80 protein-coding genes, 2 tRNA genes, 2 pseudogenes and 1 riboswitch are annotated in these 83597 nt (G+C 60.1%); of the genes and pseudogenes, 38 read left to right on the top strand and 46 right to left on the bottom strand.

Annotation, left to right across the window (positions count from 1 at the left end; all coding sequences use genetic code 11):
* The first annotated feature begins 194 nt into the window (after nt 1-194).
* From AC0Z4S_RS24645 to AC0Z4S_RS24655, 3 genes are read left to right on the top strand one after another with little or no spacing between them, the layout of a single operon-like run.
* The gene (locus tag AC0Z4S_RS24645; RefSeq protein WP_485624919.1) at nt 195-854 is read left to right on the top strand and encodes a paraquat-inducible protein A; all 660 of its coding nucleotides are present in this window, start codon (nt 195-197) and stop codon (nt 852-854) included.
* Nucleotides 841-1464: a paraquat-inducible protein A gene (locus AC0Z4S_RS24650; RefSeq protein WP_485624920.1), complete on the top strand. Its 624-nt coding sequence runs from the start codon at nt 841-843 to the stop codon at nt 1462-1464. Before AC0Z4S_RS24645 ends, AC0Z4S_RS24650 begins: the two co-directional genes overlap by 14 nt.
* Nucleotides 1457-3760 carry a PqiB family protein gene (locus AC0Z4S_RS24655; RefSeq protein WP_485624921.1) on the top strand — a complete coding sequence of 768 codons (2304 nt, stop codon included), beginning with the start codon at nt 1457-1459 and terminating at the stop codon, nt 3758-3760. The genes AC0Z4S_RS24650 and AC0Z4S_RS24655 overlap by 8 nt, the downstream gene beginning before the upstream one ends.
* A gap of 191 nt (nt 3761-3951) precedes the next feature.
* On the opposite strand, the gene mksF is transcribed toward AC0Z4S_RS24655, so the two are convergent.
* The 3 genes from mksF to mksB are packed head-to-tail and all read right to left on the bottom strand — an operon-like array spanning nt 3952 to nt 8760.
* Nucleotides 3952-6792 carry an Mks condensin complex protein MksF gene (gene mksF, locus AC0Z4S_RS24660; protein ID WP_039761238.1) on the bottom strand — a complete coding sequence of 947 codons (2841 nt, stop codon included), beginning with the start codon at nt 6790-6792 and terminating at the stop codon, nt 3952-3954.
* The gene (mksE, locus tag AC0Z4S_RS24665; protein ID WP_016773189.1) at nt 6789-7490 is read right to left on the bottom strand and encodes an Mks condensin complex protein MksE; all 702 of its coding nucleotides are present in this window, start codon (nt 7488-7490) and stop codon (nt 6789-6791) included. Before mksE ends, mksF begins: the two co-directional genes overlap by 4 nt.
* Nucleotides 7480-8760, bottom strand: coding sequence for an Mks condensin complex protein MksB (gene mksB, locus AC0Z4S_RS24670; RefSeq protein ID WP_189654614.1), 1281 nt, complete (start codon nt 8758-8760; stop codon nt 7480-7482). Before mksB ends, mksE begins: the two co-directional genes overlap by 11 nt.
* 242 nt (nt 8761-9002) lie before the next feature.
* On the opposite strand from mksB, the gene AC0Z4S_RS24675 reads away from it, so the two are divergent.
* Together AC0Z4S_RS24675 and rimI are read left to right on the top strand one after the other, a co-directional pair.
* Nucleotides 9003-9749 carry an energy transducer TonB gene (locus tag AC0Z4S_RS24675; RefSeq protein WP_485624965.1) on the top strand — a complete coding sequence of 249 codons (747 nt, stop codon included), beginning with the start codon at nt 9003-9005 and terminating at the stop codon, nt 9747-9749.
* Entirely contained in the window at nt 9742-10194 is a 453-nt protein-coding gene (rimI, locus tag AC0Z4S_RS24680; RefSeq protein ID WP_039761243.1) for a ribosomal protein S18-alanine N-acetyltransferase, read from the top strand. Before AC0Z4S_RS24675 ends, rimI begins: the two co-directional genes overlap by 8 nt.
* Nucleotides 10195-10313: 119 nt before the next feature.
* Here the strand turns inward: rimI and AC0Z4S_RS24685 are convergent, their stop codons facing one another.
* Nucleotides 10314-10718 carry a serine kinase/phosphatase gene (locus AC0Z4S_RS24685; RefSeq protein WP_471880208.1) on the bottom strand — a complete coding sequence of 135 codons (405 nt, stop codon included), beginning with the start codon at nt 10716-10718 and terminating at the stop codon, nt 10314-10316.
* 140 nt (nt 10719-10858) lie between these two features.
* Between AC0Z4S_RS24685 and can the strand changes: the two genes are divergently transcribed.
* Nucleotides 10859-11503, top strand: a complete 645-nt coding sequence (can, locus tag AC0Z4S_RS24690; protein WP_039761245.1) for a carbonate dehydratase — start codon at nt 10859-10861, stop codon at nt 11501-11503.
* A gap of 9 nt (nt 11504-11512) precedes the next feature.
* Here the strand turns inward: can and AC0Z4S_RS24695 are convergent, their stop codons facing one another.
* Complete coding sequence (locus AC0Z4S_RS24695) at nt 11513-12037, bottom strand: SET domain-containing protein (protein ID WP_485624922.1); 525 nt, start codon at nt 12035-12037, stop codon at nt 11513-11515.
* 175 nt (nt 12038-12212) lie between these two features.
* On the bottom strand, nt 12213-13385 hold the full coding sequence (locus tag AC0Z4S_RS24700) for a hypothetical protein (protein WP_485624923.1): 1173 nt from the start codon (nt 13383-13385) through the stop codon (nt 12213-12215).
* Nucleotides 13386-13602: 217 nt separating this feature from the next.
* On the opposite strand from AC0Z4S_RS24700, the gene AC0Z4S_RS24705 reads away from it, so the two are divergent.
* Nucleotides 13603-13893 (top strand): nucleotidyltransferase family protein, encoded by a 291-nt coding sequence (locus AC0Z4S_RS24705; RefSeq protein ID WP_042609686.1) that lies wholly within the window; start codon nt 13603-13605, stop codon nt 13891-13893.
* Nucleotides 13890-14234 carry a HepT-like ribonuclease domain-containing protein gene (locus AC0Z4S_RS24710; RefSeq protein WP_042609687.1) on the top strand — a complete coding sequence of 115 codons (345 nt, stop codon included), beginning with the start codon at nt 13890-13892 and terminating at the stop codon, nt 14232-14234. The genes AC0Z4S_RS24705 and AC0Z4S_RS24710 overlap by 4 nt, the downstream gene beginning before the upstream one ends.
* 36 nt (nt 14235-14270) lie before the next feature.
* On the opposite strand, the gene AC0Z4S_RS24715 is transcribed toward AC0Z4S_RS24710, so the two are convergent.
* The gene (locus tag AC0Z4S_RS24715; RefSeq protein ID WP_426160041.1) at nt 14271-15689 is read right to left on the bottom strand and encodes a short-chain fatty acid transporter; all 1419 of its coding nucleotides are present in this window, start codon (nt 15687-15689) and stop codon (nt 14271-14273) included.
* A gap of 340 nt (nt 15690-16029) precedes the next feature.
* Here AC0Z4S_RS24715 and AC0Z4S_RS24720 point away from each other — a divergent pair, with 340 nt between their 5' ends.
* The 5 genes and pseudogenes from AC0Z4S_RS24720 (at nt 16030) to AC0Z4S_RS24740 (ending at nt 20262) form a co-directional block, all read left to right on the top strand.
* On the top strand, nt 16030-17343 hold the full coding sequence (locus AC0Z4S_RS24720) for an MFS transporter (protein WP_471880212.1): 1314 nt from the start codon (nt 16030-16032) through the stop codon (nt 17341-17343).
* Nucleotides 17344-17547: 204 nt separating this feature from the next.
* Nucleotides 17548-18234 (top strand): annotated as a pseudogene (locus AC0Z4S_RS24725) (PAS domain-containing protein); the annotation flags it as partial.
* Between the two features lie 102 nt (nt 18235-18336).
* Nucleotides 18337-18774: pseudogene (locus AC0Z4S_RS24730) on the top strand (methyl-accepting chemotaxis protein); the annotation flags it as partial.
* Nucleotides 18775-18956: 182 nt separating this feature from the next.
* Nucleotides 18957-19556, top strand: a complete 600-nt coding sequence (locus tag AC0Z4S_RS24735) for a flavin reductase family protein (RefSeq protein WP_485624924.1) — start codon at nt 18957-18959, stop codon at nt 19554-19556.
* Between the two features lie 73 nt (nt 19557-19629).
* Nucleotides 19630-20262 (top strand): LysE family translocator, encoded by a 633-nt coding sequence (locus AC0Z4S_RS24740; RefSeq protein WP_485624925.1) that lies wholly within the window; start codon nt 19630-19632, stop codon nt 20260-20262.
* Nucleotides 20263-20335: 73 nt separating this feature from the next.
* Here AC0Z4S_RS24740 and ggt read toward each other — a convergent pair whose 3' ends face one another.
* The 6 genes from ggt to AC0Z4S_RS24770 all read right to left on the bottom strand — a co-directional run bounded on the left by ggt (nt 20336) and on the right by AC0Z4S_RS24770 (nt 24584).
* A complete protein-coding gene (ggt, locus tag AC0Z4S_RS24745; protein WP_485624926.1) occupies nt 20336-22168 on the bottom strand; it encodes a gamma-glutamyltransferase in 1833 nt (610 codons plus the stop codon).
* A gap of 204 nt (nt 22169-22372) precedes the next feature.
* The gene (locus AC0Z4S_RS24750) at nt 22373-22639 is read right to left on the bottom strand and encodes a bacteriocin immunity protein (RefSeq protein ID WP_485624927.1); all 267 of its coding nucleotides are present in this window, start codon (nt 22637-22639) and stop codon (nt 22373-22375) included.
* Nucleotides 22636-22902, bottom strand: coding sequence for a bacteriocin immunity protein (locus AC0Z4S_RS24755; protein ID WP_485624928.1), 267 nt, complete (start codon nt 22900-22902; stop codon nt 22636-22638). The genes AC0Z4S_RS24750 and AC0Z4S_RS24755 overlap by 4 nt, the downstream gene beginning before the upstream one ends.
* A gap of 97 nt (nt 22903-22999) precedes the next feature.
* Entirely contained in the window at nt 23000-23275 is a 276-nt protein-coding gene (locus tag AC0Z4S_RS24760; RefSeq protein WP_485624929.1) for a bacteriocin immunity protein, read from the bottom strand.
* Nucleotides 23276-23317: 42 nt separating this feature from the next.
* Nucleotides 23318-23572 (bottom strand): bacteriocin immunity protein, encoded by a 255-nt coding sequence (locus tag AC0Z4S_RS24765; protein ID WP_056790316.1) that lies wholly within the window; start codon nt 23570-23572, stop codon nt 23318-23320.
* Nucleotides 23565-24584, bottom strand: coding sequence for an S-type pyocin domain-containing protein (locus AC0Z4S_RS24770; RefSeq protein WP_485624930.1), 1020 nt, complete (start codon nt 24582-24584; stop codon nt 23565-23567). The genes AC0Z4S_RS24765 and AC0Z4S_RS24770 overlap by 8 nt, the downstream gene beginning before the upstream one ends.
* A gap of 687 nt (nt 24585-25271) precedes the next feature.
* Here AC0Z4S_RS24770 and AC0Z4S_RS24775 point away from each other — a divergent pair.
* Together AC0Z4S_RS24775 and AC0Z4S_RS24780 are read left to right on the top strand one after the other, a co-directional pair.
* Entirely contained in the window at nt 25272-25586 is a 315-nt protein-coding gene (locus AC0Z4S_RS24775) for a type II toxin-antitoxin system RelE/ParE family toxin (protein ID WP_485624931.1), read from the top strand.
* 4 nt (nt 25587-25590) lie between these two features.
* The gene (locus tag AC0Z4S_RS24780; RefSeq protein ID WP_485624932.1) at nt 25591-25929 is read left to right on the top strand and encodes a helix-turn-helix domain-containing transcriptional regulator; all 339 of its coding nucleotides are present in this window, start codon (nt 25591-25593) and stop codon (nt 25927-25929) included.
* A gap of 186 nt (nt 25930-26115) precedes the next feature.
* Here AC0Z4S_RS24780 and AC0Z4S_RS24785 read toward each other — a convergent pair.
* Both AC0Z4S_RS24785 and AC0Z4S_RS24790 read right to left on the bottom strand, forming a co-directional pair.
* A tRNA-Met gene (locus AC0Z4S_RS24785) sits at nt 26116-26192 on the bottom strand.
* Nucleotides 26193-26307: 115 nt separating this feature from the next.
* The gene (locus AC0Z4S_RS24790) at nt 26308-28365 is read right to left on the bottom strand and encodes a methyl-accepting chemotaxis protein (RefSeq protein ID WP_485624933.1); all 2058 of its coding nucleotides are present in this window, start codon (nt 28363-28365) and stop codon (nt 26308-26310) included.
* Between the two features lie 436 nt (nt 28366-28801).
* On the opposite strand from AC0Z4S_RS24790, the gene AC0Z4S_RS24795 reads away from it, so the two are divergent.
* Nucleotides 28802-30019, top strand: coding sequence for an MFS transporter (locus AC0Z4S_RS24795; RefSeq protein WP_485624934.1), 1218 nt, complete (start codon nt 28802-28804; stop codon nt 30017-30019).
* Nucleotides 30020-30160: 141 nt separating this feature from the next.
* On the opposite strand, the gene ychF is transcribed toward AC0Z4S_RS24795, so the two are convergent.
* The 8 genes from ychF to AC0Z4S_RS24835 form a co-directional block, all read right to left on the bottom strand.
* Nucleotides 30161-31261 (bottom strand): redox-regulated ATPase YchF, encoded by a 1101-nt coding sequence (gene ychF, locus AC0Z4S_RS24800; RefSeq protein ID WP_103306068.1) that lies wholly within the window; start codon nt 31259-31261, stop codon nt 30161-30163.
* 22 nt (nt 31262-31283) lie between these two features.
* The gene (gene pth, locus AC0Z4S_RS24805) at nt 31284-31868 is read right to left on the bottom strand and encodes an aminoacyl-tRNA hydrolase (protein ID WP_008079560.1); all 585 of its coding nucleotides are present in this window, start codon (nt 31866-31868) and stop codon (nt 31284-31286) included.
* Between the two features lie 171 nt (nt 31869-32039).
* Nucleotides 32040-32642, bottom strand: a complete 603-nt coding sequence (locus AC0Z4S_RS24810; RefSeq protein ID WP_253495875.1) for a 50S ribosomal protein L25/general stress protein Ctc — start codon at nt 32640-32642, stop codon at nt 32040-32042.
* Nucleotides 32643-32783: 141 nt separating this feature from the next.
* Nucleotides 32784-33725, bottom strand: coding sequence for a ribose-phosphate pyrophosphokinase (locus tag AC0Z4S_RS24815; RefSeq protein WP_003171603.1), 942 nt, complete (start codon nt 33723-33725; stop codon nt 32784-32786).
* 45 nt (nt 33726-33770) lie between these two features.
* Nucleotides 33771-33845, bottom strand: a tRNA-Gln gene (locus AC0Z4S_RS24820).
* A 37-nt stretch (nt 33846-33882) separates the two neighbouring features.
* Nucleotides 33883-34734: a 4-(cytidine 5'-diphospho)-2-C-methyl-D-erythritol kinase gene (ispE, locus tag AC0Z4S_RS24825; RefSeq protein ID WP_485624935.1), complete on the bottom strand. Its 852-nt coding sequence runs from the start codon at nt 34732-34734 to the stop codon at nt 33883-33885.
* 3 nt (nt 34735-34737) lie between these two features.
* Nucleotides 34738-35355, bottom strand: coding sequence for a lipoprotein insertase outer membrane protein LolB (lolB, locus tag AC0Z4S_RS24830; protein ID WP_485624936.1), 618 nt, complete (start codon nt 35353-35355; stop codon nt 34738-34740).
* 3 nt (nt 35356-35358) lie between these two features.
* Nucleotides 35359-37083: a tetratricopeptide repeat protein gene (locus AC0Z4S_RS24835; RefSeq protein WP_485624937.1), complete on the bottom strand. Its 1725-nt coding sequence runs from the start codon at nt 37081-37083 to the stop codon at nt 35359-35361.
* A gap of 273 nt (nt 37084-37356) precedes the next feature.
* Between AC0Z4S_RS24835 and hemA the strand changes: the two genes are divergently transcribed.
* From hemA to AC0Z4S_RS24865, 6 genes are all read left to right on the top strand, one after another.
* Nucleotides 37357-38643 (top strand): glutamyl-tRNA reductase, encoded by a 1287-nt coding sequence (gene hemA, locus AC0Z4S_RS24840; protein ID WP_016773209.1) that lies wholly within the window; start codon nt 37357-37359, stop codon nt 38641-38643.
* Entirely contained in the window at nt 38640-39722 is a 1083-nt protein-coding gene (gene prfA / locus AC0Z4S_RS24845) for a peptide chain release factor 1 (RefSeq protein WP_485624938.1), read from the top strand. Before hemA ends, prfA begins: the two co-directional genes overlap by 4 nt.
* Nucleotides 39723-40553, top strand: a complete 831-nt coding sequence (gene prmC / locus AC0Z4S_RS24850; RefSeq protein WP_485624939.1) for a peptide chain release factor N(5)-glutamine methyltransferase — start codon at nt 39723-39725, stop codon at nt 40551-40553.
* Nucleotides 40547-41302 carry a molybdopterin-synthase adenylyltransferase MoeB gene (locus AC0Z4S_RS24855; RefSeq protein WP_485624940.1) on the top strand — a complete coding sequence of 252 codons (756 nt, stop codon included), beginning with the start codon at nt 40547-40549 and terminating at the stop codon, nt 41300-41302. Before prmC ends, AC0Z4S_RS24855 begins: the two co-directional genes overlap by 7 nt.
* Complete coding sequence (murI, locus tag AC0Z4S_RS24860; protein ID WP_485624941.1) at nt 41295-42086, top strand: glutamate racemase; 792 nt, start codon at nt 41295-41297, stop codon at nt 42084-42086. The genes AC0Z4S_RS24855 and murI overlap by 8 nt, the downstream gene beginning before the upstream one ends.
* Nucleotides 42087-42197: 111 nt before the next feature.
* Nucleotides 42198-42716, top strand: a complete 519-nt coding sequence (locus tag AC0Z4S_RS24865) for an acyloxyacyl hydrolase (protein ID WP_024014291.1) — start codon at nt 42198-42200, stop codon at nt 42714-42716.
* Nucleotides 42717-42809: 93 nt separating this feature from the next.
* Here the strand turns inward: AC0Z4S_RS24865 and AC0Z4S_RS24870 are convergent, their stop codons facing one another.
* The 12 genes from AC0Z4S_RS24870 to AC0Z4S_RS24925 all read right to left on the bottom strand — a co-directional run bounded on the left by AC0Z4S_RS24870 (nt 42810) and on the right by AC0Z4S_RS24925 (nt 52915).
* Nucleotides 42810-43115, bottom strand: a complete 306-nt coding sequence (locus AC0Z4S_RS24870) for a YkgJ family cysteine cluster protein (RefSeq protein WP_042609706.1) — start codon at nt 43113-43115, stop codon at nt 42810-42812.
* 52 nt (nt 43116-43167) lie between these two features.
* Complete coding sequence (locus tag AC0Z4S_RS24875) at nt 43168-43659, bottom strand: DUF2878 domain-containing protein (RefSeq protein WP_485624942.1); 492 nt, start codon at nt 43657-43659, stop codon at nt 43168-43170.
* Nucleotides 43652-44917, bottom strand: a complete 1266-nt coding sequence (locus tag AC0Z4S_RS24880) for a class I SAM-dependent methyltransferase (RefSeq protein WP_485624943.1) — start codon at nt 44915-44917, stop codon at nt 43652-43654. The genes AC0Z4S_RS24875 and AC0Z4S_RS24880 overlap by 8 nt, the downstream gene beginning before the upstream one ends.
* Nucleotides 44904-45719: a DUF1365 domain-containing protein gene (locus AC0Z4S_RS24885; RefSeq protein WP_485624944.1), complete on the bottom strand. Its 816-nt coding sequence runs from the start codon at nt 45717-45719 to the stop codon at nt 44904-44906. The genes AC0Z4S_RS24880 and AC0Z4S_RS24885 overlap by 14 nt, the downstream gene beginning before the upstream one ends.
* A complete protein-coding gene (locus tag AC0Z4S_RS24890) occupies nt 45716-46963 on the bottom strand; it encodes an NAD(P)/FAD-dependent oxidoreductase (RefSeq protein ID WP_485624945.1) in 1248 nt (415 codons plus the stop codon). The genes AC0Z4S_RS24885 and AC0Z4S_RS24890 overlap by 4 nt, the downstream gene beginning before the upstream one ends.
* The gene (locus tag AC0Z4S_RS24895) at nt 46960-47742 is read right to left on the bottom strand and encodes an SDR family NAD(P)-dependent oxidoreductase (RefSeq protein ID WP_485624946.1); all 783 of its coding nucleotides are present in this window, start codon (nt 47740-47742) and stop codon (nt 46960-46962) included. The genes AC0Z4S_RS24890 and AC0Z4S_RS24895 overlap by 4 nt, the downstream gene beginning before the upstream one ends.
* Complete coding sequence (locus AC0Z4S_RS24900) at nt 47739-48161, bottom strand: nuclear transport factor 2 family protein (RefSeq protein WP_253495849.1); 423 nt, start codon at nt 48159-48161, stop codon at nt 47739-47741. The genes AC0Z4S_RS24895 and AC0Z4S_RS24900 overlap by 4 nt, the downstream gene beginning before the upstream one ends.
* Nucleotides 48154-49596, bottom strand: coding sequence for a deoxyribodipyrimidine photo-lyase (gene phrB, locus AC0Z4S_RS24905; RefSeq protein WP_485624947.1), 1443 nt, complete (start codon nt 49594-49596; stop codon nt 48154-48156). Before phrB ends, AC0Z4S_RS24900 begins: the two co-directional genes overlap by 8 nt.
* Nucleotides 49597-49612: 16 nt before the next feature.
* Nucleotides 49613-50554 carry a MerR family transcriptional regulator gene (locus AC0Z4S_RS24910; protein WP_485624948.1) on the bottom strand — a complete coding sequence of 314 codons (942 nt, stop codon included), beginning with the start codon at nt 50552-50554 and terminating at the stop codon, nt 49613-49615.
* The gene (locus AC0Z4S_RS24915) at nt 50554-51516 is read right to left on the bottom strand and encodes a YbgA family protein (protein WP_485624949.1); all 963 of its coding nucleotides are present in this window, start codon (nt 51514-51516) and stop codon (nt 50554-50556) included. Before AC0Z4S_RS24915 ends, AC0Z4S_RS24910 begins: the two co-directional genes overlap by 1 nt.
* A 200-nt stretch (nt 51517-51716) precedes the next feature.
* On the bottom strand, nt 51717-51932 hold the full coding sequence (locus tag AC0Z4S_RS24920; RefSeq protein WP_485624950.1) for a TIGR02450 family Trp-rich protein: 216 nt from the start codon (nt 51930-51932) through the stop codon (nt 51717-51719).
* Nucleotides 51929-52915 (bottom strand): NAD(P)/FAD-dependent oxidoreductase, encoded by a 987-nt coding sequence (locus AC0Z4S_RS24925; protein ID WP_123420105.1) that lies wholly within the window; start codon nt 52913-52915, stop codon nt 51929-51931. Before AC0Z4S_RS24925 ends, AC0Z4S_RS24920 begins: the two co-directional genes overlap by 4 nt.
* Nucleotides 52916-53112: 197 nt before the next feature.
* Here AC0Z4S_RS24925 and AC0Z4S_RS24930 point away from each other — a divergent pair, with 197 nt between their 5' ends.
* Entirely contained in the window at nt 53113-54015 is a 903-nt protein-coding gene (locus AC0Z4S_RS24930) for a TIGR01777 family oxidoreductase (protein ID WP_485624951.1), read from the top strand.
* Between the two features lie 13 nt (nt 54016-54028).
* Nucleotides 54029-55054, top strand: a complete 1026-nt coding sequence (gene hemH / locus AC0Z4S_RS24935) for a ferrochelatase (protein WP_253495836.1) — start codon at nt 54029-54031, stop codon at nt 55052-55054.
* A gap of 125 nt (nt 55055-55179) precedes the next feature.
* Here the strand turns inward: hemH and AC0Z4S_RS24940 are convergent, their stop codons facing one another.
* Together AC0Z4S_RS24940 and upp are read right to left on the bottom strand one after the other, a co-directional pair.
* Nucleotides 55180-56454, bottom strand: coding sequence for a uracil-xanthine permease family protein (locus AC0Z4S_RS24940; RefSeq protein ID WP_485624952.1), 1275 nt, complete (start codon nt 56452-56454; stop codon nt 55180-55182).
* Between the two features lie 2 nt (nt 56455-56456).
* Complete coding sequence (upp, locus tag AC0Z4S_RS24945; protein WP_024014279.1) at nt 56457-57095, bottom strand: uracil phosphoribosyltransferase; 639 nt, start codon at nt 57093-57095, stop codon at nt 56457-56459.
* Nucleotides 57096-57272: 177 nt separating this feature from the next.
* Between upp and AC0Z4S_RS24950 the strand changes: the two genes are divergently transcribed.
* The 3 genes from AC0Z4S_RS24950 (at nt 57273) to AC0Z4S_RS24960 (ending at nt 58795) form a co-directional block, all read left to right on the top strand.
* The gene (locus AC0Z4S_RS24950; RefSeq protein ID WP_016773231.1) at nt 57273-57830 is read left to right on the top strand and encodes a hypoxanthine-guanine phosphoribosyltransferase; all 558 of its coding nucleotides are present in this window, start codon (nt 57273-57275) and stop codon (nt 57828-57830) included.
* Between the two features lie 134 nt (nt 57831-57964).
* Entirely contained in the window at nt 57965-58444 is a 480-nt protein-coding gene (locus tag AC0Z4S_RS24955; RefSeq protein ID WP_485624953.1) for a hypothetical protein, read from the top strand.
* 63 nt (nt 58445-58507) lie between these two features.
* Nucleotides 58508-58795, top strand: a complete 288-nt coding sequence (locus AC0Z4S_RS24960) for a PA4642 family protein (protein WP_485624954.1) — start codon at nt 58508-58510, stop codon at nt 58793-58795.
* A 149-nt stretch (nt 58796-58944) separates the two neighbouring features.
* Here AC0Z4S_RS24960 and mqo read toward each other — a convergent pair whose 3' ends face one another.
* Nucleotides 58945-60453: a malate dehydrogenase (quinone) gene (mqo, locus tag AC0Z4S_RS24965; protein ID WP_064362137.1), complete on the bottom strand. Its 1509-nt coding sequence runs from the start codon at nt 60451-60453 to the stop codon at nt 58945-58947.
* Nucleotides 60454-61156: 703 nt separating this feature from the next.
* Nucleotides 61157-61390: a hypothetical protein gene (locus tag AC0Z4S_RS24970; RefSeq protein WP_471880288.1), complete on the bottom strand. Its 234-nt coding sequence runs from the start codon at nt 61388-61390 to the stop codon at nt 61157-61159.
* Nucleotides 61391-61595: 205 nt separating this feature from the next.
* On the opposite strand from AC0Z4S_RS24970, the gene AC0Z4S_RS24975 reads away from it, so the two are divergent.
* A complete protein-coding gene (locus tag AC0Z4S_RS24975) occupies nt 61596-62180 on the top strand; it encodes a YajG family lipoprotein (protein ID WP_039761315.1) in 585 nt (194 codons plus the stop codon).
* Between the two features lie 242 nt (nt 62181-62422).
* Here AC0Z4S_RS24975 and AC0Z4S_RS24980 read toward each other — a convergent pair whose 3' ends face one another.
* Nucleotides 62423-62629, bottom strand: coding sequence for a hypothetical protein (locus tag AC0Z4S_RS24980; RefSeq protein WP_016770662.1), 207 nt, complete (start codon nt 62627-62629; stop codon nt 62423-62425).
* Nucleotides 62630-62822: 193 nt separating this feature from the next.
* Between AC0Z4S_RS24980 and AC0Z4S_RS24985 the strand changes: the two genes are divergently transcribed.
* On the top strand, nt 62823-63101 hold the full coding sequence (locus AC0Z4S_RS24985) for a hypothetical protein (protein WP_064362140.1): 279 nt from the start codon (nt 62823-62825) through the stop codon (nt 63099-63101).
* A gap of 90 nt (nt 63102-63191) precedes the next feature.
* Here the strand turns inward: AC0Z4S_RS24985 and AC0Z4S_RS24990 are convergent, their stop codons facing one another.
* Entirely contained in the window at nt 63192-64355 is a 1164-nt protein-coding gene (locus AC0Z4S_RS24990; protein WP_485624955.1) for a 1-acyl-sn-glycerol-3-phosphate acyltransferase, read from the bottom strand.
* A 141-nt stretch (nt 64356-64496) separates the two neighbouring features.
* Here AC0Z4S_RS24990 and AC0Z4S_RS24995 point away from each other — a divergent pair, with 141 nt between their 5' ends.
* Genes AC0Z4S_RS24995 through AC0Z4S_RS25005 form a run of 3 tightly spaced genes read left to right on the top strand, consistent with a single transcriptional unit; the run spans nt 64497 to nt 65608 of the window.
* Complete coding sequence (locus AC0Z4S_RS24995; protein WP_042609727.1) at nt 64497-64679, top strand: CPXCG motif-containing cysteine-rich protein; 183 nt, start codon at nt 64497-64499, stop codon at nt 64677-64679.
* 9 nt (nt 64680-64688) lie between these two features.
* A complete protein-coding gene (locus AC0Z4S_RS25000) occupies nt 64689-64949 on the top strand; it encodes a putative signal transducing protein (RefSeq protein WP_253495824.1) in 261 nt (86 codons plus the stop codon).
* A gap of 35 nt (nt 64950-64984) precedes the next feature.
* Nucleotides 64985-65608, top strand: coding sequence for an SOS response-associated peptidase (locus tag AC0Z4S_RS25005; RefSeq protein WP_485624956.1), 624 nt, complete (start codon nt 64985-64987; stop codon nt 65606-65608).
* A gap of 99 nt (nt 65609-65707) precedes the next feature.
* Here the strand turns inward: AC0Z4S_RS25005 and AC0Z4S_RS25010 are convergent, their stop codons facing one another.
* Nucleotides 65708-67849 carry a methyl-accepting chemotaxis protein gene (locus tag AC0Z4S_RS25010; RefSeq protein WP_485624957.1) on the bottom strand — a complete coding sequence of 714 codons (2142 nt, stop codon included), beginning with the start codon at nt 67847-67849 and terminating at the stop codon, nt 65708-65710.
* A 251-nt stretch (nt 67850-68100) separates the two neighbouring features.
* Here AC0Z4S_RS25010 and AC0Z4S_RS25015 point away from each other — a divergent pair, with 251 nt between their 5' ends.
* Entirely contained in the window at nt 68101-68919 is an 819-nt protein-coding gene (locus tag AC0Z4S_RS25015; RefSeq protein WP_253495818.1) for a M48 family metallopeptidase, read from the top strand.
* Between the two features lie 136 nt (nt 68920-69055).
* Here AC0Z4S_RS25015 and AC0Z4S_RS25020 read toward each other — a convergent pair whose 3' ends face one another.
* The 3 genes from AC0Z4S_RS25020 to AC0Z4S_RS25030 form a co-directional block, all read right to left on the bottom strand.
* Nucleotides 69056-69640 carry a TMEM165/GDT1 family protein gene (locus tag AC0Z4S_RS25020; protein ID WP_042609731.1) on the bottom strand — a complete coding sequence of 195 codons (585 nt, stop codon included), beginning with the start codon at nt 69638-69640 and terminating at the stop codon, nt 69056-69058.
* An 88-nt stretch (nt 69641-69728) separates the two neighbouring features.
* Nucleotides 69729-69853: riboswitch (yybP-ykoY riboswitch) on the bottom strand.
* Nucleotides 69854-69892: 39 nt separating this feature from the next.
* Nucleotides 69893-70891, bottom strand: coding sequence for a methyltransferase (locus AC0Z4S_RS25025; protein ID WP_485624958.1), 999 nt, complete (start codon nt 70889-70891; stop codon nt 69893-69895).
* Nucleotides 70892-70923: 32 nt separating this feature from the next.
* Entirely contained in the window at nt 70924-71889 is a 966-nt protein-coding gene (locus AC0Z4S_RS25030; RefSeq protein WP_485624959.1) for a 2-hydroxyacid dehydrogenase, read from the bottom strand.
* A 240-nt stretch (nt 71890-72129) separates the two neighbouring features.
* On the opposite strand from AC0Z4S_RS25030, the gene AC0Z4S_RS25035 reads away from it, so the two are divergent.
* The 5 genes from AC0Z4S_RS25035 to AC0Z4S_RS25055 all read left to right on the top strand — a co-directional run bounded on the left by AC0Z4S_RS25035 (nt 72130) and on the right by AC0Z4S_RS25055 (nt 81676).
* A complete protein-coding gene (locus AC0Z4S_RS25035) occupies nt 72130-72759 on the top strand; it encodes a LysE family translocator (protein ID WP_485624960.1) in 630 nt (209 codons plus the stop codon).
* A 256-nt stretch (nt 72760-73015) separates the two neighbouring features.
* Nucleotides 73016-74698 carry a fatty acid--CoA ligase gene (locus tag AC0Z4S_RS25040; RefSeq protein ID WP_485624961.1) on the top strand — a complete coding sequence of 561 codons (1683 nt, stop codon included), beginning with the start codon at nt 73016-73018 and terminating at the stop codon, nt 74696-74698.
* 337 nt (nt 74699-75035) lie between these two features.
* A complete protein-coding gene (locus AC0Z4S_RS25045; protein ID WP_485624962.1) occupies nt 75036-76925 on the top strand; it encodes a DUF1302 domain-containing protein in 1890 nt (629 codons plus the stop codon).
* 22 nt (nt 76926-76947) lie between these two features.
* Nucleotides 76948-78312: a DUF1329 domain-containing protein gene (locus AC0Z4S_RS25050; protein WP_024014265.1), complete on the top strand. Its 1365-nt coding sequence runs from the start codon at nt 76948-76950 to the stop codon at nt 78310-78312.
* Nucleotides 78313-78940: 628 nt separating this feature from the next.
* Nucleotides 78941-81676, top strand: a complete 2736-nt coding sequence (locus AC0Z4S_RS25055; RefSeq protein WP_485624963.1) for a winged helix-turn-helix domain-containing protein — start codon at nt 78941-78943, stop codon at nt 81674-81676.
* Between the two features lie 85 nt (nt 81677-81761).
* Here the strand turns inward: AC0Z4S_RS25055 and AC0Z4S_RS25060 are convergent.
* The coding region (locus AC0Z4S_RS25060) for a beta strand repeat-containing protein (protein ID WP_485624964.1) at nt 81762-83597 on the bottom strand (1836 nt) is incomplete at its 5' end.

An 83597-nucleotide genomic window follows, 5' to 3' on the forward strand; every position in this document is an offset into this window, starting at 1 on the left:
ATGGTAGTGTGGGGTTTCCCCATGTGAGAGTAGGTCATCGTCAAGATTAAATTCCGAAACCCCAATTGCGAAAGCAGTTGGGGTTTTGTTTTGCCCGCGAGAAAGTTTTTCAGGGCTGCGGCGAACAAAATTGCACAGTTATTTTCGAATCAGAACACTAGAATAGCCCCATCTTTTTCGGAGTCAGAGCCTGTATGTCAGAATCGGTTGACGCCCCCGGGCTGTCAGATTTACCGCTGGAAGACTTGATAGCCTGTCACGAGTGCGACCTGCTGATGCGCAAGCCGACACTTGCCCATGGTGAGAAGGCCCTCTGCCCGCGCTGCGGCTACGAGTTGTATTCCCACCGCCATAACGTGGTGCAGCGCAGCCTCGCCCTGGTGATTGCGGCGTTATTGCTTTACGTACCGGCAAACTTTTTGCCCATCATGCAACTCAATATCCTCGGGCAATCGTCGCAGGATACGGTGTGGAGTGGTGTGGTCGGTCTGTTCAATACCGACATGCAAGGAGTGTCGATTGTCGTCTTCCTCTGCAGTATGGCGATACCGTTGCTAAAGCTGCTGTGCCAGTTGTTTGTATTGCTGACGATTCGCTTCAATGTCGGCCGCGGTTATGGCTTGCTGCTCTATCGTATTTACCACCACCTCAGAGACTGGGGCATGCTCGAGGTCTACCTCATGGGCGTCCTCGTTGCGATCGTGAAGCTGGCAGATATGGCAGCGATCACCGTCGGCCTCGGACTGGCATGTTTCATTGGCTTGTTATTGGTACAAGTCTGGCTGGAGGTGGTGATGTCACCGCATCAGATCTGGCAGGCATTATCAGGAGAGGATGTCCATGCGGGCGATTGATGCGGGCATTCTGGTATGCACCGAATGCCACGAGCTGAACAAGCAGGAAGCTGACGTCGACGAGCAGAACTGCAGCCGTTGCGGCGCGCAGGTTCATGCTCGTCGACCGAACAGCCTGACCCGAACCTGGGCGCTGTTGATCACGGCAGCCATTATCTATATTCCGGCCAACGTCTTGCCGATCATGACGGTCAGCTCTCTGGGCCAGGGTGAACCGAGCACGATCATGTCCGGGGTGATTGAACTGGTGCAGCACGGCATGATCCCGATCGCGAGCGTGGTGTTCATCGCCAGTATTCTGGTGCCCACGTTCAAACTGGTCGGCATCGCGTTGTTGCTGTTTTCCGTACAGCGTCGGCAGCCATTGTCGGCCCGTCAGCGCATCTGGATGTACCGTTTCATCGAGTTCATTGGCCGCTGGTCGATGCTCGATATTTTCGTGATCGCCATTCTTGTGGCGGTCGTCAACTTCGGCAGGATAGCCAGTGTCGAAGCCAACTTGGGCGCCGTCGCCTTCGCCTCTGTGGTGATTCTGACGATGCTCGCCGCAGTAACTTTCGATCCCCGACTGATTTGGGATAACACGGAGTCGGACGACGACCATGACTGATTTGCCTGTAGCGAAAACCCGACCGGCTTCGAACTGGTCTGCCATTTGGGTATTGCCTCTGATCGCGCTGATCATCGGCGGCTGGCTGGGCTGGCGTGCCTGGTCGGAAACCGGCATCGAAATTCAGGTGCGTTTTGAGAGTGGCGAAGGCATCCAGGCCAACAAGACTGAGGTTGTCTACAAAGGCATGTCGGTCGGCAAGGTCAAGACGCTCAAGCTCGACGATGAAGGCAACTCCAAAGGTGTGATCGCCACCATCGAAATGAACAAGGATGTCGAGCAATACCTCAAAACCAGCACGCGATTCTGGCTGGTCAAACCGAGCGTGACTCTGGCCGGTATCACCGGCCTGGAAACCTTGGTCTCGGGTAACTACGTAGCGATCAGTCCCGGTGAAGGCGAGCCGGTGCGCAAGTTCAAGGCACTGGCCGAAGAGCCGCCGCTGTCTGACGCCAAGCCGGGTTTGCACCTGACCATCAAGGCTGATCGCCTCGGCTCGTTGAATCGCGGCAGCCCGGTGTTCTACAAGCAGATCAAAGTCGGCCAGGTCAAAAGCTACGTGCTGTCCGAAGACCAGAGCACCGTTGAACTGAAAGTATTCATCGAGCCGACCTACGCCAAACTGGTGCGCAAACACACGCGTTTCTGGAACGCCAGCGGCATCAGCATCGACGCCAACCTCTCCGGTGTGAAGGTGCGCAGCGAATCCCTGGCCAGTATCGTCGCCGGCGGTATCGCTTTCGCGACGCCGGAGAATCGCAAAGACAGCCCGCCGACTGACCCGAGCCTGCCATTCCGTCTCTATGAGGACTTCGACGCCGCCGCTGCCGGGATTCGCGTGAAGGTCAAACTCAGCGATTTCGAAGGCCTCCAGGCTGGTCGCACGCCGGTGATGTACAAGGGCATTCAGGTCGGCAACCTGAAGGCGCTGAAGGTCGATCCGGACCTGAACAGTGCCACCGCCGAGCTGACCCTTGATCCGTTGGCCGAAGACTATCTGGTTGAGGGCACGCAGTTCTGGGTGGTCAAACCGTCGATTTCTCTCGCCGGTATTACCGGTCTGGAAGCGCTGGTGAAAGGTAATTACATCGCCGTGCGCCCAGGTGACAAAGGCGCTGCGCCGAAACGCGAGTTCGAGGCGCGACCGAAAGCACCGCCGCTGGATCTGCGTTCGCCGGGGCTGCACTTGGTACTGTTCACTGATTCGCTGGGCTCGATCGATGTCGGCAGCCCGATTCTGTACAAGCAGGTCAAGGTCGGTTCGGTGCAGAGCTACCAGTTCTCCCGAACCAAGAAGCAACTGGTCATTGGCGTGCACATCGAGAAGGAATACGAAAACCTGGTCAACGCCTCGACGCGCTTCTGGAATGTCAGCGGCATTACCCTCACGGGTGGCTTGACCGGCGGCATTCAGGTGAAGAGTGAATCGTTGCAAACCCTGATGGCCGGCGGTATCGCCTTCGAAACGCCGCAAGCCCATGCGCCGCTGAAGAAGCGCATCCCGCGCTTCCGTCTCTTCGCCGATCACGACGAGGCGAACAAGAAAGGCGCAGTGGTGACCATCAAAGTCGATCGCGCCGACGGTTTGAGCAGCGGTACGCCGGTGCGCTTCAAAGGGCTGGATGTCGGCAAGATCGAAAGCGTTGATCTGACCGACGACATGCAGTCTGTGATTCTCACCGCGCGCATCACTGAAGTGCCGGAGAAGATTGCCCGAGTCGGTAGTCAATTCTGGGTGGTCAAGCCGGAGCTGGGACTGATCAAGACGCAGAATCTGGAAACGCTGGTCACCGGCAAATACATCGAAGTCCAGCCGGCGGCGAAAAACCTCGGGCCGCAGAAAAACTTTATTGCCTTGGCCGAGGCGCCGGAAGTTACTAAGCAGGAAGCGGGTTTGAGTCTGGTGTTGAGCGCTGCACGTCGCGGTTCGCTGAAGCCTGGCGTGCCAGTGACCTACCGTGAAATCACGGTCGGCAAGGTGACCGGTTATGAGTTGGGCCAGACGGCTGACCGTGTACTGGTGCACATCCTGATCGAGCCGAAGTACGCGCCACTGGTGCGCAGCGGCAGCCGCTTCTGGAACACCAGTGGTGTGGGCTTCGATTATGGTTTGTTCAAAGGCGTGACGGTGCGAACCGAATCGCTGGAAACACTGATTCAGGGCGGGATTGCCTTCGCCACACCGGACGGTGAGCGTATGGGCAACCCGGCGCGGGCCGAGCAGACGTTCCCGCTGTTCGACAAGTTCGAGGATGAATGGCTGACCTGGGCGCCGAAGATTCAGCTCGGTAAGTAACCTGAAGTTTATGGGGCGTCTATCAAGACGCCTTCGCGAGCAAGCTCGCTCCCACATTTTGTATGCGTTTCTATGTGGGAGCGAGCTTGCTCGCGAAGAGGCCCTCTGATTCAACCCAAATCCCAGGCGATAAAAAAGGGCCGCGATCCCATCAGATCGCGGCCCTTTTTATTAGCTTCAGCTAAAGCCGATCAAACCGCATCCAGCTCCGGCTCATCCGCCTGCACATTCAGCGTGGCCTTGACCACATCATGCCGGCGGATGTACTTCCAGTCAGCCTCATCGATGTAGATCCCCGCCGGGCCGCTGCCGCCTTCCAGGTCGATTGCGACACTGGCGCAGACTTGCGGCTTCACACTCGCCAGAATCGGCACGAAGCCCAGTTGCAGGCTGGTTTCCAGCAACGCTGCCTGGTTCTTCTCGTCGATGTCCGCCGCCTCGTCGAGGTAGTACGGCAGACGCACACGACCGGCCAGATCGCGATCCATCAAGTGCAGCAACAAGTACATGTTGGTCAGCGCCTTGATGGTCATGGTCGTACCGTTAGAGGCTGCGCCGTCGATGTCGGTGTGGATAACTGGCTGACCATTGACCTTGGTAATCTCGAAGGCCAGTTCGAACAAGTCCTTGAGACCGAGCTGGTTGTGGTTCGCCGCCACCAGCCGCGCCAGGTATTCCTTGGCCTCTTCGTTCTTGTTGTCCTGCTCGGCACTCTGGCTCAGGTCGAACACCGAAAGGGTTTCGCCTTCCTCGTATTGGCCGGCGCTGTGGATGATCTGGTCGATGTGCTTGAGGGCTTCCTTGTTCGGCGCAAGCACGATGCGGAAGCTCTGCAGGTTGGAGACCTGACGCTTGTTGATCTCGCGGTTGAACAGCGCCAGTTGATGCTCGAGGCTGTCGTAGTCGCTGCGGATGTTGCGCAGGGTGCGGGCGATGTCGGTGACCGCCGCGCGACGCGCCTTGCCCAACGTCAGGGCTTCGTCGGTACGGTGCGCGTAAGCGTTGATCAGCAGCGACAGACGGCGCTCCATGTCATCTTCGCTATCGAACTTGGCCACACCTTTGAGGCGAACCTGCGCGTACAGCGCTTCGATCTGGCCATCGGCACGCAGCAGACCCTGCCAGCTGTCCTGATAGTCGTTGAGGAGTGGCAGCAGGTTGTCCATCGAGTCGTCGACCGGATCCATGAACGGCGTACCGAACGGCAGATCTGCGGGCAGCAACTGACGACGGCGCAAGGCATCGTCGAGAGTCCGTTGCTTGGCTTCCATATCGGCGATCTGCCGGCCGACCAGTTGCAGCTTGGCCGACAGTTGCTGGACGCGCTCGGTGAAGGCATCGCTGGAGCGTTTGAGTTCGTCCTGCGCGGCTTCCATCTGCGCCAGTTGCTCGAGCTTGTCGCCTTCTTCGGCACTCAGCGTCTGGGTGCGACGGAAATCTTCCAGCGCCTTCTGTGCGTCCAACACCTGCTGGTACAGCGCTTCGGTCTGGGTCTTGCTCGCGGCCCGGTCGGCGGCCACGGCTTGCTGGGTTTTCAGTTGCTTGAGTTCTTTTTCCAGACGCTCTTTCTGATCGCGCAGCGCCGCGCGGTCAGCCAAGGCTTGTAGGGCCGGCGGCTCAATGTGCGAGATGTCGATGGACAGGCCCGGCACTTCGAAGCGCTCGCCTTTGAAACCATCGAGAATCAGCTCAACCGATTTGACCCACTCGCCGTTCTCGTCGAGGGTGATGCCGTGCTCGCCCAGCGGCAGGCTGAACAGCGCGCTGTTGAACAGACGCATCAGGCGCTCGACGTCCTGTTGCGAAAACTCTTCGCGCAGGCGGGCATAGCTGTTGTTGTCGGCATGATCGAGTTGTTGCTTCACCGACTTCAGGCGTTTCTCCAGATCGCGCAGACGCTCTTCCAGATCCTCGGCACTGAACTGACGCGACTGCGCCAAGGCACCGGCGAGTTCGTCGTGGGCGTCCTTGGCGGCGAGCAATTGTTGCTCAAGCACTTTGACGTCATCGACCAGGGCGAAGCGATTCTTCAACACCGAGAGCTCGCCGAGCCAGCGCTGGATGCCGGAAATTTCCCGCTCCAGACGCATCAGTTCCTGGGTGCCGCCACGCTGATCGTTTTGCAGGTCGTCCTGCTCGCGACGGTAATGCTCGGCCTGAATGGTCAGCTCTTCCTTGCGCGCCGTGGCGTAGTCCGACCAGGTGCCGAGCAAGGAATCGAGCAGCGGCGACAGGCGATGCAGTTTGCCGCGCAGTACGTCACGCTGTTTCACGCCGTTGGCCAGCGCTTCAACCAATGGGCCGGCGGCGACTAGCGAGTTGTAGTCCTGCTCCATGCGCCGCACGTCGCGGAAGGCTTCTTCGCACGCGGCGATGTAATCGACGCTGCCGGAACGCAAGCTGTGTTCGAAAGCATCGAGGAACAGTTGCTTGAGCTTGGCCGCGGTGATTTCGCGCATGTGCAGCAGGTTGATGAACAGCGCACGGAAGGTCTTCAGGCTCTGCTCGCTGGTGGAGCGCAGCGGGATCAGCGTCAGGTCGAGCGGGATCGAGGTGTGGCCGCCGACCAGCAAACGGCGCAGTTCGTCGGGCTTGAGTTCGTAGGCTTTCAGGCCTTCTTTTTCGAGATTGCTGAACAGCTCTTTCTGACGCAGGCAGGTGTCGTTTTTCTGGTAATGCGCCAGATCGAGCTTGCCGGCATAGGCGAAGAACTGGTGACCGAAACCACCGCCAGGGCCGCGACCGACCACACCGATCACGTGCGGGCCGTGGGGCAGGTTGACTTCGACGAGGATGTAACTGGTATCGGAAGCGAAGTAGAAGCGCCGCGATTGTTCGAGGCTGTACTTGCCGAAACTCATGTCGGACATGCGCGCCAGAATCGGGAACTGCAAAGCGTTGATCGACGCCGACTTGCCGAGGTTGTTCGCGCCGTAGACCGACAGCGGTTCTTCCAGCGGGAACAGGCCGAGGCTGTAACCGGCGGTATTTAAAAGGGCAAAGCGGCGGATGCCGTAGCGTTCCTGGCTCATGCGTCGGACTCCTGTTCTTCGGCAATGGCGCGGGCCAGTGCGTCTTCTTCGCTCTCTTCTTCAAATTCGGAAAGATCGAGCGGATCGTCGGTTTCGAGGAATTTCGCTTCGGCTTCTTCGTCGATCAGCACCGGTGCTGGCAGCGGCAATACGCTGTGCACACTGGCCGCCAGATCGCGGTCCTGTTGCACCGACAGGCACACATCAAGGAAGCGATGCATCGGCGGCAGGAAGCGGTAGACACCGTTTTCTTCGCCGGCAAAACCGAGCTGGGTCATGCGGCGCATGATTTTTTCTTCGAGTTCTTCAACGGTCTGCACTTCGGCCTGAATGAACAGGTCGCGGTACTTGTCCAGCAGCGACGGCAATTCTTCGCGGCCGAGGCTGCCGCCGTCGAGCACGGCGATCGGGTCGCGGCCCTGATCGGCCAGATGTTCGACGAGGATGAAGGTGAACAGCGCCAGACGCTGGGCAGTCTTGTTCACCGCGGCGGCGGCCATGTCCGGCACGAAATAGTAGAAACCACGGGTGTCGCAGACCAGTTCAAAGCCCAGCGCCTTGAACAGCGTGCGGTATTGGTCCTGGAAATTCGACAGTTGTGCGTACAGCTCGGGATCACGGCGGCTGACGTGGTAACCCTTGAACAACTCGCGGAAGATCGGCGCCAGTTGCGACAGTTCGGATAGATCAAGATGCATGGGGGATGCTCGCAGAATCCTCGGCGGCGGTATCGCTGGCCGAGAGCAGGGCGAAGGAGCGCAGGCTGACCTGGTGCTCATGAGTGTGGTATTCGCGACGTTCCAGACGCTCGCGCTTGAAGCGTTTTTCCCGCGACAGGCGCGAGAACCAGTAAAGCAATTCGTCGGTGGCGCCGTCCGGTTCCTGCTCCAGCAGCCAGGTCATCAGATCCGGCATCGGCAAGGACTCTTCGCAACGATCGACCATCTCGCGCACGGTGCGTGGTGCACGGGGAGCGTCGCCAGCCTTCTGGGTTTTGTGCGCTTTGGGGAAGCGCGCCGGTTTCGGTTCGAATCGCGCCAGCGCGTAGACGTAGGCTTCGACCTGACTGGCGCTGCCAAGAAAGGTGCTCTGCGGACGGGTAAACAGCGGCATCGCCGCTTGCGGCACGGCGTCGATGCCTTTACGCCGGATTGCCGCCAGCGCCAGTGCGGCGCCGCGGGTCACGGCGTTATGCCGACGCGCTTCTTCACGCAACGGCAGCAGCAGTTCGCGGGCATGACGCAGGGTCAGTTGCGCGCTGGTCTGCATTTCGAGGATGCGCGCGTGGGTGCGCAGGAGCATGTCGTCATCGACCAGATGGCCGAGGCGCTGCTGTTCGCTGAGCATTTTCAGCAGCACGGTTTCGACTTTGCGCACGCCTTGCTCGAAGGCGCCGTCGGCGTTGACCAGATCGATCATCGGCTCGACGTATTCGTCCCACGTAGCCAGTACTTCGGCGTAACGCTGACGCAGCGGAATCTGCCGGTCGCTGGTCTTCGCGCGTTCGGCCACGGCCACCAGCGCCTGTTCGTCGTTGTCGAGTTTCTTCAGTACGTCGCGCACGCGCATGTCGAGCAAGCGCAACTGGCGCGCCAAGTCGTTGCCGTCGCGAACGTCGAAGGCGTCCTGGATATAACCGGCCAGACGCTCGAGGTGACGCAGGTAGGCTTCGATTTCCAGGCACAGACCGAGCCGGTGTTCGCGGCGCAGGTAGGCGAGGAAGTCGTGGATCTGCGCGTTGAGCTCGAAACGGTTCGGGCTTTTCGCCACCGGAACCAGAATATCGAGGCGAATCCACACGTCGAGCAGGCTGGTGATGTCCTGCGGCGTGCTGTCGAGTTGTTGGGCGGCCAGTTGCGTGCGCAGTTCGTTGAGGCTCAGGGTGCCTTGGTCGAAGTGCTCGCACAGTGGCTCCAGAAGTGCCCAGTGTTCAGCGAGGGCGCGCAAGACGCGCTTGGGTTCGATCATCGGAATGGCCGGCTGGTTGGCGATTAAAAGCGGCGATTGTACTGCATCACAGGCGCGGCGATTCACTCTCGGGACGGGCTGTCGCATTCTTTGCCCAAAGCGCAGCGGCGCGGTGCAGCGCAGGCTGTCGATCAACAGCAAGCGATCTTGCGCGAAGGGCGGTAGAATCAGCGCACTTTCCGTTATCCACAAGTGGCCGACCTTTGCTTATCGAGTCCCGCCGCCGCGCCTATTTGAACGCCATGCAGGTGGTCAACTGGTTGCCGCGCACCGAACTGCCATTTGCCGCACCGTCGCGGCCCGAGCTGCTGGAAATGCCCGAGCCTGAGCTTGAGGTACCGGTTGCTCCGGCGCCTCAGGCCGAAGCACCGGCGCAGCCTGCGGCGCGCCCGGCCGAGCGGCCGAAAATCGAAGTGCCGCGTCCGTCGCTGGCCAGCACCCGCAACGGCGCGAAACCGGTGGAAGAAGTCGACGAGACGCCGGTGGTAGTCAAGCCGGCGCCCGTGCCGCCTCCGCGGTTTGCCCTGCAATTGCTGCGCGCCGGACGGTGTCTGCTGCTGGTCGAGTTACCCACAGGCGAAGCGTTCCAGAGTCGCGATCCGGCCTACCTGCTGCTCAAAGACATGCTGCGCGCCGCTGGTCTGCCGGATGCACCGCAGATCGTCGGCGAACCGGTGCGCTGGCCTTGGCTCAACCGCGGCACGCTCGATCAGGGCCCGGAAGCGGCGCGCGACTTCGTGCAGGGTTTCCTCTCGGTGCAGATGGAAGCGGCGCCCTGTGCCTGTTTATGGCTGATCGGCTTGCCGGCGGTGAAGTTCGCCGGGGAGGCGGACGCCGAAGCATTCAATACTGAATTGCAGATCGAAGGTCTGGGCCTGGCCTGGGCGATTCCCGGTCTGGAACTGTTAATGGAAGAGCCACAGCGCAAGGCTGCTGTGTGGCAAGCCATGCGTCGGCTGATGGCGCGCTGGAAACAATCCGATGAGTGAGGCTGTAACCTTTCGCCCGATGACCGAGGCGGACCTGGACGCTGTGCTGAAGATCGAATACGCCGCGTACAGCCATCCGTGGACCCGGGGCATTTTTCTCGATGGCTTGGGCAAATACCAGATCTGGCTGATGTTCGAAGGGCAGCAGCAGGTGGGCCACGGCGTGGTGCAGATCATTCTTGATGAGGCGCACCTGCTCAATATCACCGTGAAGCCGGAAAATCAGGGCCGTGGCTTGGGGCTGACACTGCTTGAGCATTTGATGTCGCGAGCGTATGCGGCCGAGGCTCGGGAGTGTTTTCTCGAAGTGCGCGACAGCAATACCGCGGCATTCAAGCTATACGAACGTTATGGCTTCAACGAGATTGGCCGGCGTCGCGATTATTATCCGGCGGTGGGCGGGCGTGAGGATGCGGTGGTGATGGCCTGCACCTTGGTAGATTAGCCCTGTAGGAGCTGCCGAAGGCTGCGATCTTTTGATCTTGTTTTTGCAAAAACCAAAGCAGAATCAAAAGATCGCAGCCTTCGGCAGCTCCTACAGGGTGCGATTTTCAAATCAGCAGATCAGCGCTTGCCATTCAGGGGATCCAGATCCGCCAGTTCCGCCTCGTCCAGTCCGTCACCGCCGCCGATGTCATTTTCACCGACCTCGCTCAAATCCCAATCCGCCGGATTGTCCTCGCCAGGTTCATCGGCATCGCGTGCACCATCCTCACGAATCAACGTCTCCGGGCTGAGGTCATCGTCGGTCGGCTGGTGATCATCTACCGAAGCCCCGGTGAGACCCGCCTCACGCACGCGTTCCTCGGGCATCAGTTGCTCACGTTCACGCTCGGGCAGCTCATCACCGATCTTTGCGCTGGGCTCGTCTTCGTCGAAATCCAGCTCGTGCACCGAGCCCATGCGGTCTTCGTTATCATCGATGGGTTCCGGTTGCACCGCATCATAAGGGCGTCGTGAATCAGTCATGGCAATTCCTCATACTGTGGGCCTTACTGAGTGGACTCACCGGGCGCGCGAGAATTCCAACGGAAACACTTTGCGCTGGTGGCGTGACTTCGACGGGTGGTCGTCTATCAAACCTGCGCATCTTTCTTGAGGCCTTATCCATGCACGATCTACAAGACCTGATTGATAACAACGAGCGTTGGGCTGACGCGATCACCAAGGAAGACCCGGATTTCTTCGCCAAACTGGCGCGCCAGCAGACCCCGGAATACCTGTGGATCGGCTGCTCTGACGCACGCGTGCCGGCCAATGAAATCGTCGGCATGCTCCCGGGTGATCTGTTCGTGCACCGCAACGTCGCCAACGTCGTGCTGCACACTGACCTCAACTGCCTGTCGGTGATCCAGTACGCGGTTGACGTGCTCAAGGTCAAACACATCCTCGTTACCGGCCATTACGGCTGCGGCGGTGTGCGCGCGTCGATGCAGGATCGCCAGTTCGGCCTGATCGACGGCTGGCTGCGCTCGATCCGCGATCTGTACTACGAAAAACGCGAAGAACTGGCCAAGTTGGCGACCGAAGAAGAGCAGGTCGACCGGATGTGCGAACTCAACGTGATCCAGCAAGTGGCCAACGTCGCGCACACCAGCATCATCCAGAACGCCTGGCACCGCGGGCAGCCCTTGTCGATCCACGGCTGCATCTATGGCATCAAGGACGGCCGCTGGAAAAGTCTGAACACCACCATCAGTGGTTTCGAGCAGTTGCCGCCGCAATACCGCTTGCGTCCGGTCGGCGCGCCTTAACAAGCGCTCTCAGCGCAGCCCCGAGTGGCGCCAGCGCTGCAAGAACAGCTGACCTTCCAGCGTGGGTGGCTCATCGTAACCGGTGATCCATCCACGGCAGCGCGGCGAGCCGCAATCGCAGGCGAACTGGCGCAGCAGTCTGTCTTCGGTCGAGGCGTAGTCGATGCTCAGGCGTTCGCCGCTGTGGATATCTTTCAATGCCCACAACCACAGCTCACTCATATCGAGAAACACGTTCGGATCGCAGGCGTGTTCCAGCACTCCGCAAAAGCGCGGGTCGTAAATGTGGATGCCGGTTTGCAACTGTCGTGTCTGTCGACCGCGATAGGGCAGTAGCTGCCCGGAAACCCGGCACATTCGGCTGATTCGCAGAAACTCCCGGCGCGCGAGCACCGCCGTGGCCATGCCGTGTTTGTTGTGGATGATCTGAAAGTCGTCGCAGGATGGAAAGCCCAGCCGCACGGGGAGTCTGGCAAAAGGGTAGATGCCTTCGGTGTCGCGTGGGGGATGGCCGCCCATGGCTTGATTGTTCATAACGATCCTTGTTGGTAGGTATTGCCTCCGGATTGTGCCCATGCGTCGTCTGGCGACGCATGATTGGATCCAAGCGTCGCGCAATTGCAACATCAGGTCTACTGTCAAACCTGACAGGCGCGATCGCCGTTATCCCGCGTCAGCATTGGCTGACACGGGGGTGCTGCGGCAACGATTACAGAGCAGGTGCGGGCGCGGCGGCCGCAGGCAGTGGCGCTTTCAGCTGTTGCAGTTGTGTCTTGACCGGTGGCGTGGCGCACTTGGCAGCCGCTTGTTCCGCGCTGAGATCGCGGATCGAGGTGTAGAACAACTCACAGGTTCTGACCTTTTGCGTCACCTGCCATGTTTGCGTGCAACTGTTCAGCGTGGCCTGCGCATCGCTGCCCGGTTTGCTCCCCATCCCGGCCTGCCAGCAGGCGGCGCTCAAGTCCTGGCCCATGACTTTCAGGCCCGCCGCGTCAGCCTTGGCCTGGGCATCGTCGCCGGTATAGCTCTTCGGATCGGCGACGTACCAGATATAGCTCGGGTGATTCGAGCCGAGCACTGGCACATTCACCCCTTCGCTTGGACTGATGCTTGCCAACCCCAATACGCCCACCGTCGGCCCGTATTGCTCCTTGATCCAGTTACGCACCGGCGCACCGAACGCAACCATTGGCAGCGTCGTGCCGCTGGCGGTCTGGCTGAACTGCTTGACCAGCGTGGTCTGGTAATCCTTGAAGTAGTCGTAGACGTCCTCCAGATCACCGCCGGCATTGGACGGCGCGGCGATCGGGGCGATGTCGATGATGGTCTGGTAAGCCGGCGTCTGCTCGGCGGGGATGCCGTTATCGGTCAGCAAGGTTGCCCAGCGATCGGTGGTATTGGAGCGCAGATAGTCCTGCGCCTGCGTCAGCGAGTAATCGGGCGGGAAGTGCAGCAGCTCGACGCTTTTACGATTTTCCAGGGCCATGCCCAGCGGCAGGAACAGATACCAGCTATAGGCCCATTTGCCGTCGGCATTCAGCTTGCTGGCGCCGGTATAAGCCAGATCGCCGGCGTCGAGTAACGCCGACAGCGGCTTGTCGTAGCCGTCGGGCACTCCGGTGATCTCGGCGTAGAGCTGACCGTTGTCGGTTTTCACCAGCACCTTGGCATCGGTGTAGCCATCGCGCTGCACGCTTTGGCTCAGGTAGTGAGCGACGGTCTGCTCCAGCGTCCAGTTACGGAAGCAGATCACGCTGCAATTGTTGGGGTAGGCGAAGAGCCGCGTGACGCGCTCGGTGCTGCCCAGTTTCACGTCGACATCGGCGTGGGCGGCGGCGCTTAGCGTGAGCGCGGTGAGGGTAAGTCCTGCTAGTTTGAGCATGCTCAGATCCTTTTCAGCGTGGGTTCCCCCCGATTTGGGGGCGCTTCATAGTGGATCAGTGGTGTTTGACAGAAAAGCGGTTGAGTGTGGATTCTTGCCTGAATGCGGTATTACCCAAGCAGCGCACATATTGTTACGGCTGTGCCAACAAGCACGCTGCCTGGTGCGTGTCCGCACTGCTAGACTGCAGCGACATCGAATTTTCCAAGGGTGAGTCATGAAGCCTTCTACTGCTCTCGACATGCAAAGGTCCGCCGTCCGCGAAGTGATCGGGCGCTTTCGTGTGGCCAACCCGCGTGTATTTGGTTCAGCATTGCTGGGGACGGATCTGGACGGTAGCGATCTCGATCTGCTGGTTGACCCGCTGCCCGGCACGACGCTTTTTGATCTGGGCGGACTTCAGGTTGAGCTTGAAGACCTGCTGGGTGTTGCGGTCGAGGTGCTGACCCCCGGCGACCTGCCAGTGAAATTTCGTCAGCAGGTGCTTGATCAGGCGCGACCCGTATGAAAGAGAACCGGCGAGATGATTATCTTGAACATATTCGTCAGGCCGCGAGCGATGCGCTTATCTTCGTCGAGGGCCTGAACAAAGATGAATTCGCTGAAGATAAGAGAACGCAACAAGCGGTGATCATGAGCCTGATCATCATTGGAGAGGCAGCGACCAAGATCATGGATCGTTACCCTGAGCTCACTGTTGAAAACGCGCAGGTGCCGTGGCGCAGCATGCGTGGGATGCGTAATCGAATTGCTCACGGTTATTTCGATATCAATCTGGACGTTGTCTGGGAAACCGTTCAGGTTGCGTTGCCTGCACTGTTGAAGTCCCTTCCGACCGCTCAAGGTTGAATACGCCTGTCCGCAGACAGGCGTATTAAAGTCTACCTACGGCATCACCGGCGGCGTATACGCCAATGTCGTCCCCAGCGCCCACAGCAACAGCAGCACCAGCGGCGTGTGCACCAGCAGTTGCACGAACGAGAAGCCAATCAGATCCCGCGCCTTCAACCCGAGCACGCCCAGCAGTGGCAGCATGTAAAACGGGTTGATCAGGTTCGGCAACGCTTCCGCCGCGTTGTAGATCTGCACCGCCCAGCCGAGGTGGTATTGCAGGTCGTTGGCGACTTGCATGACGTAGGGCGCTTCGATGATCCACTTGCCGCCGCCGGACGGGATGAAGAATCCGAGAATCGCCGAATACACGCCCATCAGCAGCGCATAGGTGTCGTGCGAGGCGATGCTGACAAAGAAAGTCGAGATGTGATGCGCGAGGGTTTGCGCGTCGGCGCCTTTGACTGTGGTCATCAGCGCGGCGATCGAGCCGTACAGCGGGAACTGGATCAACACGCCAGTGGTGGTCGGCACCGCGCGGGCCACGGCATCAAGGAAGCTGCGCGGGCGCCAGTGCAGCAGCGCGCCGAGCATGATGAACAGGAAATTGTAGGTGTTCAGGCCGGAAATCGCGGTAATTGCCGGTTTGGTCGAAAACTCGTGAAACAGCCATCCCGCCGCCAGAAGCACCAGCACAATGATCAGCAACGGGCTGTGTTCCAGCCATTCGCCGGGGCGAGTGCGCGGTTGCAGCGGTGGCAGGTTGAAGGCCGGGTCGATGCCACAGGCCTCGGCGTCGCGTGCCGAGTTCGGCCCGGGCGCGGTGGCGTAGGCGATGATGATCGAGATCACGATAAGCGCCAGCAGCATGACGCCGGACTGCCAGAGGAAAATGGTTTCGGTGAACGGGATCACGCCGGTGATCGACAGGATCGACGGCGGCAGGCTGCCGGGGTTGGCCTGCAACTGTGCGGCCGACGATGACAGACCCAGCGCCCACACCGCGCCGAGGCCCAGATACGCCGCAGCTCCGGCCGCGCGGTAATCCATCTTCAGATCGGTGCGGCGGGCGAGGGCGCGTACCAGCAGCCCGCCGAACACCAGCGACAGACCCCAGTTGAGCAAGGATGCGACCATCGAGATCAATGCCACCCAAGCCACGGCGGAGCGGCCGTTCTTCGGGATGCGTGCCAGTTTGTCGATCAGTTTGACTGCGGGCGGAGAGCTGGCGACGACGTAGCCGCCGATCACCACGAAGGCCATCTGCATGGTGAACGGGATCAGGCTCCAGAAGCCGTCGCCGAAGGCCATCGCTGCAGCGGTGGGTTTGGCGCCCATGGCCAGAGTGGCCAGCGCAACGATGATCACGGCCAACGCGGCGAATACCCAGGAATCGGGAAACCAGCGTTCGGCAAAATTTGAACAGCGCAGGGCAAAGCGCGCGGAGCGGCTATCTTCGATATCAACGGCCACGGGATGTACCTCGGATTTTTTATGGTTATTTTGGCCTGGCGGGCCACAATTTCAGCAATGTCACCGCGCCTTGTGGGAGCGAGCTTGCTCGCGAAGGCGTCAGGTCAGTCAACAGTGATGCTGAATGTACCGGCCTCTTCGCGAGCAAGCTCGCTCCCACACGGATTCATGGTGGTTGGTAAATTGTGACCCGGCAGACAGGCCCTAACAGTAAATCAAGCGCCGTCCATTTGTTGAGCAGGTTTTCGCAAACCGAGACTATGGTCTGACGGGTTGTCGATCCGCGCATTTGCGTAGACCATGGGCGCCTTGGTTTTTGCCGATGCCTGAGTTCTTTGTCATGACTGCCAATTCTCCAGCCCGACCGGCGCCGTTCAGCCGTGCCGACTACAAAACCCTCGGCCTCGCCGCGCTCGGCGGGGCGCTGGAGATCTACGATTTCATCATTTTCGTGTTCTTCGCGCTGACCCTGAGCCAGCTGTTCTTCCCCCCGGAAATGCCCGAGTGGCTGCGTCTGCTGCAAAGCTTCGGCATCTTCGTCACCGGTTATCTGGCGCGGCCGCTGGGCGGGATTCTGATGGCGCATTTCGCCGACCGCTTGGGCCGCAAGAAAGTCTTCAGCCTGAGCATCCTGATGATGGCGCTGCCGTGCCTGTTGATCGGGATCATGCCGACCTACGCGCAGATCGGCTATTTCGCGCCCTTGCTGTTGCTGGCGCTGCGCATCCTGCAAGGCGCGGCGGTGGGTGGCGAAGTACCGAGTGCCTGGGTGTTCGTCGCCGAGCACGCGCCGGCCGGGCATCGCGGTTACGCCCTGGGCTTTCTCCAGGCCGGCCTGACCTTCGGTTACTTGATCGGCGCACTCACCGCGACCTTCCTTGCACAGGTGTTCACTCCCGCCGAAATCCTCGATTACGCCTGGCGCTATCCGTTTCTGCTGGGTGGCGTGTTCGGTGTGGTGGGCGTTTATCTGCGCCGCTGGCTCAGCGAAACCCCGGTGTTCATGGCCATGGAGGCGCAACGCGAGGCGCGGGTCGAGCTGCCGCTGCGCACGGTGTTGCGCGAACATCGCCTGGCCATGTTGCCGGCAATGTTGCTCACCTGTGTGCTGACCTCGGCGGTGGTGGTGTTCGTGGTCATCACCCCGACGATGATGCAGAAAACCTTCGGCATGACGGCCAGCCACACCTTCGGCCTCAGTGCCTTGGGCATCGTCTTCCTGAATATCGGCTGCGTGATCGCCGGTCTGCTGGTCGATCGTATTGGTGCCTGGCGCACGGTCATGCTCTACAGCCTGTTGCTGCCGCTGGGCATTGGCGTTTTGTATGGCTGTCTGATCATGGGCGGGCAGTGGATCGGCATTGCTTATGCCGTGGCCGGTCTGGCTTGTGGGGTAGTGGGTGCGGTGCCTTCGGTAATGGTCGGGTTGTTCCCGGCGCGGATTCGCGTGTCGGGCATTTCCTTCACCTACAACATTGCCTACGCCGCCTGGGCAAGTATCTCACCGCTGCTGCTGATTGGTCTGATGCCGTGGAGCCCGTGGGTCTGCGTGATCTTCTGTGCGGTGATGGGCGCGGTGGGGATTTTGACGGCGGCGTATTTCGCTGCGCGCATGCCACGTACCGGACCGTGTCAGGTCGCGGGCGCTGCCTGAGCCGCAAGCGCCGGACTATTTTCGACTGACGGGTCGTGAGCCCGCTTTAGAAAAACTCCGCCAGGCCGATGGCTAGGTTGTATCCGCTTACTACCCTGCCATCGGTGCTTTCCCATGTTCAATAATCGCTTGAAGCAAGAGCTGGCCGCTCTCCGTGAAGAACTCTCCAGCCTTGTACAAGTGAAGGAAAGCCTGGAAAGCGAAATGCTCGCGCTGACCCTTGAGCCCGACGGGCGGATTCGTTCGGTCAACCAGAATTTTCTCAATGAAATGTTCTACAAGAGTCAGGACTTGATCGGTCGGGCAATCGAAGACATCGTCCCGGCCCACGTCAAAACCGACGAATTCCACCAGCGCTTCAAAAACTCCATGAGCCGTGGCGAGCATTTCGCCGGCGCCGTGCGCCTGTTGCGCGGCAATGGTAGCGAGGCGTGGCTGCGTTCGATCGTGCAGCCCGTGCGCGCCTCCGATGGCCGGATCAGACACATCTCCTTCTACGCCAGCGACCTGACCCGCACCATCGAAGCTTCCCGCGAGCATGAAAACCTGATTGGCGCACTGGTGCGTTCCACCGCCGTGATCGAATTCGACCTCAGCGGCAATGTGCTCAGCGCCAATGATCGCTTTCTCAACGGCATGGGTTACAGCCTGGCGCAGATCAAAGGTAAACATCACCGTACGTTCTGCGCCCCGGAAGAATACAACAGCGCTGAGTACCAGAACTTCTGGCGCCGTTTGAACAGCGGTGAATTCGTCGCAGGGCGCTTCAAGCGTATCGACAGCCACGGTCGTACGGTGTGGCTGGAGGCGTCCTACAACCCGGTGGTGGATGCCAACGACAAACTGTACAAAGTGGTGAAGTTCGCCACGGTGATCACCGATCAGGTCAACCGCGAGCAGGCGGTTGCCGACGCGGCCAGCATCGCTTATAGCACTTCGCAACAAACCGACAGCACCGCGCAACGTGGCACCACGGTGGTCACCGAAGCGGTGAACGTGATGCGTGACCTGTCCCGGCACATGCAGGCCGCCGGTGAAGGTATCGAGGCGCTGAACGAGCAGTCGCTGGTGATCGGCACCATCGTCAAAACCATCAGCGGCATTGCCGAACAGACCAACCTGCTGGCGCTCAACGCTGCCATCGAAGCCGCCCGTGCCGGCGAGCAGGGCCGCGGTTTTGCCGTGGTTGCGGACGAGGTCCGGCAACTGGCCTCGCGCACCAGCCAGGCGACGGACGAAATCGTCGGCGTCGTGCGGCAGAACCAGGAAATGGCCCGCAGCGCCGTGGCACTGATGACCGACGGCAAGCTTCAGGCCGAACAAGGCCTGGCGCTGGCGGCGGAGGCGGGCACGGTGATCGTCGAGATTCAGGACGGCGCGCAGAAAGTGGTGGATGCGGTGGGGCAGTTTGCCAATCAGCTCTCTCACTGACCTGCACGCCGATCCCTGTAGGAGCTGACGAGTGAAACGAGGCTGCGATCTTTTGATTTGAATTCAAGCATCAGGGCCAGGATCAAAAGATCGCAGCGTTCCGCAGCTCCTACAGTTTTCCACCAACAGATCTTTCGGGGCTGGCGCTACAATCGGCTCCTTTTCCCCCGGAGCAGATTCCCATGAGCGACTCTCACCGCCGTCCGGTGCCCCTGAACAAAGCCTATCGCCTGCTCAACCACGGGCCGACCGTTCTGGTCAGTGCCTCCCATGCCGGCCAACGCAACATCATGGCCGCCGCCTGGGCCATGCCGCTGGATTTCGAACCGCCGAAAGTGGCCGTCGTCCTCGACAAATCCACCTGGACCCGCCAGTTGCTCGAAGCCTCCGGCACCTTTGTGCTGAACGTGCCGTGCGTCAACCAGGCCGATATCGTGCAAACCGTCGGCAACACCTCCGGCCTGGAAATCACCCGCAACCAGGGACAGGACAAATTTCAGGCGTACGGCCTGCACACCTTCGCCGGCGAACAGGTTGAAGCGCCGCTGCTGGAAGGCTGTGTCGCCTGGCTCGAATGCCGCCTGCTGCCGGAGCCGCGCAATCACGAGCAATACGACCTGTTCCTCGCCGAAGTCATCGCCGCCCAGGCTGACGAGCGTGTGTTCAGCGATGGGCGTTGGCATTTCGAAGGGCAGGATGGATTGCGCACGTTGCACCATGTTGCAGGCGGGCATTTCCTGACGATTGGGGATGGGGTGGATGGCAAGACGCTTGGGGTTTAACTGGTGTTGATGGAAAAGCGTCAGCGGATGTAGCAAGGTAGACGTCTCATTTCACCTGTCAGGCGCAACGCTCATGGACGTTTCTGTTGCCGGTTATCTTGCCCCTTTGCTGTCGCTGGCGCTGTTGTGGACAGTGGCGGTGGTCACGCCCGGGCCGAATTTCTTCAACATCGCGCAACTCGCGGCCAGTCACTCGCGCCGACATGGCGTGGTGGCTGCGCTGGGCGTGGCCACCGGCACGGTGCTGTGGGGCCTTGCCGGCGGCTTGGGAATCAAGACGCTGTTCAGCGCCGCGCCAACCCTCTATCTAGGCTTCAAGATTGCCGGCGGTTGCTACCTGATTTATCTGGGGCTGAAGCAATTCAAGCGCAAGGCTGCGATTGTCCCCGGTACGCCGGCTGCGCCCCGGCAGACTTATTTCGGCGTCTACGCTCGCGGTTTCCTCGGCAACATGACTAACCCGAAATCGGCACTCTTTGTCGCCACCATCTTCGCCACCGCCATGCCGCCCCACGTGCCGCCGCTCCTGCTGGCGCTGGCCGTGCTGACCATGGCCACGCTGTCGTTCAGCTGGTATTGCAGCGTCGCACTGTTCTTCGCCAGCCGCCGGATTGCCAGGGTCTACGAGCGGTCACGCCAGTGGCTGGATCGGTTGGCAGGTGGGTGCTATTTGTTATTTGGGGTGCATTTGGTGGCGAATCGCTGATCGATGAGAGCAATCGCTGTGCGCAAAAAAAGGCCTACCTCCCGGTAAGCCTTTTCTGCTCACTTCGTAATACTCAATCCCCCAACGCTTCTCCCTCACGCCGAGGATCAGCTCCCCCCGTCAATGTCGCTTTGCCCTGTGCATCCTTCACCCGAACGATCGCTTGGGTGCCGCTGGTCATGTCGATTTCACTGACCGTGTGGCCTTTGGCTTTTAACGCCTGAATCAGCGCCGGGCTGAACTGCCCCTGTTCCAGTTCGGTCGGGCCGTTGCGGCTGCCGAAGTTGGGCAGGTTGATCGCACTTTGTGCGTCGAGGTTCCAGTCGAGCAGGCCGATGGTGGTTTTGGCTACGTATTCGATGATTTGCGAGCCGCCGGGGGAGCCGACCGTGGCGACAAATTCACCAGTGTTGCGATCAAAGATCAGCGTCGGCGCCATCGACGAACGTGGGCGTTTTCCGGGTTCGACGCGGTTGGCGACTTTCTGCCCGTTCTCTTCGGGGATGAACGAGAAGTCGGTCATCTGGTTGTTCAGCAGAAAACCCTGGACCATCAGGTGCGAGCCGAACGCGGCTTCGATGGTGGTGGTCATCGACACGGCGCCGCCGAGGTCATCCACCGCCACCACTTGCGAGGTCGAGATGCGCAACGGCGAGCGGTCCGGTGCGTAGGCAACCTGCACGCCCGGCGGTGTGCCCGGTTTGGCGCTGCCCATGCTGCGCTCGCCGATCAGGCTGGCGCGGCTGGCCAGGTAGGCAGGATCGAGCAGACCTTTGACCGGCACCGGGACGAAGTCGGTGTCGGCCACGTATTGCGCACGGTCGGCATAGGCTAGACGTTCAGCCTCGGCGATCAGATGCACCGCTTGCGGCGCCGGTTCCATGCCGGCCGGCCTATTGGTGTTCACTGGTTTGAGCGGCGTCAGCGACAGGCGTGGATCGCGAGTCTCCAGCGCCTGCAACGTGCCGAGAATCTGTGCCACGGCAATCCCGCCTGACGACGGTGGCGGCATGCCGCAGACCTGCCAGCGCTTGTAATCGGTACACAGCGGCGCGCGCTCCTTGGCCTGATAACGCTGCAAATCGGTCAGCGACAGGCTGCCGGGGTTGGCGTGCTGTTGAACCCTGGCGACGATCTCTTCGGCGATCGGACCTTTGTACAGCGCATCGGCACCCTCGCTGGCGATGCGTTTGAACACGGCGGCCAACTTCGGGTTTTGCAGGCGTGTGCCGACAGCTTTAACGCTGCCATCGTCATTGAGGAAGTACGCGGCCATGTCTGGCGACTGGCGTATCAGTGGATCGGCAGTCAGCAGCGAATGCAGACGCGGGGAAATTGCAAAGCCTTGTTCGGCCAGTTTGATCGCCGGCTCAAACAGCTTCGCCCATGGCAAGCGACCGTGCTGCCGATGCGCCAGCTCCAGCGCGCGCAACACCCCAGGCGTACCCACCGAGCGGCCGCCAATCTGCGCTTGCGTGAAGGCCATCGGTTTACCGTCAGCCTTCAGGAACAGCTTCTCGGTGGCCCCGGCCGGCGCCGTTTCGCGGCCGTCATAGGTGCGCACCTGCTTGCCATCCCACAACACAATCATCGCCCCGCCACCGATCCCGGAAGACTGCGGCTCAACCAGCGTCAACACCGCCTGCATCGCAACCGCCGCATCAATCGCCGAACCACCCTGACGCAACATCTCCCGCCCGGCTTCGGCCGCGAGCGGATTGGCAGCAGCGGCCATGTGTTCATTGGCATGACGGGTTTGCAGATCAGTGCGATAACCGGAAGCGGCTTCCGGTGCCAGCGGCAACGAAGAAGAGGGCGGGGCGTTGCATGCGGTGAGGGTCAGAGCGCTGACAAGCAGTGTCAGGGCTGGCAGGCGAAAGCGCTTCAAGGGCTGGGCTGGAAACACGCGGGCTCTCCGTCCGTGGGGTAGAAGTCTTGAGGGACTTTATCGAGCGGGCCGGCGGGGTGCAAACTGCGTGAGGATTACAGCCCTCCCGCTCAGCGGCGGCGTCAATCGATCGGCCGAAAACGATGCCCTTGTGGGAGCGAGCCTGCTCGCGAAAGCGGTAGCTCAGGCGGTGCGATCTTCTTGAGAGTATTGCAGGGTAATTTATTGCTTGAAGCCCGGCAGACCACGGGTAGAACGCCAGTCCTTCACAATTTTGGTAATGCCCTCGGCTGTTTGTTGTTTCATATCCTCGGGCCAATAGATAAGGTCAGTGCCCGCTGGGTGCTCACACAGACGTTCAAATTCAAACAACAGCGGATCGAGAATCTCGTCTGGGCTTGTGTTGGCTGCAAGAACAGATTGCACAAATTTCAATAATTCTGCTTCGGTGTAGTCGGATATGCTTTGCTTGGTGCGCTTTTTTATCATTGCTTGAAGCCCGACAGCCCATGGTCACTACGCCATTTCTTCAATGAGTCAATGATCCCCTGTGCCGAGTCATCGGCGCCATCTTCAGGGTAAAAAATCAAATCGGCTCCTGTTGGGTGTCCACAAATCAAATTGAAGTGAAGGACGAGCTTGCTTTCATCTTCTTCTCTCCCCTCATTTCCGATAATGCGCTCAAGGAGTTTGATGAATTCTTGCTCGGTGTAATCTGAAAAATCGTCTTTAATAAGGAATTCCGTTGCCATTGCCTATCTCATGCACGAATCTTGGATGTGTTGAGACGCAATAAATCGTGACAGCCAAAGTTAACTCGATGGCTCGAACCCTCAACGACACGACTTATCAAGAGTCCTTGAACCCCGGCAATCCCTGTGCTGCTCGCCATTCCCTGACACTTTGCATTACCCCCGCAGGGGAATTATCAGCACCAGGCTCCGGGTAGTAGATCAAGTCTGATCCTGCTGGATGCTCGCTGATTGTCTCGAAGTGCGCCAACAGTAAATCAGCACGATCATCGTTTTCAGCTTCTTCATCCTCTTTCGCGATCTCTTGTAGCAGCGCGACGAATTCGGTTTCGGTGTAAGCCGAAATTTTTCTTTTAAATAAAATTAGACTCACCTCTGCCCTCGAGTTATTGATTTTTACTGGAAGGATAGCTGCTTATTGCTTAAATCCAGGCAGTCCATTGGCTGCGCGCCATTTTTTTAAGGTCTCGGTCACGCCTCTTGGTGAATCGTCTGCGTCGTCTTCAGGATAAAAAATCAAGTCAGATCCTCTGGGGTGTCCGCAAATGGAATTGAAATGAAATACAAGTTTGCTTTCTTCCTCCTCGTTCTCATCATTGCCAATGATGCGCTCAAGCAAGGCAATGAACTCTTGTTCCGTATAATCCGAGAAAGTAGATTTTTCAGTCATCTTTATTTTCCTTATGTATTTTCACATGCCGTTTCGGCGTAATTACGGCCAAGTTATCTACATTGTAAACAGCGCCTCCATGGCGGATGTGTTCGATGTGATGGAGTTCGTACTTGGCCTTCTCCCCGTGATGCTCTGGCATCGGAGCAAATGGTGCTTTGCCATCTGTAAGCTTACTTTGGTTGGTTCGTTTGAATTGACTGAACAGCTCTGGATCATTCGCAATTTCCTGCCAAAACGCCTCCCTAAATTTGTCGAAACTCGAAAACTCCCTCCCCCTGAGCTTATCCGCGATCCGAGTAGGAATCGGCACACCAATTCCAGTCCCAGCACCCGCAAGCCATATCCCCGCCACATCCTCTCCCACCCCCGTAACGATCCCCGGCGTCTGCCTCGCCGGCCTTGAATAAACCACATACAACGACTTCAGCCCGGTGTCCGCCGGGAACACCAGAATACAATCTTCGGCTGTTACATCCTCGCCCGGCAGACCCTCAATCTGGCTATCGGTGTTGTCCGGGATCGGGTGGACGAGGATCGGGTCGAGTGCCTCACCGTGGTCGGGATAAACCAGCGGAGGCATCGACCCCAGCGGCCCGCGTTGCGGCGTCCAGAGAATGGTGATGCCGTTGAGCTTGGCCTCCATGGCGGTCTTGTCGGCGTTCCACTTGACGTTCACCGTGCGTACGGCGTCGTCGCCAGAGGCGCCGGAGTGGATGCCGTAGACCCGCAGAACATCTTCGGCATCACGACGAAACTGGAAGCGCACGCGCGTGGTGGCGCGGCTCATGCGGCGTAGTTCTTCGTCGGTGTGAAGCGTGCCATCGGCCATTTTGCTCGGCAGCATTCCCAGCACGAACACGCTGGCCGGCCCGCCGGCGCCACGGATGGCCCAGTTCAGGCGCTGTTGCAAAATCCCGCCGCCGGCCAGACGCCCCAAAGCCAGGTCGGCACCTATCGCCGTCGCTACAGCGGTACTGGCGGAGGGCATGAGCATGGCGCCGGCGACCATGATCTTGCCGAAGTTGCTGGCTGGCTCCTTGGCAGTGCCAGCGTCCGTGCGACACCAGTTGTCCGGCGTGCAGGACTTGGCAAAGACCCTGTCTTCGCGTGGCCTGGGCGCAGGCCATGTACACCGGCTCCGGCGCTTTCGGTGGAAGCAAAGTAAACCAGGCCCTGCCACCGCTATACGGATTTAATAACCAGTCATCGTCGAGAAGGTATTTGTATTGAGGCATGCCAACTCCCTGTATGGCGCTGAATCGAGCCAGGGGAGCTTGTCGGTCGAAGGGCAATTCGGGGAGAGAGGGGCGGGTGCTTGAAGTGATGAAAAATCCAGTTCTTACGTGAGCAAAGCCTGCTTCCTACAGGGCTATCTCAGTCCAGCGGTTTTGCGCCTTTTTCAGGCGAAATTATCGTCGGTCGCGCCTGTAGTCTTTTCGTTTGAATGGCTGACTACGCCGGATTTCTCTTACAGATTATTCAGGTCGACAGCCTACGCGGTGCTGGTTAAGGATGGTTTCTGTACGGTTCCCAGGATGGGGCTTCAAAAGAAGGATGAGTTCGTTGCTTTTCTATTCTGATTTCAGTCGCACCCGGCATCACCCGGACTTGAGGTGTGCGCCCATCGACACCCAACGACTCAGTCCGCACGATGAACGCTATCAGCTGGTAGTTTGTCCCTTTAAAGGTACACTGCATGTATGAAGTGCAGCATGCTCACACTGACAATGGTGTCGATGTGTACCAGTGCTGGCTTGATTCGCTTCGAGACTCAAGGGCCAAAGCGCGTATCACTACGAGGGTAGATCGGGCCGCTCTTGGCAATTTTGGTGATCATGCCCCTGTGGGCGATTCAGTCTATGAGCTGCGTATCGATCATGGTCCCGGATATCGGGTGTATTACGTCATTTGCGGCACGTTTGTTCTGCTTTTGCTGGGCGGTGGAACAAAACAAAGGCAGCAACACGACATCGATCAATCAAAAGAAATCTGGAAGGCGCTGAAGAGGTAGCTCAATGAAAAGCGTAAGCAATCACGAGGACAGTGTTCTCGAAATGCTGCGCACGGACGAGAATTTCGCTCTCGAATATCTCGTTGCAGCATTAGAAGAAATTGACGAGGAGGGCGGTGAGTCTGTGTTTCTCACCGCGGTGAGACGTGTGGTTGAAGCTAGAGGCGGTTTTGCCGCTGTCTCCAACGCAACCGGACTCAATAGAGGGAATCTCTACAGACAGTTTTCTGCAGATGGGAACCCAGGCCTTTCTACGCTACTGAAGGTGATGTCCGCTGTGGGGCTTGGTCTGTCTAAGGTGGTCGCTCACAGTCAGGATGACCAGGAACACACTGCAGCGTGATCTACCGTAGCAATCAAAAGCCCGGCTCGGTGTCAGGCTTTCTGTTATTCCCAGCAGCGTTTTTCCTGATGGGATGCGTGGCATTGAACCGCTGACATTAAGCGGTAGGTTGCGAGTGAAGCAGGGCGCAACTTTTCTCAAGGCATAAAAAAACGGCCTACCTTTCGGTAAGCCGTTTTTAGTACTTGGTGGCTACACAGGGACTTGAACCCCGGACCCCAGCATTATGAATGCTATGCTCTAACCAACTGAGCTATGTAGCCAAGTGGCGCGCATTATTCCCCTGAAATGGCAAAGCGTCAAGCGTAAATCGAAAATATTTCTTCCTGTTTTCAACCGCTTATCCTCGGGCCCCGAAAATCGGGGCCGGGGAGGGCGTCAGCGCAGTTGGAATCTGGCGGTATTGGCGCTCAAGGCCTCGCTGCCCTGGCTCAAGGTGTCTGCCGCGAGGTTCACGGCGCGTGCGCCTTCGAGCAAACGCACCGCTGCCTGATCGACCTGCTGGATATTGCCGCTGACTTCGTCGGCGGTGCTGGCCTGTTCTTCGACTGCCGTGGCGATCTGCGCCAGGGTGTCGGTGACGCTCTGCACGGCGCTGGCGATTTCGCCCAGGCGTTCGCCGAGTCCGGTGACCGCTTCGGCGTCTGATTGGGCTTGGCCGCAGGCGGCTTCCATCAGGCTCACGGCTTCGTTGACCGTGGCGCGCAGGCTGTCGACGGTGCCGGCGATTTGTGCGGTGGACGATTGCGTGCGTTGCGAGAGGCTGCGCACCTCGTCGGCGACCACGGCAAAGCCGCGACCCTGTTCGCCGGCGCGCGCGGCTTCGATGGCTGCGTTGAGTGCAAGCAGGTTGGTCTGCTCGGCGACGCCGCGAATGGTGTCCACGACCAGTTGAATCTGCTGGCCTTGCTCGCTGACCCGGCCGAGTGCGGCGGCAGTATCGTTCAGGCGCTGATTGAGCTGTTGAATGCTTGCCGTGGTGCGCTGGCTGTCGCGGCTGCTGTCGGCGGCGATTCGCCGGGTGTGCTGGGCGCTGCCGGAAGCCTGTTCGCAACTCTGCGCGACGCCCTGCGAGGTCGCGGCCAATTGCGTGGCGGCCGCTGCGATCTGGCTGATCTGCAACTGCTGCGCCTCGACTTCACTGAGGGCGCCGCTGGAGTGTTGGTTGAGGCTGCGCACCGCGTTGCTCAACTGCGAGGTTTCGTGATCAACGCCGAGCATGCTGCTGCGCAGTTGCACCACGGCAACGTTGAGTGCGGTGCTGATCGCTGCCAGCTCATCGCGGCCCTCTACCGGCACTTGCAAGCTCAGGTTGCCGTCGCGCAAGGCTTCGGCGAGCAGGGTGATCCCGCTGGCGCTGCGGCGGATCGAGGCTTGCAGGCAGACGAACAGGTACAACGCCGCCAACAGCAGGCACCCGAAAATCGCCGCGACGACGATGAACTGGCGGATCGCCGAGCTGTAATAGGCGTCGAGCCGCTGATCCAGCGCGACCAGTGATTGCTGGCGCAGCGAGGCGAGGTCGGTGAGCAACGCGTCGAGGCTGCGTTCGAAGTCTTCCGGCTTGAGGTTGATGCTGCCACCGAACACGCCGTCGTCGAGGACTTTCAAACCGCTGTCGAGGTGTTTAAGGCTGTCGTGGTATTGCCCGGCCCAGGCTTGTAGCTCGACTGGCAGACGCGCCTCCAGCAAGCCGGCGGTTTTCGCCAGTTGCTCGCGGGCGTCGCCGATGCGGCTGCGCAGGTCGCGCAACTGCAGGCGGCTCTGCAGGGTGAACTGGCCGGAGACGACCGAGGCCTGGCCGACCGCGGCGAGACGGCCGACCCGCTCGATCAGGTCCGGCGCGTGCTGCGTGGAAATCTGCGTCAGCAGGTAGGTTTCCAGCCACGGCGCGAGGGTCAGGCGATTGTCCATGACGATCTGCTCGCGCAAGGCTTGCAGCGCGGCCAGAGCGTTGGTGAAACGGTCATAACCGTCCGGCCACCAGCCGACGCTGCTGAGGCTTTTCGAATCCAGGCCATTGAGCGCGGTTTGCAGCGCCTGATAGCGCGCGATGATTTCGCCGTCGGCGCCTTGCTGGTTCAGGGCATTGCCCAGCTCCGTGGTGGCTTGCAGCACCGCCGGTTGCACGCCATCGAACGCGGCCATGGCGGCGAGGGTGGCCGGTGTCGGTTGACGGTTGGTCTCGGTGGCGCGCCAGCGGGCGGCGCGGTCGCGTTGCGCGGCGAGCAGGTTGTCCAGCGCATCCAGCGCAAGCAATTGACCCACGCCGGCACGTTCGCCGGCGATCAGGTTGAGCTTCTCGCGATAGTCATGGCCGATCATCAACAGGCTGCCGGCCAGCGGCAGAATGAACAGCAGAAACAACAATTGGAATTTACCTGCGAAGCCAAACCGCCCCAGCAATTTGATCCCCGGTGAAAGAAAAGCCTGCATGCCTCATGACTCCTCTGGACACCACGCACCATTGGCGTGCATCGCGAACGTTTCACCCGCGACCCGTGCCCTCTAAAAGGCCTCGAAAGTTCACCCTCGCCCGCTCTGTAGGCCGGCTCTGTAGCGAAACTTCCCATTGTCGAACGCCTTTGTAAGGCGATCGTGTTCAAGGGCAGAAGCAAGGCAAGATTCAGACCATGGCGTTGCGCTATCACCTTTCCGCCAGTGCCCCCCGTGTAGGAGCTGCCGAAGGCTGCGATCTTTTGATCTTGCTCTTGAAAGTCAAAGTCAAAAGATCGCAGCCTTCGGCAGCTCCTACACGGTGGTGTGTCATCAATAACTTAGTTAGCTGGCTAAGGGGATGGCGCTGACGCACCGAAAAATGGCACATTGACGCACCTGCCTGCGTGCACCCATCTGCTGTCCGGAAACTTCCATGGCTATCAGCAACGTTCAGACCGCCGCTGCCTCGGCGACCGCTACTCCCCAAAGCAGTCCACTGGTGATGCGCATCATTGGCGCCGTGGCGCTGGCGCATTTGATCAACGACCTGATCCAGTCAGTTCTGCCATCGATCTACCCGATGCTCAAAGCCAACTATGGCCTGACGTTTACTCAGGTCGGCCTGATCACCTTGACGTTCCAGCTGACCGCGTCGCTGTTGCAGCCGTGGGTCGGTTATCACACCGATCGACACCCGAAACCGTGGCTGTTGCCGGCGGGCACGGTGTGTACCTTGATCGGCATTCTGATGATGTCGGTGGTCGGCAGCTTTCCATTGATTCTGCTGGCGGCGGCGCTGATCGGCATTGGCTCATCGACCTTTCACCCGGAGGCCTCGCGTGTTGCGCGGCTGGCCTCGGGCGGGCGCTTTGGTCTGGCACAGTCGACGTTCCAGGTCGGCGGCAATGCCGGTTCCGCGTTCGGCCCGTTGCTGGCGGCGGCGATCATCATCCCCTTCGGCCAAGGCAATGTGGCGTGGTTCGGCCTGTTCGCGGTGTTTGCGCTGTTCGTGCTGTACCGCATCAGTCGCTGGTACGCCAATCACCTCAACCTGTTCAAGCTGAAGGCCGGCCAAGCCGCGACGCACGGCTTATCGAAGGGCAGGGTGACCAGTGCTTTGGTAGTGCTGGGGCTGCTGGTGTTCTCCAAGTATTTTTATATGGCCAGTTTCACCAGCTACTTCACCTTCTACCTGATCGAGAAATTCGACCTGTCGGTGGCCAGCTCGCAATTGCACCTGTTCCTCTTCCTGGGCGCAGTGGCGGCGGGGACCTTCTTCGGCGGGCCCATTGGCGACAAGATCGGGCGCAAGGCAGTGATCTGGTTTTCGATCCTTGGCGTCGCGCCGTTCACCCTGATCCTGCCGCATGTCGATCTGTTCTGGACCAGTATTCTCAGCGTGGTGATCGGTTTCATTCTGGCGTCGGCATTCTCGGCGATTGTGGTGTACGCGCAGGAACTGGTGCCGGGCAATGTCGGAATGATCGCCGGGATTTTCTTCGGCCTGATGTTTGGTTTCGGCGGGATTGGCGCGGCGCTGCTCGGGCATCTGGCGGATGTGCATGGGATTGAGTATGTGTATTTCCTGTGCTCGTTCTTGCCCTTGTTTGGTGTATTGGCAATCTTTCTCCCGCGTACCAGAAAGGCCTGAGATCAAAAGATCGCAGCCTTCGGCAGCTCCTACATGGGCTTGATGTGCACCTGTAGGAGCTGCCAAAGGCTGCGATCTTTTAACAATTTTCAGGCACAAAAAAGCCGCGTATCAAACGCGGCTTTTTCTTGGGCGTAGCGCTTAGACGTTGAAGCGGAAGTGCATCACGTCGCCGTCCTTGACGATGTAATCCTTGCCTTCCAGGCGCCATTTACCGGCTTCTTTGGTGCCGGCTTCGCCCTTGTACTGGATGAAGTCGTTGTAGGCGATGACTTCGGCACGGATGAAGCCTTTTTCGAAGTCGGTGTGGATCACGCCAGCAGCCTGTGGTGCGGTGGCACCGACCTTGACGGTCCAGGCGCGGACTTCTTCGACACCGGCGGTGAAGTAGGTCTGCAGGTGGAGCATTTCGTAGCCGGCGCGGATCACGCGGTTCAGACCAGGCTCTTCCAGGCCCAGGGCCTCGAGGAACATGTCTTTTTCTTCGCCGTCATCCAGCTCGGCGATTTCCGCTTCGATCTTGTTGCACACCGGAACGACCATGGCGCCTTCTTCTTCGGCGATGGCCTTGACCACGTCCAGGTGCGGGTTGTTCTCGAAACCGTCTTCAGCGACGTTGGCGATGTACATGACCGGTTTGGTGGTCAGCAGGTGGAAGCCCTTGATCACTGCCTTTTCGTCAGCGCTCATGTTCTTCATCAGGCTGCGTGCCGGCTTGGCTTCGGTGAAGTGCGCGATCAGTTGCTCCAGCAGGGCCTTCTGAACCACGGCGTCCTTGTCACCGCCCTTGGCGTTGCGCGCGACTTTCTGCAGTTGCTTTTCGCAGCTGTCGAGGTCGGCGAAGATCAGTTCCAGGTCGATGATTTCGATATCGCGTTTCGGGTCGACGCTATTGGAAACGTGGATCACGTTGTCGTCTTCGAAGCAGCGCACGACGTGAGCGATAGCGTCGGTTTCGCGGATGTTGGCCAGGAACTTGTTGCCCAGGCCTTCACCTTTCGAGGCGCCAGCGACGAGGCCGGCGATGTCGACGAATTCCATGGTGGTCGGCAGGATGCGCTTCGGATTGACGATGGCCGCCAGAGCTTCCAGACGAGGATCCGGCATCGGCACGATGCCGCTGTTCGGCTCGATGGTGCAGAAGGGGAAGTTCTCGGCCGCGATACCGGATTTGGTCAGGGCGTTGAACAGGGTGGACTTGCCGACGTTAGGCAGGCCGACGATGCCGCAATTGAATCCCATGGTGTTTCCCCTCGGGTAAAAGTCAGGCCTTCTGGCTGTGCAGGTTTTTCATCGCGCGGTTCCATTCCCCGGCGAGGATATCCGGCAGCACGCCGAGGGCAAAGTCGATGCTGGCATCGAGTTTTTCCTGTTCGGCGCGTGGCGCACGACCCAGGACGAAATTTGAAACCATACTGGCAACGCCCGGGTGGCCAATGCCGAGCCGCAGGCGGTAGAACGTGTTCTGATTGCCCAGTTGCGCAATGATGTCGCGCAACCCGTTGTGACCGCCATGGCCGCCGCCCTGCTTGAGCTTGGCAACGCCCGGAGGCAAGTCGAGTTCGTCATGCGCCACGAGGATTTCTTCAGGCTTGATGCGGAAGAAACCGGCGAGTGCAGCCACGGCCTGGCCGCTGCGGTTCATGTAGGTGGTGGGAATCAGCAGACGAACATCCTGACCTTGATGCGAATAGCGCCCGGTCAGGCCGAAATATTTGCGATCGGCCACAAGATTCACATTCTGTGCGTGGGCGATGCGCTCAACAAAAAGGGCCCCTGCGTTATGCCGGGTCTGGTCGTATTCAGCGCCTGGATTTCCCAGGCCAACGATCAGTTTGATGGCAGTCACGATAGGGGCCCTTCCTTTGAGTGGTGGATAACATCGCCGCGATCAGGGAAAGCGGCGAAAGTGGACGAAAAATGCTCATTTACCATGGATGTAAACTCCGCGTTCTCGCCCGCTTTCTCGCTACGTTCCAGTCCGCGATGTTACTTGCTCACTCAGGCTAAACAGAGTGAATTACTCTGCTGCGCCTTCTTCGGTAGGTTCTGCAGCAACACGTGGAGCGTGGACATTGGCAACAGCCTTGTCATCGCCGTGTGCCAGAGCAACGAACTCAACACCTTTAGGAGCTTTGAGGTCCGACAGGTGAATGATGGTGCCGATTTCTGCGTTCGACAGGTCGACTTCGATGAACTCAGGCAGATCTTTTGGCAGGCAGGAAACTTCGATCTCGGCAACAACGTGCGAAACTTCGCCGCCTTTCTTGACTGGAGCTTCTTCGCCAACAAAGTGCACAGGCACGATGGCGGTCAGTTTCTGGCCGGCAACAACGCGTACGAAGTCAGCGTGCATCACGTGGCCTTTGGCCGGGTGACGCTGCAGAGCCTTGATGATGACGTTCTGCTTGGTGCCACCAACGTTCAGCTCGATGATGTGGCTGTAAGCCGCTTCGTTTTCGAGCAGTTTGGCAACTTCCTTGGCCAGCATGCTGATGGATTCAGGGGCTTTGTCGCCACCGTAAACTACAGCTGGAACCAGGCTTGCGAGACGACGCAGGCGGCGGCTCGCACCTTTCCCCAGGTCGGAACGCACTTCAGCATTCAGAGTAAAATCGTTCATTTTGTATCTCCAAAATAGCCATGACCGAGTGGCGTTTGCGACCAGCGCCGAACACGGTATGGGCAAAAAAGCCCCGCCCCGACAGGAATGCCGGGGCGGGGCGCTTTTCGTCAACGAGACATTTCGTGAAGGGCAGGGCCCTTAACGGAACATCGCGCTGATCGATTCTTCATTGCTGATGCGGCGAACCGCTTCGGCAACAACCGGTGCGATATCCAGTTGACGGATACGTGCACAGGCTTGTGCTGCAGCGGACAGCGGGATGGTGTTAGTGACCACCAGCTCGTCCAGCACGGAATTTTCGATATTCTCGATGGCCCGGCCCGACAGCACAGGGTGTGTGCAGTAGGCAAAGACCTTGGCTGCGCCATGCTCTTTCAGGGCCTTGGCCGCGTGGCACAGAGTGCCGGCGGTATCGACCATGTCATCGACGAGAATACAGGTACGCCCTTCGACATCACCGATGATATGCATCACTTCAGAGTGATTGGCTTTCTCACGGCGTTTGTCGATGATCCCGAGATCGACGCCCAGGGATTTGGCAACGGCCCGTGCACGCACGACGCCACCAATGTCCGGGGACACGATCATCAGGTTTTCGAAGCGCTGATCTTCAATGTCATCCACCAGAACCGGGGAGCCGTAGATGTTATCTACCGGAATATCGAAGAAGCCCTGAATCTGGTCAGCATGCAGATCAACCGTGAGAACACGGTCGATGCCGACTACGGTAAGCATGTCAGCGACGACTTTCGCGCTGATGGCCACACGTGCGGAACGCGGACGGCGATCCTGACGGGCATAACCAAAATAAGGAATAACAGCAGTGATACGAGTAGCCGAGGAGCGGCGGAAGGCATCAGCCATCACTACCAGTTCCATCAGGTTATCGTTGGTCGGAGCGCAGGTCGGCTGAATAATGAAGACGTCTTTACCGCGAACGTTTTCATTGATCTCGGCTGTGATTTCGCCGTCGGAAAACTTGCCGACAGAGATGTCACCGAGAGGGATATGCAGCTGACGTACGACACGCCGAGCCAGATCGGGGTTGGCATTCCCCGTAAAGACCATCATCTTGGACACGCGCAGTACCTAGAGGCTGAGGGTAACCTGGATGAGTAGAGAAAATGGCAGGGGCGGCTGGATTCGAACCAACGCATGGCAGGATCAAAACCTGCTGCCTTACCGCTTGGCGACGCCCCTGTATCTGTTGCTTTCAAGTGCCGGGCACTTGATTCCTTTAGAGCAGACTTTGCAGCTTGCGATGCAACATCGAAACGTTGCTTCCTTTCGCTACAAACCCTGTAAGGGTCTCTGTCAGAAGGGCCGAGACTTTATCAGCTTCAGCTTTGCTTGGGAAGCCCCCAAACACACAACTTCCAGTTCCGGTGAGCTTTGCTTCGGTAAATTTACCTAACAAATCCAATGCGTTACGTACCTCTGGATAACGCCTTGCTACCACCGGCAAGCAGTCATTTCGACTGTTTCCCTCGGGAACGGGGCGCACTTTAATGGGCGGTGTGTTACGTGTCAACAAAGGATCGGAAAAAATTTCTGCCGTACTAACAGAGACTTGCGGCACGAGTACCAGATACCACGGTTCTTGGGGGTCGACCGGGGTGAGTTTCTCGCCGACGCCCTCGGCAAACGCCGCGTGACCACGGACGAAAACCGGCACGTCGGCACCTAGCGACAAGCCCAGTGTGGCCAGGCGATCTTCATCCCAGCCCAACTGCCAGAGATGGTTGAGACCGAGCAAAGTCGTCGCCGCATTCGAGCTGCCGCCGCCGATACCGCCGCCCATGGGCAGCACCTTGTCGATCCAGATGTCGATGCCGAGCGAACAGCCGGATTGTTGCTGCAGCATTTTCGCCGCCCGCACGATCAGGTTGCTGTCGTGGGGCACGCCGGTGAACTCGGTGTGCAACTGGATCACGCCGTCATCGCGCACGGCGAAACTGATTTCATCGCCGTAGTCGAGGAACTGAAACAGCGTCTGCAATTCGTGATAACCGTCTTCACGGCGACCAAGAATATGCAGCATCAAATTGAGTTTGGCCGGTGAGGGCAGAGTCAGGCGTGCAGCGGTCATGCTTTATTGTCCCAACTTGCGCGGTTGCCAGGTCTTGATCACCAGCGTCACGTCGAGGTCGGTGCCGTGCAGCTTGATGCGTTCGGGCAGCCAATAACCATTCTGTTCGGTGTAGGCGGTGTATTCGACTTTCCAGCCGTCCTGCTCAAGACTGGCCAAACGGCTGTCGGCGTCCAGGTTCAGGCGACTTTTGCTCTCCGGAGCCGGCAGGCCACGAACCCACCAGGCCAGATTCGACACCGGCAATTTCCAGCCAAGCTGTTCTTCGAGCAGGGCTTCGGGCGATTGCGATTCGTAGCGGCCCTGATTGGCGACTTCCAGTGACACTTTGCCCGGCCGCCCGGTCAGGCGTGCCGCGCCACGACCCAGCGGGCCGGACAGGCGAATGTCGTAGTAGTCCTGACGCTGCAGCCAGAACAACGTGCCGCTGCCGGAATCCTTCGGTGCGCGGATGCCGATCTTGCCGTCGATCTGCCAGCCATCAAGACCGGTCAGTTGTTGTTTGTTCGCCGCCCACTGGGCCGGGCTGCCGTGGCCTTCGACCGATTCGCGAGTGCTGAAGCCCGAGCAGCCGGCGAGCAGGGCGATGAAGCTGAAAACAATAACGTGGCGCAAAAACATGGGTTAAAGAGTCTCGGATCCGGTCAGGCGCTTGATGGTGCTGCGCAGAATGGTGCTGTCGGGCTGGTCCTTGAGGAACTTGCCCCACACTTGTTTGGCTTCGCGTTGATTGCCCTTGGCCCAGAGAACTTCGCCCAGGTGCGCCGCAACTTCGTGGTCAGGAAAACGCTCGAGCGCCTGGCGCAGGTATTTCTCTGCGTCGTCCAGATTGCCCAGGCGGTAATTCACCCAGCCGAGGCTGTCGAGAACTGCCGGGTCTTCCGGGTTGATCTGATGCGCCTGCTCGATCAGCGTCTTGGCTTCGGCGTAACGCGTAGTGCGGTCGGACAGGGTGTAGCCCAGCGCATTGAGCGCCATGGCGTTGTCCGGGTCGCGCTTGATGATCAGGCGCAGGTCTTTTTCCATCTGCGCCAGGTCATTGCGCTTCTCCGCGAGCATGGCGCGGGTGTAAAGCAGGTTGAGATCGTCCGGGTATTTCTGCAGGGCTTGCTGCAGGACTTTCCAGGCCTTGTCGTCCTGTTTGTTGGCCGACAGGCTTTCCGATTCGATCAGATACAGCTGGATCGCGTAGTCGGGCTGCTCGTCACGCTCGGCCGCCAGTTTGCTCTGCGCTTCGGCGGCTTTGCCGTTACTCATGAGGATATCGGCCTGACGCAGTTGTGCCGGCAGATAGTCGTTGCCCGGGCCGACCTGGGCGTATTCGATAAGCGCGCCTTGCGGATCGTTGCGCTCTTCGGCAATTCGGCCGAGATTCAGGTGCGCCGAATCGACATGGCTTTCGCGAGCGATCAGGTCTTCCAGATAACCCTTGGCTTCATCCCATGCTTTGGCTTCCAGGCACACCAGCGCCAGCGAATAGCGCAGTTCGTCGTCTTCCGGGTATTGCTGAACGAGGGTGGAGAACTCCGCTTTGGCATCGTCCATGCGGTCCTGTTCGACCAGCATGCGCGCGTAAGTCAGGCGCAGGCGTTTGTCTTCCGGGTACTTCCTGATGTTTTTCTGCAACAGCGGCAGCGCTTCGTCGCCACGGTTGAGCAACTGAAGCAAGCGTGCACGCAACAGAATCGGAGCGATCTCGCCATCTTCCGGCGGATGGTCTTCGAGCAGGGTCAGTGCGCCCTGGTTGTCGCCGTCCTGCTGCAACAGCAGCGCCTTGCCGAAAATCAGCTGATTGTTGTTCGGGTGACGTTGCAGCAAGCGGTCGAAACTTTTCATCAGACCGTTGCGAGTTTCCTGATCGGTGTCGGCGGCCGACAGTGCGAGGAAATCGAAGTGGGTGTCGCCTTTGCCCTGCAGGACTTTCTCCATGTAGACCATTGAGTCGTCGTAACGCCCGGCGCGGGCCAGTTGCACGGCGGCAGCGCGTTGCGCTTCGAGATCGTCCGGCGCATTGCGGGCCCAGATCAGCGCGGTGTCGAGGGCCGGTTGATCGGCGCCCAGATATTCGGCGATGCGAAAAGCCCGCTCGGAAACGCCCGGATCCTGGGTGTTGATGGCCTGGGTCACGTAGTTGTCCAGGGCAATGTCGAAACGATTGCGCTGGCCAGCGAGTTCGGCACTCAGCAGGCTGAACACGGTTTCCTCGCTGAACGAGCTGTAAACCTTGGGCTTTTCAGGCGCGGGCGTGGTGTCTTCGACCGGCGGGGTACCGTCCGGCGCAACGGGCGCCATGGCCTGGCAGCCGCTGAGGAAGACAAAAGCGAGGAGCAACGCGGAAGATCTATTCATATAGGAAGAGGACGACTAACCTGCGGTCGGATCATCATGACACAAGCCTTCGGCCAAACATAACCGTAGGAGCTGCCGAAGGCTGCGATCTTTTGATCTTGCTGGTGATTCGAAAAACCACAATCAAAAGATCGCAGCCTGCGGCAGCTCCTACAAGGAGCCAAATTGTGCTCATTATAGGGTCTGGCAATTGGGACAATAGTCAGCGGTAGTTGTTCTGGATCTTTCGAAGTAGGACAATTGCCGGCTTCACGTCACCACCAGCGACCTTGAATGGCCTTCCTTGCACTCGGTATTAACCACAAGACTGCTTCAGTAGACGTCCGCGAGCGCGTGGCCTTTACCCCTGAGCAGCTGGTTGAGGCCTTGCAGCAGCTCTGCCGACTGACCGACAGCCGCGAAGCCGCGATCCTCTCCACCTGCAATCGCAGTGAGCTTTATATAGAACAGGATCAGCTCTCGGCCGATGTCGTGCTGCGCTGGCTGGCCGATTATCACCATCTGAGCCTGGATGAGCTGCGCGCCAGTGCCTATGTGCATGAAGACGATGCGGCCGTTCGTCACATGATGCGCGTTGCCTCCGGACTCGACTCGCTGGTGCTCGGCGAGCCGCAGATTCTCGGTCAGATGAAATCGGCCTACGCCGTGGCCCGCGAGGCCGGCACCATTGGCCCGCTGCTGGGGCGACTGTTTCAGGCGACCTTCAATGCCGCCAAGCAGGTGCGCACCGATACTGCGATTGGCGAAAACCCGGTGTCGGTGGCGTTTGCTGCGGTGAGTCTGGCCAAACAGATTTTCAGCGATCTGCAGCGCAGCCAGGCGCTGCTGATCGGTGCCGGCGAGACGATTACGCTGGTCGCGCGCCATTTGCATGAGCTGGGGGTCAAGCGCATCGTCGTCGCCAACCGTACGCTGGAGCGCGCCAGTCAGTTGGCTGAGCAGTTCGGCGCTCACGCGGTGCTGCTTTCAGATATTCCGGCGGAGCTGGTGCGCAGCGACATCGTCATCAGTTCCACCGCCAGCCAGTTGCCGATCCTCGGCAAGGGCGCGGTGGAAAGTGCGCTGAAGCTGCGCAAGCACAAGCCGATCTTCATGGTCGACATTGCCGTACCGCGGGATATCGAGCCGGAAGTCGGCGAACTCGACGACGTTTACCTGTACAGCGTCGACGATCTCCACGAAGTGGTCGCCGAGAACCTCAAGAGCCGCCAGGGCGCAGCGCAAGCGGCGGAGGAAATGGTCTCGGTCGGCGCCGACGATTTCATGGTGCGCCTGCGCGAACTGGCGGCGGTCGATGTGCTCAAGGCCTATCGTCAACAGAGCGAACGCCTGCGTGATGAAGAGTTGCAAAAGGCCCTGCGTCTGCTGGCCAACGGCGGCAACGCCGAAGACGTGCTCGGGCAACTGGCCCGTGGCCTGACCAACAAACTCTTGCATGCGCCCAGCGTGCAATTGAAAAAGCTGTCTGCCGAAGGCCGCCTCGATGCGCTGGCCATGGCCCAGGAACTCTTTGCCCTTGAGGGCTCACCGGATAGTTTTTCGGATAAAAAACCGCAATGAAAGCGTCACTGCTCAACAAGCTGGACATTCTCCAGGACCGTTTCGAGGAACTGACCGCGCTGCTCGGCGACGGTGAAGTCATTGCCGATCAGGCCAAATTCCGTGCGTATTCCAAGGAATACGCCGAACTCGAGCCGGTAGTGGCCGCCTATAAAAAACTGCTCGGCGTGCAAAGCGATCTTGAAGGCGCGCAGGCGCTGCTCAAGGACAACGACCCGGACATGCGCGAAATGGCCGTGGAAGAAGTTCGCGAAGCCAAGGAGTTGCTGATCACGCTGGAATCCGACCTGCAGCGCATGTTGCTGCCCAAGGATCCTAACGACGGGCGCAACGTCTTCCTCGAAATCCGCGCCGGCACCGGTGGCGACGAGGCGGCAATCTTCTCCGGCGATCTGTTCCGCATGTATTCGCGTTACGCCGAGCGGCGTGGCTGGCGTGTCGAGATCCTCTCGGAAAACGAAGGCGAACACGGCGGTTATAAAGAAGTCATCGCCCGGATTGAAGGCGACAACGTTTACGGCAAGCTGAAATTCGAGTCCGGCGCGCACCGCGTGCAACGTGTACCTGCCACCGAATCTCAGGGCCGGATCCACACGTCGGCCTGCACCGTGGCGGTATTGCCCGAGCCGGACGAGCGCGAAGCCATCGAGATCAACCCGGCGGATCTGCGCGTCGACACCTTCCGCTCCTCCGGGGCCGGTGGTCAGCACGTCAACACCACCGATTCGGCAATCCGCATCACCCACATACCGACCGGCACCGTCGTCGAGTGCCAGGAAGAACGCTCCCAGCACAAGAACCGTGCCCGGGCGATGGCGTGGCTTTCGGCCAAGCTCAACGATCAGCAAAACGCAGCGGCGGCCAACGCCATTGCCAGTGAGCGCAAGTTGCTGGTCGGTTCCGGCGACCGTTCCGAGCGCATCCGCACTTATAACTACGCTCAGGGCCGGGTCACCGACCATCGCGTCAACCTGACTCTGTATTCGCTGGATGAAATTCTCGCCGGTGGCGTTGAAGCCGTGATCGAGCCGTTGCTGGCCGAATACCAGGCTGACCAGCTCGCAGCGATAGGTGAATAAATGACCATCATCGCCAGCCTGCTGCGCGCCGCCGAACTGCCGGACTCGCCCACCGCGCGTCTGGACGCTGAGCTGCTCCTCGCCGCCGCACTGGGCAAGTCGCGCAGTTTCCTGCACACCTGGCCCGAGCGCATCGTGCCGAGCGAGGCTGCGCTGATCTTTGCCGAGTATTTGCAACGCCGCCGCAGTGGCGAGCCGGTGGCTTATATTCTCGGCCAGCAGGGCTTCTGGAAGCTGGATCTGGAAGTCGCGCCGCACACGCTGATTCCGCGTCCCGACACCGAATTGCTGGTGGAGGCAGCCCTTGAGCTGCTGCCGGCAACTCCGGCCAAGGTTCTTGATCTGGGCACCGGCAGTGGCGCGATTGCTTTGGCCTTGGCCAGCGAGCGCCCGGCGTGGAAGGTCACCGCTGTGGATCGCGTGCTCGAAGCCGTGGCCCTGGCCGAACGCAACCGCCAGCGTCTGCACCTGAACAACGCCACGGTGCTGAGCAGCCATTGGTTCAGCGCACTTGAAGGCCAGCGCTTTCAATTGATCATCAGCAACCCGCCGTACATTGCCGCCGCCGATCCGCATCTGGTCGAGGGCGATGTGCGTTTCGAACCGGCCAGTGCGCTGGTCGCCGGTGAAGACGGCCTCGATGATCTGCGCCTGATTGTTGCGCAAGCGCCCGATCATCTGGAGGCCGGTGGTTGGCTGATGCTCGAACACGGCTATGATCAGGCCGAAGCGGTGCGTGATCTGCTGCTGACTCGTGGCTTTGAAGAAGTCCACAGCCGCACCGATCTGGGCGGCCATCAACGCATCAGTCTGGGGCGCCTGCCGTGCTGAATGATCAGGAATTGCTGCGCTACAGCCGGCAGATTCTCCTGCAACACATCGACATCGACGGGCAACTGAAGCTCAAGGCCAGCCGCGTGCTGATCGTCGGCCTCGGTGGGCTCGGCGCACCGGTGGCGTTGTATCTGGCGGCAGCGGGTGTCGGCGAGTTGCATCTGGCGGATTTCGACACGGTGGACCTGACCAATCTGCAACGGCAGATCATTCACGACACAGACAGCGTCGGCATGTCCAAGGTCGACTCGGCGCTCAAGCGTCTTGGCGCAATCAATCCTGAAATCCAACTGATCGCCCATCGGCGGGCGCTGGACGAGGATTGTCTTGCCGCAGCGGTGGCGGCGGTGGATCTGGTGCTCGATTGCTCGGACAACTTCGCCACCCGTGAGGCGGTCAACGCCGCGTGTGTAGTCGCGCGCAAGCCGTTGGTCAGCGGCGCAGCGATTCGTCTGGAAGGGCAGTTGTCGGTGTTCGACCCACGGCGTGCCGAGAGTCCTTGCTACCACTGTCTGTACGGTCACGGCAGCGAAGCCGAACTGACCTGCAGCGAGGCCGGCGTCGTCGGGCCGCTGGTTGGCCTGGTTGGCAGTCTGCAGGCGCTGGAAGCGCTGAAGGTGCTGGTCGGTTTCGGCGAGCCGCTGGTGGGGCGGTTGTTGCTGATCGACGCCTTGGGTTCGCGCTTCCGTGAACTGCGGGTCAAGCGCGATCCGGGCTGCAGCGTCTGTGGCTCGCACCATGCGTGAAGCGCCGATCGGCGTGTTCGATTCCGGGGTCGGCGGCTTGTCGGTTCTCGCGGAAATCCAGCGTTTGCTGCCCAACGAATCGCTGCTCTACGTCGCCGATTGCGGGCATATTCCCTACGGCGAAAAGACCCCGGAGTTCATCCGTCAACGTTGCAGTGTGATGGCCGGGTTTTTCCGCGAGCAGGGCGCCAAGGCGTTGGTGCTGGCGTGCAATACCGCGACTGTGGCAGGTGTTGCAGATCTGCGTCGCGACTTCCCCGACTGGCCGATTGTCGGCATGGAACCGGCGGTCAAACCGGCCGCAGCGGCGACCCGCAGTGGCGTGGTTGGCGTGCTGGCAACGACAGGTACGTTGCAGAGCGCCAAGTTCGCCGCGTTGCTCGATCGCTTTGCGGCGGACGTCAAAGTCATCACCCAGCCGTGTCCGGGGCTGGTCGAACTGATTGAAAATGGCGACTTGCACAGCGTCCAATTGCGCACTTTACTGCAGGGTTACGTCACCCCTTTACTGGCTCAGGGCTGCGATACGATCATCCTGGGATGCACCCATTATCCGTTCCTCAAGCCGCTGCTAAGGTCGATGATCGCCGACGATGTCAGCTTGATCGATACCGGCGCTGCCGTGGCCCGGCAGCTGCAACGGTTGCTCGCGGAGCGTGATCTGCTGGCGCAAGGTCCGAGCCTGCCTGCGAGGTTCTGGACCAGTGCCGATTCGCGATCCTTCAGAAAAATCCTGCCGCTGCTGGGCCAAACTGCGTCGAATGTGCAAAACTTCGACTTGTAAAAAAAATGTGAAATAACTCGAAATACGCTGAACTTCTGACCAAGCGCAGATTTCTATAGCGACAGCAGCAACTAAAAACCAAACGATCGTTCCGGAAAAGGAAGTTTCAAAGTGAAGCGACTATTCTGCTTGGCCGCGATTGCGGCCGCACTGATGGGGCAAAGCATTTCTGCACAAGCCGCTGGCGTTGAATTCGCCGTCGGCGGTACCAGCGATTCGACAATGACGTATCGCCTGGGCATGAATTTCGACTGGGACAAGAGCTGGCTGCAGAGCGACGTCGGTCGCCTGACCGGCTACTGGAGCGGTGCCTACACGTACTGGGAAGGTGACAAGACTTCCAGCAACAACAGCCTGTCGTTCTCGCCTGTCTTCGTTTACGAGTTTGCCGGCCAGTCGGTCAAACCGTACGTTGAAGCGGGTATCGGCGCGGCGTTCTTCTCCAACACCGAATACGAAAGCAACAAGCTGGGCGGTTCCTTCCAGTTCGAAGACCGTATCGGTTTCGGCCTGCGCTTCAACGGCGGCCACGAAGTCGGCATCCGCGCCACGCACTACTCCAACGCCGGCCTGTCCAGCGACAACGATGGTGTAGAAAGCTACGCGCTGCATTACACAATGCCGCTGTAAAACAGATCAAAAGATCGCAGCCTTCGGCAGCTCCTACATGGGAATGATGTCTCCTGTAGGAGCTGCCGAAGGCTGCGATCTTTTGCTTTTGAGTCAGCGGTAGGCTGTCGCAATACCCCGGCGCTCTTCGATGCACTCCGGTGCGCCCATTTCAAACTCGCGGCAGATTAACGGTCGCCGTTCATAGATCGTGCACATCATGCTGTCGCGATCCAGCGCCGCGCACCAGCCGTCGTCCAGACGCAGCATCACTTCGCCGCCCCATTCATCGGTATCGATAAAGCGATCAGGCACGCCGGTGTCGGTGATCAGCATCACTTCGAGCTGGCAGCAGCACGCGGCGCAGGTCGAGCAGGTGACCGCCGGTTCGTCGATTTGTGTGTGAGGGATGGTTTTCATCGCGGCAGTGTAAGGCAGTGATCGCTGTGGGTGTGAAAGCGCTGACGGACGCTCACGGCGCCAGCCGTCGCGCCATCAAGTGCAGCAGCGGAAACAGCCCGGCCCAGAGCACGCCGATCACCATCAGCGTCGCCGCCTCGCCGTAGGGAAATTGTACGCCGGCCAGTCGTCCGCCACCGTAGTACGACAACGCCCCGCCCAGCGCGCCAAGGGCGCTGGCCAGCCACCATGGCCGTGCGCTCCAGGCCAGACAGTGACGCAATGTGGTGGCGAGCAGCGCCCAGAGCAACATCAGCCACAAGGGGATCAATGGTGCAGCATCTTCGAAGCGGAACACGCCGAGGTAACGCAAAACGCTGTCCACCGCTGTGCCGACAATCACCACGGACAGAATCAGCCGACCTTCCGCCGCCCAACTACTGATCCAGCGCAGATGAATCACCAGCGCCGCGAGTGCGAGCAACAGCCACAAACTGTTGCCGCCGATTACGCAGACCAGCCAGCCGAGCTGAAACAGCACGGCATTGGCGATGCGCTCAAGCATCGAAGCGACCGAGCAGCGGCGCGGTCATCGCCGCCGGTTTCGCCAGCAGCAATTGCGCGGTGCCGATGGTTCGCTCGAGAAATCCGCCCTCGCAGTAGCACAGGTAGAACTCCCACAAACGCAGGAAATAATCGTCGTAACCCAATTCGCTCAAGCGACCATGGGCGAGCCGAAAGTTCTCGTGCCACAGGCGCAATGTCCTGGCGTAATGCAGGCCGAAATCTTCCATGTGCAGCAGGTTCATGTCGGTCTCGCGGCTGACCACATCGAGCATCTTGTGCACCGAGGGCAGGGCGCCGCCGGGGAAGATGTAGCGCTGGATGAAGTCGACGCTGCGTTTGGCCTGTTCGTAGCGTTGCTCGCGAATGGTGATCGCCTGGAGCAACATCAAGCCGTTGCTCTTGAGCAACTGCGCACATTGCTTGAAATAGGTCGGCAGGAACCGATGGCCGACCGCTTCGATCATCTCGATCGACACCAGTTTGTCGTACTCGCCGCTGAGGTCGCGGTAGTCCTTGAGCAGCAGGGTGACGCGATCCTGCAAGCCGAGTTGTTCGATGCGTTTGGCGGTGAACGCGAACTGCTCTTTCGACAGCGTCGTGGTGGTCACGCGGCAGCCATAATGCTGCGCCGCGTACAGCGCCATGCTGCCCCAGCCGGTGCCGATTTCCAGCAGGTGGTCGCTGGGTTTGAGCGCGAGTTTCTGGCAGATCCGCTCGAGCTTGTTCAGTTGGGCCTGCTCCAGGGTATCGCTCGGCGAAAGGAACTGGGCGGCGGAATACATCATGGTCGGGTCGAGAAACTGTTCGAACAGTTCATTGCCGAGGTCGTAATGCGCGGCGATGTTTTTCTGCGAGCCCTTGCGCGTGTTGCGATTGAGCCAGTGCAGGCCTTGCACGAAGGGCCGGCCGAGGCGCGCCAGGCCACCTTCCATGGCGTCGAGCACCTCGAGATTGCTGACGAACACGCGGACCACAGCAGTCAGGTCCGGCGAACTCCAATAGCCGTGGATGAATGCTTCGCCAGCGCCGATCGAGCCGTTGCCGGCGACCATGCCCCATAGCGCTGGATCGAGCACATGGACCTCGCCGAGCAAGGCGCTGCCTGGCGTGCCGAAGAGCATCTGTTCGCCATCCTCGACGACCATCAATTGTCCGTGTTTGAGCTGCGCCAGTTGGCGCAACACGCCACGGCGCAGCAGCGAGCCGGTCAAGCCGTTGGTGCTGAAGCGACCGAGCGGCAGGCTAGAGGATTTCATGGTGCGGCTCCTTCGGAGGCACGGTGGCGGTTTGAAAGCTGCCGTCGGCAGGCTGATGGGCGAAGATCGGCGCGCGCTTGAGCAGCAGTCGCAACGCTTGCCAGTAGATCGCCAGGGCGGTTTTTGCAGTCATCCACGGGAAGCGCCGCAGATAGCGGTGCAGGCTGCGCCGATCGAGCGGTTCGCGGCGCAGATTCAGCGTGGCGTCGAACAGTTTTTCGCTGCCCTGCCAATCGGCCATGTGCACGCCGAGGCTTTGCGCCGCCGGGCTGAAACTCATGCGGTATTCGAGGTCGCGCGGCAGAAACGGCGAAACGTGAAAAGCCTTGGCCACGGCGAAATGTTGATGGAAATCCACCAGACTGGTCGGCACCTGTGCCGGCAGCACATAGTGATAACGCTCGCGCCACGGCGTGTTGGTCACTTCACAGACGATCGCCGCGAGTTGCCCGTCGGCTTCATGGCAATAGAAGAAACTCACCGGATTGAACGACAGCCCCCAACTGCGCGGCTGGGTCAGCAGGCACACCGCGCCCTGTGGCTCATGACCGATGGCCACGCCAACCTGCTGACGCACCGCATCGATCAGACGCATGCCCTTGCCGGTGAAGGCTTTCAGGTAATCGGTTTCGCGAAACGAGAACGGCGCAAAGCGGCTGCGCCCGGCCAGTGGCGACAAGGCTAATACTGCGTCCTGTTCGCTCAGATCGAGATAGAGCAAACCGATGCGGTAGCGGAATTCGTGGCGGCGCGGCGAGAAGCGTCGATGGCCGATGACGCCGCTGTAGAGGGCGCTGTTCACAAGGTTTCACCGAATGCAGCGGCCACGCGCAAGCCGCTGACCACGCCATCCTCATGAAATCCGTTGGCCCAGTACGCCCCACAATAATGGGTGTGCTGCTCGCCATCGAGTTCGCCCCAGCGGTTTTGCGCCGCTGCGGCGGCCAGGGTGTATTGCGGGTGGGCGTAGGTGTAGCGGGCCAGCACTTTGTCCGGGCTGATCCCGGCGGTCTGGTTGAGGCTGACGCAGAACGTGGTGTCGCTCTCGATGCCCTGCAGGATGTTCATGTTGTAGGTGACCGCCGCGCGCGTATGCCCGGCGCCGCCGAGGCGATAGTTCCAGCTGGCCCAGGCCAGTTTTTGCGTCGGCAGCAGGCGCGTGTCGGTGTGCAGCACGACATCGTTGTCGGCGTAGAGCAGGGCGCCAAGAACCGAGCGCTCGGCCTCGCTCGGATTGGCCAGCAACTTCAGGGCCTCATCGCTGTGGCAGGCAAACACCACCTTGTCGAAATGCTCGAGCCCGGCCGGGCTGTGGATAACCACGCCGTGCTGGTTGCGCTCGACGCGCTTTACCGCGCAATTGAGGCGAATCCTGTCGCTGAAGGAAGCGGTCAGTGGCGCAATGTAGGCACTGGAGCCGCCCTCAATGACCTGCCATTGCGGCCGATCACTGACCGACAACAGACCATGGTTCTTGAAAAAACGCAGGAAAAACTGCAGCGGGAAATTGAGCATTTCCGCCATTGGCATCGACCAGATCGCCGCGCCCATCGGCACGATGTAATGCAGGATGAAACGCTCGCCGTAGCCGCCAGCCTTGAGGTAATCGTCGAGGGTGGTGTCGGCGGCGATGCGCAGTTCCATCAGGTCGCGCTGGGCTTGTTTGTTGAAGCGCAGAATGTCGCGCAGCATGCCCCAGAATCCTGGCGACAGCAGATTGCTGCGCTGGGCAAAAAGGCTGTTGAGGTTGTTGCCGTTGTACTCCACGCCAGTGTCCGGATCGGTCACCGAAAAGCTCATTTCGGTCGGCTTGAAGGCCACGCCGAGCTGATTGAGCAAGCGAATGAAATTCGGGTAGGTCCAGTCGTTGAACACGATGAAACCGGTGTCGATCGCAAACGACTGCCCGGCCACGCTGACCGGCACGGTGTGGGTATGGCCGCCGACCCAGTCACTCGCTTCGAAGACGGTAATGTTGTGGCGGCGGTTCAGCAGATAGGCGCAGGTCAGCCCGGCGATACCGCTGCCAATCACGGCGATTTTCATAGCGGATCCCGCTGCGGTGGGTTCTTGCGCACCATGCGTTTGCCGATCGCCAATTGCGCGCGGGCCGGCAATTTCGACAGTGGCCACAGCGCGGCCATGAACAGCCCCGGGAAGGCAATTTCCAGCGGTCGGTCCTTGAGTTTGGCGAAGATGTGCCGCGCCGCTTTATCCGCAGGCCAGCTAAGCGGCATCGGGAAATCGTTCCTCTCGGTCAGCGGCGTTTCGACGAAACCCGGACTGACGATCGTGACTTCAATGCCTTCATCCGCCAGATCGATGCGCAGCGATTCGAACAGGTAACGCAGCCCGGCCTTCGATGCACCGTAGGCTTCGGCCCGTGGCAAGGGCAGGTAGGTCACCGAACTGGCCATGCCAACCAGGTGCGGCGCGGTGCCTTTGCGCAGCAACGGCAGGGCGGCTTCGATGCAGTAGCTACTGGCGAGCAGGTTGGTACGCACCACGTGCTCGATGATCGACGAATCGAACTGGCGCGCATCGACATATTCACAGGTGCCGGCATTGAGAATCACGCTGTCCAGCGAGCCCCAGGCCGCGCTGATCTGCTCACCGATTTCACGCACGGTCTGACTGTTGGTCAGATCGCCGGGCACCACCAGTACCTGCCCCGGATAACGCTGGGACAAGACTTTCAACGGCGCCGTCGAGCGCGAGCTGACCGCCAGATGCGCGCCGCTTTTCAGAATGTCCTCGCACAACGCTGCACCGATGCCACTGCTGGCGCCGGTCAACCAATACCGCCGTGGAGGTGTACGACTCATCCCATTCTCCTTTTCAGCCAGGCAATCACCCGGCCCAATATTGGCAAGTGTTCATACAGCAGCGCCCCGGCATCGAAATAATCCCGATGGCGATAAACCTTGTCCCGCCAGAGCAGGTGCGAACAGCCGCCGACCCTGATTTCCCGGCCTTTGGCCAGGCGCGGGTGGCGATAACTCATGACCCAGCGCAGATAACCTTCGCCTTCGCTGATCTGGTCGAAACCGTGGAAATCGAAACGCAGATCGCTGACGTTGGCGTACAGCTCGCTGAAGTAATCCTGCAGTTGCGCCAGGCCCTGAACTTCGTGCAGGGGATCGGTGAAATGAATGTCGTGACTGTACAGCTCGCCCAAGCGATGCAGATTGTCCTTGTTCAACCCGGAAAACTGCCGGGCAAAGCTGCGCAGGAATTCACTCATCGCTGCCACCGACAGGCTGACGCGACGGCAGGTTCTTGAACGCGGTCAGCGCACGCTCGCGTGAGGCGCTGAGGTTGACGATCGGCGCCGGATAATCCGCCACGCCGAACAGCCCGCCGCTGGCAGGGTTGTGCACTTCTTTTTTGTTGAGCCCCGCCAGTTGCGGCAGCCAGTGCTTGATGAACACGCCCTCGGCGTCGAATTTTTCCGACTGGCTCAGCGGATTGAAAATGCGGAAGTACGGCGCAGAGTCGGTGCCGGTCGATGAACTCCACTGCCAGCCGCCGTTGTTCGCCGCCAGGTCACCGTCGATCAGATGGCGCATGAAAAAGCGTTCGCCCTCGCGCCAGTCGATCAACAGGTTTTTGGTCAGGAACATCGCCACGACCATGCGCAGGCGATTGTGCATCCAGCCGGTTTCAAGCAATTGACGCATCGCCGCGTCAATGATTGGCAGGCCGGTACGTGCTTCTTGCCAGGCCTTGAGTTCCTCCGGCGCATCGCGCCAGGCCAGCGCCTCGGTTTCCGGGCGGAAGGCGCGATGCCGCGAGACGCGTGGATAGCCGACCAGAATGTGTTTGTAGAATTCGCGCCAGAGCAGCTCGTTGATCCAGGTCACCGCGCCGACCTTGCCGCTTTCGAACTCGCCCTGATTGCTTTGCAGCGCAGCGTGCAGGCACTGGCGTGGCGAGATCACCCCGGCGGCGAGGTACGCCGACAATTGGCTGGTACCGGGTTTGGCCGGAAAGTCGCGTTCGCTGCGGTAATAATCGATCTGCGCATCGGTGAAGGTGTCGAGGCGGCGCCGCGCCTCTTGCTCACCGGCCGGCCATAACGTGCGCAGGGATTCGCTCGGCGTGGCGAAGCCTTTGACTGCCTCGGGAATGGCATCGCTGGCGATATCCAGCGCGGCCTGTTTGCCCGGTGCCTTGACCAGCGCCGGCATCGAGCGGTGCAGGCGTTCGTAACAGACCTTGCGGAACTGACTGAACACCTGGAAATAAGTGCCGGTCTTGGTCAGCACCGTGCCGGGTTTGAACAGCAACTGATCCAGATAACTGTAAAATTCGATGCCCTCGGCCTGCAACGTTTCGGCGACGGCCTCATCGCGGCGGCTTTCGTGGACGCCGTATTCCTCGTTGGCGTGCACTGCCTCGATCTTCAGATGGCGGCAGAGCTTGAGCAGTTCTGCTGGCGCCTGATCCCAGCGCGGCGCGCTGCGAATCAACAATGGGATATTCAGTGCGCCGAGGCTCTGGCTCAGTTCGCGCAGGTTGCGCAGCCAGAAATCCACCTTGCACGGCGCATCGTCGTGTTCCAGCCACTGCTGCGGGCTCAACAGGTACACCGCCACGGTCGGGCCGCGCGCTGCGGCGGCCGCGAGGGCTGTGTTGTCATGTTGGCGCAAGTCGCTGCGCAGCCAGATCAGTTGCATGTGATTAAACCCATCATCAAATCAATCCACGCTCGAGCAGCGCCTGATGGGCTGCAAGCGGATCTTCAGCCAGGAACAGATTGGCAGCCTGGGCGGTGCATGCGGACAACTCGGTGTGGTGGATGTGCACCGCAGGTCCGGCGATCAAGGTCGGGCATTTGACGTTTGCCAACAGCTTCGGCAACTGCGTCAGTTGCATGGCTTTGCTCGAATACAACAGCACGCCACGGGCTTGCAGTTGCTCGACGGTCAACGCCAGTTCACCGGCCGGCAGCGGCCAGTCGAACACCTGCACCGGGCAATCGGCACTGCTGATCAGCCACGCGCACAGCCACAGATGCGGCTCCAGCGGCAGGTCGGAATGATTGATCAGCAGCAGCGGTGCCGAATGCAGCTGACGGTTGTTGTGATAGATGCGCGCGCCGAACTTGCTGCGCAGCCAGGAGAAGAAAAACGTCCGCTCCATTTGTGCGCCGAACTGGCCTTGCCAGCGCTGTTCGAGTTCGGCCAGCAGCGGCATCAGCAACTGCTCGCACAGGGTGCGCGGTGGGTAGAGCGCGATGGCCTGGTTGACGCTGTCATCCAGCGTGCGCTCATTGAGCGCGGTGACTGCCGAGAGCAATGTCTGGCGCAGACGCTGCCAATCGTTCTCCACGGTTTCAGTGAAGGCTTGCGGCGCGTCGAGCAGCGGCTTGACCTGGCTGACCGCAACGCCACGATTGAGCCAGGTGAGGATGGCCATGATCCGCTGCACATGTTCAGCGCTGTAAAGTCGATGGCCCTTGGGCGTGCGCTGGGGCACCACCAGCCCGTAGCGACGTTCCCACGCCCGCAGGGTGATGGCGTTGACGCCGGTCTGCCGGGCGACTTCGCGAATCGGCAACCAGCCCTCGTCGAGGGCTTTCTTGAAGTCGGCGCCGAGGTCTTCCCGCGCGCTGCTGTCGGTTTTATCGTTCATTAGATCGCATTTCGCAGACTGAGGTTTTCCGGGTGCGGTTGCAGATAAACCTGCTGCGCAATGTATGGATCCGGATGGAGGCGAAAGTGGTGCTTGAGCAGGGTCAATGGCACCACGAGCGGCACGATGCCCTGGCGGTATTGCCTGATGACATGCTGCATTTCCTGTTTGTCTTCGGCGCTCAGCGATTGTTTCAAATATCCGCTGAGGTGCAGTAGCACGTTGCAATGGGTGCCACGTGTAGCGCACCTCTTCAGTGCGGCCATCAGTTCGCTGAAATAGCGCGGGCCGAGTTCGGCGGGGTCGCTATTGGCCATGTTGCCGAGCATTTTGCCGAGGGTTTTGTACTGCAGCGGGTTGTGCGCCATCAGCAGGTATTTGTAGCGAGAGTGGAATTGCGTAATGGCGCGGCGAGTCAGGCCTTGGGCGAGCACTTGTTGCCAGGCGCTGTAGGCCAATACACGGGTGATGAAATTTTCCCGGAGCACCGGATCGTTCAGGCGTCCGGCTTCTTCCACTGGCAGGTCAGGATGTTGCGCACAGAAAGCCTGCGCATAGATGCCGCGTCCGCCACCGTTCACTGGCGCGCCGTTGGCGTGATAGACCTTGACCCGCTCCAGGCCGCAGGACGGCGACTGCTGCATGAAGATGTAGCCGGAAAGGTCCTGCAGCTCGCCGGCCATTTTCTCGCCGTACTCGGCCAGTGGTTTGGTGACATTGATGGCCCGGTCGACGGTGCCGACGGCCTCAGGTTGCTCAGGGTCGCCCACCAGCCGGATCGGCTCGCGGGGAATGCCCATGCCGATGGCGACCTCCGGGCACAACGGGACGAAATCGAAATATTCCGCGAGGGTACGGCTGCACAGCCGTGATTCCTTGTGCCCACCGTTGTAGCGCACTTCTTCGCCCAACAGGCAGGCGCTGATGGCGATCTTCGGCTTGGACAGGGAAGCAGTAGACATGAGCACCTCGAATCTATACCTGTACAGAGAGTTATCTCTGTACAACTTTTCCTCAGCATAGAACGATGGATGTACAAGTCAAATGATTTGTATAAGTTTATTGTAGGAGTGAGCCTGCTCGCGATAGCTGTGTGTCAGGCGCAGATGATTTTGGCTGATCAGCCGCTATCGCGAGCAGGCTCACTCCTACAGGGGGAATCTCATTTCCAGCCGAGGATCCAGTGCTCGGCGTCTCTAAGCACCTGCCAGTCCAGTCGCTCGCTGCGCTGGGTCAGCACCGCCTGCAATTCAATCTCCAGCACCGTACCTTCCTCGTCGCGGATCAGTTCGGTGACCAGAAAATGTTTCTCGCGGTTTTGCGGGTGGGCTGCTGTCCATTTCGACAGCAGCAATTTGCGCGGATTGATGCGGTTCATTGCAGGTGTTCGTGCAAGCGACGTGCAGCCTCCTGACCGCTGAGCCAAGCACCTTCGACGCGACCCGACAGACACCAGTCGCCACAGGCATACAAACCCAGATCGGCGTCGGCCAAAGTGGTCCATTCGTGGCCGGTAGCGGGGCGCGCGTAGAGCCAGCGGTGGGCGAGGCTGAAGGTTGGCGCAGGCATGGCACTGTGCAGCAATTCAGCGAAAGCGCCGTGCAGATGCTCGATGACCGCTTCCTTGGACAGATCGATGTGCTGTCGGCTCCAGGCGCTGGTCGCATGCAGCACCCAAGTGTCGAGGGTGCTGTCGCGCCCGGGTTTGCTGCGGTTGCGCGCCAACCAGTCGAGCGGGCTGTCCTGCACGAAGCAACCTTCGATCGGCGTATCGAGTGGGGTTTCGAAGGCGAGGGCGACGGCCCAGGTCGGCTCCATTTTCACCCCGGCAGCAACGCCGGCGAGTTTCGGCGCGGCGGCCAGCAGCGCGGTAGCTTGCGGTGCCGGCGTGGCGATCACCACGTGGCTGAAGGGGCCGTGGGTGCAGCCGTCGGCGTCTTGCAGATGCCAGTGTTCTTCGCCGCGATAGACCTCGGTGATGCGGCAGGCAAACTGCACATCCAGACCATCGAGCAGGCCGCGGGTGATGGCGCTCATGCGCGGCGTGCCGACCCAGCGGGTCTGCTCGTCCGGCGACATGTTCAGTTGCCCGCCCTGGAAGGTGTAGAGCTGCGGCGTCCACTCGGCGGCCCAGCCCTGGCTCTGCCAGCGCTGCACCTCGGTGACGAAGCGCCGATCGCGCGCGGTGAAGTATTGAGCGCCCATGTCCAGCGAGCCAGCGTCGCTGCGCTTGCTCGACATGCGCCCGCCGCTGCCGCGGCTTTTATCGAACAGTTGAACGGTATGCCCGGTCTCTGTCAGAGCCTGGGCGGCGGAGAGCCCGGCAATGCCGGTGCCGATGATTGCGATAGGTACAGTCATAGGGGCCTCGTTTACCTTTCTGTACAGACTACGCCGTCGATGAAACCTGTACAATTCTGTTTTTTGGTATAACTTCTAGCGTTCTCGTTCTGACAGCTTGGCCTATTGTTAAACCATAGAGCCTGCCCGATAGAAAAGATCCCTGCCTATAAAAATAGACTAGTGATCCGGGTTAAACGCCACGCGAGGAAGATGTCATGCACATATTGCTGACCGGCGGTACTGGTTTGATAGGGCGTCAGCTCTGCCGACACTGGCTGGAGCAAGGCCATCGCCTGACGGTGTGGAGTCGCCGCGCGGAAAAGGTCGCGCAGATCTGCGGCCCGCAAGTGCGCGGGATTGCGCGTCTGGAGGACCTCGGCGAAGAGCCGCTGGATGCGATCGTCAATCTCGCCGGCGCGCCGATTGCCGATCGCCCCTGGACCCATCGACGCAAGGCGTTGCTGTGGAGCAGTCGCATCACGCTGACGGAAACGCTGCTCGCGTGGCTGGAAACTCGCGCGCAGAAACCGTCGTTGCTGATTTCCGGCTCGGCGATCGGCTGGTATGGCGATGGTGGCGAGCGCGAATTGACGGAGGAGTCGCCGCCCGGCATCGACGACTTCGCCAGTCAGTTGTGCATCGCCTGGGAAGAAACCGCGCTGCGCGCCGAGAATCTCGGCATCCGCGTGCTGCTGGTGCGAACCGGTCTGGTGCTGTCGGCCGAGGGCGGCTTTTTGTCGCGGCTGTTGCTGCCGTTCAAGCTCGGGCTCGGCGGGCCTTTGGGCAATGGTCGGCAGTGGATGCCGTGGATTCACATCGACGATCAAATCGCCCTGATTGATTTTCTTCTGCACCGGAATCAGGCCAGCGGTCCTTATAATGCCTGCGCGCCGAAACCTGTGCGCAACCGCGAATTTGCCAAGACCCTGGGCAGCGTATTGCACCGCCCGGTGTTCATGCCGATGCCGACCCTGGCGCTGAAAGTCATGCTCGGCGAGCTGTCACTGCTGTTGCTCGGCGGCCAGCGCGCGACGCCGGCACGCTTGCTGGAAGCCGGATTCAGCTTCCGCTTTACGGATTTACGCGCGGCCCTGGATGATCTCTCCAGCCGCCTCTGAAATAGGACGTTGCATGACCGATCACGCTTTGCTTCTGGTCAACCTGGGCTCTCCGGCCTCCACCTCGGTGGCCGACGTGCGCAGCTACCTCAATCAATTTCTGATGGACCCCTACGTGATCGACCTGCCATGGCCGCTGCGGCGGCTGCTGGTGTCGCTGATCCTGATCAAGCGTCCCGAGCAATCGGCCCATGCCTATGCTTCGATCTGGTGGGAGGAGGGCTCGCCGCTGGTGGTGCTCAGCCGCCGCTTGCAGGAGCAGATGACTCGAACGTGGAAACACGGCCCGGTGGATCTGGCGATGCGTTATGGCGAGCCGTCGATCGAAACCTGTCTGCTGCGTCTGGTGAAGGCCGGGCACAAGAAAATCACGCTGGCGCCGCTGTATCCGCAGTTCGCCGACAGCACCACGACCACGGTGATCGAAGAGGCCCGGCGCGTGCTGCGCGAGAAGAAACTCGACGTGCAGTTGTCAATCCTGCAACCGTTCTACGATCAGCCGGAATACATCGAGGCACTGGCCGCCAGCGCGCGCCCGCATCTGCAGCAGGACTACGATCATCTGCTGCTGAGCTTTCACGGCTTGCCGGAGCGGCATCTGACCAAACTCGATCCGACGGGCAAGCACTGCCTCAAGGGCGCCGATTGCTGCCAGACCGCCTCGCCGGCGGTATTGGCGACCTGTTATCGCGCGCAGTGTTTCCGCACCGCCGCTGCCTTCGCCAAAAGCATGGGCCTGGCCGACGGCAAATGGTCGGTGTCGTTTCAGTCGCGCCTGGGCCGGGCGAAATGGATCGAGCCGTACACCGAAGCGCGGCTGGATGAACTGGCCAAAAGCGGGGTGAAAAAGATTCTGGTGATGTGCCCGGCGTTCGTCGCTGACTGCATCGAGACACTGGAAGAGATCGGCGATCGCGGCAAGGAGCAGTTCCGCGAAGCGGGGGGCGAGGAGTTGGTGCTGGTGCCGTGCCTGAACGACGACCCGCAATGGGCCAAGGCCTTGGCCACCCTCTGCGAAAGAGCGCCGCTGGCCCTTTAAAAGCCAAGAGCTTCGCGAGCAGGCTCGCTCCCACAGGTTGGAATGCATTTACCTTGTGGGAGCGAGCCTGTGGGAGCGAGCCTGCTCGCGAATGCTATCTGTCAGGCGATGAAGATCTGAAAGCCTTAGATCAGCGGCTCATCCGCTTTCTTGTTCTTCCAGCCATCATTGCCCGGCAGGATCAGATTCAGCGCAATCGCCACCACCGCGCACAGTGCGATGCCTTTGAGGCCGAAGTCGTCCGGGCCGGTACCGGTGCCGACCAGCACACCGCCAATGCCGAACACCAGCGTCACCGAGACGATCACCAGATTGCGCGCTTCGCCCAGGTCGATCTTGTGGCGGATCAGGGTGTTCATGCCCACCGCTGCGATCGAACCGAACAACAGGCACAGAATCCCGCCCATCACTGGCACCGGAATGCTTTGCAACAGCGCGCCGAACTTGCCGATGAACGCCAGGGTGATGGCGAAGATTGCCGCCCAGGTCATGATCTTCGGGTTGTAGTTCTTGGTCAGCATCACCGCGCCGGTGACTTCGGCGTAAGTGGTGTTGGGCGGGCCACCGAACAGGCCGGCGGCGGTGGTGGCGATGCCGTCACCGAGCAGGGTGCGATGCAGGCCCGGCTTCTTCAGGTAATCGCGACCGGTCACGCTACCCACGGCAATCACGCCGCCGATGTGCTCGATCGCCGGCGCCAGTGCCACCGGAACGATGAACAGAATCGCCTGCCAGTTGAATTCCGGCGCGGTGAAGTGCGGCAGGGCGAACCATGGCGCGGCAGCGATTTTCGCCGTGTCGACCACGCCGAAATAGAACGACATGGCAAATCCCACCAGCACCCCGGAAATGATCGGCACCAGACGGAAGATGCCCTTGCCGAACACCGCCACGATCAACGTGGTCAGCAGCGCCGGCATGGAAATCATCATTGCCGTCTGATAGTGGATCAGATCGGTGCCGTCGCCGGCCTTGCCCATCGCCATGTTCGCGGCAATCGGCGCCATGGCCAGGCCGATGGAAATGATCACCGGACCGATCACCACCGGTGGCAGCATACGGTCAATGAAACCGGTGCCTTTGATCTTCACGGCCAGGCCGAGGAAGGTGTAGACGAAACCGGCCGCCATCACTCCGCCCATGGTCGCGGCGAGTCCGAACTGGCCCTTGGCGAGAATGATCGGCGTGATGAAAGCGAAGCTCGACGCCAGGAACACCGGCACCTGACGCCCGGTGACGATCTGGAACAGGATCGTCCCCAGACCTGCGGTAAACAGTGCCACGTTCGGGTCCAGGCCCGTGATCAGTGGCATCAGCACCAAAGCGCCGAAAGCCACGAACAGCATCTGCGCGCCGGACAGCACCGTGCGCCAGAGCGGATCGTTGAACTCTTGCTGCATGGTTACGCGTCCTTCTGCTTGGTGCCGAAGATCTTGTCACCGGCGTCGCCAAGCCCAGGAATGATGTAGCCGTGCTCGTTCAAGCGCTCATCGATGGACGCGGTGTAGATGGTTACGTCCGGGTGCGCCTGTTCTACGGCGGCAATGCCTTCCGGCGCGGCGACCAGCACCATGGCGCGGATGTCACGGCAACCGGCCTTCTTCAGCAGGTCGATGGTGGCAACCATGGAGCTGCCGGTGGCGAGCATCGGGTCGATGATCATCGCCAGGCGTTCGTCGATTTCCGGTACCAGTTTTTCCAGATAGGTGTGCGCTTGCAGGGTTTCTTCGTTGCGGGCCACACCCACAGCGGAGACCTTGGCACCCGGAATCAGGCTGAGCACGCCTTCGAGCATGCCGATGCCGGCACGCAGGATCGGCACGACGGTGATCTTCTTGCCGGCGATCTTCTCCACCGACACGGTGCCGCACCAGCCGGCAATGTCGTAGGATTCGAGGGGCAGATCTTTGGTGGCTTCATAGGTCAACAGGGCGCCGACTTCCTGAGCGAGCTCGCGGAAATTCTTGGTGCTGATGTCAGCGCGGCGCATCAGGCCGAGTTTATGACGGATCAGCGGATGGCGGATCTCGAGGATGGGCATGGGAAAGGCTCCGGCGGCGGGCAAAAAAACCGGCCTAGATTAATCTATCCGAGGGTGATGTCCTATAGGACATTCTGTACGTTAGTCCATAAAGGCTTGATTCGACCGCGCTAGATGCGTACCTTTGCCCGCTTTTCGCGGTTATACCCCCCCGCCAACCACCCCCCGGAGAGCGCCATGTCCGCTGATCTCGAGCATATCCGTCAAATCATGCGAGAGGCTGACTGCCTGTACACCGAGTCTGAAGTCGAGGCGGCCATCGCTCGCGTCGGTGCACAAATCAACGAACAACTGGCTGACAGCAATCCGGTGGTGTTCTGCGTGATGAACGGCGGCCTGATCTTCTCCGGCAAACTGCTGACGCATCTGCAATTCCCGCTGGAAGCGTCCTACCTGCACGCGACCCGTTATCGCAACGAAACCAGCGGCGGCGATCTGTTCTGGAAAGCCAAGCCGGAAGTCTCGTTCATCGACCGCGACGTGCTGATCATCGACGACATCCTCGACGAAGGTCACACCCTTGGCGCGATCATCGACTTCTGCAAACACGCCGGCGCACGCAAAGTGCACACCGCCGTGCTGATCGACAAGGATCACGACCGCAAGGCACGCCCTGACCTGAAAGCCGATTTCGTCGGCCTGCCGTGCATCGATCGCTACATCTTCGGTTACGGCATGGACTACAAAGGTTACTGGCGCAATGCCAACGGGATTTACGCCGTTAAAGGCATGTAAGCAAGATCAAGAGATCGCAGCCTTCGGCAGCTCCTACATGGGATTGATGTACACCCTGTAGGAGCTGCGGAACGCTGCGATCTTTTGCTTTTAATCCCATGCTAGAGTGCCCGGCCCGCCCTCCGGAGTCCGTCATGCGCCTCTTGATCCGCAGTCTCGCCGCCTCGTTGCTGATTCTCAGCCTGCCACTGTCCGCCGCGCCGGTGCACAGCCAGTTCCTGCCGCCGGACGATCTGACCCTGCGCGACGCCGAGCCTGAGCAGCAGCAACTGCTGCAGGTCAGCGAGTATTCGGTGGTGGTCGGTGCGCAGCGTCAGTCCAATCAGCAGCCGATTCCGGTCACTTCATCTTTGTTGATCCGCCTCAAGGGCAAGTCGCTGAACAAAGGCGCGAGCATTTCTCAGGTGCTGGTGAGTTTCGACGGCGAAAGCAAGAGCCTGAAAAAACCAGCCTACGACGAAAAAAGCAAAACCCTGACGCTGTTCTATCCACTGGCGCAATACCGTGTGGTGATGGATCTGCTGCGCAATGACACGGTATATGTGCAGTTCCTCAGTTACGCCAACGGCCACATCTGGGCGGATTTGCACACCGGGGCGATTCGTCCGCGTTGAGCCGGGCGGTCGGGCAAGGGTAAACTGCCCGCCCCGTGTCATGTCTGCGAGCTGGAGTCGGCAATGCGTAAAGATAAGAAACAAGTGATTGGTGACGAGATCGGCGATGAGCAGATCAAGCTGTTCCTCGATTTTGAGCCGGTCGACGCCACTTCGCCGTCGCTGCACAAACTGATCAAGGCTTATCGTGGCCTGCGTATTGGTGATTTCGAGCGATTTCTGGGGTTCTTCGTTGCGGCCGGTTATGACCTTGATGGCAAGGACGAGCAGGGCAAGACTTTTGTTGATCACATCAAGGATCAGCGCAATGCCGCCGAGTACATCGAATTGATCGAGAAGGCTCGCGGCTAGGATCAAAAGCAAGATCAAAAGATCGCAGCGTTCCGCAGCTCCTACACGGGATTGATGTACACCTTGTAGGAGCTGCCGAAGGCTGCGATCTTTTGCTTCTGACAGGCCAAAAAAAACGCCCCGAATGGGGCGTTTTTTATGCAAGGAGATCAAGCAAAACTTGGCGTCTCGCTGCTTTCCTCAACCAGTTCCAGGGCGATGTTGTTCTGCGTATTGATCTTGCGATACAGCGCAGCATCGGTTTCCAGAACCTTTTCGCGGGCCGGGAAGATTTCTGCCAGTTTAGCGGCCCACTCGCCGGACGCCTTGCCCGGGAAGCACTTCTCGATCAGCTCGAGCATGATCGAAACGGTCACCGACGCGCCTGGCGATGCGCCAAGCAGGGCGGCGAGGGAGCCGTCTTTCGCCGCGACCAGTTCGGTACCGAACTGCAGAATGCCACCCTTTTTCGGGTCCTTCTTGATGATCTGCACCCGTTGACCGGCCACTTCCAGGCGCCAGTCTTCGGCTTTCGCCTGCGGATAGAAACGCCGCAGGGATTCCAGACGCTGCTCCATCGACTGCATCACTTCGCTGACCAGGTACTTGGTCAGGTCCATGTTGTTTTTTGCCACCGCCAGCATCGGCCCGATGTTGCCGGCGCGCACCGACATCGGCAGGTCCATGAAGGAGCCGTGCTTGAGGAATTTGGTGGTGAAACCGGCGTATGGCCCGAACAGCAGGGATTTCTTGCCGTCGACTACGCGGGTGTCGAGGTGCGGCACCGACATCGGTGGCGAACCCACGGCCGCCTGGCTGTAGACCTTGGCCTGGTGGTGCTTGACCACTTCCGGATTATCGCAACGCAGCCACTGGCCGCTGATCGGAAAGCCGCCGAAGCCTTTGCTTTCTTCGATGCCCGAAGCCTGCAGCAACGGCAGGGCTGCGCCACCGGCACCGAGAAAGACGAATTTGGCATCGACTTCGCGGGTGTTGCCGTTGTTGACGTCCTTGATGCTGACGGTCCAGCCGGCGCCGTTACGCTTGAGGCCAGTAACGCGCTTGCAGTATTTGACCTGGGTGTCCGGGGCGCTGCTCAGGTGCTTGAGCAACTGATTGGTCAGGGCGCCGAAGTTGACGTCAGTGCCGTTCATCACGCGGGTGGCGGCGAGGACTTCGTCTGGCGAGCGGCCCGGCATCATCAGCGGCATCCACTCGGCCATTTTGCCTTTGTCTTCGGTGTACTCCATGTCGGCAAACGCGTGGTGTTTGCTCAGGACATTGAAGCGTTCCTTGAGGAACGACACACCGCTCTCGCCCTGAACGAAACTCAGGTGCGGCACCGGGCTGATGAAGGATTTGCACGAGCCGAACGTGCCTTTTTTGGTCAGGTACGACCAGAACTGCTTCGACACCTCGAACTGGGTGTTGATGTGCACGGCTTTCTTGATGTCGACGCTGCCGTCGGCGGCCTGCGGTGTGTAGTTCAGCTCGCACAGGCCGGCGTGGCCGGTACCGGCGTTGTTCCACGGATTGGAACTCTCGGCAGCACCGGAATCCATCAGCTCGACGACTTCCAGCTTGATCGCGGGGTCGAGCTCTTTGAGCAGTACGGCCAGGGTGGCACTCATGATGCCGGCCCCTACCAGAACTACATCGACTGCTTCGTTATGCGCCATTTAACGCGTCTCCCAAATCTGCAGCACCAAATTGTCGGCATGGCTGCCAGGCGTTCCAGGGCAGGTCAGTGGGCCCGGGCGATCCGTGGTCAGGTTGGCCATGTCCGAATCTTCGCAATTTTTCGCAACTTCGACGGATGCGTGCGGCCTGGTTTCAAGCGTTCCATGAACGCATTTTCGCCCAGGGCTGGCAATTCGACTTATGGTCGAGACATCCGTTTTCGTGCAACCAAATCCGTAGCGGACAGGCTTCAGGCTCCGGTATTCGAGGTATACCCGGTCCTGTGTCGTTGGGCTGTTTCAGACGCTAATGGTGCATGTTCAGACGCAAAACTATTCATTTGCTCGCCACACTCTTGTGAAGTTGTGAAAACCCGTTTTTTTCACGCTCTTTTGAAGACGTGAACCTCAAAAAGGGCTGCCTTGGCCTGGCACCTGCCCGCAAGGGCAAAACAACGCGGTGGCCGAGCGAATGACAGCTCTGCAGATTCGCGAAAAGCGGGGTTTTGCCGGAAGAACAGGCAAGCGCGCCAACTTCACTCGATCTGTGTGGGCGGCTCTCTGTGGGCGATTTTGATGTCGATGCATGCGCATTGACGCTGTTGCGGGGCCCGATCAGGAGACGTCCTTATAATCGGGGGGAGATTGTAGCGAAGAAATGCGCGCAGTTGCTCGTGTTTAATGACTTTTATTAGGCATCCGGTCAGATGCTCAACTGCACCTGACCCCGTGCGCGCATTTGTCGCGGTACGACCCGAGCGCTGGCAGGCAGCGGCTGGTTCAACCAGGTCAGGCGGATTTCGTCGATTTCCACCCAACCGTCACCCATCGGCTGCAGGCTGCACTGCTTGAAGGCCTGGCAGTGACCGTTGCGGTCGAGCAGGGCAAAGCTGCGATGCAGCGGGCGCGGGGCGAACAGCGAGATCAGATAACGCATGGCAGAGTTCCTTGAAGGAGGACTGCTGTGAAGCTTGCCGGTGGGCCGTGACGTCGCGGTGTATGGACAGTGAAGAATGTGTGACAGGAACCGCTTTCGGCGCGGTTTGTCAGACATTTCAGTATTCACTGTGCGACGCTGGTTACGCGCAGTGGCCCACCGCTATACTGCCGGCCTGTTTGTGCCTGATTCTGGAGAGAAGAGCATGTTGCAACGCCTGTTGTTCGGTTTGATCACTGTCGCCGGTTTGACCCTGGCCGGCTGCGCCCACAGCCCGCAACAACTGAATCCGGAGCCGAAGCTGACCACGCAACTGCCAGCGGTCGGTCGCGGCCAGCCTGTCATCGTGCGTGTGGTCGATGGTCGTCCGTCGCCAACCCTCGGCACCCGTGGCGGTCTGTACCCGGAAACCAGCGCCATCACCGTACAGCGCGAGCAGATCCTGCCGAAACTGCAGGCCCAGGCCGAAGCGGCGGTACGTCTGCTTGGCTTCACCCCGACTACCAGCGCCCCCAACGCGCCGCAGCTGACCGTGACCCTGGCCGAGCTGAAATACCAGTCGCCGAAAGAAGGCATGTACGTGACCGAAGCCACCATCGGCGCGACCTTCCGCTCCGACGTGCAGAACGCCAACCGCCGCTACAGCGGCCGCTACGGTGCGTCGCTGGACCAGCGCTTCGGCATGGCGCCGAATCAGGAAACCAATACCAAACTGGTCAGCGATGTATTGAGCGATGCGTTGACCCGTCTGTTCAAGGATCCGACGGTGGGTCAGGTGCTCGCTGAGTAATTTTCGGCGGATGCGAAAAAGCCCGGGATCAGCGATGAGCCCGGGCTTTTTTGTGGGATCTGAAATCTTACCCCCTCACCCCAGCCCTCTCCCCCAAGGGGGCGAGGGGGAAAGGGAGCCGATTTGCGTTGTTCTTGAGATCTACATTCATCTCGGGCTTTCAGGTCGATGAACCTCGACCAAACACCACGGTCAGTCCCCTCTCCCTCCGGGAGAGGGTTAGGGTGAGGGTGCTTTTGCTTTTAGGCAGCCTGGGAATAAAAGTCGAGAACGCTGACACCCGTCAGCAAGTCAGTCTCAGGCAAATCCGCATGCTGATGCCCGCCCAGCGCGCAATACACCAGCCAGTGCCGGTCCTGAACATTGAAGGCGAGGCTGCCCACCAGACTTTGCTGGTCGTCGTATGGGGTGATGAGGTACAGGCGATCCTGGTTTTCCGCGTGCAGCATGTCGCATTCCATTCGGGTTTCGAGGCGCGCAGGGTGAAGCATCCACGTGACGATGCCATGACACAGGACAGCCATCGGTCGATTGTCAGGTTATTTGTCGCAAAGGCTGGGGCAGAGCCTTGGGGTTTGGGTAGAATCCGCGCCGCGGTCGTCGGTCTGGCGTCTGCCACACCGGTTAAGTTCGAGGTCTGTGATGTCGCTGCACTTGATGACGCTGTTTACCGCCCATCCCGCCAAGTTGATCAATCTACTGGCCTTGCTGCTGGCCTTTCCGGGCAGTTGGCTGCTGCACGCGACCCGCCGCCGTGAGCAACGCGCCCAGGCGAGTCTCGCCGCCCAGCGCCAGGCGCAGCCGAATGCCGAGCCGATGCTCGATTGGGCAACGTTGCGTATGAACCGGTTCTTCTATCGTTTTGGTTTTGCCTGCCTGGGGCTTGCGTTGCTGGTGTCCTGGATCAGCACGCGCTTCTGAAAGCAAAAGATCGCAGCCTTCGGCGGCTCCTACACGAATCCGATGTAGGAGCTGCCAAAGGCTGCGATCTTTTGATCTTGCTCTGAAAAACTACAGCGGCAACCCAGCCTTGACCCGATACTGATTGCGCACCGGCGTCGCGTATTGCAGCACCAGATACGGGCGATGCTCAGCGGGGCAGGCGTCCAGTCGGCTCTGCCATTCATCCTGCGCCTTGGCCAATTCGTCAGCCGGGAACACCTCGGCTGCCTTCGGCACGTTCAGTTGCGGATCGGCATCCGCCCACTGCGCGTACGCCAGGTAATGCACCGGGAACAACCGGTAACCGCCGAGAATCTGCTTGTCCATCTCGATCGCCAATTGCTTGGTGTCTTCGAAGACCTCGGTGATCGGCGCGGCAAAGTTCACATGCACCCGGCCCTTGTAGCCAGTGATGCCTTTGGCAATGCTCACGTCATCCTCGCCCGGCGCCTTCGCGTAGGTGCCGGTGGTGGCGCGGATGTACAGTTCGCGGGCCTTGGCTTGGTCGCACGGATCGTACTCATAGCTGATCGACACCGGGGTGAGGTTCAACGAACGGATCACTTCGCCGAACGGCTCGTCCTTGCGGCTCATGTGGAACATCTTGAGGATCGCCGACTCGGTGCGGTCGTCGCCGTCCTTCGCCCGACCTTCAGCCTGCGCAATCCAGATCGACGCGCAATCGTTGCGGATCGAGTGGTTGATGTACGCCGACAGGAGTTGATACGCAGCCATTTTCTCGCGACGGCCGGTGATCGAACGGTGGACGATGAAGCTCTTGTTCAAACGCATCAGGTCGCTGACAAACGGCTTCTGCAGCAGGTTGTCGCCAATCGCGATGCGCGGCGTCGGCAGGCCGGCGTGGTACACCGCGTAGTTGACGAATGCCGGGTCCATGACGATATCCCGGTGGTTGGCGATGAACAGGTAGGCGCTGCCGGACTTGAACTGCTCGACACCGGTATACGTCACGCCATCGGTGGCGCGCTCGATGGTGTGGTCGACGTAGAACTCGACTTTGTCCTGTAAGGTAGCCACGGAATTCACGTCGGCAAACTCACGACGCAGCCGATGGGCTATAAGAGGTTTGAGCATCCAGCCGAAGGCACCGGCAAAACGCGGGAAGCGGAAGTGGGTGAGGATATCTAGAAACGCCTTGTCGCCGAGCAGCCTTGCCAGTACCGCAGGTACTTCGCTGTCGTCGTAAGGTCGGATGGCATCGAATTCGCCCATCATGCTCTCTTGTTGGAAACGGCTAGGGTAAGTAAAGGGTTTGATCGAAAACCCGCGGGGCACGGTCTGAAAAGTAGTCAGACAAAAATAGCCCTGCAAATAGACCGGCGATTATACGCACAAGTCACTTGGGAGACCGCGATGCTGGAAGCCGCTGAGTATGAATGTCCGTATTGTGGGGAAGTGGTTGAAACATCCGTGGACCTGTCCGGTGGCGATCAGACTTACATTGAGGACTGTCAGGTGTGCTGCCGGCCGATCACCTTTGTTCTGCAGGTGCACGGTGAGGACTGGTTTCTCGAAGTCTTCAGCGAAAACGAGTGAGGCCCGCGTATGCAGCGCATCTACGAACCGGCGAACCTGATGGAAGGCGAGATGCTCAAGGGCATGCTCGCCAATGAAGGAATCGAGGCGCACCTGATCGGCCGCGACCTGGTGGGCGGCACCGGCGAGCTACCAATCTTCGGCCTGCTCGGGTTGTCGGTGGACAACGATCAGGCCGAATACGCCCGCGAGCTGATCAATGCGTACAATGCCGCGCTGCCGCTGCCCGGCGACGAACCGGAGAGCTTCCCCGGGACGCTGGTCTGTTAGGCTGACGTTCGTTTGATCAAGAGTCGTGTTGCCCCATGTGTGGACGTTATGCCCTGTTTCGCTGGAACCGCGACTTCGCGGCCCTGCCAGGTTTTCCCGCCGATCAGCAGGCGCAGTGGAACATTTCCCCCAATGATTCGGTGTTGATGCTGCGTGCCGACGAAGACGGCCAGCGCACCTTGGCCCGTGCGCGCTGGGGCCTGACGCCGCCGTGGCTGACCGATCTCTCGAAGACCCCGGCCCATGCCCGCGCCGAAACCGTCGCAGAGCAGCCGATGTTTCGCGAGGCGCTGCGTCTGCGCCGCTGCCTGCTGCCCGCCAACGGCTTTTACGAATGGCGCGGCACCCAGCGCAAGCGCCCGTATTGGCTGACGCCGGGGGAGGGCTCGTCGTTGTTTTTCGCCGCGATCTGGGAAGCGTATCCGGTGCAGGAGCAGGTCTGGCTGAGCACGGCGCTGATCACTCAGTCGGCGGCGAGTCAGCGGCGGCCGTTGATTCTTGATGAAACCGGGCAAGCTGCCTGGCTGGATCCTGAAACGCCGCTGCATGTGTTGCAGGGGTTGCTCGCCAGTGAACCGACGGCGCTGCGTGAGCGGGTGTTGGCGAATCTGGTGAATGATCCGAAGCTCAACGGGCCGGAGTGTTTGACCCCGGCTTGATGAGTTGTCTGTGCCGACGTATTCGCGAGCAGGCTCGCTCCCACAAGGGAATGCAATCCAACTGTGGGAGCGAGCCTGCTCGCGAAGAGGATCTAAAGATCAAACCTTGAACTGATTGATCAATCGCCGCTGCTGTTCCGCCAGTTTGGTCAACCCGGCGCTCGCCGAGCTCGACTCATCCGCACCGCCGGCCACTTCATTCGCCACCTGACCGATATTGATCACGTTGCGGTTGATGTCATCGGCAACCGCGCTCTGCTCCTCAGCGGCGCTGGCGATCTGCGTGTTCATGTCGTTGATCACCGACACCGCCTGAGTGATCGTCTCCAAGGCCTCGGCGGCTTTTGCCGCGTGCTGAACGCTTTCGTCGGTGCGGTTCTGACTGTCTTCCATAACCCGCACCACATCGCGGGTGCCTTGTTGCAGTTGCTGGATCATCGTCTGAATTTCTTCAGTGGCTTTCTGGGTTTTCTGCGCCAGATTGCGCACTTCGTCGGCGACCACCGCAAAACCGCGGCCCTGCTCGCCGGCCCGCGCGGCCTCGATCGCCGCGTTCAAAGCCAGCAGATTGGTCTGCTCGGCGATCCCGCGAATGGCGGTGAGGATGGCGTTGATGTTTTCGCTGTCCTTGGCCAGCGTCTGCACCACGTCGACAGCCTTGCCGATTTCCACCGCCAGTACGCCGATCGAATTCGAGGTGTCGCGGACGATCTGCATGCCCTGGCTGGCGGCTTGATCGGCGTGGCTTGCCGCTTGTGCCGCCTGGGTGGCGTTGCGCGCGACGTCCTGGGCGGTGGCGGTCATTTCCTGCACGGCGGTCGCCACCTGATCGATTTCGGCCATTTGCTTCTGCACGCCGATGTTGGTGCGGATGGCAATGTCGGCGGTGTGTTCCGAGGAATCGCTGACGCTCTGCACCGAGGTCACCACTTGCGTAATCATCGCCTGCAACTTGGCGAGGAAGGTGTTGAAGCCCTTGGCAATCGAGCCCAGTTCGTCGCTGCGGTCACTGCTCAAACGCCGGGTCAGGTCACCTTCGCCCTGGGCGATGTCATCGAGCATGGCGACCATTTGCTTGAGTGGCCGCGCAATGCCGTGCCCCACCAGCCAGATCACCAGCAGGCCGATGCCAGCAATGATCAGGCCGACCATGGCCATGCCGAATGTGTCGGATTTGCGCTGGGCATCGAGGTCGGCCTGCAGGGTTTGCAGGTCGGCCATCACCGCATTCAGCGGCAATTGCAGCATCAGCGTCCAGCGCGCGTCGGTCTGGCCGATGCCGAACGGCAGGTACAGCTCGATGCGGCCCTTGGCCTGATTGACCGAGTAGGTCACCTCGTCGCGCTTCAGATTGGCGAGGTTGCTGGTTTGTTCGGCGTCGAGAATGTCGCTGACTTTTTCGCCGAATTTGCTCGAATCCTTGGTGTAGGCAACGATCCGGCCATTCCCGCCGACCAACGCCATTTCCCCTGCACCGCTGTAAAGCTTCTGGTTGGCTGCGAGGAGCATGTCCTGAATGAAATTCACCGAGAGGTCGGCGCCGACGATGCCCTGGAAAGCACCGTTGACCATGATCGGCTCAATGAACGAGGCGAGCATGACGATCTTGTCGCCGACCTTGTACGGTGCCGGGTCGATCACGCAGGGTTTCTTCGTCTCTTTCGAGCAGAGGTAGTACTCGCTGGCGCGCACGCCGGTGGACAGGGTTTTCTGATCGTCGACATCGGCCAGTTTGTCCACGCCCAGGCTGCCGTCGGTATTGCGGAACCACCACGGCAGGAAGCGCCCGTTGGCCGGATCGATGCCGACCACGGCGCTGCCGACGTAGGCCGCGTCATTGTGGTCCAGTGCGTTTTTCTCCCAGCCGATGTAGGTGCCGAGAATCTTCGGATTCTTTTCGACGTTTTCCTTGATCAGGCTGATCAACTGCTCGCGGCTGACGCTCAGGCGCGGCTGGCCATCGGCACCGGTTGTGCCGAGCAGAGCGTTGACCCGTACCAGGCCGCCGGCGATCAGCAGCGGCGCTTCGAGTTCACGCTGGATCTGGCTGACCTGAGTCTGCGCCAGCGAGCTCAGGCGCTGTTCGATCACTTGTTCGAACTGCGCCTGGGTGCGCTGTTGCACCATTTCTTGAGTGCGGGCGCCGGAGAACAGCGCGTACAGCACCAGCGCCGCGACCACGCTGAGGACGATGGCGCCGGCCAGGGCGGCGACGGAAAACTGGATCGACTTGAACTTCATGGGAGCTCCGCACGCAAGAGGACTGTCTGCGAGGGATTTATCGGCGGCACGCGCGGGGCCATGAGAGACGTTGGTCGGAATCGCCGCGCGATGTCGCTGATGGATCGGTGCGCGGCGGATTCAATGCGCGTTGAGGAATTTCCAGCCAGTCTTGCGGCCATAGGTGAATGGCCGCGCAATGCGTCCGTTGTATCTGGCGCCAATACGATTAGCCGCCTAGGATACGCCTCAGGTTTTCAGGGAGCTTTTGAATGAACAAGACATTGGTTACAAGTGCACTGAGCGCAGCGCTGTTGCTGGCCGGTTGTCAGTCGGTCAACACCACCAGCGGCGGTGCCGTGGGCGTGGAGCGCAAGCAGTACATGTTCAGCATGCTGTCCTCGCAAGAGGTCGACCAGATGTACGCGCAGTCGTATCAGAAGACCGTCGGCGAGGCGTCGAGCAAAGGTGTGCTGGACAAGACCAGCCCGGAAGCCAAGCGCGTGCAGACCATCGCCAATCGCTTGATCGCCCAGGCGCCGACCTTCCGCCCGGACGCGGCGCAGTGGCAATGGGAAGTCAATCTGATCAAGAGCGATGAGCTCAACGCCAACTGCGGTCCTGGCGGCAAGATCATTTTCTACACCGGGCTGATCGACAGCCTGAAACTCACCGACGACGAAATTGCTGCAGTCATGGGCCATGAAATCGCCCACGCCCTGCGCGAGCACGGTCGTGAGGCGATGTCCAAGGCTTATGGCATGGAAATGGCCAAGCAGGGCGCCGGAGCTTTGTTCGGTCTGGGTCAGGACAGCCTGGCGCTGGCCGACACCGTGGCCAACTACGGCATGACCCTGCCCAACAGCCGCGCCAACGAAAACGAAGCCGACCTGATCGGCCTGGAACTGGCCGCCCGCGCCGGTTACAACCCGAACGCGGCGATCACCCTGTGGGACAAGATGAGCAAGGCCTCGGAAGGCTCGCCTCCAGAGTTCATGAGCACTCACCCGGCCTCGACCAGCCGGATTGCCGCGTTGCAGGCTGCGATTCCGAAGGTGATGCCACTGTACGAAAAAGCCCCGAAATCCTGATGATCCGTCAGCGCGACTGAGGCCCCTTCGTCGGAACGCCGCCCGGAGCAGGCTCGCTCCCACAATTGAAATGCAATCCAATGTGGGAGCGAGCCTGCTCGCGAAGAACGATGACGCGGTTTAGCGGGCGCTCCGGTTAAACCCAACCACTGCTCTGCATCGCTTTATAAACCGCAACAATCGCCAGAATCATGAACGCCGAAGCCGCGAGGCGGCGAATGAGGGTCAAGGGCAGTTTGTCCGCGGCGAAATTACCCGCCAGTACCACCGGCACGTTGGCAATCAACATGCCCACGGTGGTGCCGATAATCACCAGCCACAGTTCCGGATATTGCGCGGCGAGCATCACCGTAGCGATCTGGGTCTTGTCGCCGATTTCGGCGAGGAAGAACGCAATCAGCGTGGTCAGGAATGGCCCGAACTTGCGCGCGGTGCTGGCTTCATCGTCATCCATCTTGTCCGGGACCAGAGTCCACAGCGCTGTGGCGGCGAAGCTGGCGGCGAGGATCCAGTGCAGCACGGCGTCGGAGAAGAAACTGCCGAACCAGGCACCTACCGCACCGGCTGCTGCGTGGTTGGCCAGCGTCGCGGCGACAATCCCGGCAATAATCGGCCAGGGTTTGCGAAAGCGAGCGGCGAGAATCAGCGCGAGCAGTTGCGTCTTGTCGCCGATTTCGGCCAAGGCAACGATTGCGGTGGGAACGAGTAACGAGTCCAGCATCAGGGATTTCCTAAGGGGCGGGTCGACACGGCTATGACACGTACAGCCTTCCCGCCCCGGGTAAGGTGTGCGTGTCATAGGTCTTGTCAAACCCTGCGATCCGTCTGCTGCGGACGCTTGGGTCGCATACGCCATGATCTGAGGATCAAGTATGTTGACGTATGCCGGACGAGCTAGGCGCTCGTGGGAGACTACTCCCCTAGGACGGAGCGGATTCTGCCTAGGCAAATCCGATTGGGCAAGAACAAATTTTCAACCGCGCTTGGCCCGGTAAATCCGGAAACCATTGCCTTCAGCCTTGATCGCGCAAATGCCCAAGTGCTCCTCGATCAGCGGTTGATACTTGAGGAAACTGTTGGCCACGAGGCGAAGTTCGCCACCGTTTTTCAGATGTTTGGCCGCTTTTCGCAGCAGATTCTCGGTGGCGAAATAATCGGTGTGCACGCCGACATGGAACGGCGGATTGCTCAGAATTGCGCTCAAACCCATCGGTGCGGCGTCGATGCCATCGCCGGTCAGCACTTCGCCTTCCAGGCCATTGGCGGCCAGGGTCAGACGGCTGCTGGCGGCGGCGAACGCGTCGACATCGAGCAAGGTCACCTGATTGTGCGGATAGCGACGTTTCACCGCAGCCCCCAGCACACCCGCGCCGCAACCGAAGTCGAGCAGATGGCCGCTCGGCAGTTTGTCCAGATGCTCCAGGAGCAGGGCGCTGCCGCGATCGAGTCGACCGTGGCTGAACACCCCCGGCAGGCTGATGACTTTCAGCGGGCCCTCGGTCAGAGGCAGTTCGTACGTCTGCGCGAGGCTTTCCAGCGTTTTCGCCTCTGGCGCATTGGCCACGGTGACTTGCCAGAGCTGGCAGTGGCGGGCGCTGTCGAGTTTGCGCGGCTTGCCGAACGGGTTGAGCTGTTTGGAGGCGCCTTCGATGCCGCTGCGTTTTTCCCCGACCAGAAACACCTCGCGCCCGGCCAGACGCGACGCCACGGCGTTGAGGATGTAATCGGTCAGGTCCTTGGACTTGGGCAGAAACACCACGGCACTGTCGAATTCGCGCTCCGGAGCGTTCACGCCAAAATGGCTGCGGCCTTCAAAGCGGGCGTCCAGCGCAGCTTGATCGCCGGCATGCCAGCACCAGCCGAATGCGTTGGGCAGACGCCCGAACAAATCGTCGGCAGGCAGGCCCGCCAACAGCAGCGAACCCTGGAATAACTCGGCCTGACGAAGCAGTACTTCACTGCGCGGATCCATAACTGCTCCTTGAAAAAAAGTGCCGCAGTTTATCAACTGACGACCCGCAGCGCCTCACCGCTGAAGAACGCTTCGGCGTTTTCGCTCAGCTGGCCGACGATACGCTGGCGTGCCTCGCGACTGCCCCAGGCGTTGTGCGGGGTGACGATCAGGCGCGGAATATCGCCGGCAAGCAGCGGATTGCCTTGGGTCGGGGGTTCGACACTCAACACATCGGTCGCCGCGCCGCCGAGGTGACCGCTGCGCAAAGCGTCGGCCAGCGCCTGCTCATCGATCAGGCCGCCCCGGGCGGTATTGACCACAAATGCGCCGGGCTTCATCGAGGCCAGCTCGCGGGCGCCGATGAAATGCCGGGTGTGCTCGTTGAGCGGGCAGTGCAGGGTCAGGGCGTCGATCTGCGGTAGCAGTTCATTCAGCGGCAAACGATCCGGCCGCGCCGGGCGCCCGGGAATTTGCCCGAGCAACACGCGCATGCCGAATGCTTCGGCGAGTCGCGCAACGGCACCACCGAGTTCGCCATGCCCGAGCAGGCCGAGGGTTTTGCCTTGCAGTTCGACGATCGGGTAGTCGAGCAGGCAGAACTGTTTCGCCTGCTGCCAGCGGCCTGCGCCCACAGCTTTCTGATAGTCGGCCAGGCGCGTGGCAAGGTTGAGCAACAGCATGATCGTGTGTTGTGCCACCGACGGCGTGCCATAAGCCTGGCAATTGCACACAGTGATGCCGTGAGCGCGAGCGGCGGTGAGGTCGACGTTGTTGGTGCCGGTGGCGCTGATCAGGATCAGCTTCAGTTGCGGATTGGCAGCCATCGCCGCCGCATCGATCACGACTTTGTTGGTGATCGCCACGCTGGCACCGTGCAGGCGTTCGCTGACCTGCTCCGGCAACGTCTGGGCGAACAGCTGTAGATCACTGAAGCATTCACGCAACGGACCGAGGTCCAGATCGCCAAGATCCAGCGAAGGGTGATCAAGGAATACCGCGCGGTGCGTGTTCGTCATCAACTGTACCTTTTGTGCTGTGAGCGGAGGGCGTACTCTGCCGAGCCTACCAGATGAAACAATTGGTTACTTGACGCCGAATTGCCTCGGACACTTGTGGGAGCGAGCCTGCTCGCGAAAGCCTTGTCACATTCAACAGCTTTGTTGACTGACCCACCGCATTCGCGAGCAAGCTCGCTCCCACAGGGAAAGCATTCGGCAATGAGCCCAGTTTGAACAATCGAATTCTGAGGAGCCCCCATGTACTGGACCGAGTTCTTGACCGTTGCGCTGATCCATCTGCTCGCCGTCGCCAGCCCCGGCCCGGACTTTGCCGTGGTCGTGCGCGAGAGCGTGACCCACGGCCGCCGCGCCGGCACCTGGACCGCGCTGGGCGTGGGCTCGGCGATATTCCTGCATGTCGGCTATTCGTTGCTCGGCATCGGTCTGATCGTGTCGCAATCGATCGTGCTGTTCAACGCGCTGAAGTGGGCGGCGGCGGCTTACTTGCTGTACATCGGCTTCAAGGCCTTGCGCGCGCAACCGGCGAAAACCATCACCGATGACCTGCACAAGGAAGCCGGGGTGCGCACCGCGCGTGGTGCGTTCACCTCGGGGTTCGTCACTAACGGCCTTAACCCGAAAGCCACGCTGTTTTTTCTCTCGCTGTTCACCGTGGTGATCAACCCGCACACGCCGCTGGCCGTGCAGGCCGGTTACGGGGTGTACCTGTCGGTGGCGACGGCGATCTGGTTCTGCCTGGTGGCGATGTTGTTCAGCCAGCAGCGCGTGCGCGCCGGCTTCGCCCGCATGGGCCACTGGTTCGACCGCACCATGGGCGCCGTGCTGATCGCGCTCGGCGTGAAAATCGCGTTCACCGAGATGCACTGACCGGGCCGCATTGTTCTCGTGTAGGAGCTGACGAGTGCAACGAGGCTGCGATCTTTTGATCTTGTCTTTCTCAAGCAAAATCAAAAGATCGCAGCCTCGTTGCACTCGTCAGCTCCTACGGGAGCCTCGGATGCTGGCGCAAAGCTAGCATTTGTACGGTTCTGCAAATCATTCCTTTGGCTGATTTGACTGTCATGCAGGCGCACTAGAGTACCAATCTCTCCGCCAACACCGTGCAGTCAGAAAAGGGATTCTTATGTTGCAGACTCGGGTCATTCCGCCGGCCGATGGGGCCTACCAGTATCCATTGCTGATCAAACGGCTGCTGATGTCCGGCGCCCGTTACGAGAAAACCCGCGAAATCATCTACCGCGACCAGTTGCGCTACAGCTATCCGACCCTGATCGAGCGCGTTGCGCGGCTGGCCAACGTGCTCACGGCTGCTGGCGTGAAGGCCGGTGACACCGTGGCGGTGATGGACTGGGACAGCCATCGTTACCTGGAATGCATGTTCGCCATTCCGATGATCGGCGCGGTGATTCACACCATCAACGTGCGTCTGTCACCGGAGCAGATCCTCTACACGATGAATCACGCCGAGGACCGCTTCGTGCTGGTCAACAGCGAGTTCGTCGGGCTGTATCAGGCCATCGCGCCGCAACTGACCACGGTGGAGAAAACCCTGCTGCTGACCGATCTCCCGGAGAAAACCGCGGAGCTGCCCAACCTCGTCGGCGAATACGAGCAACTGCTGGCCGCCGCCAGCGCGCAATACGATTTCCAGGACTTCGACGAAAACTCGGTCGCCACCACGTTCTACACCACCGGTACTACCGGCAACCCGAAAGGCGTGTACTTCACCCATCGACAACTGGTGCTGCACACCATCGGCGTGGCGACGATCATGGGTTCGATCGACAGCGTGCGCCTGCTCGGCACCAACGATGTGTACATGCCGATCACGCCGATGTTCCACGTCCACGCCTGGGGATTGCCGTACGTGGCGACCATGCTCGGGCTCAAGCAGGTCTATCCGGGGCGCTACGATCCGGAATATCTGGTCGAGTTGTGGCGCAAGGAGAAGGTCACCTTTTCCCACTGCGTGCCGACCATTCTGCAAATGCTGCTCAACGCCAAAGCCGCGCAGGATGCCGACTTCGGCGGCTGGAAGATCGTCATCGGCGGCAGCGCGCTGAATCGCAGCCTGTATGAAAACGCTAAGGCGCGCGGCATTCAGCTGACGGCCGCGTACGGCATGTCGGAAACCGGGCCGCTGGTGTCCTGCGCGCACCTCAACGATGAATTGATGGCCGGGACTGAAGACGAGCGCACCACGTATCGGATCAAGGCCGGCGTTCCGGGGCCTCTCGTCGAAGCGGCGATTGTCGACGGCGAGGGCAACTTCCTCCCGGCCGACGGCGAAACCCAGGGCGAACTGGTACTGCGCGCGCCATGGCTGACCGAAGGCTACTTCAATGAGCCGAAGAAGGGCGCCGAACTCTGGGCCGGTGGCTGGTTGCACACCGGTGACGTCGCCACGCTCGACAGCATGGGCGTGATCGATATTCGCGACCGCATCAAGGACGTGATCAAGACCGGCGGCGAGTGGATCTCCTCCCTTGACCTCGAAGACCTCATCAGCCGGCATGCGGCGGTACGCGAAGTAGCAGTGGTGGGCATCGCCGATCCGCAGTGGGGCGAGCGCCCGTTTGCCTTGCTGGTGGTGCGCGAAGGGCAGGTGATCGGTGCACGGGAACTGAAGGAACACCTCAAGCCGTTCGTCGAGCTGGGACACTTGAGCAAGTGGGCGATCCCCAGTCAGATCGCCCTTGTTACCGAAATTCCCAAGACCAGCGTCGGCAAGCTCGACAAGAAGCGCATCCGCCTCGACATCACCGAGTGGCAGGCCAATAACAGCACCTTCCTTTCGACACTTTGAGTGCCTGCTGGCGCGCCGAAACCGGCGCGCCAGACCCCCCAAGCAAGCGCTTGGCTTGTGAAATCGAAAAAATCAGCCATCCTTGCCGTGCCGACTTGTGTCGGACTGGCGAAAGGACTGTTCCAGAGTGGTTGGCGGCTGCAAATCACACTTTAGAGGGATCAAGCACTACCACCCGCTGGCTATAGTCCGCTCAAGGACTTTTTGAAAACGGAGCACACGCACTGATCGGGGCGAGCAACTCTGGAACGATTTCGGGCAGCCCTGGCGCCCGGTCCTCCACAGCGTTTTTGAAAGTACTCACTGCCATAACAATAATGCACATGGAGTAGCGTCGATGACCTCAGCAAACCAGTTCTGGCGCCGGGCGAAACTGCCTCTGGCGGTCAGTCTTGCCTCCACGCTCGCCGGGCCTGCATTCGGCGTCAGTTTCAACGTCGGTGAAATCGAAGGCCAGTTCGACTCGTCCCTGTCGATTGGTGCCAGTTGGTCCACGCAGAGCCCGAACAAGAACCTCATCGGCGTCAACAATGGCGGCCATGGCCTGTCACAGACCTCCGATGACGGTCACGCCAACTTCAAAAGCGGCGAAACCTTTTCGAAGATCTTCAAGGGTATCCATGACCTTGAACTGAAATACGGCGACACCGGCGTATTTGTCCGGGGCAAATACTGGTACGACTTTGAACTCAAAGACGAGAGCCGCGAGTTCAAGGACATCAGCGACAGCAACCGCAAAGAGGGCGCCAAGTCCTCCGGCGGGCAGATCCTCGACGCCTTCGTCTACCACAACTACGCGATTGCCGATCAGCCGGGTTCCGTGCGTCTGGGCAAGCAAGTGGTGAGCTGGGGTGAAAGTACCTTCATCGGCGGCGGCATCAACTCGATCAACCCGATCGACGTCTCGGCGTTCCGTCGTCCGGGTGCCGAGATCAAGGAAGGCCTGATTCCGGTCAACATGTTCTACGTGTCCCAGAGCCTCACCGATAACCTCTCGGCCGAAGCGTTCTACCAACTGGAGTGGGACCAGACTGTCGTCGACAACTGCGGCACGTTCTTCTCTCAGCCCGACATCATTGCTGACGGTTGCGACAACAACCTGCGCGTGCTGAACAAGCGTTCGCAGATTCCGGCGATTGCCCTGGGGCCTTTGGGGGCCAACGGCGTGAACGTCAACGAGGAGGGTGTGCTGGTGCGCCGTGGTCCGGACCGCGATGCTCGCGACAGCGGCCAGTACGGTGTGTCCTTCAAGTACATGTACGAACCGTTGGACACCGAGTTCGGTGCGTACTTCATGAATTACCACAGCCGTGCGCCGATCTTCAGCGCCACCGGTGCGCCGCAGTCGGTCTACAACACTGTCGCTGCACTGCCAGGGCCGTTCCAGGCGCTGGGCCCGCTGCTGGTTGCGGGCAACTCCAATTACTTCGTCGAGTATCCGGAAGATATCCGCCTCTACGGCCTGAGCTTCTCCACCACCCTGCCTACCGGTACGGCGTGGAGCGGTGAGATCAGCTACCGTCCGAACGCTCCGGTGCAACTGAATTCGACCGATATCCTGTTTGCCGGCGTTCGCCCTTTGGGCGGTCCGTATGCCAATGCCTCGCTGCTCAACGGCGTGCCCGGCCAGGATCTGCACGGTTACGAGCGTAAGGAAATCACCCAGCTGCAGACCACGTTCACGCACTTTTTCGATCAGGTCATGGGCGCCAGCCGTATGACCCTGGTCGGCGAGGTCGGCATGACTTACGTGGGCGGGCTGGAAAGCCGATCCGAAAAACGGTATGGCCGTGACCCGGTCTATGGTCCGGGTGAATTGCCGGCCACCGGTACCACCAATACCTGCGTCAACATTCTCAACAACGGCACCATCAATGGCGCCGGGCCAGGCTCGCCACAGAACAACCGCAGCCGCAATTGCGACAACGACGGTTTCACCACCTCGATGTCCTGGGGCTACCGTGGCCGTGCGATCTGGGAATACAACGACGTGTTTGCCGGCGTGAACCTCAAGCCGAACGTGGCCTGGTCCCACGACGTCAGCGGTTACTCGCCAGGCCCTGGCGGCAACTTCGAGGAAGGTCGCAAAGCGGTCAGCCTGGGCGTCGATGCCGAATACCAGAACACCTACACCGCGAGCCTGGCCTACACCAATTTCTTCGACGGCAAGTACACCACCGTGGATGACCGCGACTTCGTGGCGCTCAGCTTCGGCGTGAACTTCTAAGCACTTCAGGACGAACGAATTTATGAAAATAACAAAGAGTCTGTTCCACGCCGGTGTTCTGGGCCTGTCGCTGCTGGCGACCAGTGTCATGGCGGCGGTGCCTGCTGCCGAAGCGGATAAGCTGGGCAAGAGCCTGACGCCGATGGGCGCGGAAATGGCCGGTAATGCCGACGGTTCGATCCCGGCCTGGAAACCGTTGCCGAAAAATGCCGGCAGCGTCGACAGCAAGGGCTTCCTGTCCAACCCTTACGCCAGTGAGCAGCCGCTGTTCACCATAACTGCCAAGGATGTCGACAAGTACAAGGACAAGCTTGCCCCGGGCCAGTACGCGATGTTCAAGCGCTATCCGGAAACCTTCAAGATGCCGGTCTATCCGTCCCATCGCGGCGCCACCGTGCCGGATGACGTGTTCGCCGCGATCAAGAAGAACGCCACCAGCACCAACCTGGTGTCCGGCGGCAACGGTCTGGAAAACTTCGATACCGCCGTGCCGTTCCCGATTCCGAAAACCGGCGTGGAAGTGATCTGGAACCACATCACCCGCTATCGCGGTGGCAGCGTGACCCGTCTGGTGACCCAGGCCACGCCGCAACCGAACGGCTCGTACAGCCTGGTGTACTTCCAGGATCAGTTCGTGTTCCGCGACAAGATGAAGGACTACGATCCGGCGAACCCGGGCAACATCCTGTTCTACTTCAAGCAGAAAGTGACCGCGCCGGCGCGTCTGGCCGGTGGCGTACTGCTGGTGCACGAAACGCTGGACCAGGTCAAAGAGCCGCGTTCGGCGTGGGTCTACAACGCCGGTCAGCGTCGCGTGCGTCGCGCACCGCAAGTGTCGTATGACGGCCCGGGTACTGCCGCCGACGGCCTGCGTACCTCGGACAACCTCGACATGTACAACGGTGCGCCGGATCGTTACGACTGGAAGCTCGAAGGCAAGAAAGAGATGTACATCGCCTCCGACAGCTACAAGCTCGACGATCCGAAACTGAAGTACTCGGACATCATCAAGGCCGGTCACATCAACCAGGACCTGGCACGTTACGAGCTGCGCCGCGTCTGGCACGTAGTGGCGACCCTGAAAGAAGGTCAGCGCCACATCTACGCCAAGCGTGACTTCTACATCGACGAGGACACCTGGCAAGCCGCGGTGATCGACCACTACGACGGTCGTGGTCAGCTGTGGCGCGTAGCCGAGGCGCATGCCGAGAACTACTACGACAAGCAAGTGCCGTGGTACGCCCTCGAAACGCTCTACGACCTGCAGTCCGGCCGTTATCTGGCACTGGGCATGAAGAACGAAGAGAAGCAGGCCTATGACTTCGGCTTCACTGCCACCACCAGCGACTTCACCCCGGCCGCTCTGCGTCAGGACGGTGTTCGCTAAACCTGCGTAAACCGAGGCCGCATCCTCGTGAAAACGCCCCGACCTGTTCGGGGCGTTTTTTTTTGCATTGCCTACGCGCCTTCGAACCGCTTGGAACCGCTTTTGTAGGAGCTGCCGAAGGCTGCGATCTTTTGATCTTGCTTTGGCTTTTGATCTTCGCCCTCATCGGCAGGCCGAGCGAAGGTGTTCATCCGGGGCAGGCGCGCAGCGCCGTGCGGCGCAGCCGCATACATCGAGAGGAGGTGCAGCGAAGCAAACCGTAGGCGATGCCCCCGGATGGACACTGTAGCGAGGGTACACTGAGCTTCAGCGAAGTGCCGTACGCCGGGGGCAAAGCCTTTTGCTTACTTTTCGGCGTCTGGAAAAGTGAGTCGCTGTAAGAGCGAAACCGCCAGAAGCCCCAACCGCAGCAACGGATATGCCCCCAAAACCCACACAACAAAATCAAAAGATCGCAGCCTTCGGCAGCTCCTACACAAACCCGTCGGCGACCGAAATGCGGGGTGAATGGCGCATTCTGGAAAGACTTTTGTAGCCATTTGTAGCAGCAACCTTCATTACCTCTTCGTTTAAGGCTAGGCTGCGGACATCTGCAACGCCGCCAATCGCCTTCGAACAAGAGCCGGCCATGACTGATCTGTCCCCACTTCCGGGTCCCGCAAGCATCACCGTCGCAGCACTGGACGGGCGTTTTTTTCGCCCGCCGCTGCCTGACGGTTATGTTCTGCGACCGCGCCTTTGCCAGCGTCTGCGGGCCGGGCTGGGTGGTCGGTTGCTGTTGGTCAGCGCCCCCGCCGGGTTCGGCAAGAGTTCGCTGGCGGTGGAGTTCTGTCAGAGTCTGCCCGCGCACTGGCAAAGTCTCTGGTTGGGCTTGAGTCCGCGTGATAGTGATCCCGGGCGTTTTCTCGAGCGCTTGCTCGAAGGTCTGCAAGACTATTTTCCGGCCTTGGGCGCCGGTGCTCTTGGCCTGCTGAAAATGCGTCAGCGTCATCAGCCGTTCGCATTTGAGGAGTGGCTCGACGGTCTGCTCGATGAGCTGGCGCTGCACCTGGATCCTGCTACACCGTTGCTGCTGGTACTCGACGATTACCACCTTGCCCAAGGGCCGGTGCTGGATCGTTGCCTGCAATTTTTCCTCAATCATCTGCCAGAAGGCTTGCTGGTGATGGTCACCAGTCGGCAGCGCCCGGACTGGCACCTGGCGCGTTTGCGCCTGTCCCGCCAGTTGCTCGAGCTGCACGAACAGGACTTGCGCCTCACCCACGACGAAGCCCTGACTTTGCTCGATCGCCACAGCAGCTCACTGCGCGGCGAGGCGCTGGAAAGCCTGATCCAGCGCAGCGAAGGCTGGGTTGCAGGGCTGCGCTTCTGGCTGCTGGCGGTGGCCGAGGCGGGCAACGATTCAGCGCTGCCGCAAGCATTGAACGGCGGGGAAGGGCTGATTCGCGACTATCTGCTCGAAGAAGTCATCGATTGCCTGCCAGCCGAAGTGCAATCCTTTCTCTACGAAACTGCCCCTCAGGAACGCTTTTGCAGCGAGCTCTGCGATGCCGTCCGCGAAGCCCATGACAGCGCCGAGATCCTGCGCTTTCTGCTCGCCCACCAGGTGTTTCTGGTGCCGCTGGACGAGCACGGTCACTGGTATCGCTATCACCATTTGTTCTCTGACTTGCTGCGCAGCCGGCCGATCGCCCAGGCGATGGTGCCCAACGCCACCCTGCATCTGCGTGCCTGTCGCTGGTTCAATGCGCAGGGTTTGCTCGACGAAGCGGTGGAGCAGGCGTTGCGTGCCGGGCATCTCGACGTCGCGGCGAATCTGGTACAGAACCTGTCCGAAGAACAGCTGCTCGCCGAGCAGAACGTCGGCATGCTGCTGCGCTGGAAAATGGACTTGCCCGACAGCCTGCTGATCAGCACGCCACGGCTGATCGTTCTCTACAGCTGGGCACTGGGGCTGGCCTGCCAGCTCGATGCTGCCGAAGAGTTGGCCAGCCATTTGAGCCGCTTCCTGCCGGCGCCTTCGGCCACGGCGCAAAAGTCGATGCTGGCGCAATGGCTGGCGCTGAGCGGGATCATCGCTCGCGGGCGCGGCCACCGCGAACTGACCCTGCGTTATTGCAGCGAAGCGCTGGAGAGCCTGCCGGCCAAGCGTTACGGCCAGCGCCTGATGTGCCTGTCGACCTTGTCCAATCTGGCGATCGCCGACGGTGATCTATGGCGCGCCCGTGGCCTGAACCGCGAATCCCTCGAGCTGGCACAGCGGGTCGGCAATCCATTATTCGAAGCACTGGCGCATTACGACAGGGCGCGGGTTCTGCAGTCGCGCGGTGAGATTCTGCGCGCGCTGGATGAAGTGCATCAGGGCCTGGAACGCTTGCGCGGTTTGTCGCCGCAACGACTGTATGCCGTGCGCGCGCGGCTGACGCTTTATCAAGGTTTCCTGCTGGCGATGCGTTTGCAGCCGCAAGCGGCGCGCGTGCAGTTGTTGGCCGGGATCGGTGAAGCCCGTGCCTGTCGCGACATTAGCGTGCTGATCGGCCATTGCGTGATCGCTCGCCTCGACGGCGCCAACGGCGAATTCGCCAAGGCCTTCGCTGAACTCGCCGAAGCCGAACGCCTGATGCACATCTGGGACGTGCCGCCGATCTACTATCTGGCGATGATCACCTTGGTCAAATGCGAGCTGTGGCTGGCGCAGGGTCGTACTGATCTGGCAGAAGCGTGGCTCACCCGATTGGGCCAGACCTACACCGGCGAGAACGCTGCGGCACCGCCGGAATTCCATCCGCAGCTGCCACTGCATGTAGAGTTGCAACAGGCGCAGCTCGATGTGATTCAGGGGCAGCCGATGCTTGCCGAAGGGCGGTTGAATGTTTTACATGAGAATGGCCAGCGGACCGGGCGGCAGTTGCTCAGTGTAATGGCGTTGACGCAGAAGGTGGCATTGCTCCTGGCGTTGGGCCGTGAGCCTGAAGCACGCAAAGCGCTATGGCAAGCGTTGGAAGCGGCGGGTGGGGGCGTGCTGCAACCGTTCGATGCGCTGATCGAGCATCATCCTGACTGGGTTCGCGGTCAATTGATGACGGCCGCTTCGCCCTCCGTCGCTCAGCATTTGCTCGACCACCTGCCGGTTGGTGCTGTGCGGCCCGGGCCTGAAAATTCGACCGCGGAACAGCTCAGTAGCCGTGAGCTGGCCGTACTGCGCCTCATCGCCCAGGGCTGCTCCAATCAGGAAATCAGCGAACAACTGTTCATTTCGCTGCACACTGTGAAAACCCATGCCAGCCATATCAACAGCAAGCTGGGTGTCGAGCGGCGCACGCAGGCGGTGGCGCGAGCGAAAGAGCTGGGGCTGCTGATTTAGGCAACGCAGAATGCAAACAAAAACACCCTGCCTTGGCAGGGTGTTTTTGTTGATCGGTACGGATTGTCCCGAACAGCCCCAAGTGTCAGACGATTACGTCGTTCGCATTGAGCGAATTGACACCTAGCAGTTGTACTTCGAAATACCCTCCATTGTCTGCACTCAAGTTCCCCGACAAAACGCTATCGACGAAACGCAATTGCCCGAAGCCGGTGAATTCATCGGCGCCAATGAACGTCATCTTCTGCAAACCGAGCGTCATCGGGTCACTATCAAAGTTGGAGAAGTCGATCTTGTCTCCTTCCAGTGCGTTGAAGTCGGCAATGATGTTGTGCGACGGGCCTGAGCCGAACTCCAGGCCCAGGCTGATGATGTTGGTGAATGCGAAGGAGTCGGCTCCTGCCCCGCCGTTCAACGTGGAGTTACCCCAACCACCATACAGTGTGTCATTGCCCTCTGCGCCGAACAGCTTGTCGCTCCCGCCCAAGCCCATGAGTACGTTGTTTGCGGAGTTTCCGGTCAGAACGTTATCAAGGTTGTTGCCGGTCAGGCTCAGGTCGGCACTGCCGAGCAACTGGCCGTCTTCGACGTTTTCAGCCAGTGAGTAATTGACGAAGCTGCGGACGAGATCATGACCGCCATTGAAGGGGGATTCAAATACGCTGTCATTGACGTTATCCACGATGTAGATATCGTCGCCACCCTCGCCAATCATGTGATCAGCGCCAAGCCCGCCCGAGAGGATGTTGTTGCCGTCGTTGCCACGCACGTTGTTATTCAGATCGTTACCGGTCAGGCTCAAGTTCCCGTTACCCATCATCTGGCCATTTTCGACGTTGTCGGCCAGCGTGTAGTCGATACTGGTAAAGACGGTGTCCTCACCTTCGTTGGCGAGTTCAATGACCACATCATTGACGTTGTCGACGTAGTAGATGTCATAGCTATCGCCGCCGATCATCGTGTCGGCACCGAGTCCGCCGTCGATATAGTTGATGCCCGAATTGCCCCTTATCACGTTGTCCAGGGCGTTTCCGGTGAGCGTCGAATTGTCATCGCCTGTCATCGTCAAGTCTTCGATGTTGGCGCCAAGGGTATAGCTGAAACTTGTTCGAACCAGGTCATGGCCTTCACCCACCTGTTCGGTCACCACGTCGTTCATGTTATCTACGATATAGGTGTCATCGCCGGCACCACCGATCATCGTGTCAACACCCATGCCACCGTCGAGAGTGTTGTTGCCCGCGTTACCGGTGATTCGGTTGCTGACCGAGTTGCCAGTACCGTTGAGGTTGGCATTGCCGATGAGAATCAGGTTTTCGACGTTGGCACCAAGGGTGTAGTTGATGGACGAGAACACACGGTCAAGCGCGGTGAGCGAGGCGTCGGTTTCGATGACCACGTCGCCGACGTTGTCGACGTAGTAGGTATCGACACCGTCGCCACCGATCATGGTGTCAGCGCCGACGCCGCCATCAAGGGTGTTGGCGGCCGCGTTACCGGTCAAGGTGTTGTTCAGTGCGTTGCCGGTGCCGTTGACGGCGTTGCCGGTCAGCACGAGGTTTTCCAGGTTGGCGCCGAGCGTCCAGTCCACCGAAGAGCGCACGGTGTCGATTTCGCTGAGCAGGGTACTGGTTTCCGTCACGGTGTCGCCGAGGTTGTCGACGATGTAAGTGTCGTTGCCCAGACCGCCGATCAGAGTATCGGCACCCAGACCGCCATCGAGGACGTTGTCGCCGTCATTGCCGGTCATGCGGTTGCTGACGGCGTTACCGGTGCCGTTGAGGTTGGCATTGCCAGTCAGGATCAGGTTCTCGACGTTGGTGCCAAGGGTGTAGTCGATGGACGAGAACACCCGGTCAAGCGCGGTCAACGAGGCGTCGGTTTCGATGACCTGGTCGCCGACATTGTCGACATAGTAAGT

It is taken from the genome of Pseudomonas sp. 1L-B-1-E-C1 (genome assembly GCF_057291835.1).

Excerpts from the sequence above, each read along its gene's own strand:
- AC0Z4S_RS24740 (WP_485624925.1), top strand. The coding sequence starts at position 19,630 with ATGGACGTTTCTGTTGCCGGTTATCTTGCCCCTTTGCTGTCGCTGGCG.
- AC0Z4S_RS24735 (WP_485624924.1), top strand. The coding sequence starts at position 18,957 with ATGAGCGACTCTCACCGCCGTCCGGTGCCCCTGAACAAAGCCTATCGC.
- AC0Z4S_RS25015 (WP_253495818.1), top strand. The coding sequence starts at position 68,101 with ATGAACAAGACATTGGTTACAAGTGCACTGAGCGCAGCGCTGTTGCTG.
- AC0Z4S_RS24870 (WP_042609706.1), bottom strand. The coding sequence starts at position 43,115 with ATGAAAACCATCCCTCACACACAAATCGACGAACCGGCGGTCACCTGC.
- AC0Z4S_RS25045 (WP_485624962.1), top strand. The coding sequence starts at position 75,036 with ATGACCTCAGCAAACCAGTTCTGGCGCCGGGCGAAACTGCCTCTGGCG.
- AC0Z4S_RS24810 (WP_253495875.1), bottom strand. The coding sequence starts at position 32,642 with ATGAACGATTTTACTCTGAATGCTGAAGTGCGTTCCGACCTGGGGAAA.
- AC0Z4S_RS24980 (WP_016770662.1), bottom strand. The coding sequence starts at position 62,629 with ATGCTGCACGCGGAAAACCAGGATCGCCTGTACCTCATCACCCCATAC.
- AC0Z4S_RS25030 (WP_485624959.1), bottom strand. The coding sequence starts at position 71,889 with ATGACGAACACGCACCGCGCGGTATTCCTTGATCACCCTTCGCTGGAT.
- AC0Z4S_RS24835 (WP_485624937.1), bottom strand. The coding sequence starts at position 37,083 with ATGAATAGATCTTCCGCGTTGCTCCTCGCTTTTGTCTTCCTCAGCGGC.
- AC0Z4S_RS24895 (WP_485624946.1), bottom strand. The coding sequence starts at position 47,742 with ATGAGTCGTACACCTCCACGGCGGTATTGGTTGACCGGCGCCAGCAGT.
- ispE (WP_485624935.1), bottom strand. The coding sequence starts at position 34,734 with ATGACCGCTGCACGCCTGACTCTGCCCTCACCGGCCAAACTCAATTTG.
- AC0Z4S_RS24710 (WP_042609687.1), top strand. The coding sequence starts at position 13,890 with ATGAAAGAGAACCGGCGAGATGATTATCTTGAACATATTCGTCAGGCC.
- AC0Z4S_RS25025 (WP_485624958.1), bottom strand. The coding sequence starts at position 70,891 with ATGGATCCGCGCAGTGAAGTACTGCTTCGTCAGGCCGAGTTATTCCAG.
- AC0Z4S_RS24925 (WP_123420105.1), bottom strand. The coding sequence starts at position 52,915 with ATGACTGTACCTATCGCAATCATCGGCACCGGCATTGCCGGGCTCTCC.
- AC0Z4S_RS25055 (WP_485624963.1), top strand. The coding sequence starts at position 78,941 with ATGACTGATCTGTCCCCACTTCCGGGTCCCGCAAGCATCACCGTCGCA.
- AC0Z4S_RS24765 (WP_056790316.1), bottom strand. The coding sequence starts at position 23,572 with ATGACTGAAAAATCTACTTTCTCGGATTATACGGAACAAGAGTTCATT.
- AC0Z4S_RS24790 (WP_485624933.1), bottom strand. The coding sequence starts at position 28,365 with ATGCAGGCTTTTCTTTCACCGGGGATCAAATTGCTGGGGCGGTTTGGC.
- AC0Z4S_RS24970 (WP_471880288.1), bottom strand. The coding sequence starts at position 61,390 with ATGCGTTATCTGATCTCGCTGTTCGCCCCGCGCCCGCTGCATCGCAGC.
- prmC (WP_485624939.1), top strand. The coding sequence starts at position 39,723 with ATGACCATCATCGCCAGCCTGCTGCGCGCCGCCGAACTGCCGGACTCG.
- AC0Z4S_RS24720 (WP_471880212.1), top strand. The coding sequence starts at position 16,030 with ATGACTGCCAATTCTCCAGCCCGACCGGCGCCGTTCAGCCGTGCCGAC.
- AC0Z4S_RS25000 (WP_253495824.1), top strand. The coding sequence starts at position 64,689 with ATGCAGCGCATCTACGAACCGGCGAACCTGATGGAAGGCGAGATGCTC.
- AC0Z4S_RS24995 (WP_042609727.1), top strand. The coding sequence starts at position 64,497 with ATGCTGGAAGCCGCTGAGTATGAATGTCCGTATTGTGGGGAAGTGGTT.
- phrB (WP_485624947.1), bottom strand. The coding sequence starts at position 49,596 with ATGCAACTGATCTGGCTGCGCAGCGACTTGCGCCAACATGACAACACA.
- AC0Z4S_RS25005 (WP_485624956.1), top strand. The coding sequence starts at position 64,985 with ATGTGTGGACGTTATGCCCTGTTTCGCTGGAACCGCGACTTCGCGGCC.
- AC0Z4S_RS24655 (WP_485624921.1), top strand. The coding sequence starts at position 1,457 with ATGACTGATTTGCCTGTAGCGAAAACCCGACCGGCTTCGAACTGGTCT.
- AC0Z4S_RS24650 (WP_485624920.1), top strand. The coding sequence starts at position 841 with ATGCGGGCGATTGATGCGGGCATTCTGGTATGCACCGAATGCCACGAG.
- AC0Z4S_RS24795 (WP_485624934.1), top strand. The coding sequence starts at position 28,802 with ATGGCTATCAGCAACGTTCAGACCGCCGCTGCCTCGGCGACCGCTACT.
- AC0Z4S_RS24755 (WP_485624928.1), bottom strand. The coding sequence starts at position 22,902 with ATGGCAACGGAATTCCTTATTAAAGACGATTTTTCAGATTACACCGAG.
- AC0Z4S_RS24990 (WP_485624955.1), bottom strand. The coding sequence starts at position 64,355 with ATGGGCGAATTCGATGCCATCCGACCTTACGACGACAGCGAAGTACCT.
- mksE (WP_016773189.1), bottom strand. The coding sequence starts at position 7,490 with ATGCATCTTGATCTATCCGAACTGTCGCAACTGGCGCCGATCTTCCGC.
- AC0Z4S_RS24705 (WP_042609686.1), top strand. The coding sequence starts at position 13,603 with ATGAAGCCTTCTACTGCTCTCGACATGCAAAGGTCCGCCGTCCGCGAA.
- mksB (WP_189654614.1), bottom strand. The coding sequence starts at position 8,760 with ATGATCGAACCCAAGCGCGTCTTGCGCGCCCTCGCTGAACACTGGGCA.
- AC0Z4S_RS24685 (WP_471880208.1), bottom strand. The coding sequence starts at position 10,718 with ATGACTGATTCACGACGCCCTTATGATGCGGTGCAACCGGAACCCATC.
- AC0Z4S_RS24910 (WP_485624948.1), bottom strand. The coding sequence starts at position 50,554 with ATGAACGATAAAACCGACAGCAGCGCGCGGGAAGACCTCGGCGCCGAC.
- AC0Z4S_RS24695 (WP_485624922.1), bottom strand. The coding sequence starts at position 12,037 with ATGAACAATCAAGCCATGGGCGGCCATCCCCCACGCGACACCGAAGGC.
- lolB (WP_485624936.1), bottom strand. The coding sequence starts at position 35,355 with ATGTTTTTGCGCCACGTTATTGTTTTCAGCTTCATCGCCCTGCTCGCC.
- AC0Z4S_RS24700 (WP_485624923.1), bottom strand. The coding sequence starts at position 13,385 with ATGCTCAAACTAGCAGGACTTACCCTCACCGCGCTCACGCTAAGCGCC.
- AC0Z4S_RS24880 (WP_485624943.1), bottom strand. The coding sequence starts at position 44,917 with ATGAAATCCTCTAGCCTGCCGCTCGGTCGCTTCAGCACCAACGGCTTG.
- AC0Z4S_RS24920 (WP_485624950.1), bottom strand. The coding sequence starts at position 51,932 with ATGAACCGCATCAATCCGCGCAAATTGCTGCTGTCGAAATGGACAGCA.
- AC0Z4S_RS24675 (WP_485624965.1), top strand. The coding sequence starts at position 9,003 with ATGCAGGTGGTCAACTGGTTGCCGCGCACCGAACTGCCATTTGCCGCA.
- AC0Z4S_RS24775 (WP_485624931.1), top strand. The coding sequence starts at position 25,272 with ATGTATGAAGTGCAGCATGCTCACACTGACAATGGTGTCGATGTGTAC.
- AC0Z4S_RS24950 (WP_016773231.1), top strand. The coding sequence starts at position 57,273 with ATGTCCGCTGATCTCGAGCATATCCGTCAAATCATGCGAGAGGCTGAC.
- AC0Z4S_RS24770 (WP_485624930.1), bottom strand. The coding sequence starts at position 24,584 with ATGGTCGCCGGCGCCATGCTCATGCCCTCCGCCAGTACCGCTGTAGCG.
- murI (WP_485624941.1), top strand. The coding sequence starts at position 41,295 with ATGCGTGAAGCGCCGATCGGCGTGTTCGATTCCGGGGTCGGCGGCTTG.
- AC0Z4S_RS25050 (WP_024014265.1), top strand. The coding sequence starts at position 76,948 with ATGAAAATAACAAAGAGTCTGTTCCACGCCGGTGTTCTGGGCCTGTCG.
- AC0Z4S_RS24915 (WP_485624949.1), bottom strand. The coding sequence starts at position 51,516 with ATGTCTACTGCTTCCCTGTCCAAGCCGAAGATCGCCATCAGCGCCTGC.
- hemA (WP_016773209.1), top strand. The coding sequence starts at position 37,357 with ATGGCCTTCCTTGCACTCGGTATTAACCACAAGACTGCTTCAGTAGAC.
- rimI (WP_039761243.1), top strand. The coding sequence starts at position 9,742 with ATGAGTGAGGCTGTAACCTTTCGCCCGATGACCGAGGCGGACCTGGAC.
- AC0Z4S_RS24975 (WP_039761315.1), top strand. The coding sequence starts at position 61,596 with ATGTTGCAACGCCTGTTGTTCGGTTTGATCACTGTCGCCGGTTTGACC.
- AC0Z4S_RS25040 (WP_485624961.1), top strand. The coding sequence starts at position 73,016 with ATGTTGCAGACTCGGGTCATTCCGCCGGCCGATGGGGCCTACCAGTAT.
- AC0Z4S_RS24930 (WP_485624951.1), top strand. The coding sequence starts at position 53,113 with ATGCACATATTGCTGACCGGCGGTACTGGTTTGATAGGGCGTCAGCTC.
- AC0Z4S_RS25010 (WP_485624957.1), bottom strand. The coding sequence starts at position 67,849 with ATGAAGTTCAAGTCGATCCAGTTTTCCGTCGCCGCCCTGGCCGGCGCC.
- mqo (WP_064362137.1), bottom strand. The coding sequence starts at position 60,453 with ATGGCGCATAACGAAGCAGTCGATGTAGTTCTGGTAGGGGCCGGCATC.
- ychF (WP_103306068.1), bottom strand. The coding sequence starts at position 31,261 with ATGGGATTCAATTGCGGCATCGTCGGCCTGCCTAACGTCGGCAAGTCC.
- AC0Z4S_RS24645 (WP_485624919.1), top strand. The coding sequence starts at position 195 with ATGTCAGAATCGGTTGACGCCCCCGGGCTGTCAGATTTACCGCTGGAA.
- AC0Z4S_RS24960 (WP_485624954.1), top strand. The coding sequence starts at position 58,508 with ATGCGTAAAGATAAGAAACAAGTGATTGGTGACGAGATCGGCGATGAG.
- AC0Z4S_RS24985 (WP_064362140.1), top strand. The coding sequence starts at position 62,823 with ATGTCGCTGCACTTGATGACGCTGTTTACCGCCCATCCCGCCAAGTTG.
- AC0Z4S_RS24780 (WP_485624932.1), top strand. The coding sequence starts at position 25,591 with ATGAAAAGCGTAAGCAATCACGAGGACAGTGTTCTCGAAATGCTGCGC.
- AC0Z4S_RS24890 (WP_485624945.1), bottom strand. The coding sequence starts at position 46,963 with ATGAAAATCGCCGTGATTGGCAGCGGTATCGCCGGGCTGACCTGCGCC.
- mksF (WP_039761238.1), bottom strand. The coding sequence starts at position 6,792 with ATGAGCCAGGAACGCTACGGCATCCGCCGCTTTGCCCTTTTAAATACC.
- AC0Z4S_RS24750 (WP_485624927.1), bottom strand. The coding sequence starts at position 22,639 with ATGATAAAAAAGCGCACCAAGCAAAGCATATCCGACTACACCGAAGCA.
- AC0Z4S_RS24940 (WP_485624952.1), bottom strand. The coding sequence starts at position 56,454 with ATGCAGCAAGAGTTCAACGATCCGCTCTGGCGCACGGTGCTGTCCGGC.
- prfA (WP_485624938.1), top strand. The coding sequence starts at position 38,640 with ATGAAAGCGTCACTGCTCAACAAGCTGGACATTCTCCAGGACCGTTTC.
- AC0Z4S_RS24875 (WP_485624942.1), bottom strand. The coding sequence starts at position 43,659 with ATGCTTGAGCGCATCGCCAATGCCGTGCTGTTTCAGCTCGGCTGGCTG.
- hemH (WP_253495836.1), top strand. The coding sequence starts at position 54,029 with ATGACCGATCACGCTTTGCTTCTGGTCAACCTGGGCTCTCCGGCCTCC.
- AC0Z4S_RS25035 (WP_485624960.1), top strand. The coding sequence starts at position 72,130 with ATGTACTGGACCGAGTTCTTGACCGTTGCGCTGATCCATCTGCTCGCC.
- upp (WP_024014279.1), bottom strand. The coding sequence starts at position 57,095 with ATGCCCATCCTCGAGATCCGCCATCCGCTGATCCGTCATAAACTCGGC.
- can (WP_039761245.1), top strand. The coding sequence starts at position 10,859 with ATGCACGATCTACAAGACCTGATTGATAACAACGAGCGTTGGGCTGAC.
- AC0Z4S_RS24900 (WP_253495849.1), bottom strand. The coding sequence starts at position 48,161 with ATGAGTGAATTCCTGCGCAGCTTTGCCCGGCAGTTTTCCGGGTTGAAC.
- AC0Z4S_RS24955 (WP_485624953.1), top strand. The coding sequence starts at position 57,965 with ATGCGCCTCTTGATCCGCAGTCTCGCCGCCTCGTTGCTGATTCTCAGC.
- AC0Z4S_RS25020 (WP_042609731.1), bottom strand. The coding sequence starts at position 69,640 with ATGCTGGACTCGTTACTCGTTCCCACCGCAATCGTTGCCTTGGCCGAA.